General features: G+C 37.8%; 90 protein-coding genes and 19 pseudogenes (1 of these 109 cut by a window edge). 72 read left to right on the forward strand and 37 right to left on the reverse strand.

The genetic code is table 11. The annotated features are described in order from the left end of the window. Both M5V91_RS05285 and M5V91_RS05290 read left to right on the forward strand, forming a co-directional pair. Positions 1-330: a cupin domain-containing protein gene (locus M5V91_RS05285; protein ID WP_009333934.1), complete on the forward strand. Its 330-nt coding sequence runs from the start codon at positions 1-3 to the stop codon at positions 328-330. A gap of 96 nt (positions 331-426) precedes the next feature. Beyond that, positions 427-1,776, forward strand: coding sequence for a purine-cytosine permease family protein (locus M5V91_RS05290; RefSeq protein ID WP_009333935.1), 1,350 nt, complete (start codon positions 427-429; stop codon positions 1,774-1,776). A 62-nt stretch (positions 1,777-1,838) separates the two neighbouring features. Here M5V91_RS05290 and M5V91_RS05295 read toward each other — a convergent pair whose 3' ends face one another. The 3 genes from M5V91_RS05295 to M5V91_RS05305 all read right to left on the reverse strand — a co-directional run bounded on the left by M5V91_RS05295 (position 1,839) and on the right by M5V91_RS05305 (position 4,390). Beyond that, a complete protein-coding gene (locus tag M5V91_RS05295; protein WP_284521839.1) occupies positions 1,839-2,837 on the reverse strand; it encodes an HAAS signaling domain-containing protein in 999 nt (332 codons plus the stop codon). Continuing rightward, complete coding sequence (locus M5V91_RS05300; protein WP_009333937.1) at positions 2,824-3,171, reverse strand: PadR family transcriptional regulator; 348 nt, start codon at positions 3,169-3,171, stop codon at positions 2,824-2,826. The genes M5V91_RS05295 and M5V91_RS05300 overlap by 14 nt, the downstream gene beginning before the upstream one ends. Positions 3,172-3,766: 595 nt before the next feature. Beyond that, positions 3,767-4,390, reverse strand: a complete 624-nt coding sequence (locus tag M5V91_RS05305; protein WP_009333938.1) for a LysE family translocator — start codon at positions 4,388-4,390, stop codon at positions 3,767-3,769. Positions 4,391-4,503: 113 nt separating this feature from the next. On the opposite strand from M5V91_RS05305, the gene M5V91_RS05310 reads away from it, so the two are divergent. Next, positions 4,504-5,049, forward strand: coding sequence for a cupin domain-containing protein (locus M5V91_RS05310; protein WP_034296843.1), 546 nt, complete (start codon positions 4,504-4,506; stop codon positions 5,047-5,049). A 43-nt stretch (positions 5,050-5,092) separates the two neighbouring features. Here the strand turns inward: M5V91_RS05310 and M5V91_RS05315 are convergent, their stop codons facing one another. Next, positions 5,093-5,608, reverse strand: a complete 516-nt coding sequence (locus M5V91_RS05315; protein WP_192908778.1) for a CBO0543 family protein — start codon at positions 5,606-5,608, stop codon at positions 5,093-5,095. 75 nt (positions 5,609-5,683) lie between these two features. Then, on the reverse strand, positions 5,684-6,127 hold the full coding sequence (locus M5V91_RS05320; RefSeq protein WP_284521840.1) for a CBO0543 family protein: 444 nt from the start codon (positions 6,125-6,127) through the stop codon (positions 5,684-5,686). Positions 6,128-6,420: 293 nt separating this feature from the next. Between M5V91_RS05320 and M5V91_RS05325 the strand changes: the two genes are divergently transcribed. After that, entirely contained in the window at positions 6,421-6,747 is a 327-nt protein-coding gene (locus M5V91_RS05325; protein WP_035329701.1) for an ArsR/SmtB family transcription factor, read from the forward strand. Positions 6,748-6,831: 84 nt separating this feature from the next. Then, complete coding sequence (locus M5V91_RS05330; RefSeq protein ID WP_284521841.1) at positions 6,832-7,347, forward strand: SRPBCC family protein; 516 nt, start codon at positions 6,832-6,834, stop codon at positions 7,345-7,347. Between the two features lie 273 nt (positions 7,348-7,620). Here M5V91_RS05330 and M5V91_RS05335 read toward each other — a convergent pair. The 8 genes and pseudogenes from M5V91_RS05335 to M5V91_RS05370 form a co-directional block, all read right to left on the reverse strand. Beyond that, positions 7,621-7,872: pseudogene (locus M5V91_RS05335) on the reverse strand (hypothetical protein); the annotation flags it as partial. A 287-nt stretch (positions 7,873-8,159) separates the two neighbouring features. Next, positions 8,160-9,341: a M24 family metallopeptidase gene (locus M5V91_RS05340; RefSeq protein WP_284521842.1), complete on the reverse strand. Its 1,182-nt coding sequence runs from the start codon at positions 9,339-9,341 to the stop codon at positions 8,160-8,162. Then, positions 9,322-10,368, reverse strand: a complete 1,047-nt coding sequence (locus M5V91_RS05345) for an ABC transporter ATP-binding protein (RefSeq protein ID WP_284521843.1) — start codon at positions 10,366-10,368, stop codon at positions 9,322-9,324. The genes M5V91_RS05340 and M5V91_RS05345 overlap by 20 nt, the downstream gene beginning before the upstream one ends. After that, positions 10,326-11,313 (reverse strand): annotated as a pseudogene (locus M5V91_RS05350) (ABC transporter ATP-binding protein). Before M5V91_RS05350 ends, M5V91_RS05345 begins: the two are co-directional and overlap by 43 nt. Positions 11,314-11,328: 15 nt before the next feature. Next, positions 11,329-12,231: an ABC transporter permease gene (locus M5V91_RS05355; protein WP_284521844.1), complete on the reverse strand. Its 903-nt coding sequence runs from the start codon at positions 12,229-12,231 to the stop codon at positions 11,329-11,331. An 8-nt stretch (positions 12,232-12,239) separates the two neighbouring features. Further along, positions 12,240-13,157 carry an ABC transporter permease gene (locus M5V91_RS05360; RefSeq protein ID WP_284521845.1) on the reverse strand — a complete coding sequence of 306 codons (918 nt, stop codon included), beginning with the start codon at positions 13,155-13,157 and terminating at the stop codon, positions 12,240-12,242. 72 nt (positions 13,158-13,229) lie between these two features. Continuing rightward, positions 13,230-14,780, reverse strand: coding sequence for an ABC transporter substrate-binding protein (locus M5V91_RS05365; RefSeq protein ID WP_284521846.1), 1,551 nt, complete (start codon positions 14,778-14,780; stop codon positions 13,230-13,232). Continuing rightward, entirely contained in the window at positions 14,770-15,219 is a 450-nt protein-coding gene (locus tag M5V91_RS05370; protein ID WP_258752449.1) for a MarR family winged helix-turn-helix transcriptional regulator, read from the reverse strand. The genes M5V91_RS05365 and M5V91_RS05370 overlap by 11 nt, the downstream gene beginning before the upstream one ends. A 610-nt stretch (positions 15,220-15,829) precedes the next feature. On the opposite strand from M5V91_RS05370, the gene M5V91_RS05375 reads away from it, so the two are divergent. After that, a complete protein-coding gene (locus M5V91_RS05375; protein ID WP_251266988.1) occupies positions 15,830-17,113 on the forward strand; it encodes a histidine--tRNA ligase in 1,284 nt (427 codons plus the stop codon). A 235-nt stretch (positions 17,114-17,348) separates the two neighbouring features. After that, a complete protein-coding gene (locus tag M5V91_RS05380; RefSeq protein WP_439649959.1) occupies positions 17,349-17,837 on the forward strand; it encodes a DUF2798 domain-containing protein in 489 nt (162 codons plus the stop codon). Between the two features lie 357 nt (positions 17,838-18,194). Here the strand turns inward: M5V91_RS05380 and M5V91_RS05385 are convergent, their stop codons facing one another. Beyond that, positions 18,195-18,407 (reverse strand): hypothetical protein, encoded by a 213-nt coding sequence (locus tag M5V91_RS05385; RefSeq protein WP_284521847.1) that lies wholly within the window; start codon positions 18,405-18,407, stop codon positions 18,195-18,197. A 210-nt stretch (positions 18,408-18,617) separates the two neighbouring features. Between M5V91_RS05385 and M5V91_RS05390 the strand changes: the two genes are divergently transcribed. From M5V91_RS05390 to M5V91_RS05400, 3 genes are all read left to right on the forward strand, one after another. Then, positions 18,618-19,067: a GNAT family N-acetyltransferase gene (locus M5V91_RS05390; protein ID WP_251265156.1), complete on the forward strand. Its 450-nt coding sequence runs from the start codon at positions 18,618-18,620 to the stop codon at positions 19,065-19,067. A gap of 340 nt (positions 19,068-19,407) precedes the next feature. Next, positions 19,408-19,983 carry a dihydrofolate reductase family protein gene (locus M5V91_RS05395; RefSeq protein WP_251265157.1) on the forward strand — a complete coding sequence of 192 codons (576 nt, stop codon included), beginning with the start codon at positions 19,408-19,410 and terminating at the stop codon, positions 19,981-19,983. Positions 19,984-20,264: 281 nt separating this feature from the next. Beyond that, positions 20,265-21,467 (forward strand): IS110 family RNA-guided transposase, encoded by a 1,203-nt coding sequence (locus M5V91_RS05400; RefSeq protein WP_159871975.1) that lies wholly within the window; start codon positions 20,265-20,267, stop codon positions 21,465-21,467. Positions 21,468-21,748: 281 nt separating this feature from the next. On the opposite strand, the gene M5V91_RS30195 is transcribed toward M5V91_RS05400, so the two are convergent. The 4 genes from M5V91_RS30195 to M5V91_RS05415 all read right to left on the reverse strand — a co-directional run bounded on the left by M5V91_RS30195 (position 21,749) and on the right by M5V91_RS05415 (position 24,278). Continuing rightward, positions 21,749-21,838, reverse strand: a complete 90-nt coding sequence (locus tag M5V91_RS30195) for an aspartyl-phosphate phosphatase Spo0E family protein (protein ID WP_226280736.1) — start codon at positions 21,836-21,838, stop codon at positions 21,749-21,751. A 587-nt stretch (positions 21,839-22,425) separates the two neighbouring features. Continuing rightward, a complete protein-coding gene (locus tag M5V91_RS05405) occupies positions 22,426-22,893 on the reverse strand; it encodes a DoxX family protein (protein WP_284521848.1) in 468 nt (155 codons plus the stop codon). 34 nt (positions 22,894-22,927) lie between these two features. Then, positions 22,928-23,605: a Vat family streptogramin A O-acetyltransferase gene (locus M5V91_RS05410; RefSeq protein ID WP_284521849.1), complete on the reverse strand. Its 678-nt coding sequence runs from the start codon at positions 23,603-23,605 to the stop codon at positions 22,928-22,930. 175 nt (positions 23,606-23,780) lie between these two features. Further along, positions 23,781-24,278: a DUF6022 family protein gene (locus M5V91_RS05415; RefSeq protein WP_071155285.1), complete on the reverse strand. Its 498-nt coding sequence runs from the start codon at positions 24,276-24,278 to the stop codon at positions 23,781-23,783. Positions 24,279-24,423: 145 nt separating this feature from the next. On the opposite strand from M5V91_RS05415, the gene M5V91_RS05420 reads away from it, so the two are divergent. The 7 genes and pseudogenes from M5V91_RS05420 to M5V91_RS05450 all read left to right on the forward strand — a co-directional run bounded on the left by M5V91_RS05420 (position 24,424) and on the right by M5V91_RS05450 (position 32,733). After that, positions 24,424-25,107, forward strand: coding sequence for a MerR family transcriptional regulator (locus M5V91_RS05420; RefSeq protein ID WP_284521850.1), 684 nt, complete (start codon positions 24,424-24,426; stop codon positions 25,105-25,107). A 1,147-nt stretch (positions 25,108-26,254) separates the two neighbouring features. After that, positions 26,255-27,880: a nickel ABC transporter substrate-binding protein gene (nikA, locus tag M5V91_RS05425; RefSeq protein ID WP_217027065.1), complete on the forward strand. Its 1,626-nt coding sequence runs from the start codon at positions 26,255-26,257 to the stop codon at positions 27,878-27,880. A gap of 12 nt (positions 27,881-27,892) precedes the next feature. Next, complete coding sequence (nikB, locus tag M5V91_RS05430) at positions 27,893-28,834, forward strand: nickel ABC transporter permease subunit NikB (RefSeq protein WP_217027063.1); 942 nt, start codon at positions 27,893-27,895, stop codon at positions 28,832-28,834. Next, positions 28,834-29,667 carry a nickel ABC transporter permease subunit NikC gene (gene nikC / locus M5V91_RS05435; protein WP_034296852.1) on the forward strand — a complete coding sequence of 278 codons (834 nt, stop codon included), beginning with the start codon at positions 28,834-28,836 and terminating at the stop codon, positions 29,665-29,667. Before nikB ends, nikC begins: the two co-directional genes overlap by 1 nt. 15 nt (positions 29,668-29,682) lie before the next feature. Beyond that, positions 29,683-30,510, forward strand: coding sequence for a nickel import ATP-binding protein NikD (gene nikD, locus M5V91_RS05440; RefSeq protein ID WP_284521851.1), 828 nt, complete (start codon positions 29,683-29,685; stop codon positions 30,508-30,510). A 14-nt stretch (positions 30,511-30,524) separates the two neighbouring features. Continuing rightward, on the forward strand, positions 30,525-31,337 hold the full coding sequence (gene nikE / locus M5V91_RS05445) for a nickel import ATP-binding protein NikE (RefSeq protein WP_284521852.1): 813 nt from the start codon (positions 30,525-30,527) through the stop codon (positions 31,335-31,337). 80 nt (positions 31,338-31,417) lie between these two features. Further along, positions 31,418-32,733, forward strand: a pseudogene (locus M5V91_RS05450) (MATE family efflux transporter). Between the two features lie 669 nt (positions 32,734-33,402). Here the strand turns inward: M5V91_RS05450 and M5V91_RS05455 are convergent. The 3 genes and pseudogenes from M5V91_RS05455 to M5V91_RS05465 all read right to left on the reverse strand — a co-directional run bounded on the left by M5V91_RS05455 (position 33,403) and on the right by M5V91_RS05465 (position 36,426). Continuing rightward, positions 33,403-33,953 (reverse strand): annotated as a pseudogene (locus tag M5V91_RS05455) (DUF3231 family protein). Positions 33,954-34,478: 525 nt separating this feature from the next. Then, positions 34,479-34,928, reverse strand: coding sequence for a DUF1569 domain-containing protein (locus M5V91_RS05460; RefSeq protein ID WP_251267436.1), 450 nt, complete (start codon positions 34,926-34,928; stop codon positions 34,479-34,481). 268 nt (positions 34,929-35,196) lie between these two features. Continuing rightward, positions 35,197-36,426 carry an IS110 family RNA-guided transposase gene (locus M5V91_RS05465; protein ID WP_009333976.1) on the reverse strand — a complete coding sequence of 410 codons (1,230 nt, stop codon included), beginning with the start codon at positions 36,424-36,426 and terminating at the stop codon, positions 35,197-35,199. A gap of 662 nt (positions 36,427-37,088) precedes the next feature. Between M5V91_RS05465 and M5V91_RS30305 the strand changes: the two are divergent. From M5V91_RS30305 to M5V91_RS05480, 3 genes and pseudogenes are all read left to right on the forward strand, one after another. Next, a pseudogene (locus tag M5V91_RS30305) lies at positions 37,089-37,225 on the forward strand (sigma factor); the annotation flags it as partial. A 307-nt stretch (positions 37,226-37,532) separates the two neighbouring features. Beyond that, positions 37,533-38,593: pseudogene (locus tag M5V91_RS05475) on the forward strand (SDR family oxidoreductase). A 174-nt stretch (positions 38,594-38,767) separates the two neighbouring features. After that, positions 38,768-38,914, forward strand: coding sequence for a hypothetical protein (locus tag M5V91_RS05480; RefSeq protein WP_198286701.1), 147 nt, complete (start codon positions 38,768-38,770; stop codon positions 38,912-38,914). Positions 38,915-39,313: 399 nt separating this feature from the next. On the opposite strand, the gene M5V91_RS05485 is transcribed toward M5V91_RS05480, so the two are convergent. Further along, a complete protein-coding gene (locus M5V91_RS05485) occupies positions 39,314-40,222 on the reverse strand; it encodes an EamA family transporter (RefSeq protein WP_284521854.1) in 909 nt (302 codons plus the stop codon). A gap of 339 nt (positions 40,223-40,561) precedes the next feature. On the opposite strand from M5V91_RS05485, the gene M5V91_RS05490 reads away from it, so the two are divergent. The 5 genes and pseudogenes from M5V91_RS05490 (at position 40,562) to M5V91_RS30900 (ending at position 43,450) form a co-directional block, all read left to right on the forward strand. Continuing rightward, on the forward strand, positions 40,562-40,999 hold the full coding sequence (locus tag M5V91_RS05490) for a VOC family protein (RefSeq protein ID WP_009333979.1): 438 nt from the start codon (positions 40,562-40,564) through the stop codon (positions 40,997-40,999). Between the two features lie 171 nt (positions 41,000-41,170). Next, positions 41,171-41,641, forward strand: coding sequence for a DinB family protein (locus M5V91_RS05495; RefSeq protein ID WP_192908754.1), 471 nt, complete (start codon positions 41,171-41,173; stop codon positions 41,639-41,641). A gap of 173 nt (positions 41,642-41,814) precedes the next feature. Beyond that, on the forward strand, positions 41,815-42,300 hold the full coding sequence (locus M5V91_RS05500) for a YjdJ family protein (protein WP_009333981.1): 486 nt from the start codon (positions 41,815-41,817) through the stop codon (positions 42,298-42,300). A 203-nt stretch (positions 42,301-42,503) separates the two neighbouring features. Beyond that, positions 42,504-42,899, forward strand: a complete 396-nt coding sequence (locus M5V91_RS05505) for a VOC family protein (RefSeq protein ID WP_071157120.1) — start codon at positions 42,504-42,506, stop codon at positions 42,897-42,899. A gap of 111 nt (positions 42,900-43,010) precedes the next feature. Further along, positions 43,011-43,450 (forward strand): annotated as a pseudogene (locus tag M5V91_RS30900) (SMI1/KNR4 family protein). 106 nt (positions 43,451-43,556) lie between these two features. On the opposite strand, the gene M5V91_RS05520 reads toward M5V91_RS30900, so the two are convergent. Further along, complete coding sequence (locus M5V91_RS05520; protein WP_217027061.1) at positions 43,557-44,138, reverse strand: LOG family protein; 582 nt, start codon at positions 44,136-44,138, stop codon at positions 43,557-43,559. Between the two features lie 91 nt (positions 44,139-44,229). Here M5V91_RS05520 and M5V91_RS05525 point away from each other — a divergent pair, with 91 nt between their 5' ends. Together M5V91_RS05525 and M5V91_RS05530 are read left to right on the forward strand one after the other, a co-directional pair. After that, the gene (locus tag M5V91_RS05525) at positions 44,230-44,550 is read left to right on the forward strand and encodes a MazG nucleotide pyrophosphohydrolase domain-containing protein (protein WP_071157118.1); all 321 of its coding nucleotides are present in this window, start codon (positions 44,230-44,232) and stop codon (positions 44,548-44,550) included. Between the two features lie 218 nt (positions 44,551-44,768). Beyond that, on the forward strand, positions 44,769-45,644 hold the full coding sequence (locus tag M5V91_RS05530) for an RCC1 domain-containing protein (RefSeq protein ID WP_284521855.1): 876 nt from the start codon (positions 44,769-44,771) through the stop codon (positions 45,642-45,644). Positions 45,645-46,038: 394 nt separating this feature from the next. Here M5V91_RS05530 and M5V91_RS05535 read toward each other — a convergent pair whose 3' ends face one another. Next, on the reverse strand, positions 46,039-47,127 hold the full coding sequence (locus tag M5V91_RS05535; RefSeq protein ID WP_284521856.1) for a DUF3231 family protein: 1,089 nt from the start codon (positions 47,125-47,127) through the stop codon (positions 46,039-46,041). Positions 47,128-47,527: 400 nt separating this feature from the next. Here M5V91_RS05535 and M5V91_RS05540 point away from each other — a divergent pair, with 400 nt between their 5' ends. Next, complete coding sequence (locus tag M5V91_RS05540; RefSeq protein ID WP_009333990.1) at positions 47,528-47,998, forward strand: DinB family protein; 471 nt, start codon at positions 47,528-47,530, stop codon at positions 47,996-47,998. A gap of 281 nt (positions 47,999-48,279) precedes the next feature. On the opposite strand, the gene M5V91_RS05545 is transcribed toward M5V91_RS05540, so the two are convergent. Further along, positions 48,280-49,035, reverse strand: a complete 756-nt coding sequence (locus M5V91_RS05545) for a GerAB/ArcD/ProY family transporter (RefSeq protein WP_284522249.1) — start codon at positions 49,033-49,035, stop codon at positions 48,280-48,282. Beyond that, the gene (locus M5V91_RS05550) at positions 49,019-49,402 is read right to left on the reverse strand and encodes a GerAB/ArcD/ProY family transporter (RefSeq protein WP_284521857.1); all 384 of its coding nucleotides are present in this window, start codon (positions 49,400-49,402) and stop codon (positions 49,019-49,021) included. The genes M5V91_RS05545 and M5V91_RS05550 overlap by 17 nt, the downstream gene beginning before the upstream one ends. Before the next feature lie 883 nt (positions 49,403-50,285). Here M5V91_RS05550 and M5V91_RS05555 point away from each other — a divergent pair. From M5V91_RS05555 to M5V91_RS05595, 9 genes and pseudogenes are all read left to right on the forward strand, one after another. Beyond that, entirely contained in the window at positions 50,286-50,615 is a 330-nt protein-coding gene (locus tag M5V91_RS05555; protein WP_284521858.1) for a nucleotidyltransferase domain-containing protein, read from the forward strand. A gap of 648 nt (positions 50,616-51,263) precedes the next feature. Then, a complete protein-coding gene (locus M5V91_RS05560) occupies positions 51,264-51,464 on the forward strand; it encodes a hypothetical protein (protein ID WP_034296860.1) in 201 nt (66 codons plus the stop codon). A 688-nt stretch (positions 51,465-52,152) separates the two neighbouring features. Further along, entirely contained in the window at positions 52,153-52,857 is a 705-nt protein-coding gene (locus tag M5V91_RS05565; protein WP_009333993.1) for a hypothetical protein, read from the forward strand. A gap of 642 nt (positions 52,858-53,499) precedes the next feature. Beyond that, entirely contained in the window at positions 53,500-53,976 is a 477-nt protein-coding gene (locus tag M5V91_RS05570) for an SRPBCC family protein (protein WP_009333994.1), read from the forward strand. A gap of 119 nt (positions 53,977-54,095) precedes the next feature. Next, positions 54,096-54,584 (forward strand): GNAT family N-acetyltransferase, encoded by a 489-nt coding sequence (locus tag M5V91_RS05575; protein ID WP_284521859.1) that lies wholly within the window; start codon positions 54,096-54,098, stop codon positions 54,582-54,584. Positions 54,585-55,101: 517 nt separating this feature from the next. Further along, the gene (locus M5V91_RS05580; protein WP_034296863.1) at positions 55,102-55,791 is read left to right on the forward strand and encodes an aspartate/glutamate racemase family protein; all 690 of its coding nucleotides are present in this window, start codon (positions 55,102-55,104) and stop codon (positions 55,789-55,791) included. Positions 55,792-56,531: 740 nt separating this feature from the next. Beyond that, the gene (locus M5V91_RS05585) at positions 56,532-57,221 is read left to right on the forward strand and encodes an aminoglycoside adenylyltransferase domain-containing protein (protein WP_284521860.1); all 690 of its coding nucleotides are present in this window, start codon (positions 56,532-56,534) and stop codon (positions 57,219-57,221) included. 195 nt (positions 57,222-57,416) lie between these two features. Further along, a pseudogene (locus tag M5V91_RS05590) lies at positions 57,417-58,422 on the forward strand (ketoacyl-ACP synthase III). A gap of 891 nt (positions 58,423-59,313) precedes the next feature. Beyond that, positions 59,314-59,982: a DNA alkylation repair protein gene (locus M5V91_RS05595; protein ID WP_009334000.1), complete on the forward strand. Its 669-nt coding sequence runs from the start codon at positions 59,314-59,316 to the stop codon at positions 59,980-59,982. A gap of 425 nt (positions 59,983-60,407) precedes the next feature. Here M5V91_RS05595 and M5V91_RS05600 read toward each other — a convergent pair whose 3' ends face one another. Then, on the reverse strand, positions 60,408-61,391 hold the full coding sequence (locus tag M5V91_RS05600) for a LacI family DNA-binding transcriptional regulator (protein ID WP_009334001.1): 984 nt from the start codon (positions 61,389-61,391) through the stop codon (positions 60,408-60,410). A gap of 83 nt (positions 61,392-61,474) precedes the next feature. Here M5V91_RS05600 and M5V91_RS05605 point away from each other — a divergent pair, with 83 nt between their 5' ends. Beyond that, complete coding sequence (locus M5V91_RS05605; protein ID WP_009334002.1) at positions 61,475-62,302, forward strand: HAD-IIB family hydrolase; 828 nt, start codon at positions 61,475-61,477, stop codon at positions 62,300-62,302. A gap of 139 nt (positions 62,303-62,441) precedes the next feature. On the opposite strand, the pseudogene M5V91_RS05610 reads toward M5V91_RS05605, so the two are convergent. Both M5V91_RS05610 and M5V91_RS05615 read right to left on the reverse strand, forming a co-directional pair. After that, positions 62,442-63,014 (reverse strand): annotated as a pseudogene (locus M5V91_RS05610) (transposase); the annotation flags it as partial. 150 nt (positions 63,015-63,164) lie between these two features. Continuing rightward, positions 63,165-63,695 (reverse strand): GNAT family N-acetyltransferase, encoded by a 531-nt coding sequence (locus M5V91_RS05615; protein ID WP_217027047.1) that lies wholly within the window; start codon positions 63,693-63,695, stop codon positions 63,165-63,167. A gap of 448 nt (positions 63,696-64,143) precedes the next feature. On the opposite strand from M5V91_RS05615, the gene M5V91_RS05620 reads away from it, so the two are divergent. Further along, positions 64,144-65,658: an MDR family MFS transporter gene (locus tag M5V91_RS05620; RefSeq protein WP_284521861.1), complete on the forward strand. Its 1,515-nt coding sequence runs from the start codon at positions 64,144-64,146 to the stop codon at positions 65,656-65,658. Between the two features lie 210 nt (positions 65,659-65,868). On the opposite strand, the gene M5V91_RS05625 is transcribed toward M5V91_RS05620, so the two are convergent. Then, positions 65,869-66,309 carry an Lrp/AsnC family transcriptional regulator gene (locus M5V91_RS05625; protein ID WP_071157088.1) on the reverse strand — a complete coding sequence of 147 codons (441 nt, stop codon included), beginning with the start codon at positions 66,307-66,309 and terminating at the stop codon, positions 65,869-65,871. A 122-nt stretch (positions 66,310-66,431) separates the two neighbouring features. Between M5V91_RS05625 and M5V91_RS05630 the strand changes: the two genes are divergently transcribed. The 9 genes and pseudogenes from M5V91_RS05630 (at position 66,432) to M5V91_RS05670 (ending at position 76,441) form a co-directional block, all read left to right on the forward strand. Beyond that, positions 66,432-66,854, forward strand: a complete 423-nt coding sequence (locus M5V91_RS05630) for a carboxymuconolactone decarboxylase family protein (RefSeq protein WP_071157086.1) — start codon at positions 66,432-66,434, stop codon at positions 66,852-66,854. Positions 66,855-67,200: 346 nt separating this feature from the next. Then, positions 67,201-68,441, forward strand: a pseudogene (locus tag M5V91_RS05635) (serine hydrolase domain-containing protein). Positions 68,442-69,141: 700 nt separating this feature from the next. Further along, on the forward strand, positions 69,142-69,438 hold the full coding sequence (locus M5V91_RS05640) for a hypothetical protein (protein ID WP_284522250.1): 297 nt from the start codon (positions 69,142-69,144) through the stop codon (positions 69,436-69,438). Between the two features lie 392 nt (positions 69,439-69,830). Then, positions 69,831-70,436, forward strand: coding sequence for a hypothetical protein (locus M5V91_RS05645; protein ID WP_284521862.1), 606 nt, complete (start codon positions 69,831-69,833; stop codon positions 70,434-70,436). A gap of 503 nt (positions 70,437-70,939) precedes the next feature. Beyond that, a complete protein-coding gene (locus M5V91_RS05650; RefSeq protein WP_009334009.1) occupies positions 70,940-71,743 on the forward strand; it encodes a hypothetical protein in 804 nt (267 codons plus the stop codon). Between the two features lie 238 nt (positions 71,744-71,981). Further along, positions 71,982-72,403: pseudogene (locus M5V91_RS05655) on the forward strand (MarR family winged helix-turn-helix transcriptional regulator). After that, positions 72,387-72,731, forward strand: a complete 345-nt coding sequence (locus M5V91_RS05660; protein WP_284521863.1) for a DUF3147 family protein — start codon at positions 72,387-72,389, stop codon at positions 72,729-72,731. The pseudogene M5V91_RS05655 and the gene M5V91_RS05660 overlap by 17 nt, the downstream one beginning before the upstream one ends. 268 nt (positions 72,732-72,999) lie before the next feature. Next, positions 73,000-73,434 (forward strand): VOC family protein, encoded by a 435-nt coding sequence (locus tag M5V91_RS05665; RefSeq protein WP_009334012.1) that lies wholly within the window; start codon positions 73,000-73,002, stop codon positions 73,432-73,434. A gap of 1,243 nt (positions 73,435-74,677) precedes the next feature. After that, positions 74,678-76,441, forward strand: a complete 1,764-nt coding sequence (locus tag M5V91_RS05670) for a Rieske (2Fe-2S) protein (protein ID WP_217027042.1) — start codon at positions 74,678-74,680, stop codon at positions 76,439-76,441. Between the two features lie 300 nt (positions 76,442-76,741). Here M5V91_RS05670 and M5V91_RS05675 read toward each other — a convergent pair. After that, a pseudogene (locus tag M5V91_RS05675) lies at positions 76,742-76,920 on the reverse strand (LysR family transcriptional regulator); the annotation flags it as partial. A gap of 707 nt (positions 76,921-77,627) precedes the next feature. Between M5V91_RS05675 and eutB the strand changes: the two are divergent. The 13 genes and pseudogenes from eutB to M5V91_RS05740 all read left to right on the forward strand — a co-directional run bounded on the left by eutB (position 77,628) and on the right by M5V91_RS05740 (position 94,404). After that, positions 77,628-78,628: pseudogene (eutB, locus tag M5V91_RS05680) on the forward strand (hydroxyectoine utilization dehydratase EutB). 396 nt (positions 78,629-79,024) lie between these two features. Continuing rightward, positions 79,025-80,734: pseudogene (locus M5V91_RS05685) on the forward strand (PucR family transcriptional regulator). Between the two features lie 371 nt (positions 80,735-81,105). Beyond that, a pseudogene (locus M5V91_RS05690) lies at positions 81,106-82,292 on the forward strand (M24 family metallopeptidase). A 16-nt stretch (positions 82,293-82,308) separates the two neighbouring features. Next, positions 82,309-83,313 (forward strand): cyclodeaminase, encoded by a 1,005-nt coding sequence (locus M5V91_RS05695; protein ID WP_217027038.1) that lies wholly within the window; start codon positions 82,309-82,311, stop codon positions 83,311-83,313. A 14-nt stretch (positions 83,314-83,327) separates the two neighbouring features. Further along, the gene (locus tag M5V91_RS05700) at positions 83,328-84,530 is read left to right on the forward strand and encodes a cystathionine gamma-synthase family protein (RefSeq protein ID WP_009334019.1); all 1,203 of its coding nucleotides are present in this window, start codon (positions 83,328-83,330) and stop codon (positions 84,528-84,530) included. A gap of 29 nt (positions 84,531-84,559) precedes the next feature. Next, positions 84,560-85,807, forward strand: coding sequence for a M20 metallopeptidase family protein (locus M5V91_RS05705; protein WP_284522251.1), 1,248 nt, complete (start codon positions 84,560-84,562; stop codon positions 85,805-85,807). Then, positions 85,797-86,852: a homoserine dehydrogenase gene (locus tag M5V91_RS05710; RefSeq protein WP_019382094.1), complete on the forward strand. Its 1,056-nt coding sequence runs from the start codon at positions 85,797-85,799 to the stop codon at positions 86,850-86,852. Before M5V91_RS05705 ends, M5V91_RS05710 begins: the two co-directional genes overlap by 11 nt. A 21-nt stretch (positions 86,853-86,873) precedes the next feature. Continuing rightward, positions 86,874-88,316, forward strand: coding sequence for an aldehyde dehydrogenase family protein (locus M5V91_RS05715; RefSeq protein ID WP_192908732.1), 1,443 nt, complete (start codon positions 86,874-86,876; stop codon positions 88,314-88,316). A gap of 284 nt (positions 88,317-88,600) precedes the next feature. After that, a complete protein-coding gene (locus tag M5V91_RS05720; protein WP_009334027.1) occupies positions 88,601-90,145 on the forward strand; it encodes a BCCT family transporter in 1,545 nt (514 codons plus the stop codon). A gap of 392 nt (positions 90,146-90,537) precedes the next feature. Next, a pseudogene (locus tag M5V91_RS05725) lies at positions 90,538-91,232 on the forward strand (TrmB family transcriptional regulator); the annotation flags it as partial. 383 nt (positions 91,233-91,615) lie between these two features. Continuing rightward, the gene (locus tag M5V91_RS05730) at positions 91,616-91,954 is read left to right on the forward strand and encodes a VOC family protein (protein ID WP_071158871.1); all 339 of its coding nucleotides are present in this window, start codon (positions 91,616-91,618) and stop codon (positions 91,952-91,954) included. A 511-nt stretch (positions 91,955-92,465) separates the two neighbouring features. Further along, the gene (locus M5V91_RS05735) at positions 92,466-93,215 is read left to right on the forward strand and encodes an SAM-dependent methyltransferase (RefSeq protein ID WP_284521864.1); all 750 of its coding nucleotides are present in this window, start codon (positions 92,466-92,468) and stop codon (positions 93,213-93,215) included. A gap of 523 nt (positions 93,216-93,738) precedes the next feature. Continuing rightward, a complete protein-coding gene (locus M5V91_RS05740) occupies positions 93,739-94,404 on the forward strand; it encodes an HAD family hydrolase (RefSeq protein ID WP_019382087.1) in 666 nt (221 codons plus the stop codon). Between the two features lie 375 nt (positions 94,405-94,779). Here M5V91_RS05740 and M5V91_RS05745 read toward each other — a convergent pair whose 3' ends face one another. Next, positions 94,780-95,787, reverse strand: coding sequence for a DUF3231 family protein (locus tag M5V91_RS05745; protein ID WP_284521865.1), 1,008 nt, complete (start codon positions 95,785-95,787; stop codon positions 94,780-94,782). 335 nt (positions 95,788-96,122) lie between these two features. On the opposite strand from M5V91_RS05745, the gene M5V91_RS05750 reads away from it, so the two are divergent. Further along, on the forward strand, positions 96,123-97,754 hold the full coding sequence (locus M5V91_RS05750) for a metal ABC transporter solute-binding protein, Zn/Mn family (RefSeq protein WP_284521866.1): 1,632 nt from the start codon (positions 96,123-96,125) through the stop codon (positions 97,752-97,754). 545 nt (positions 97,755-98,299) lie between these two features. Here M5V91_RS05750 and M5V91_RS05755 read toward each other — a convergent pair. Further along, the gene (locus M5V91_RS05755) at positions 98,300-98,551 is read right to left on the reverse strand and encodes a LysR substrate-binding domain-containing protein (protein WP_083390549.1); all 252 of its coding nucleotides are present in this window, start codon (positions 98,549-98,551) and stop codon (positions 98,300-98,302) included. Between the two features lie 323 nt (positions 98,552-98,874). Between M5V91_RS05755 and M5V91_RS05760 the strand changes: the two genes are divergently transcribed. The 5 genes and pseudogenes from M5V91_RS05760 to M5V91_RS05780 all read left to right on the forward strand — a co-directional run bounded on the left by M5V91_RS05760 (position 98,875) and on the right by M5V91_RS05780 (position 105,724). Continuing rightward, the gene (locus M5V91_RS05760; protein ID WP_009334034.1) at positions 98,875-99,516 is read left to right on the forward strand and encodes a TetR/AcrR family transcriptional regulator; all 642 of its coding nucleotides are present in this window, start codon (positions 98,875-98,877) and stop codon (positions 99,514-99,516) included. A gap of 42 nt (positions 99,517-99,558) precedes the next feature. After that, a pseudogene (locus M5V91_RS05765) lies at positions 99,559-101,867 on the forward strand (ABC transporter permease). 13 nt (positions 101,868-101,880) lie between these two features. Further along, the gene (locus M5V91_RS05770) at positions 101,881-102,639 is read left to right on the forward strand and encodes an ABC transporter ATP-binding protein (RefSeq protein WP_258753289.1); all 759 of its coding nucleotides are present in this window, start codon (positions 101,881-101,883) and stop codon (positions 102,637-102,639) included. Between the two features lie 494 nt (positions 102,640-103,133). Beyond that, positions 103,134-104,486, forward strand: coding sequence for a UDP-glucose dehydrogenase family protein (locus M5V91_RS05775; protein WP_009334037.1), 1,353 nt, complete (start codon positions 103,134-103,136; stop codon positions 104,484-104,486). Then, positions 104,464-105,724: pseudogene (locus tag M5V91_RS05780) on the forward strand (glycosyltransferase family 4 protein). The gene M5V91_RS05775 and the pseudogene M5V91_RS05780 overlap by 23 nt, the downstream one beginning before the upstream one ends. A gap of 707 nt (positions 105,725-106,431) precedes the next feature. Here M5V91_RS05780 and M5V91_RS05785 read toward each other — a convergent pair. After that, entirely contained in the window at positions 106,432-107,301 is an 870-nt protein-coding gene (locus M5V91_RS05785; RefSeq protein ID WP_284521867.1) for a LysR family transcriptional regulator, read from the reverse strand. Positions 107,302-107,588: 287 nt separating this feature from the next. Between M5V91_RS05785 and M5V91_RS05790 the strand changes: the two are divergent. The 4 genes and pseudogenes from M5V91_RS05790 (at position 107,589) to M5V91_RS05805 (ending at position 110,897) form a co-directional block, all read left to right on the forward strand. Next, a pseudogene (locus M5V91_RS05790) lies at positions 107,589-108,475 on the forward strand (DMT family transporter). Between the two features lie 286 nt (positions 108,476-108,761). Continuing rightward, positions 108,762-109,067 carry a hypothetical protein gene (locus M5V91_RS05795; protein WP_284521868.1) on the forward strand — a complete coding sequence of 102 codons (306 nt, stop codon included), beginning with the start codon at positions 108,762-108,764 and terminating at the stop codon, positions 109,065-109,067. A gap of 36 nt (positions 109,068-109,103) precedes the next feature. Beyond that, positions 109,104-110,051 (forward strand): LacI family DNA-binding transcriptional regulator, encoded by a 948-nt coding sequence (locus tag M5V91_RS05800; RefSeq protein WP_071158862.1) that lies wholly within the window; start codon positions 109,104-109,106, stop codon positions 110,049-110,051. Positions 110,052-110,126: 75 nt separating this feature from the next. Then, complete coding sequence (locus M5V91_RS05805) at positions 110,127-110,897, forward strand: Cof-type HAD-IIB family hydrolase (protein WP_019382076.1); 771 nt, start codon at positions 110,127-110,129, stop codon at positions 110,895-110,897. Between the two features lie 554 nt (positions 110,898-111,451). On the opposite strand, the gene M5V91_RS05810 is transcribed toward M5V91_RS05805, so the two are convergent. From M5V91_RS05810 to M5V91_RS05820, 3 genes are all read right to left on the reverse strand, one after another. Continuing rightward, positions 111,452-112,180, reverse strand: a complete 729-nt coding sequence (locus M5V91_RS05810) for a hypothetical protein (RefSeq protein WP_284521869.1) — start codon at positions 112,178-112,180, stop codon at positions 111,452-111,454. A 77-nt stretch (positions 112,181-112,257) separates the two neighbouring features. Beyond that, the gene (locus M5V91_RS05815; RefSeq protein WP_284521870.1) at positions 112,258-112,698 is read right to left on the reverse strand and encodes a helix-turn-helix domain-containing protein; all 441 of its coding nucleotides are present in this window, start codon (positions 112,696-112,698) and stop codon (positions 112,258-112,260) included. 230 nt (positions 112,699-112,928) lie between these two features. Further along, positions 112,929-114,647: a M4 family metallopeptidase gene (locus M5V91_RS05820; RefSeq protein ID WP_071158858.1), complete on the reverse strand. Its 1,719-nt coding sequence runs from the start codon at positions 114,645-114,647 to the stop codon at positions 112,929-112,931. Between the two features lie 245 nt (positions 114,648-114,892). Between M5V91_RS05820 and M5V91_RS05825 the strand changes: the two genes are divergently transcribed. Further along, positions 114,893-115,343: the 5' portion of a DUF4047 domain-containing protein gene (locus M5V91_RS05825; RefSeq protein ID WP_284521871.1), read on the forward strand. The gene runs 362 nt beyond the window's last position; only the first 451 of its 813 coding nucleotides appear in the window; its start codon is at positions 114,893-114,895; the stop codon falls past the right edge of the window.

The raw sequence follows: 115,343 nt of genomic DNA on the forward strand, positions 1-115,343 counted from the left end.
GTGGATGTATTAAATATAGCGGATATCCAGATTGATTCGAATGCTGCAGTTCCTCTTAAAACAGTATTCTCACAAAAAGCATTGGCTGGAGACCTGAAAGTTGGTACGGTTGTCATTCCACCAGGAAAGCGAGTCCCTTTAACAGGAGTTTCTAATCATAAAGAAAATGAATATTCGATTATAGTGAAAGGTTCAATTGTAACAGAAACGAAGGGAAGAACCTATCGGGTTTCAAGCGGAGATGCAACCTTTATTCCTGCAGGGCAAGAACATATTGCCTACAATGACAGTAATGAGGATTGTGAAATTGTGTGGGTATTGGTTGGTTAACTACTTTCACTATAAAGACCTTGCAGGGGCAAGGTCTTTATTATAAGAAGATTTTACAGAATATTCCGATATAAAATAAAAAGGAGTTGGACAGGGATGGAGGATGTGTCTTTAAGGAAAACCGGAGGAAAGGATGAAGCTCTTGCTTCAGTACCAATAAATGAAAGGCAGCACTGGGTTTCACCTGCAATCATTTTTGGGGGACTTGAATTTACAATTCCGGTTTTAATGGTAGGTGCAACATTGACAGCAAGCTTTGGTCTCGGGAAGTTGTTCTGGATCTTGGCAGCAGCTTTGTTTATTTTCCAATGGATCGGTAATGCCCTTGCAGGATACATCGGTGCAAAAACTGGCCGGTCATCGTCAGTAATTGCCAGAACAAGCTTTGGTTCAAATCAGGCAAGATTTATTGTAGGCTTGACAATATTTATCGTTTCAATGGGGTGGTGGGCGCTCCAGACAGCTGTTGCAGGAAATGCCATAGCAGCGATGTTTGGAATAGATTATAAGACTGAGTGGTTTATGTGGGCCATTGTTACAATCATTGCCGGCCTTCTATTTGCACTGCCATCCATAATTGGATACTCATCTATGAAGTGGACTGATTATTTAGCGGTACCAGCTGGATTATTATTAATTGCAGGCGGTATTTTCTATGCTTTAAAAAATATCGGCTGGGAAAAGATAGCATCCTGGAACCCTGAACCACAAATGACTTTTCTTGCTGCCGTCAGTTTAGTTATTGGCATAAACGTTTCACAATGGGTGATTGCCTCAGATTATACACGCTATGCAAAGCCTTCTGTAAAAGACAATGTACTTATACCACTGGGGATAATTGCTGTTGGTTTCCCGCTTTTTTATGTTGGCGCCATCATGTCCATTGGGGTTGGCGATGCGGATATTGTAAATGTCATGATGAACTTAGGATTTCCGGTATGGGGGTTCCTTATCTTATGGTTAGCGACTTGGACCAGTCAATTAGTAAATAACTATAGTATGGGTCTGGCGTTGGCAAATATGCTGAACGTTAACTCTAATAAAGGGAGAGCCTTGCTGACTTTGGCTGGTACGATTATTTCCATTGTTATTGCTTTAGCAGGCATACTGGATTATTTTATGGATTTTCTTTATATGACGGCATTAATTTATCCAGCCATAGGCGGTGTAATGATGGCAGATTTCTTTTTTATCAGAAAACAGCAATGGACCGATAATAAAGGATGGAATTGGATGGCGACCATTGCCTTAGCAGTAGGAACTTTCGTTGGCTATTATACTCAATATGTACAATCCTTTGGCCTCCCAGCTGTCCAGTCCATCATTGCTTCTGCACTTGTATATATCATTGCAATGAAAATCAAAGCAAGAGTGGCACCTGATCATTTTACCGTGATTAGCAGCCAGCCAGACTCATATACTTCTGATAATGTTAAAATTCTATAATCTATTCAATAATGCCTGTTCTCTAATTTTTGAGAACAGGCATTATGATTGTGGACTTCACATTATTGAATTCTTGATTTACGTATCCCATCAAAGATACTCATTCCTGCATAAAAGATAAATACCATCATGATGCCGCCAAGCAGCCAGTTTTTAAATTGAGCGGCTGAAATCGAGAATAAATCGCTCATGTAGGCTGTGAATTCAGGCTGGAGCAAATTCGGGTTCAGCAGAATGAAGATGAACACGATGGTGGCGAACAGTTCAAGGACGGTGTTGAAGATCGCCATTCTTTTCGTCCATTGGCCAATGATTAATTTGTAGAGTGCCAATCCCACTTCGAGCGCAATGATTACTACGACGATAGGCCAATACCCGAGCAGAACCTCCTGGTTGACTGCTGCAATTTGGAACTCCAGTCCTTCACCGCCGCCTCTATATACACCCATCAGCCGGTCTGCATAAAAGTAAAGGGTTGCCCAAATGGCAGTCCACATTAAGCTTCCGAAAACCTCAAACTTGGAAATGGCTTTCTTCTTCGGAATATAGGTGATGCTTTTCAAGTCTTCCGGTGTCCATGGTTTTAAGCTTGGAGATAAAGGATGCTGCTCTTTTCCTTTATCCATTCTCTCAATAACGGCGAATACAATCGTCAGCCAGAAAAATACCTGAACGGCCACTTCAATCAGTCTCCAAATCCCATATCCCATGAAACCGAGCACCGCATTAATGATGGTATCATCGCGGTTAAAGTCAAAAATGAACTCGGTAGTAACGGAAATCAATGCAACCGCTGCTGCAATCGGCAGGATCATTTTTAATAATGACACATAAACATCAAAATAGCGCGGCCCGATGAGATGCATCGGCTGATCACGGTAACCGGCGGCTAAAGCTGCGGGGCTTCCCAATTTACCGAGGACATCCTTAACATCCTCCTCATTGTAATCATCCGGAAGCATATCCCCAATCGTTGACTGCAGCTCGAGTGCGATATCCGCACGGCTTTTTTCAGGCAGCCTCCGGGTCACTTCCTGTATATATACCTCAATTAAATTCATCTTCCTCATCCCCTTTCAACAGCCCGTAAAGCTGTTTTGAATTCTTGATCCATTCCTCTCTTAACTGCAGAAAAGTCTCCAGTCCCAGTTCGCTCAAAACATAATACTTGCGTGGCCTGCTCTCGGTATGATCCCAATTGCTTGTCACAAGCTCCTGTTTTTCCAGACGCCGCAGCAATGGATATAACGTGCTCTGATCAATATTTATGCCGGAGTCCTCTAATAATTGAACTAGCGAATACCCATATTGCGGTGTCCGCAGCTGGCTTAGAACCGCCAGCGTCAGTGTTCCTCTCCGAAGTTCTGTTGTTAACGAATTCAGCAGCGTACTCATTCACTCACCTCGCTTGATATACTATATGTCATACACTATATGGTTTATACTATGTATCATACAGTATGGACGTGACAATAATCAACTGCTTCTTTTAAGTTTTTTTATCAGTAAATCTGGTCCTGCTTGGATAAGCAGATGTGCAGGGCAGACACTTACCTTTGTAATTCAGGCTCAGGTAGGTAAATATGTTAGTTATATAGGAGGTGATAGTATGTTTGTTTTAGGAAAATGCTGGTGGTGTGAACCGCTGCCATCAGCTTGTGAGGGATGTGCCGACAGTACATTAAGGAATGAGAGAAAAGGGCAGGAATTTTTGGTTATGCTGAAAGGAAACTGCCGAATTTTTAGCTTTAGGTCCTGGTCAAAGTCCTTAGCCTGCAGAGTTTTCTTTTGTCAGATTTAAAGATGCGCAATTTTTAAGTTCTCCCAGCAGCCAGGAGCAGTTCCTGCAGAAAGAGAATTTATCATCGATTGCCGAAGCACTGCTGCTCCTTCACCATTACCATTGAATTCACCAGGGTATCCTGTGATCTTCCTGTTGTGCTTCAGCGGAAGTAAAAAAACATTGGGGTTATCCAATGTTTTTTACAGTTTAATGCTGTTTATCCAAGGCTAGCTTTAATCCAAATCCAATTAAGACTAGCCCAGTTGCTTTATCCATAACCCTTTGTACTTTCGGGGACATGAGCCATTCCCGCATATAATTTATGAAGTAGACGTATATGAAAAACCAGGAGATGCTCAGCAGTGTGTATATAATTCCCATGATGATCAGCTGATGTGTTGCGTTTTCGCCTGTCTTCACAAATTGCGGCAGAAAGGTTAAGAAAAACATCGCAACCTTGGGATTGAGCACATTTGAAAGGAGTCCTTGTTTAAAGGCAGACTTTTTCATATCGGATTTAACCTCAATTTCTATACCAGTATCATTCTTCTTTTTCATCGAGATGAACGAAGATAACCCGAGATAGATCAAATAGACAGCCCCGGCATATTTTATGATTTCAAATGCAGCAGCAGACTGCATTAAGATGGCTGATAGACCGAAAGCAGCCGCAAAGGTATGCACTAAAGAGCCGGCTGTAATCCCAAGTCCCATTTTATAGCCATCTGCTCTTCCGTCTGCAATCGTCCTTTTTGTAATAAGAGCAGTATCGATCCCTGGACTCATTACCACAAACAATGAAAGAACCAAAAACGTAAAGAAATCATTCATTTTCTTCACTCCTTGCTGATATGTTAAAATATCATTTAACAAATGTTAAATATAATTTAACACAAGATGATCATGTTTTGTTAAAATATTTAAAAAATTTAAGGGGCGGGATTATGGAAAATATAGATATTGGCAAAAAAGTGGAGAAATTCAGGAAGGAGAAGGGTTATAGCAGCAGAGAACTAGCCAGAATAGCTGAAATTACCCCTTCCATGTTAAGCCAGATTGAACGGGGGATCGCGAATCCTTCGATTCAGACCTTGAAGGTTTTAGCCAAAGCCCTTGATGTTCCCACCTTTAGCTTTCTCCTCGAAGAGACGAATACAGAAGATTTAGTTGTACGATTTAATGAACGTAAACATATGGTGGTTGAAAACATATCCTATGAATTATTGTCGCCTGATTTTACAGGGACACTGGCAACTGCAATCATGAATATCCCTCCGGGCACCTCCTCGTCGGAAAAGCTATTGGAGCATAAAGGGGAAGAGGTTGCTTATATATTGGAAGGGAAAATTATGGTGAATCTGGATGAAGCAGAATACATATTAGAAGCTGGTGACAGCGTTAAAATACCAGCATATATGAAGCATAAGTGGGAAAATACCTTTGATGAAAAAGCTGTTATTCTATTCTCTGTGACTCCGCCCTCCTTTTAATCTGGACCCGCATCCTATGTGTGTGGGCAGCGGGCCGGATTATTTACTGGGGAAGCGGCGGATCAAAGATGATCCATAAAAGTAGAATGCTTATAAATCCTAAAACCCAGGCTGCCCATGGCTTCCATTTATGGATGGGCAGCAAGGAGAAAGTCACAAGGTTAAAAAGAAAGGAATAGGCAAGTGTCCATCCATACTGATGAATGATGCTTTCATTAAAATAAGCAATTAATTCAATACCCTCGAAAATCAGAGCCCAGAAAACAACCCAGCCTATTCTTTTGAAAATGGTTTTGGGGAATCTTCCTAAGTACACAACAATAACAGATGGATAGATCAGAAATGCTATGGCTGTTGCTATTATGGTGTGCGTTGGCAGAATAAAATGGTCAATCCATACAGGACGGAATTCCCAAACCCTGAAGTCATGAAGCAGCGAAGCATATAGCAGGTCGCCTATAATCCAAAATAATAAGGTGGGATAAAATTCATTCAGCCGTTTCCAGGCACCAAACAATAAGCTAACAATGATGAAAAAGACAACAAACGATGTTTGCATATCATAACAAGCCCCTCAATAACCATTTTGTAAGCAAGAAAGACCAAAATATTAAGCATTCGCTTTTTGAAAAAATCAATTACAAAATAAGCGGCTGATATAGAAGGAAAGACATAATGAAAACCAGGTAATATACCATTCCCAATGTATATAGTTAATGAGATCGGTGTATTTTTCGATCAGGACTTCAACAAAGGTCAATACTGATGCAAATCCTGCAAAATAACTGAATTGAAGAACATGGCTCCGGTCATTCGGATACCACACAATAAACGCGGCACATACAACCGGGAACGCATAGTATTCATATGTAAAGCTCGTTCTGCTTATGGAGGGGAATAATCGAATCGGATATTCAAGCATGCCCAGCTCCACGACAGCCAGACCCGCCAGAAACGTAATAAACTGCTTAAATAAGGCAGCCATAACCGCAAGCCGAATCTTGTTTTTCGGAATGAAGAGAAGAATGGAAGTCGCTGCCATATAAACCATTACTAAGATCCACCATTCGATTCTCATGTGGTTTCCCGCTGTTCTGCCTGAAACACAGCTTTGTCTTTATAGAACCAATTCTGAAAATTATTAGCAGGGAAGAATCATGCTGACTAACGATTAAACAAGGTAAAGAGTATTATCGGATATGTTTATTTAGAGGGGAGAAAAAAATTAATTTTAATTTTTAAAATATTCCTTTACAGGAATATTCCTAATGGTGTATATTGTTCTTAAGGAAAGTTAAAATAAGGAAGCGGGGGTGGGATCTACAATTGAAATGGAAATAGTGAACACATCACACTGGGAGATGATTCAACATGAACGGGCAAATTTTCAGTGCACTCGCTGAGCCCAACCGCCTGGATATCATTGACCTGCTGCTGGAAGGAGCGCTTCCGGTGGGGGATATCGCAAAAAAACTTGATTTAAACCAGCCTCAAACCTCCAAGCATCTTCGCGTTCTTTGTGACGCTGGCCTCGTGGAGGTTCAGCCGATCGCCAACCGCCGGATTTATAAAATCAGGCCTGAACCGTTTCAAGAACTGGATAGGTGGCTTGATTCCTATCGCCGTTTATGGGAAGGCAGGATGGATAGGCTGGATGATTACCTTAATGTATTGCAGGGCAAAAAACCTTTGAATTGATGGATAAATGGAGTAAGCTCAACAAAATCTGTCTCTTCAGTTGCAAACGGTTTTACAAATACAGCTTCTAATGGAGGAGTAACAATGTCAAATAATGCAATGCTTTCAAGAGTTGAAGATGAACGAGTGCTGGTATTGGAGCGCGTATTCGATGCTCCGCGCGAGCTCGTCTATAAAATGTTTAAAGAGCCGGAACACCTGAAACATTGGTGGGGTCCGAGAGGATGGGAGCTCCCTGTCTGCAGCGTTGACTTCAGACCTGGTGGAGTATGGCATTATTGCATGAAGTGTGTTGATCAGAATCAGGGCCAATTCTATGGCATGGAATCCTGGGGCAAGGGGATATACAAGGAGATTAGCGAGCCGGAGAGCATCAGCTATACAGACTATTTTTCCGATGCTGAAGGGACAATTAACGAGGAAATGCCATCTACAGAAGTGACTCTGGAATTTGTGGATGTAGACGGCAAAACGAAATTAATTAACCGTGGAGAATACGTTTCCGCAGAAGCGCTTCAGTCCGTAATGGAGATGGGTATGCTGCAAGGCATTACAGATACTTGGAATCGTCTTGAAGAGCATTTGAACGAGGTCAAATAACGAAATTTAACATATAGAAGGCAAAGTTTGCTGCAATTATATTAATTAACATGGCGTTAATCCAAGAAGGATTAACGCTTGTTTTATGAATTATTGCTTATTTGCTTGGTTCGAAAAAAATTTAATTAATGAATGTTTTAAGATTGTAGCATTGGTTTTATATGGTTTTCAGTATTTTAAAGATAAAGTATTTGCGAAAAGAGTGAAATACAAATTTAAGCTCTCCTTCAATAAGATTTGATTAATTATCTTAAAAACTCGGGCTTTTCTGATTCAAAAATGAGTCTCTCTCTTTATTGTTTTAGGTACTGATGGAGATGATGCTCTCGATGCTGTTGAGGAGGTATTGAAAGATTGGGGGAGTAGGTATGGACAATTCGCATTTCTATTTATTAATATAATGACAACTCCTAGCCAATGTGAAAAACTTACTAATTCAGCTAAGATAAGTGCAGAAAATGTTACAGCTACTGGAAGCTCAGAAGCAGTTAAGATCGTACCAAGCCCTGGTCCGATATGGAGCATGAAGAGGGTATTCTAGACTTAAACTTCTTCTTTTCATTTTTAATAACACCCGGGCGGGCGTTATTATCTTTAATTTATGAACACACTTTACCCAAGTGAGTAAAACTACTATCGTAGTTAATTAATCCTTTGGGTAAAGTGCGTTTTTTCCATTTTCCATTACTTTTTAAGTTCCACTGGCCGAAATAAAAAAATTCATTTAAAGTACCTCAGAAAAAAATTATAATGACTCAACCGTCCTTTCAGAAAAATTGAGTCATTCATTATTGGTACTAAGGATAATTCCTTTAGTAACAAATTAAGGATTGGAGGTCTCTCGGGTAATAGGTCAACACTTCAATACCATCTTCTGTCACAAGAACCGTATCAGAGTGTCTAAAGCCACCTAAGCCCTTCACATATATTCCAGGCTCAACGGTAACAACCATGCCTGGTTCTAGTAATGTGTGATCACCTAAGTCGAAAAACGGTGCTTCATGCCCTAGTATTCCGATGTTGTGGCCGGTATGGTGTCTCGTTAATTCTGTTAAGTTGTTTTCTTTGAAATATGCTTGAACATCTTTTTCAACATCAGAGTACGTTCTTCCAGGTTTGATGGCTTTAAATGCAACTTCTTGGGCTTCATACATATGGTGAAAATATTTTTCCTGCTCTTTAGAATATTCTTCAACGAACATGACTCGCTCTAACTCACTTGTATATCCAAAAACACTGGATGCTGCTCCCGTTACTAGAGTGTCTCCTTTTTTTAATACGATATTTTGTGTTACGGCATGGGGGAAAGCAGATTCTGGACCGACTTGACCGCGAAAAACAGCGTAAGGTGTTTGACCATGTGGTTTATAATCGGGTCCAAGTGTATCAATCATGGCTTTTGTTGCTTCATTCGAAGCCTTACTAGTAATTTCAATTTCACTTAAACCACTTTTGGTATACTTTTGGAGCAAGCGGTGCACTAGGTTTCCCCAGCGACAGGATTCTTTAATTAATTCTATTTCATTTGGACTCTTAATAAATCTCATTTCTTCAACTAAACCCTGTAAAGAAACAAATTGTTTCGAGTCGATCAGCTGATCTATAGCAGGACCACGATAGCCCATTGGGGAGCCATAGCCTATAGAATCAAAACCAATCGTTTTATTCTCAAACCCATATTCTATTAAGATTTCTTTGAAATACTCCATCGGGTGCTTAATTCCCGGATATTCAGGATATGAATGTACATAATCCACAACACTATATTCTTCCGCATGTTCATGCTCTAATGCTGGAACAAATAAGTGAACTTTATCTTGCGGATCAATCAGCAAACCAATAGGTCTCTCGGTAGGATGAAAATGAAATCTAGTTAAGTAAAAGATATCTGTTACAGAGAAAAGAACGGCAGCATCACATTCCTTTCCTTTGTAAATGCTTTTAAACTTTTCTTGTCTTTCTTTAAATTCGTATTTAGGAATAGATAATAGCATTTGTTTTTTCCTCCTTGTTATTGGTATATAGATGGCAGCTTGCGGTATGACCTGTAGCTATTTCTGTGAGTGAAGGTTCAATAGATTTACACATTTTCATGACAAATGGGCATCTTGTGTGGAACGTGCATCCAGAAGGTGGATTGGCAGGGTTAGGAACATCTCCTTTCAATACGATTCGTTCTTTCGCTTCTCTAGGGTGAGATACAGGGATAGCTGAGATTAATGCCTGAGTATAAGGGTGCTTTGGATTTGAAAACAATTCTTCAGTGTCGGCTAATTCTACAATTTTCCCAAGATACATAACTGCAACTCGGTCTGTCATATGTTTAACTACACTTAAATCGTGGGAAATAAATAAGTATGTCAAACCAAAATCTTTTTGTAGCTCGAGCATTAAATTAATAACTTGTGATTGAACAGATACATCGAGAGCAGAAACGGGTTCGTCTGCTATAATAAAGTCTGGGTTTAAAATAACAGTCCTAGCTATGCCGATCCGCTGCCTTTGTCCACCGGAAAATTCATTAGGGTGCCGATCAAGATGTGTTTTAGAGAGACCGACGATTTCTAGAATCGCGATAATTTTCTCCAACCGTTCGTCAGGATGAAATTTCTTATGGACTCGGAGCGGTTCCATTAAGATTTGTTTAATGGTCATCTTAGGATTAAGAGAAGCGTACGGATCCTGAAAGACCATTTGCATCTCTTTCCGTAATGAGCGCATTTTTTCAGTCGGTAATGATAGAAGGTCTTGCCCCTTGTATCGGATTTCACCTGAAGTTGCACCAGTTAACCTTAATATGGTTCTTCCAGTTGTCGATTTTCCGCAACCAGATTCTCCAACTAGCGCAAAGGTTTCTCCTTTATTAATCGAAAAACTAATATCGTCTACAGCCTTTACTACTAGCTTCGGCTTAAAGAGACCTTGTGATATTTCATAGTATTTTTTAAGATTCTTAACTTCTAGTAAGGACTTTTCCGTCAATGAATATTCACCTGCCGATTGGACTCTTGTAGCCAACATTTACTTAAATGCTCTCCCATTGAAAAAGTAGGAGGGGCGCTCACAGTGCATTTATCAAATGCATATGGACATCGATTGGCGAATGTGCAGCCTTCACCAATTTCATCAGGCCTAGGTACTTGTCCGTTAATGGAATAGAGTTTGCTTTTTCTCGAATTATTCGTCGGAAGTGAATGGATTAGACCTTTTGTATATGGATGTAGGGGATTGTCAAATAGTTCATGGATCTCTGCCACTTCAACAATCTCCCCAGCATACATGACCACAACACGATCGCACATTTCTGCTACCACACCCAAATCATGTGTGATAAAAAGAAGACTCATATCTTTTTCAGCTTTAATTTGCTTCATCAGTTCTAAGATTTGTGCTTGAATGGTTACATCTAAAGCAGTAGTAGGTTCATCGCAAATGAGGAGTTTAGGATCGCATAAAAGGGCTAATGAAATCATTACGCGTTGCCTCATACCGCCTGATAATTGATGAGGATATTCGTTAATAATCTGTTCCGCTCTTGGGATGCCCACTTGCTTTAACATATTGATGATGGCTTCTTTTCTTTCTTTTTTTGGCATTTTTTTATGCTGTTTTAGTGGCTCACTTAATTGTTCACCTATTGTAAAAACAGGATTGAGAGAGGTCATTGGTTCCTGGAATATCATGGATATTTCATTCCCGCGAAGTTTTCTGTATTGGTGATTATCTAGAGTAGTTACATCTATATTATTAAAATGAATACTCCCAGAAACAATCTTGCTTTTTTCTCTGGTAAAAGTCCCATTATCGCTAATGAAGTAACACTTTTTCCACTGCCAGATTCACCAACAACCCCAAGAGTTTCACTTTTTTCAAGGAGAAATTTACCCCTCGAATCGGTTGAACGGTACCTTCTCCTGTACTAAATTGGATACCAAGATTTTTGATTTCAAGAAGTACTTCAGTCATTTTTTTCACCTCCTGTTATTCGCCTTTTAGTTCTGGATCGAGTGTATCCCTTAACCAGTCACCGAATAAATTAACCCCAAGTGTAGTGAGGATAATCGCAATACCCGGGAATGTGATTAACCACCAAGAACTGAAAATATAGTCCTTTCCTTCATTAAGCATATTGCCCCATGCAGGAGTGGGCGGTTGAACTCCGAATCCTAAGAAACTTACGGATGCTTCTGCGATAATGTATGTGCCCATTTGTAAAGAGATTAAAATAATGATGGGTGTAAAGATATTAGGAAGGATATGTCTTACTAATATCTCGAATTTCGGCACACCAGTTGCGATTGCTGCTGTAATAAATTCCTTTTCTCTCAAAGCCAACACTTCACTACGAATAACTCTGGCAAAAATAACCCATCCCGCTAAAGCAAGAGATATGATAATATTTGTAAGTCCTGCTCCAAGTACTGCACTTATGACGAGTACTAATAAGATAAATGGAAAACTTAATTGAACATCCACAATTCGCATTAGAACTATATCAATCCAGCCCCTAAAGTATCCTGCAATCACACCCACGATGGTGCCAATGACCCCGGCTAATAAAGCTGTGGCTAACCCGATGATTAAGGATACTTTTGTACCTGCAATGATTCTAGAAAGTATATCTCTTCCTAATTGATCGGTTCCTAATATGTGACCGTCTGTAAAAGGAGGCAGTAGACGATCTCGTAATGGGGCATCCATAGGATCAAAAGGGGCAATCCATTGCCCAAATAGACTGAGAACTACTAAAAAGATAATGATGCAAAAACCGAGCAACCCAGCCCAGCTTTTTGACAGTTTTCGAAAGAAATCCTTGAATTTAGATTTCTTTTTAAATTTCATATCAATTGATTTATTAGTGGTTGTAATTGTACTGGTTTCCACAGCTTCACCTACTTCACTCTAATTTGGGGGTTCACATATGCATATAAAATATCTGTAATAAAGTTGATGACTGCATAAATGATGGCAATGATAAATACGCCAGCCAATACAATTGGGAAATCTCGATTCATTAATGACTGGTGTAATAGTCTGCCAACACCAGGCCAAGAAAAAACAGCTTCCGTAATAACAGCGCCGCCTAATAATACACCGAGATCAAGCGCAATTAATGTGAGAATCGGAATCAAAGAATTTTTTAAGGCGTATTTCATAATTAGCGTGGATGTTGGTGTTCCAGCTGCTTTGGTTGTTCGGATATAGTCTTTATTTAATACATCTAGCATGGCCGATCGAGTAAAGCGGACAAAACGCGATACGCTATACAAAGCTAGTGTAATAACTGGAAGCACCATGTGATTAACAGAGCCGCCTCCACTCGATGGAAAAAATTTTAGTTGAGCAGCAAAAATAAAAATTAAAATTAAACCAAACCAAAAACTGGGGATAGCCTGACCGATAACCGTAATCCCTACACTTGCTTTATCAAATAGGGTGTTTCGTTTATATGCAGATAGAACTCCAAGTGGAATAGCGATGATGATTGATAATAACAATGCTGAGAATGCTAGTTGAAAAGTTGCAGGCATTCTTTCTAAAACTAGTCCTAGAGCATCGTCGCCGCTTCTTAAAGATTCTCCAAAATCACCTTGAATGGCGCCTTTCATGAAGTCAGTGTATTGAACATATAGTGGGCGGTTAAATCCTAATAACTCACGATATTCTTCAATTTGTTCCCTTGGCGCATCAGGCGGGAGGAATAGTGTGGTCGGATCTCCCGAAAGACGAATTAAAAAGAAGACTGCTGTTAGAGCAAGAAATACAACGATGACCACTTGTATTAATCTTTTAATTATAAAATCTAACATAGTAGCACCCCGCCTTATCCCTTGGAATAAAAGAAGAGAGAAGGGGACCCTCTCTTCTTTGAAACTATAAATTTAGTTCCATGACATCTCAAACACGTTCATTTTCTCATCAACACGAGGTGAGAAATTTAAAGAAGATTTAACAGCGTAAAGGTCTGCTTGTTGCCATAATGGAACCCAAGCAGCTTGTTCTACTAACTGCTGTTGAAGCTCAGCGTATCCAGCATAGCGCGCTTCTTGATCAAACGATTGGTTTGTTTCCTTAATCTTTTTCTCAATATTCTCCTGGTAAAAACTACTGTATGGCGCTTCTAAAGTGAACAAGTTTTCAATTGTTGACTGGGCATCGAAAGCTGGCCCCCATCCAAGAATGTACATATCACCAGTTTCTCTTTTTTGAATTTTCTCCAAATGCTGACCCCATTCATTCACCCTTACTTCTACATTGATCCCAATACTTTGTAATTGTGAAGCAATGGCTTGAGCAATATGGGAGTCCATCGGATATCGACCACTTGGTGTATCCAAAGTTAATGTTAATTCTTCTGGACTATAGCCAGCTTCTTCGATTAACTTTACGGCAAGATCTGGGTCATAGTCGTATTCTTTAGTTTCAGCATAATCAGCATTCAATTGGGACAGCGGTCCTGTGATTCTCGATCCATACCCACTTAATACAGTTTCTAGAAGTTCATTTGCATTGATAGCGTGATTAATCGCTTGTCTAACTTTGACATCTTTTAATGGACCATCGACCAGGTTCGATAATGCTAAGTAATTGATACGTGAAGAAGAAATTTGTTTTACTTCATTACTTTCAAATTGTTTAACTGAGTCGACAGGGATGTTCTTAAATAAATATATTTCTCCGCTCATAAAAGCAGACATCCTTGCGCTAAATTCCGGAATAATTCGGAACTCAACTTCCTCAATCTCAGGTTTTCCTTGCCAATAATCTTCAAAAGCTTTTAATTTCAAATGGTTATCTCTTGACCATTCAACAAACGTATATGCCCCTGTACCAACTGGTTTGCTTGATGCTTTCTCTATACCTACTTCTTCAACATAGCCAGGTTCTATAATGAGCAAATCTTCTGCAATTCGTTGGATTAAGCTTGGAAAAGGCACGGATGTATGGATCTCCACTTCGTAATCTGAAAGTACAACGACCTCCTCAACGTTAGCCCATCTTGAACGGTAAAATGACCCGTTACTTTCATCTAAGATGTAGTCGATACTAAATTTAACTGCATTTGCATTAAAATCTGCTCCGTTATGGAACTTAATTCCTTCTTTCAGCTTTAAGTACCATGTTTTTTCATCTATATTTTTCCATTCCTCTGCAAGAACAGGGACAAACTCAGCTGTTTGAGAATCTCGATCAATCAGTGGATCATAAATATTACGAATTAGCGTATCTGTGGTGTAGTTGACATCGTGATTTGCTAGAAGTGTGGTAGCGTCTGCTTCAAAACCGATGACAAGGGGACCCTGACTATTAGCACCTGAACTGGAATCTGGTGAACTACTGGAATTACCATCCACATTCGTACTTTCTGTACATGCTGCCAATAACATCGTAATGATTAAAAGAAATGTAATCAGGAGCTTATTATTCCTCATCAAATCTTCCTCCTTTATTGACTGATAAAATTTTCTCGATTTCTTCCATTGATTGAATAAGAGAATTTACTTGTTCCAAATCAATTTTTTCAATCATCCTCCTTACATCATGGCTGGCATTATCTGAAAGTTCTTTAAGAACTTTTTGCCCTTTTTCAGTGATATGCAAATATTTCTTCCGTTTATCTTGGTTATCCGATACCCGTTCAATAAGTTTTTGTTTGCTGAGCTTATGTATCATTCTACTTACATAACCTTTATCGAAGTCGAAATACTCGGATAATTGAGAAGCTGTACATCTCTTCCTTTTATCTATCTCATATAAAATCATCGCTTCTGACATTGAATATGGGCTTCCTTTTGAATACTGAGCATACAAACCAACAACATTAAGATAAAAACGGTTAAACTTCTTAATTTTTTCGATTTTTTCATTCATATAGTTTAGTTCCTTAGTTCATAAATTTAGTTGCTAATAACAACTTGTTTACATATTAATTTTAATTGGTCACATCTGTCAACAGAATTTTATGAAAATTCTGTATAAATAAAATCAGGTTCTCTTATGCCTTATTAATTGTGGACATCGACCAGTGCAATTATATATTGACTCATCCACCAATTTCTGTAGTTGATTGGTTAGTGGGTTATAATTCTGTTTTCTTTAAGGATCCTAATATATACTTTAAAGTGATAAATCCCATAAAGGGCTTACCGGCAGGTAATTAACTATTGAAAATCTAAGAAAACAAGAGTAAACAGCCGTTTTCGCTTCTTTTATTAAGGGAGGTTAGTTGAAGAAAGATTCTTGAAATTCAAATTACAGTATGATACATTTAATGGAAATTAGGAGTGAGTAAATATGCGTTCAATAAAGAAGATAACTATCTCGTTCTCACAACTACATCATCATATCTTGTAGCCTTGCTATTCGATTTATAAAAATCGTAAATAGGAAGGTTATTTATCATTAAACCGGATTTGATTAAGTTTAAAACTTACATCAAGTGCGGTTTTTTATTTTATAAAAAACTTTGGAGGTAATGAAAATGAAGAAAATGGATTATCAAAATGTAAAGGGTACACAAGATTACTTACCGAATGCTGAAGTTATTAGAAGAAATATTAGAAGAACATTAGAAGACGTATTCATCCAATACGGATGTAAACCTTTGGAAACCCCAATATTAAATTACACGGAATTACTCGCTTCCAAATACGGTGGTGGGGCTGAAATTTTAGAAGAAATGTATACATTAACTGACAGAGGTGAAAGAGACTTAGCTTTACGATACGATCTCACTATACCGTTTGCAAAAGTTGTTGCGATGAACCCGACGCTTAAGATGCCTTTTAAGCGATATGAAATTGGTAAAGTATTTAGAGATGGACCAATTAAAACAGGTAGGTTTCGAGAATTTACACAATGTGATGTTGATATTGTAGGTGTAGATTTACAAATAGCCGAAGCTGAATTAATGGTTATGGCATTGGACGCATTTAGAAAGCTTAATTTAAAGGTATCGATCCAATACAACAATCGAAAATTACTCACGGGAATGCTTGATGTATTCGGTACAGAAGCTCAAAAAATTAATAATGTAGTATTAATTCTAGATAAGCTTGAAAAAGTAGGATTAGGAGCTGTTATTTCAGAACTTAATGATCAAGGATTATCAAATTCAACGATAATGTTAATTAAACAGTTTTTAACTGATGAAAGGAATTCAACTCTCAGCTATTTTGAATCTTTTTCAGAACAAAATGAAGAGGTAAGGCAAGGTTTAAATGAATTAAAAGAGCTGGCATCCTATCTAGAATTCCTAAATATTAATAAACAGTGCATTTTTAATCCATTCTTAGCAAGAGGTTTAGAGATCTACACAGGTACTATTTATGAGATATTCTTATCTGACCAATCTATAAAATCAAGTATTGGAAGTGGCGGAAGATACGATAATGCAATCGGTGGGTTGATAGGTACAACTGAAAAATTCTCAACAGTAGGAATATCATTCGGCTTAGATGTAATTTATACGGCTATGAGTAAATCTGAGAAGGAATTAAGAGAGAATCCGAATATAGATTACTATATAGTCCCATTAGGCACTCAAAAAGAATCCTTATTGGTAGCAAATTACTTAAGAAATAAAGGCTATAAAGTCGAATATGAAATGAGCAACAAAAAGTTAGGCAAGGCTCTTGATAAAGCAAACAAAGAGAAGATCCCTTACGTGATAATTATTGGAGAGAATGAGGTGAAAAATAATCAATTCAAAATAAAAGATATGTTATCAGGTGACGAAAGGGTTGAATCATATCTGTTTAAATGATTTAAAAATTCTTATTCAAGAGCCTGTACTTATTTTCAGAATCAGCTGCCAAACTAGGTGGCTTTTTCTTATTTAACAAACGGGGCAGGTTTGTTAAATAAAAAACGCTATGATGTTGAAAAGTAGTGGATAAAACATTCAAAAACACTCGTTCGGAAAAATGTTCACAAATTGTTCACTTACGAAAAGGTTTTGAACATATCTATAATAATTAAGTATTAAAAGAAGGGAATGATTGAAATTGCCAACAACTAAAAAGGAAAGTTTTTATTTTGGTCTTATTATGTGTTTTGGAATGGTATTAGTTATGACGTTGTATAACCTTTACCTGAATGGAATGATTGGTAAATTGACTTTCTATGAAGGATTAATAGAATTTTTTAGTGCTTTTATTATTGCACTAATCCTTGACCTATTTCTGGTTGGTCCGAATGCAAAAAAGTTAGCATTGAAATTAACCACAAATACTAATAGTAAAATATATACTATACTAACTATTTCAACCTTCATGGTTATAGGAATGGCGTTATTTATGTCAGTTTTTGGACTAGTAACAATGATTTTGCACAGTGGATATAATACCAACATTATCTTGCTTGATTATTTGTCTGTGTTTGGAAAAAATCTTATTATGGCATTACCTTTACAAATTCTAGTTATGGGGCCACTTGTGCGTTTCATCTTTATTAAGTACATCAAACCGAAAAGAATGAACTTAGTATAAATTAAATCTTATTAAAACTATACTTAAACTTAAAGGTACATTAATCAAAAAGGGTTAAGGCATTTTTTTAGTTGAAAACTCTTTATAAGCTAACAGTAACGGACCAAGTTAGATTAAAAAGATATTTTATAAGCTTGCTGATATGTCTGTTGATAAGTGAATTATTGTCATTATATATTATTACCATAAGGAAGATTGGAATAATTAGTCAAGGTGAATTCATATGGAATCAAATGGCACATTTTATTTAATCTAACAATATGCTTTTTTGATAGCCACTAATTCAACTTGCTTTTGTTCAAGAGCCGCCGCCCAGCTGTTTTGTTGAATAAGGAATAAAATGGTGCTTATGGTCAATTAATCCTCATATTTCTTGAAGTTCTTTTTTGGTTCAGATCGATTGCCGTAAAGGTATTCAGCATTTTTTACAGAATAGTGTTCACTTACTTGGACCGTCAGCCAGGTAAACACACCACCTATAATAATTCCTGCTTTCCAGTATCCTAAAAGAAATGAGACTATAGATATAATTAATAAGGTGACAAGAATAATTACTAATGCTTTTTTCAAAATATTCCACCTTCTTCTTGGTGTTTAAGGACTTCTACGTGTGTCGTAGTAGGTACGTCTCTTGTGCTTGTCATTGTGATGATCGGGGCGAGATTTATTAGGTTGTCGGTGCTGTAAAGTGAATGTTGAAATATTATAAGAAATACCTGCAGAATAGTTATTGTGAAAATAAACCATCTAAACACCTGACTAGATCGGAGGAAAAATTAAGTGGAAAAAGTAGTCGAATATAAAAAACTAACAATCGGTGATGAGAGTAGTTTTTCTAAATTAGTATTATTGTTTAACAATGAATTTGAGTCACCAGATTTGAACTACGTAAATGATAAGAACATAAGAAGTCTTATAGCTAAACCCGATTTTATTTGTTTTGTTGCTTTTATTGGTGATGAAGTTGTTGGTGGTTTAACTGGTTACGAGTTATTGATGTATGACCAGGAGGGTTCTTCGATGTATTTATATGACTTGGCGGTCGATAAGAACTATCAGCGTCGTGGAATTGGAAGTAATTTAGTTGGTGAATTAATGGAATATTGCAGATCAAAAGATATAAAGGATTTATTTGTTCAAGCTGATGTGGAAGATCAACATGCTGTTGAATTCTACAATAAAATTGGAGGGGATGATTCGGAGACGGTACAGTTTTCGTTTCATCTTTAAGATAGTGACCAAAATCTGTTGATTGTCTGGAGAATAGCGATGTAAGCAATTAAATTAGACCACCATATTGTAAAGGTAGAATAATCCAGATTACTTATTTAAGAAGAGGCGCTTTAGATTAGGCAGTTGAGCGGTTGCTTTGCTTCAATAGGAGCAAAGCATTTTTCTTTTTTGCTAACGGGGCAGTTTTGCAGAATAGAATGGAAGGGATTTTTGTGGAATAGTAGAATATTTCATTTAGGACGGCAGTTTAGATTAGCAATTCATAAGAAACAACCCAAGCTGAAATGTCCTAAAGTGGTTAATGTAAATATCCTTCATGAACAAAGGAGAACTGAAAATGAGAAAACTCGTTCTATTTTTACACGCATCACTTGACGGTTTTGTAGAAGGGCCGAACGGTGAAATGGACATTGGCTGGGTTTCCTACGATGCTGATTTGGAGAAACACGCGAAAGAAATTCTGAGTACTGCCGACACTGTCATTTGGGGACGTGGGACTTATCAGATGATGCACAGTTACTGGCCATCTGTACCTTCGAACCCATCAGCTTCGCAGCATGAACGGAATCATGCCGAGTGGATCGAAAAGACAGCCAAAATCGTTTTTTCCACGAGGCTGGAAAAAGTTGAATGGAATAATTCCAGACTGGTGAGAGAAGATGTCGAGGAAGAGATCAAGAACCTCAAACAGCAGCCAGGCAAGGATATGGTCATCCTCGGCAGTCCTAGGTTCGCACACCACCTTATGCAGCTTGATTTAATTGATGAGTATAAAATTACGGTCTCTCCCGTACTGATCGGCAGCGGATTGCCGTTATTCCAAGGTCTCAAGGAGAAGATCAATCTTAAACTTATCGAAAACAAGACCTTTGATTCTGGAGCCATAGGTCTCGTTTACCAGACGGTTAGATGACCTTTTCTCCTAAAGTAGATTACGCTAACGGATACGTTCGTATTATAGAGTTAACCAGTTTTTACTGGTTGCTCTTTTTTATAGGACCTATTATTTCAGTAGCCAGGGTAGAACGTACGGGTGCGTGGGAGGTAGATCTCGTCAACTAAACTGTTCGCCCCCTACTTGTAGAATGATGTTTGAGGCTGGTTGGGACAAATGATCTCGTATAACAAGCGAAGCTATGGAACTACAGGAAGGTATAGGGGTTACTGGTGAGTAAAACTAAGGGAGAGATATTAATGAATCCAGTCATTGGCCTAGATGTAGCCAAAGGAGAAAGTGAGGTTCAAGCCTTTTTAGATAAAGACAAGCCGTTCGGGAAAAGTTTCAGTGTAAAGCATACCAAGGAGGATTTAGATTCGCTTATTTCTTTTTTGAGAGAGATAGAGGGACATACTGGGGTTAGGCCAGCAGTTATTCTTGAATCTACAGGACATTACCATACACCGATTATTCAATGTCTTGAGGGAAGTCAGTATCTATACATCTTGGTAAATCCCATCATTTCTTATCAAGCTAAGAAAACAAGCCTTAGAAAGGTAAAGACTGATGCAGTTGATGCATATCACCTTTGTGTTCTTTACTACAAGGAAGAATTTGAGCCATATAAGAAAAGAGGACTGAGACTTCTAAACCTGAGAACATTGTCAAGGCAATACGAAACCGTTACGAACCTTTACATCCAGGCAAAACTTCAGTTTCATACTCTTCTTGATCAGATATTTCCTGAATACAGGGGAGTCTTCGGGGATTTATTTTCGAAAGTTTCTCTTAAAATATTAAAGGAGTTTCCAACATCCGAAGATGTACTGATGGCAGGAGAAGCAAAGATTTTGGCACGAATTAAGGAAATGCGTATTAAACGATCCCCAAGTTGGATGAGGGAGAAGGCACACAAATTAATGGCTTCAGCTAAGCGGAATCCATTCCAACAAGGTGTTTATGAAAGCCAGTTGTTCAGTTTGGATATGTATATCAATATGCTTCTTCAATACCAAGAACACCTATCAAGCTTGGAGAGGCAGATAGATGTCCTGGCAGAAGAAATTGAAGAATGTAAGATAATCCAATCAATTCCCGGTATAGGAGAAAAAATCGCGGCAACGATTATTTCTGAAATCGGGGAAATTGACCGGTTTAATCACCCTAAAAAACTTGTGGCTTACGCAGGAATTGATCCAAGTGTCCATTCATCAGGTAAGTTCACAGCTACGATAAATCATATTACCAAACGAGGTTCAAGCCGATTACGGCACGCTTTATATATGGCCGTATTATGCGGTATAAGAAGCTCGAGGAACAAGAAGCTAAAAGAGTATTATGATCGGAAACGAAATGAAGGAAAGCCTTCAAAAGTAGCGATGATAGCTTGTGTAAACAAGCTTTTACACTGGATTTATGCAATCCTAAAAAGGAATGAGCAGTTCCTAGATATGGCTTAATCAACAAGAAAAAGCAGCTAATGAAAAACCTTCCAAAAGGTATTTGGAGGGTTATTTGGCGTGCCTTCCAAAGTATAACACGGAAGAAAAAAATTTTTAATAAGAAGTTCTTGACTCCTATTAGCTGGTTTATTTAAGAAGGGAACTAAATATTTCTAGTTAGAAAAAGGAATGTCTTCAAAATTGAGACATTCCTTTGGAGTTTCTAGAGTGAAATTTACTTTCAAAGGGAACCAACTTACTCATTATTACATTATGCCAGTGCTGTGTGCCTTATAGCATTAGTTGACTTGAAAGAAGCATTTGGATTGGAAACTCAAAATTAGATCGTCCAACATCTGACTATGTTTTATAGTCTCAGGGTGCTTCAATCCTCTTTTGATACCAGCTCAATCAATACTTTCCTATAAAATCGAATCTTTTTGTAAAGCTCTTTGCAGAAATCACACATTCATTTGCTCCTTTAAATTATAAAGCCTAGGAACAATTATTGCAGATGAAGGGGGAATAAAGAATGATTTCGACAAAAGCTCGCAGTAACGACAAAAACATTACGGGGACAAAAGAAAGATTCAGTAAAAATAGTGAATCAATGAGTTAGGTCCGGTGGCTAACTCATAGGTCCAACGAGATGGAATATACACCTACAAAATTATATGATACCTATAGAGGTGAGAGTAGTGAACATTCAATGAATTTCCAATAATAAAAGAAGTAGAGAAGATATGAGAAAAAGCCAAAATTTCTCCTAGCCTCACCTAAATATATTATGGGAGGAATTCTGAATGAAAGACGGGTGTGTTAGTACAACAAGACATAGTATATAAGATATCCACAATTGAGCCCTTTAAATTTGGGAGTGTCGCCTAAAAAGAAAAAAGACCGCCTGGAAGCTAGCGGTTCTGAATTTATCTTTCCATCTAACCATACTGTCTATATTCACAATAAACTTTAGCTTCTAACTGACAAGAATAACAGCTGTAAAAAATATAATTTGTATAATGGTTCGGGGGAAAAGAGAAGTGATTGGTTTTCCGTTAATGATGTTCCCTTTCCGAGCTGCGTAAATGTTAGCAGGGAACATAACGATAAGTAAGAATGCCAAACCAGCTGAAGCAAGACTTGAAGTAGTTGGTATCAACAATCCTATAGCGCCAATGATTTCAACTATTCCAGTTATGGTAACGATGAGGCCTGGTCTTGGCAAAGCTGGAGGTACCATTTTGATAAGATCGGGGCGTCGCTTTCCCCAATGCGCAGATGCCGTAAATAAGAACATAAGAGCAACAGCGGTTCGTAATGAAGTTTCCCAATCATCAAAATAAGGCAATCCCAAAAACCAATTAAGCGAAAACTCAGAAATGAACTGATCAATAGGATAAATGGAGCCATTAATATTCCTCCCTATTATAAAAACCTTGGCCAATTATACATACAAAATATAGTAGACACGCATTAAATTATTCTCGGAAATTGTTACTTTGCAGCAAAGTATTTTTTAATTTTCTTAGATTCTCTATATCTCCATTTACAATCACATCAATATGAGCAGAAATAACTTTAATATCTAAATCCCACCATTTAATTTCAAGCAATTCGTTAATAACTTCATCGGGGAAACGATTTTTAATTATCTTGGCAGGATTTCCCCCAACGATTGTGTAAGGTTCCACATCTTGGGTTATAACCGATTTAGCTGCTATAATTGCACCGTCCCCTACCTTTATTCCAGGCATAATGACAGTATCCATCCCAATCCAAACATCATTTCCAATGATGGTATCACCTTTAAACGGCAACTGTTCTAACGTTGGTGTATATTTCTCCCAACCATGTTTGAAAATATTGAACGGGTAGGTTGAGAAACCATCCATTCTATGATTGGCCCCATTCATAATAAATGTTACACCTGGTGCTATAGCACAAAATTTCCCTATAATAAGTTGGTCTCCGAAGAACTCGTAATGATATAATACTTGATCTTCAAAGGTTTCACCATTTCTTGCATCGTAATATGAGTATTCCCCTGCTATAATGTTTGGTCTTGTAATTGTATTTCTAATAAATTGCACCACCTGATTTCCTTTAATAGGATATTTCTCCTTAGGATTTTGCCCATACTGATTATTTGATTCCATAAAGTTCTCCTTCCTTTCAAGGTATTTAAAGTTATATATACTTAGTAGACCCCCTTATTACATTTCTGTGTGAATAAAATGGGACCTGTCTGGTCCCAATACGATTTAATTTAAGCTCAATTTATACTCCCCCATTCCATAAAAAATAAAAAAGGATATTGGCAGGTTAATTACATTATGAAAATTCCTCTTGAAGTAGAATAATTTTATTTATGATTTCTTCCCGTTTAATTTCTTCTAGTGGAAGAATCCTTGGAGGTGATGGTAAGTTAAACTTAATATGTGAATGCGATAGCTCAAACAGCAGGGTTCCTATCATATCTTTATATTGATTTTCAATCACAATCCAAAAAACACGTTTTTCATGATCAGGTGTTCCCCATTTAACTTTTTCCAATGAGTTTCTAAAGTTTAGACATTCACCAATAATAAAGTCATCCTGTTTCGTTTTTTCTGCGGGACGATATCCTTTTTCTTTTATTACTTTCCAAATTGGTGGAATCAGTTTATCTAAATACATTCCGTATGTTGCATCCTCGTATTCAGGAAAAAGCTGTTCAAGCTCTCTGTTATTCGAGTTCAGTACGTCCTCCCAGTGCTCCTTCATATAAGTAAAGAATACTTCTCCTAGCTCATAGATGGTCATTTGCGGCTTAATGTTTACGTTTTCCATATGAATCCCTCCATTTTTTGTCTTATAGATTAATCTTACAACAATAAAGCCAATTCTAAAGTTTCAGAAAAAACGGCTGAATTACAATGATTAATTTGTTAAACTTTACAATGTAGTACAGTTATCAAACATAGGAGTATGCTCAGTGAAAAAAATAAAACCGATTGATATTGCGAAAAAATTAAACATAAGTACTAGCTCTCTAAGAAGCTATGAAGAAAGAGGAATTGTGCCGAAACCTTCACGGTCATCAGCTGGTTATAGGATCTATACAGAGGAACATTTAGCCTATTTTGATTGTATTATTGCTATGTCACCTGGGTTTGGAATGGACATAACATCAGCTGTTCTAAAAGCGCTGCAGCGAAAAGAATTAGATGATGCTCTTTGGTTAATCAATAGTGTGCAAGTGGCTGCTTTTGAGGATAAAATTCTTATTGAACAAGTGAATAAACACCTGGAACACTTGACTTTTGAAAAAGCTATGACGATTGGAGAGGTGGAATTACAGACAAATATACCTTCATCAACTCTTCGATACTGGGAGAAGGAAGGATATATTAAATCGAAGAGAGGTAATAATAATTATCGATACTTCAATTCATATCAGTTTTTGAAAGTTTTGTTAATGAAATTTACGCAAAACGCTGTGTATTCACACGATGTTGTGCAATTAAAGAAATATATTAGAAATTTGGAGGAGTACAATGTTGAAGGGGTAAAAAGCATTATCGACGAGTGTCAGAAGCTTTTAAATAAACGCAATCATGAACAGTTACATGGGTTATATTATTTGAATCGATTATGCTCAAAGTTAGGACTAATATAACCTAATATATAGAACAACGAACACAATCTGTATGAATTTAATATATTTCCAGCAGACCTCCGGATAATAAATGTAAACTAATGGATTCAGCTGCCAATCAGGCGGCTTTTTTATTTATTTAAACGAAAGAGGCAGCAAAGAGAGACTAATGTAGAATTTGTCTCTTGTTCCTATACAAATGTATATTCATGTTGAAAATGTTACTGATACCTACAACAAAGCAATTGCAGAAGGAGCGAATCCTCTATTTGGACTATCAGAAGAAACAGGAAACATGGGTGGTTTTGTCGATCCATTTGAAAATCTTTGGTGGGTTCAATAAGTTAATTCAAAGCCTCGTCCTAAAATCAGGCGGGGTATAATTTATTTGGAGCTTATTAAAGTATTTGGGTTAACATTGTGAAGAATGTACTTAAAGTAACGGGTGCAAGAGTTGAAGATCAGTATAGATCGGCAGCTCTTTCTTCTTATTAGCTAACAGGACAGATTTGTTGAAAAGATTATAAAAAAACTAGTTCCTGGCCTTCTTTTTATTGCCTTTTAACTATATTACAAAAAGAAGGAGATTAGATTGGCCCGAAAGACAATTTAAAGCAGCGTCATTCCTAACCAAAGATGCTTTGATTCACAAAGGATTAAAGCATCTTTTGAAAAGGTCTTATTGAACAAACGGGTCAGATTTGAGGTATAGTCATCTTAGAGATCGATCTCCTCCCACTAATTCTTAAGAGGATATGACCAATCAAAAAATAAGAAGATTTGGCATATAAGACTCAATCCATATTTCTCACCTCGATATATAATTAAAACTATTATCTGAAGAGTTACACTCTTATATTCAGCTTAAAGGTAGTGTCCCAATAAAGAGGAGGTCCAACAAGATTACCAATTTAATTAATCTAAATTGATTTGTTAAATACGGACACTAAATTTATTGAATAGGGCGTTGTTCTATTATAAGGAACACGTCCTTTGTTATGAAAAGGACCATATTTGACAGAAAAGTTAAGTTTCCGCTTTTGTTCATACAGAAGTAACAATACAATTCACATTATTTTTTGAAAGCTTTTGATATTGTATTGACAGTATCATGCAAAGTGAGTACAATTTGAAAATGATTATCATTAGCAATTGAAGGGGAGATAGTATGGTTAATGGAGGAACTAGACAAAGAAAGTTATTTTTAACTGCTTTTATTCTATTATTATCAACATTTTTATTTGGCTGTACAAACGCAAGCGATGCTTCTAAGCCCAAAGGCGAAGATAACAACATGTTAGTGATAGCTTGGCCTAGAGATGTAGGTGAAATGAATCCGCATGTTTATAATCCATCACAATTATTTGCTCAGTCGATGGTGTATGAACCGTTAGTAAGTTACCAAAATGGTGGTGAGTTAAAACCGCATCTGGCTGAGTCATGGGAAATATCTGGTGATGGAAAAGAATATACTTTTCATCTGCGTCAAGATGTGAAATTTTCCGACGGAACAAACTTTAATGCAGAAATTGTAAAAAAGAATTTTGATGCTATTTTAAATAATGTTGAATTACATAGTTGGTTAGGCTTTATTTCTAAAATAGATCACACGGAAGTAATTGACGAAAATACTTTTAAACTGACTTTAACTGAACCATATTATCCTACTATTCAGGAGTTAGCTGTTGTTCGGCCAGTACGTTTTTTAGGTGAAGCTGGATTCCCTGAAGATGGTGATACCGCAAAAGGTGTCGTTGAACCAATCGGTACAGGTCCATGGATTTTAGAAGAGCATAAAGCTGATGAATATGCTATTTACAAACGCAACGAAAATTATTGGGGTGAGCTCCCAAAAGTTGAAAAAATCAAGGTGAAAATCATACCTGATGCGGAAACGAGGGTACTTGCTTTTGAAAAAGGTGACATAGATCTTCTTTATGGAGAGGGTGTCATCAGTATAGATGCTTTTAAACAACTAGAATCCACTGATAATTATAAAACTAGCATTTCTGAACCAGTCGCAACAAGGCAGCTTGTTATAAATACGAAGAAAGCCCAGCTTTCTGATGAACGCGTACGACAAGCGCTGCATTATGGTTTTAATAAAGAAGCAATGGTTAATGGAATCACTTCTGGATATGAAGAAAAAGCAGATCATATTTTACCAGCAAACCTCCCTTACACGAAAGACATTGATGTTAAGTCGATTGGATATGATGCAGAAAAAGCGAAAACCTTATTAGATGAAGCAGGATGGACGCTTCCTAAAGGGAAAACTGTTCGTGAAAAAGATGGACAGCTGCTTGAAATCGAAATGATGTATAATTCAGCAGAATCAATTCAGAAAGTAATGGCAGAAACACTTCAATCTGAGTGGGCAGCCATTGGTGTTAAATTAAACATTGTTGGTGTTGAATTAACAGAGCAAGTTCAGCGATTCAAAGATAATAAATTTGATATCAATTTCTTTAGTAACTATGGAGCGCCTTATGATCCCCATACGTTTTTAAATATTGTTGCGTCAGAAGGTTTTGGATTTAATGAGGCTATTTCTGCATACCCGAACAAGGACGAATTACTCAAACAAATGTCAGAGGTCCCAATGACAACAGATGAGGAGCTACGCCAACAGCTATACTCTTCTATTTTAAAATCAATCCAAGACCAAGGAGCGATAATTCCTATTTCTTATCTTAAGAAAACAGCGATATATCAAAAAGATATTACGAATTTTACTTTCCCAGCTAACCGTGACGAACATCCATTCACAGGAATTAGCATCGAGCATAAGTAGCAGGAGGCTTTCATGGGCACCTATATATTGAAACGAATTATGTCCATTATTCCGGTTTTTCTTTTGGCCACATTCTTAACGTCTGGAATGATTCATCTTTCACCGGTGGACCCAGCTGAGGCTTATTTAACTGCAGCCCATATTCAGCCGACCGATGAGATTTTGACTCAGAAAAGACATGAGTTTGGTTTAGACGAACCATTCCTTATTCAATATGTAAATTCTATTATTAAGATATGCCAACTTGATTTTGGCATATCTTATGTTTCGAATAAGCCAGTTTGGGACGAGGTTACATACCGAATGCCAGCTACCATTCAGCTAGCTCTTGGGAGTATATTAATAGCAGTGTTCGTAAGTGTCCCTCTAGGCTTTCTTGCTGGAGTAAAGAAAAATAGTTTAATTGACCATTTTAGCCGTTTTCTTTCGTTTTTAGGGGCATCCATCCCCTCTTTTTGGCTAGGTTATATATTCATTTTTTTCTTTTCTGTTAAACTTGACCTTTTCCCAGTTGAGGGAATTGGGACATGGCAGCATCTTGTTTTGCCTTCCATAACATTGGCACTACCCTTAATCGCAATGTATACAAGATTGCTGCGTGCCAGCGTTCTTGAAAATTTGCAAGAGCCATATGTATTATTTGCACGAACGCGAGGAATTAAAGAAAAGACCATCATGGCGAAACATGTTTTGAGGATTGCAATTTCTCCGATGATTACTGGACTTGGAATGAACCTTGGGAAACTTCTGACGGGAACGATTATTGTTGAAGCGGTCTTTTCTTGGCCCGGGTTCGGCCGGTATTTTATTGAAGCTATTTTTAATCGTGATATACCTGTCATTCAATGTTATGTATTAATTGCAGCTAGCTTATTTATTATTAGCAGCCTTTTTGTTGATCTTATTCAAATGTGTATTGACCCGCGCATTTCAAGGAAAGAAGGGCAGCAGTGATGATCATAAGTATACGAAAGATATTTAATAGCCAAATAATGATTCCCATATGTACCATGATATTAGGTATTCTTTTTATCATTGCTATATTTGCTCCCTGGATTGCCCCAAATGATCCCATTGCTGTTAATTTAGCTTATAAACTGCATTCCCCATCATGGCAATTTCCATTAGGAACCGATCATTTAGGAAGATGTATTTTATCACGCATCTTATATGGGACACGTATTTCGTTAGGCTTTGCGATGCTTATTTTCATTTCATCATTAGCCATCGGTTTACTTGTTGGAACTTTTTCAGGATATAAAGGCGGCCCAGTTGATCATATTTTAATGAGGTTTTGTGATGGTATTATGGCTTTCCCAAATCTTATCCTTATTCTTGGACTGGTTGGAATATTCGGACCTGGACTTCCGCAAGTTATCTTAGCGTTAATGCTTGTGCAATGGGTCTATTACGCAAGGATGTTCCGGGGAATGGTGCTTAGTCTGAAAGAACAAAACTTTATTGCAGCTGCAAAAATAAGCGGCTCATCTCAGTGGAAGATTATTAAAAATCATATTGTTCCAAATGTGCTCCCTCCACTTGTGGTAATGGGTACTTTAGAAATGGGCTGGGCCATTATGGATATATCAGCTATGTCGTTTCTTGGATTAGGAGTACAGCCTCCTACACCTGAATGGGGAGCGATGATTCACGAAGGAAAATCGTATATTCGGACAAATCCAGAATTAATGCTCTATCCAGGTTTAATGATTATGTTCGTTATTGTTACATTCAATTTACTGGGCGAAGCGTTATCAGAACGTTACGGTGTAAAACGTCGATTTTAAAAAGGGATGAGAGTGTTGGGGAAAGAACAGTCGAATGTGTTAGAAGTTAGAAATTTACATGTAGAGGTAAACTCGTTAAATGGTAATACTACTCTAGTTAAAGATATTAATTTTGAACTAAAGCCGGGGAGAGTACTAGGTCTTGTTGGAGAAAGTGGATGCGGTAAAACCGTCACAAGTATGTCCATTCTTCAGCTGCTTGATCGGAAAACATCAAATGTTGAAGGCAGTATAGTATTACAAGGACGCGAACTGAACGGATTGGACGAAAAAGAAATGCGCAAGGTCCGTGGCAAGGATATAGCCTTTATTATGCAAAACCCGATGAATGCTTTTACGCCCGTTTTTACTATTGGCCATCAATTTATTGAAACCATCCGCTCACATACAGAATGGAATAAAAAACAAGCATCCGAACTTGCCATCGAGGCGTTGCATCATGTGAACTTGCCAAATCCCGCTAGGATTTTAAAATACTACCCTTTTCAATTGAGTGGCGGCATGCTTCAACGAGTGATGATCGCTATCGCTGCATGCTTGCATCCAGCTGTAATTATAGCCGATGAACCGACAACTGCACTTGACGTAAATAATCAGAAGATAGTGCTGCACCACTTAGATAGAATTCGCTCTGAATACGGGTCAGCAATTTTATTAATCTCCCATGATCTTGGAGTCATTTCTGAAATGGCAGATGACGTTGCCGTGATGCAGAATGGCAGAATAGTAGAAAAAGCGGATGTGTTTCAGTTATTTGATAAACCACAGCATGAGTATACGAAAAAACTATTAAATGCACGCTCAATATTACATTTAGATGAAATGATCATCCATTTGGCTTGATAAGGGGTGAACAAATGAGTTTATTAATTGTAAATGAAGTAACTCATAGCTACGGATCCCGAAAGTTTTTCAATTGGAAAGACCGTTCTAAAAAAGTACTTTCTGATATATCACTCTCTATCGAGGAAGGAACATGCTTAGGAATGCTGGGTACGAGCGGAGCTGGTAAAAGTACTTTAGGAAAAGTAATTCTTGGTTTGGAACGGCCACAATATGGGCAAGTTCTGTTTCAAGGGCATGATATTTATACCGCTGATAAGCATGCTCGCCAAAAAATCCGCCGTGATCTTCAAGCTGTCTTTCAGGATTCATACTCATCGGTCAATCCCCGCATGACGGCCGAACGTATTATTGCAGAGCCGCTAGAAAACTATGAAAAGCTAACAGCAGCTGAACAAAAACGAACCGTTGTTGAATTATTGGAGAGGGTAGGGTTAAGTGAAGGGGATTTAAAAAAGTACCCGCATCAATTTAGCGGCGGCCAATTGCAGAGGATCAATATTGCCAGAGCGATCTCACTCAAGCCAAAGCTGATTGTCTTAGACGAATCCGTAAGCAGTTTAGATATGGTAAATCAAAATCTTATTTTAGAATTATTAAGGGAGCTAAAAGATGAGCTTGGGTTGTCTTATCTTTTTATTACACATGATATTAAAGCTGCCTATACGATTAGTGATACATTAGCTGTTCTAGAAAAAGGAGAATTAATCAAGCTTTACGATTCAAAAAATCAGTTTTTTGCTTCTGAACATCCTGTCGTTAAAAAGATGAGAGACTCTATACTTGCCGAGCACCCACGCTTTCGTTCAATTAGAACAAATGGTTAGCCATTTAAGTTTTTTATTTTTATTCCAAAGCCCTGATTTCTCACATAATCGGGGCTTTGGTTTTAGAAGGAGGAAGTTGGATGAATCATCGTGCGTTCCTTGCTTTAGCGATCCCTTTAACGGTTTCCACGATGACACAGCCATTATTAGGGGCTGTAGATACAGCCGTAATCGGACAATTGCCTAATCCTGCCTATATTGGAGGTGTTGCTATAGGGACCCTTATTTTTAACACTTTGTATTGGGTGTTGGGGTTTTTACGGGTAAGCACATCTGCATTTGCTGCACAAGCTAACGGGGCAAATGATTCCACTCAAGAAGTCCTTGCTTTATCACGCCCATTTTTATTAGCTTTAATTACAGGGATGTGTTTTATTCTCTTACAATGGCCGATTGAATATACAGCTCTCATGTTGACTTCACCTGATTCTGATGTAAGTAAGTTTGCTGTGGAATATTTTCGTATTCGAATATGGGGGCCCCATTTGCATTGATGAATTATGTTATTCTCGGCTGGTTAATGGGGATGGCTAAGATTAAGGAATCCTTATATTTACAAGTGTTAATGAATGTTTTAAATATGATTCTCGCTATTATTTTTGTCCATGTCTTTTCATTCGCCGTAAAAGGGGTCGCTGCAGCCACTTTAATTGCTGAAATTACAGCCTTCATATTAGGATTATTCATTGTTTTGAAGGCATTACCTATAGAGTGGAGAGTACCATCTGCCAAAGTGCTTTTAGATACCGAATCTATGAGGAAAATGTTTAACGTTAACAAGGATTTGTTTATTCGCACGATTTGTTTACTGGTGGTTATTAATATGTTTACAGCAAAAGGTGCCTCGTATGGTACAGAAATTCTAGCAGCCAATGCTGTATTATTTCAAATTCATTATATAATGGCTTATTTATTCGATGGGTTTGCTAATGCCACTAGTATTTTCGCTGGCAAAGCAATAGGATCCAATGAACCTAAATTATTTAAAAAAACACTTACTTTATCTTGGCAATGGTCAGTGATAATGGCTTTGGTCATAGCTTGTGTGTACGGGTTATTTCAAGCAGTTATTATTGGCCTGTTTACAAATTTAACTAGTGTTATCGAACTTGCAGCTAAATATGGAGCATGGCTCATCATCTATCCGTTTGCAGCTTGTTTCGGCCTTGTCATTTACGGTGTCTTTACGGGAGCGACTGAAATTGCCCCTGTTCGAAACACTATGATTTACGCAATGATTATCTATATCATTATACAAATTTCAATAACCCCTATCTGGCATAATCATGGCCTATGGCTTGCTTTTATCATCTATACTATTGCTCGATCCGGCTTCCTCGTCATGTATATTCCTAGATTAAATAAGAAAATATGGCTCCAAGAGGATGGGGGCTGAAAGTTATAATTTAGAACAGTTAGAGATAACAAAAAATATACCATAAAAGGTCAAATAGATAATGTCCCACCCAAGTGGTTGCTATAGCCCTATTTAATATTAGCTGTCATACTAGAAGACCTTTTTATTCAATTACCATGAAAATAAGTTCCTCATGATTATATAAATGACAATACTTAAGGAGACCTTACTCAATCGTTTGAAAAAAAGAGGAGAGCGTTAAATATAATAAATGTAAGGATCGGTTGACTGGATTAAGGTCAGCATCAGTATTGACACTCCTTATCCATTGTCATTAGAAACTGGTATTCAGGAAAACAATGCTCACCGTTTTTTCGAAGCCGAATTAGATTATGATAAATGGTGCCATCCATTTAGGAAAATGTTTGATTTAAATAGGGGTAATGCTTCAACAGGCCAGGTGGCTTTTTCTTATGCAACAAACGGGGCAGGTTAAGAATCTCCTCTTCTAAATATTTTCTTCCACTGTTTTGAATAAAATGAGTTTAGTACCATCACTTAACTTATAATCTTTAGCATTTTTCTTAGAATACTTAAGATTTCATCATAATTATATCGCTCGTGTCCCGAATGTTCTGACAATGGATAATGAAGAAAATCTTAATTTATTTTATCTAATATGTGGTTCATACTGTGGAAAAATTGGCCTTAATAAGGAAAAAAGCGCCTAAAAAAGGCGCTTTTTACTTTAGCAATCCTTAGATTCATTATAGTGTAGAGGAGGGGGATTAACCATCCTTTTTCTTTGTTAAGCTTTAACATTTTTAAACCAAATTGTGCCTTTGCCATATGAAACTGGCCATACATCATGGCAATATCTTCTCGGATACTTTGACCTATTACTTGACTACATGTCACTAATCCAGCAGCGGCATCTTTTGAAATTGATGCGCTAATTTCTGGATCAGTAAATCTGGCTCCTGCCGGGATACTTTCAAGATTTGCATTAGGGCGATCAGGTGGAGAAGGTGGTAATCCAATTCCATTTGCTTTTAATAAGTCTTGCAATTGATTGTTCTCGTTTTTTAAACCTTGTATCGCTTCTTCAATGAGTTTTTTAAGTCTTGATCACCAGTATGGTTAAAAAAAGACTGATATCCTGCAATCAGGCCGTTATTAGTCAACAGATGAGTCCAAGTCGAAATTACCTCACCATAATGCATGGGTTCATCCTGGGGGTTGCCACTTAATATTCCCATAACTACACTCCTTATAATTTCTTGAATATTCATACGTTACTCCTTTTAAGTGAAAATAGAGTATAAGGATAGTATGTATTTGAATGCAGGAGGATATTCTCTGTAATGGAATTTTTATGTAAGAATATATATGACTGATTACCATTACCAGGGAAAACGGTTTATATGGACAATTCGAACGGATTATTAAAGTAAAGGGTGCTTACTAAAAAAGAACTAGCTGCTATCTTAGGCGGCTTTTCTGATTGTACAAAAGGGGCAGGTTTGTTTTATAAGAAAAATTTACTGTTATAGCGTATCAGACCCAAACTGCGAAATAAAAAAGACGAGTTTCCCAGTCTAATTCTTTAGTTTATAAAGCTTGTCCGAGATGGATTTATGAAAAATATTCTTCTCCTGCTGTACCTTGAAAATTTTAATAAGGAACCAAACAATAAACAAAATAGGGGCTACGGATATTAAAAGTGGAGGGATTGTCACAATTAGTATCAGTTATTAAGTATAGTTCTCTAAGTTTTTGGATAATTATACCCCAAACTGCTTTAAATGATGATCAAGGTGCTTATAAATTCCTTTACCCCATTCCTCGGAGCTAAGTTTGCCGAAAAAAGGATGTGGATGAGCTGTACATTTCTCTGGTCCATTATTTTGAAATGCAATAATTTTTTGTTTCAGCTTTTCTCTTTCTGTTTCAAATTCTTTTTTATCTGTTATCAAAATGGTCGGAATAGTGGACATATTGTGAGGTATCGGCTTGTCATTGTACAAAATTGGTTTTGCAAATCTTCCTATTAACCTCCCTAACCAACCTCTCGGCGGAAAAGAATGCCCCATTGCTATATCTTGGAACGATGAGCAATGAGCTAGCATTTGAGCAACATCCATTCTTCCCCATTGCGGTTTTGAATTCGGATTTAACTTGTCTATACGGTTTAAAATTTCCTCTGTATGCAAATGATTAAAAATATTTTTCATAAGCTAATCCCCTTTACATATTGACATTTATTTATATTCACCCTCATCTGTACTTAACCCTTCTTCAACTAACGGGGGCCATACTTCAAGAATGAAGTATGGCTATTCTTATTGAAGTAAAGACCTGCGGTAATATGTCAACTCCAAAAGTTTAAAGATGTTTAGTTTTCAATTTACTTGTGACTAAAAAAGACCGTAAGGAACTACACCAGTAAATAAATGTAATTTACTGGAAATCAGGAAGGCTTGCGCTGACAAAGTATATTTGTCAGATCTTCACGCACCTTTCTTGCGCAAAGACTTGGCGTTTGCGAAGCAGCGCATCCACCAATCGCACGAGTTTTCTTGCTGTTAGGACGAGGGCACGTTTGTGTTGATGTTTTGGAACTTCAAGACATTTCTTTTGGTAAAACTCGCGATATTCGGGAATCTGTCTCCTAACCGAGTTGGCGGCTTCAACGAGGTAGTAGCGCAGATATTCGTTTCCTTGTCGCGAAAGAGAAGTGTCTTCAGCTGTAAAGCGGCCAGACTGGTGTTTCCGCCAGTATAGACCTGCATATTTGGCAATCTTGCTTTCATCTTCAAAACGTTCAATCTGGCCGATTTCGGCAATAATGCCTGCGGCATATACAGGTCCGATGCCCGGTATAGTCTCCAAGGTCTGGGAAAGGCCTGTCATTAGACGGGTAATGGCTTTGTCGATTTCCTTGATCTGTTTCTGAAAGGAACGGATCAGCTCAATGGAAGTACCTAAAAGGAGATCCATTGAGTCTTCTACCACTTTATCTAAGCGGTAGGAAGAGCGGACTGCCCGTTGGATGGAAGTAGCTACTTTATCGGGATCAGAGAAACGATTCTTCCCGTGTTCCTGAAGGAACGCAGCCAATTCATCTAAAGGCATCTGGGCCAGTTCTTCCAGGCTGTATCTTTCGAGGAAGAGGTCCATCATCGCATTTCCGAAGGCGGAAGAGTCCACCTCATGGGAAAAGTTGCTGCACTTGAAATTCAGATGTTGGAGAAAGTGCTGTTTCTCCTTTGTCATCATCTTAACCAAGTGATAACGTGAACGGGTCAACTGTTGGAGTGCGACATACTGGCTCTCCTTGACAATGGACATCTGGTTACGGCCGAATCGGACATAATCGGCAATCACGAATGCATCAATTTCATCCGTCTTATTCATATCCGAATAGCTTTTCTTGAAGTTGGCAATCTGTTTCGGATTAATGACGAACACTTGAGTGTCAAAGACCTTAAGGTCTTCATCATAATGAAGGAACATAGAAGGATGGAAGCTATAGACCGAAGTGGACTCCAAACCGATCTTAACGCTTTCAACTTTACGTCCTTTCGCAAGGCCGAGGATTCGTTCCTTCAAAACTGTGGCTCCTGGAAGGTCATTTGATACCGTGAAGGTATCCACTTTTGATCCTTCCTGATCAAGGATACAGCCTTTCATGTCAAACGAACTTACGTCTAAACCAACAAATAATCGCATGGGGGTTACCCTCCTTTCATTGTGGAATCATTGGGTATTTCCTTGGACGCCTCGAGATATCTCTAGTATGGACGCCGATCATCAACCTCGTGTATCAGAACTGCATCTGCATCGAAAGCCGCCTCAGGGCTGCTTGTCACCTGAGTTCGAGAGGCAGTGCGCTCAGCCTGCGAGTATGAAGTGCCGCACGTACACTGAGAAACAGTCTTTAGATGTAGTCAAGCTACAGGGGCAGGAAGAATTGTCCCAAATGATCCTAAGACCATTATCTAGAAATATCTCGAGACGTCCAAACAGACCACCTTATATTGATAGAAAAGATGAAAAAGAGAATGGTATTTAAGGAGTTAAACATAATATACGAGGGGCAGGTTTGTTGAACAGGAGTCAGAAAAAAACCGCAAATAATTTGCGGCTCACAACTGGCAATTTGTTTTTAATTTATACCCATAATAAATTATGTGAAAATTACATTCATTGACTGGGTTTTGGAGCAAGTTTTTTTGAGTTGAAATCTGGGTGAACCTTGCCCATTAAAGTTATCCCCTTTTAAAATTTGTCATAAACCTTATGTAACCCTTATTTTTTAGGTGCGTTAATCCTAAATTGAGTTAAGGGGCAGGTTTGTTCAATAAGGAATTGAATTATTATGGTAAAAATATTTGTACCTTACGTATTCATACGTAGGTAAGAGAAGATTGCAGAAGACCTTACTCAAGAAATATTTGTAAAATGTTATCAAAAGTTGGACCAATACCAAAAGAAATCTTCACTAAGATCATGGATCTGGAGAATCGCATCCTTTCAAGTGATAAATCTCCAACAAAAAAAGACTTACCGGCCAATAACTATGAAAATATTAGAAAATAAGAGTAAACAGCTGTTTTTACTTCTTTTATTGAGGGAGTTTAGTTAAATAATCGTAATTAGGTTTTTTTCTAAAATCGGCCAGGTTATAGAAGAGAGCATAGGAATAAATAGTTCATACCTCATCGCTTTTAAAAACAAAATCCCAATTTTTTTCATATTCAGCGTATCCTTTTTAGAAGGGAAAAACGTTATATAAAATGAATGTATTTTGTAGGCTATTAAAGGAGTGGGGGATTATGAAGGTTCTTATATTGGGTGGTACTCGTTTTTTAGGAAAAGCGATGGTTGAAGAAGGATTGAAAAGAGGCTATGAAATCACGTTATTTAATCGCGGGAACTATAAAGAGGCGTTTTCCGAAGTGGAACAGCTCATCGGTGATAGAGACGGAGATGTATCACAGCTCGAAAACAGGAAATGGGATGTCGTAGTGGACACATGTGGATTCGCTCCCCACCAAATTAACAAAGTCGCAGCTGTCCTCGGGAATTGCATCGAACATTACACATACATTTCAAGTATCTCTGTTTATAAAGATTGGATTCCTCTCAATATCGCGGAAGAATATCATTTACAGTCTATGCCACCGGATCGATTGAAAAACGTATTGAAAGACGTTGAGGAAGGGAAAATTTCTCCTTATGAGCATTACGGTACGTTGAAAGTTTTATGTGAAGCAGAAGCAGAGAAATATTGGCCAGGGCGCGTGTTGCATATCAGGGCAGGTCAGCTTGTCGGTCCCTTTGACTATACGGATCGCCTCCCATACTGGGTTCAACGTGTAGCGGAAGGCGGAAACATAGTGGTACCAGGAAGGCCTGATCGTCCAATTCAACTGATCGACGTGAAAGATATAGCAACATGGGCGTTCGATATGATGAAAAAAGAAAGGCTGGAACGTTCAATGTTACAGGTCCGGATTATGAATTGACGATGGAAGAGCTTTTAAACACGTGTAAAGCTATTACAAACAGTGATGGTCAATTTGTCTGGGTAGATGAACAGTTTTTATTGGATCATCAAATACAGCCATGGACTGAAATGCCGTTATGGATCCCTGAGAGTTTCCCTTTAGAAGGAGAAACTCAACCGTGGAAAATGTGCATCAGTGTAAAAAAAGCTTTAGACTCCGGGCTTTCCTTCAGTCCCCTTGAAGAAACAATACATGACGTGTATCAATGGGAGAAAGCGAGACAAGATTCAAAACGAAAAACAGGGATATCGCGTGAAAAAGAGCAAGAATTGCTAAATTCCTGGTTGCAAAAAAAGAAAAAAGCATACAGTATGATGGCGTTATAATCCGCGCGGGCAAGAGTTGAAGGCTGGGTAGAGCATTATGAATTAGGATAACTATAAAAAGGGATAGTTCCAGAGAAACTGTCACCACTCCCAATCAGTCCTGTTGTGATTGCTTTTTTAACAAGATGTACTAAAATAAATAAAATTAATCATTGAGAAAGGAGGCAAAAAGTAATGGAAACTGTTTTCAGAAGTATAGCAGAAGAAGTAAAGTCATTTTTACAATTGGGAGATTTACGTGCAACGGGATTAGTCTGTCCTTTTTTAAGTAAACTTCATATGGAATACCGTTTCCGGAAACTTTTTGTCTCTTTATTATAGGTTTAGAGAAGACAATATAATTGTTAGTGCATTCTGATTATAACTAAACAACTACTAGATGCCAGGTGCATCCGTTCTGCCCCGGCTGCCGTTATGATAAAACCATATAAAAAATGGTCAACCAGAAATATCTGGCTGACCTTATAATACGAACGGGTGCTTTTGTTCAATAAAAGTGTTGCAATGATCTTCAACAACCAAGGTAGCTGATATAGTTTAATTAGAAGGGAAAACAGATATTTTCAATTCCTTACTTGAAGAGAAGAGATCGTTTCTCAGTGGAAGAGTGTTGCTAAATATGAGCTGGTAGCTTTTTAGAACCCTAGGCCTAGCATAGGGTTTTCTTATAGATAAAAACAAAGGACAGTACCAGCAAGACTTCTTGCTGGTACTATCCCATCACGAAACGGATTTAGTGTGTATAGACACGGATTCTATTTTATCTTTAAGTTTTAAATTGCCGGCCACAATCCCAATTAATATGATGAGAACCCCTAGCCATTGTGAAAAACTTACAAATTCAGCTAAGATAAGTGCAGATAACGTTACAGCTACTGGAAGCTCAGAAGCAGTTAAGATCGTCCCAAGCCCTGGTCCGATATGGGGCATTCCAATTGAAAATAAAAGTGGTGGTAAAGCAACACCAAACAAGCCGAGTAATAAACCATACGGCGCTACCCCCATTAAGACAGGTAAATCAAATAGAAACACTGGTGGATATACTAAAAGTACGACAATTAATCCACCGGTAGATAAGAAAGCACTTTTCAGGACAGGTGGAGTATCTTTACCGACAGAACTGCTGAGAAATATAAAAGTTGTAAACGTTAAAGCCGAGAGTAGCCCCCAAGCAGACCCATGAAAAGATAGAGCAACATCACTTTTTGCAATTAAGCCGGCAGCTAGAATTGAGCCAATAATAAGAATACCAATTGAGGTGATTTTCCCTTTCGTTGGTTTTTTCTTATTAAAGACCCACTCGAAAAGCGTACCAATCCATACAAATTGAAATAAAAAAATGATTGCTAGTGAAGCATTTAGGGTCTGCAGCGCTTGATAATAAAACACACCTGTCAAACCAAATGGAATACCAGATAATGGTAGTTTGAAAGTTTGATTTAAAGTTATTTTTTGCTTTTTTGTAAACATAACTAGGACCCAGGTAAGTAAAGCCCCAAATAAATATTGGCCACCAGTTACCTCTGTCACCGAATAACCTGCTGAATAAGCAAGCTTGACAAATGTAGACAACACCCCATAGCAGCATCCACCTAAAAAAACCATTAGTGCATATTGCCAAGTTTTCATTTATTCTACCCCTTTCTTCACATAAAAAAGCCACACAATTGTCAGCTGACAGTTGTGTGGCGAAAATAGAGCTGGCTCTAGAAAAATCCACGTCCTAAATAGGTTTTATTATTCAAGTCATATAGAAGTATAAGATTAACAATATCAATTGTCAACGAACTTTACTCGGGTGTCAAAGCAACTAAGGTGCAATCTAAAATAGGCAGCACTCTTTTTTCTTATTCTATAAACGGGGCAGGTTTGTTGAAGAAGGATATTTTCTTTTTTAAACGAATTAGAATTTGAAACAAACCTTACACGAATACAGGTATTGAAAATAACATATAGGAGGTAGGAGAAATGAAGATCAAAAGAATAGATCATGTGAGTATAAACGTCAACGATCTTTCAGAGGCTAAAGCGTTTTTTCTTGATTTAGGACTTGAAGTGCAAGCGGAATGGGAATTGGATGGAGAACAGTTGGATAGAATAGTTGGGCTTCATGATGTTAAAACGGCCTGTGTAGGATTGGGGATGCCAGATGGTCAGGCATGGATAGAGCTAGTTAAATTTTATACGCCGTCAGATGAAAAAGGTATTCAGCAGCCTTTTGCAAATACGCTGGGTATCCGACATATTTGCTTTGCTGTTGAAGACATTGAAGCTATTGTTGAAAAATTGAAAACGAAGGGCACGAAAATCTTTAGTGAGATACAACAATATGAAGAAAGTTATAAGTTATGCTACGTTCGTGGTCCAGAGGGGATTATTTTAGAGTTGGCGGAGCAAATCAGATAAATATTAAAGTCTTCTTCTTATACTATCATGTGCGTTACTTTTAGATCCAGCTGCTAATCTGGCAGCTTTTTTCATTTTAAACAAAAGGGGCAGGTTTGTTAGGAAGGAGTTTCTTACTTTTTTGGTGAAATACTCCTTATTGGATACCTAATTTTAAAGGAGAAGATGTTAATGAACCGAACTGACCTGCTATTAAGAATGCTCGATACTACGTACGCTAAAGAGAGTTGGTATATGCCTTTCAAACATGCAATAGAAGGACTCACCGCAGAACAAGCTAGGTGGAGACCAACAGGAGACTCAACAAAATCAGTATGGGAAAATGTTAATCATCTTATTTACTATAAAGAAAGACTTGCAGCAAATTTAGAAGGCCGTGAATTGCCGCAAATTTTCGATGGTGACGAAACATTCTACTTAACTAAACAATCAAATGATGACAAAGAATGGATGGGAGTCGTTGAACGCGCGGAAATGGTTCATCGCAAATTAAGAGAAGCTTTAAGTAAAACAACTACTGAAGCGCTTGAACAAAATTCTCTTGAAGAGAAGCTATTAGACATAATGCTTCATGATGCATACCATACGGGACAAATTATTCAAATTAGGAAGATGCAAGGTTCTTGGCCATCGCATCGTTGATGGTGGAAAAGGAATTGAAATTGTACAAAAAACGGGTGTTTTGCTTTAAGAGTCTGCTGCCAATCGGCGGCTTTTTCTTATTTAGCAAAAGGGAAATGGGATATTAATCCATATATAGTAATGTGTTAATATTTAAGTAACAGGTTAAATATTATATTGGAGGCTATTTAATTATGATTCGGTTTGTAATTCAATTTAGTGTTTCCATTGCGTTACTATTGTTTTCTGCGGCTGTTGCTTGGTATGAAGGGAGTGCTATTTTGGATAACCCTTGGGAATGGAGGTATTCTACACCTTTTACACAGTTATTGTATGGAGTAGTTAATAATCCTAGTGACATATCACAGCTGGATTACTTTGTCTATGCATCTAAATTCCAACCCACTTTCCCCATAATTATGATACTGAGTAGTTTATATTTGTTAATTCTTATTGGGTACAATACCTTAAAGCAGAAAAGAAAATGGTTAGTCTTTTATCTAACCTTTTTAGGTGGAGGATTATTTTTAATTAGTTATTTTACTTCTTATTCTCCAACAGTAGGTGGTCATATACTGTTTTCTATTTTCATAATTTGTGGTTTATTATGCATATCGACTGCCTTAATAATTAATTTTCAAGTATTAAACCTGATCAAGGCAAATAAGGTTACTAACTAATTTACTAGTGATTGTTTTGCTTCTATAAGTAACAAAGCATTTTTCTATTTCGACTAACAGGGCAGGTTTGTTGAAAAAGGATATATGAAAAAGACGTTGAAATATAAGATAAGTATCTTAATTTGAATTTTATTGATCAACTGCCATCACGGTAGCTTATTTTTGTGAGATTTTTTGATTGATATAAACAAAGGGGGAATAATTTGCCAAAAGGATTGCTTCACCATATCGAGTTGTACGTATCAAATTTGGAAAAATCGGTGGAATTTTGGGGATGGTTTCTTCAGGAATTAGGGTATAGTTCTTTTCAAAAATGGGATGGAGGGCAAAGCTGGAGACTAGGTGAAACCTATATTGTGTTTGTGCAGGCAGAGGAACGTTTCCTTGATATTCAATATCATAGATGCCGAGTAGGGCTAAATCATCTAGCATTTTTTGCTGAATCACGTGTTCACGTTGATGAAATAACGAAAATTCTGGAATCAAAAGGGATAAAGGTACTTTATAAAAACAAACATCCATTTGCAGGAGGATATAATCATTACGCAGTATATTTTGAAGACCCTGATAGGATTAAAGTTGAATTAGTAGCTCCTTAATGCAACAGGGTGCCTTTTCTTTTGAACAAACGGGATAGTTAGTGAAAAAAGGATTTTCATATAAGGAAAATAAATATAAAACTTATTCATCAAGAAATAGGAGGGAATGAAATGTGGAAAGAATTTGTCAATTCTATATCCAAGGAACATCATTTTAAAGACCCTGCATCAAGGTTTGAGATAACTCAAATTCAAAAAGAATTAAATGTTGAATTACCAGAAGAATTAGCTGCCTTATTTAATGAAACAAACGGAGTATTCGACAACTGGAATTGTCTTTAATAATTTGGTCAACTCACCAAATTATTAAAGACAATTTATTTTATAGAAATTTTGAAGGTTATAGAGATATTAATATGCCATTTGATAATCTTTTCTTTTTTTCAGATGCAGGTAATGGCGATTTATTTTGTTATGCAATCTTAAAAAATGGGAACATTGAAAAAAACGATATTTATGTTTGGAATCACGAGAATGATAGTCGAACCTGGGTTGCGGCTTCATTAAAACATTTTATTGAAGGTTGGATCACTGGTAAGATTGACATTTAATTTCTTGTTGTATTAACTAGGCAGTTTAGGTAAAAAAGCAATATTCAGTTTTACATTTTGAATAGGGAAACAGACCAAGGAAGATGGCTTGGTCTGTTTTTTAATATTAGGTTTGTTTTTCAGTAATGTAAGTTTTTACAGTTGGTGGTTCATATGAATTGAATTTATCAAGTATCCCTTTTGGCTCGCTATCAACTAATGCCATATTGCGGTACTTTTTGTGTAAAAATTGTTCTTCTGACATATGATTAAATAAAGCGATAAGAGGGTCATAATAATGATTAATGTTTAAAAGTCCACATGGTTTTTCATGAAGTCCTAATTGAGCCCAAGTAAAAATCTCAAAGAACTCTTCTAAGGTCCCTGGCCCACCCGGTAAAGCAATAAATCCATCTGCAAGATCGGCCATTTTAGCTTTTCTCTCATGCATAGAATCTACGATAATTAGCTCTGACAAGTTTTTATGGGATATCTCTCTGTTCTCTAGAAAACTAGGCATAACACCGATTACGTGTCCTCCTTCTTCTAAAACCGAATCTGCAACAGCCCCCATAACACCAACACTAGCTCCACCATATACAAGTGCAATATTTCGTTTAGCCAGTTCTTTACCAAGTTTTTTTGCACCATCTATGTAAACATCAGATGCTCCCTTACTTGATCCGCAAAATACAGCTAGCTTTTTCATTATATCGCCTCCTAAAAATAGACACCGTTAAAGATTATATAAAACTTTTCTTTTTTTGTTAAACTTAATATTGAATTGGAGGTTAGATTAAATGAATGTCACTGAATTTCAACAATGGGTAAAGGATTATTACGAAAGCAGGGGATGGTCCGAATTAGACATTTTTATCCGCATTGGCTTTCTAGCAGAAGAAACAGGGGAAGTTGCACGAGCTATAAGAGCTCTTGAAATAGGCAGGGATAGACCTGATGAAGTTAAGGGATCTTTTAAGGAAAACAAACAAGAATTAACTGAAGAATTAGGGGATGTATTAGGTAATTTAATTGTTATTGCAAACAAATACGATATCTCTCTCGAGGAAGTATTTCAGTCACATAAAAAGAAGCTATCAGAACGCTATTCAAATGATTAGAACTAAATACAAAAATTCTCAGATTTGCCTAGAATAAATACCTTCTATCTATATAGTTGCAAATAAAATGGGAACCTGGTATAAATTTAATTCACTAACGGGTTCCTATGTCTAAGATTGCTTTATCCTTTTTTTAAAACGGGGCAAGCAGGTATGTATAACAGGCGAAAATATACTAAAATAAAATTAGGTCTTGTTTTCAAGGAGGTAATACATGGATGACATTTCATCGAATGAAGCGCTTGTCTAAAGATACCATAGCGGCGGGGCGTCGTCATACTGTTGGTATTAAATCTGGCGGTACTGTGACGGCTGTTGGTGACAATAAATATGGCCAATGTGATGTAAGCGGCTGGCACGATATGGTGGCGATCGCGGCGGGTAATGTTCATATGGCAACGAACACGGGTAATGCTCATACAATCGGTCTTAAATCTAACAGTACTGTGGAGGCTGTGGGTTGGAATAAGCATGGCCAATGCAATGTATACGACTGGTGCAATATTGTAGCGGTTGCTACGGGATGGCGACGAACTATTGGGCTTAAATCGGATGGCACGGTGGTTGCAGTGGGACGAAATAATGATGGTGAATGCAATGTAAACGACTGGCATGATATTGTGGCAATCGCGGCGGGTGACTGGCATACAATCGGTCTTAAATTGGACGGCACGGTTACAGCAGTGGGAAATAATCGGTTTAGCCAATGCAATGTAAACGATTGGGGCAATATTGTGGCGGTTAAGGCGGGGTATCTTCATACTGTTGGACTAAAATCGGATGGTGCGGTGGTTGCTGTGGGTCAAAATAAGTTAGGCCAATGCGATGTAAGCCTCTGGCGGGGTATTGCAGCGATTGCCGCGGGTAGTAATCATACAGTTGGTCTTAAATCAAACGGAACTGTGGTGGCTGTGGGATGGAATGCTTATGGCCAATGTAATGTAAGTGACTGGCGAGATATTGTTGCGATTGCGGCGGGTTGTGCGCATACCGTCGGTCTTAAATCAGATGGCACGGTGGTCGCTGTGGGCGATAATGAATATGGCCAATGCAATGTAAGCCGCTGGAGCGGCATCCAGCTTCCCAACAATTAGTTTTCGGGTAAAAAGGCTACATTTCCTGCAGCTAATATATCCATAAAAGAATTAATTATAATAGGAAAAAATCCTTCTTCAGCTACCGGGGGATTAGTTCATAAAGACATAGCAATTAAAGATTTTGCGCTTTTTTAAGTAAGAAGGCGTCTTTTTTTATCGAAGTAACAGTGATCATAATATGAAGTTATAAATGGTGCTTGTAAAACCTCGATGGCTCAGAAAAGTACATAAAAAATCATATATCTGTTCTCTAGTGTATTGTACAGTAGAGATAGTTTTATAAAGTTGACATATTGTTAATGCTGTTATCTTGATTTACTTTCATGATATTCAAACAAGTAAAAACCCTATCTTTTTAAGAAGCTAGGGTTTGAAATTCTAAATTATGTTATTAAGTTTCTTCGTTTATGTTCCTTTTTTGTACCCGTTCGTACAGGACGCTACTTCTTTTTTTGAAAAGTGCTTTATGGTCGATCGCCTTTGGTGGTTCTTCTAGAAATGCATGTTTAATCATTATGTTCGCCCCATCTTCCGCAAATAAAGCAATTTCTGCAGAAAGTCTTGTATATGTAGCACTTAAGTCCATTCGCTGGCAAGTTCCTGCGGCAGTACCGTAATTTCCTATTCCTACAGCAATTAATGTAGTTGTATGAAACATCATTAACTTATCGGAAAATGGGGATACCGTACTATCCGTTACGTGAGAATCCCAACTCATTGGTGCGGGAATATCTTCATTAGTTAAAGTTGAACCAAATTTCTTAATATGCTTATTAGAAATCCCCTTACCTTCTACAAAGAATTGCCTAATATCTTCATTCTTACAAACTTGTGCAAATGCCATCATCAGTGCTTTACCCATTGCATTTGTTTGAATATTGATAAATAGATGCGTGATTTCAATAGCAGTTAATGGCCGTTTATGAGAACCTAGAAAATCAAAAAGAAAACCTTGCTTGTCTATAAAATCAACCTTATCAGGACTAGGTATTTGCGCTGATCGGACATATACACCTTTCGATAACATGACTTTTCTTGCCTTATCGTGCAATTCAGAAACGGAAATAAGTAAATTTCTAAAAAAGTTACTTACATCAGAACGTGCTGACACACCAATTGCTACTCCAATACTTGCCATTGCAATGATCTCCAACTTTTGTATATACATAAGGATAAATGTGTCGGAAAATAACCTTGGTGCATTCACATTAACATCTTCATCCGTAAATCCGATCGGTATCGGATGATTTTCTTTAGTAAAAATCTCTGTGATAATTTTGATGTCATTTTCTGCTATACTTAATGAATTTTCAATTAAGGGAAGGATTTCTTTATCTTCACATATGCTTTTAAAATACTTCATTACACAAACAGCTAGGCTATCGTTTAAATATTGCGTCCAAAGAAAACCCATTTCTGAAGCAGTCAGCGGAATTTTATGTTCTGTCAATACTTTTTCATCCTTATTTGTATTTGTCATTCTAACCCTGTCCTCCTTAATATTGCCTAAACCTTTTCCATCTTTTTAGGATGTTATTTAGCCCTAAACATTATTCATTTTTACACCAATTCCTCAATGCATTTTTAACAGTCCAATACCGCCATTATGAATTAACTTTTTTCCCAATTTAATAACCAAAAGAACGTTACCCTTTGGAATATTAAAAAATATTAATAGGCAAACCTTTATTATTGAACCTTAGTTTCCTTATTGCACTAATGGGGGCTTTGGCAGATAACCATAAAATCTAAGAAAAACGAGTAATGAGACGTTTTTTCTTCTTTTATTGGGAAGAAGAAACCCAGTATAAAGCAGGTAATATTAATTCTTATCTTGAAATAAAAGAGATTGAAAATATTATGAAAAGGAGGAACAAAAGATGCAGGCGTTAATTGAGGAGTACAGTCGAGGGTTTACGATGTTAATGGAATCCATAAGTGAGTTATCTGAGGAAGAGATTAGGTACAACCCAGGAAAGGATAAATGGAGTATACATCAGATAATTATTCATATAACAGATTCTGAATTGGTGGCTACACATAGAATGAAAAAAGTTTTGTCAGAGCCCGAACCACTTTTACCAGCACCTGACCAAGATGCTTGGGCGAGCTCATTGGTTTATGAACAATTAGATCGTGAACAATACCTTTTACTTTTTAAAATGCTGCGTTCCAGTATGCTTCCTATTCTTCATAATTTGACAACTGAACAACTTGAGAGAATTGCAGTGTATCCAGATGGTGCGCGATTGACTTTCAAAGATTTGTTGGAATTCCGAGTCGGCCATATACGTGGACATCTCGACCAAATTGAAAGAGTTAAGAAGGCTTTTAGGGAAAAGCATAAATAAATATTTAGTTTCTGCCACTAACGGAAGCTTATCTTTAAGAACTAGCTGCCATCTCAGGCAGCTTATCTTCTTCCACAAAAGGGGCAGGTTAGTGGAAGAAGATAAGTTACTTTATGTCTCTTTATTAGGTTGGTTTTCTTTGCCGCAATAGTTCTATGATTGTTTGATGAATAACAAAAGGGAAAAAGTTCAAAAATTTCAGGGAGTCTGCTATTCAATGTCCACTGATAAAGTAGCATTAAAGGCAAGTAACCGAACCATACACATTAAGATAAGCCTTTTCATTTCTTTTTCACTTTCTTTTTTACGCTCTTGGCAATCATGATGGCGACAAAGAGCAAGGGAATATAAATGAATGTAAAGCCAAACCCTATTAGCCCAAAAAAGTCATTAACCATACTAATCTTTTCGCGTGTATTAATAAAGTTGATCACTGATAAAAAAGCACTGACAACAAAAAACACTCCGATTTTTTGTCTAATATTAAAAATTCTCTTGATAAGTCTAGAAGAAATCCAAATGGCAATACACACATTCGGAAGCATAATTAAGTTCCAGTTTGCAATTCCAATATATTCGAAACGTTCCACAAAAGGCATTTCAACAATTTTCCACATGGTCAAAGTGGGCCAGATCTGTTTTGCAAGCAGATCTTCCGAATAATAGGCAAATGTAATGACTGCTAAAATAGTATATATTAGGGTGGTGGTTAAAACAGCGAGGTGGGCCCATTTTTTGGATTTCTTTGGTTCTTTTATAAAAGGATAAATGAACAAAATAATCTCAAAACCGATGAAGGTAAGCGACATATTATAGGAACCGTTGAGAAGTTGCATAACTGAATGATCCCAAATAGGAAGGAGATTATAGAAATTCGAGAATTCAATGGCCCAGCCAAATGTCAGAAGGAGATAAGCCGGCAATAATAGGCCAAATAAGGCTATACCGACTACCGTTCTGAACCCTCCAAAAATGATATAAGTACAAAGAATCATGAATCCAAGGGAGAACCAGAAAGTGCTAAGCTCCGGAAACATCCACACTTGAATGACCTCGATGAATGTTCGTGTTATAGCTAAGACATATAAAAAAGTAGCCTATGAAAATGGAGCTGATTGTTTTGCCGATCAAATTGCCTGTAAGGTACTTATGGGCTGTCACAAAATCTCCATCAACCGTTTCGGCGATTTTATAAATCATCCAAAGGATGACATGTATGCATCCCCCGGCAAACAGAATGGAAATCCAAGCATCATAGCCTGCATCCTTTGCAATAACCCTCTGATAGCTAAGAACCCCAATGCCAATTTGCATGGACATAATTAAATAAAACACTAAAAATGGGGATATCTTCAACCTATCTGGTATTGGCTGCTCCTGCATCTGGTTCACTTCCGTTTTCATGATTGGTAACTGGCTGCTGTAATAAAATTGCGTTATACATTAATCTCCTCTTCTCTTGTACTTCTATCTTGCTAAAGCGGATAGGATATTTTAGTTCACAATAAGAGCGGCAACTTAGATTGTATTTGAAGTGGAAGCCTTAAAATCACATCTTTCATATCCGGATATAGAAGCTTAATTCGTCAGAATGACGTAGCCATTTAAAATTTTTTGTTCGATTTATGAATGGACATCTGCAACAGGTACAAGCTGTTTAATATTCTTTTCCTCGATTTCCCGGAATTCATCTTCCAGAAGATCTGGGAGAATACCATCCGGATCACATTTTCATCAATTAAAGTGGCTATGAAAGTAAGCCCAAAGCGCACATTTTTACGGTGTAGTTAAAAATTCACTTAAAGTCTTTTGATTTAATAAAGGATTTTTCCCATACCTAATTCCTCTTTAATCCGTTTTTTTCAACCCTTTTCTCATAAGTAAATCACCATTATATTCTGCATATCGTTTATTTTTTACTAGTTTTTGAAAACTTATGAATAGAAAGCAAAAATTAGAAGGTGTGGCGGGTAAGGCAGTTGTATAGGCTAAAAAAGGAACCTGGTATACGCTTCCTTTCAGTCAATGCTGCAAATAGAAATGATGTTACTCCAGCATCAAAAGCCAAACTTCTATACCTTTCCCGGAATCGGCTCAGGTGGAAAGCAGAGGTATTAGTGAAAAAAGTGATTGGAAGTATAAAGGTCTTTATAGGTATATATTAATTAAAATTCACAATAAAAGTGCCTGTGTTGAGAAGGAGCTGCTAAATGGCGGATTTTTCTTATTCGTTCAACGGGGCAGGTTTGTTGAAGAACACTAACTAAATACATTCTTGAGGTGAAAAATGAGTGATAATAAAGAAGTTTGGAAACCTCTAACAGTGACCGAAATACAAATGATTTTTAATAAAATTCCTATTCGATGGTGGATTGCTGGTGGATGGGCTTTAGACTTATTTTTAGAAAGAACTACACGTGAGCACAAAGATATCGACACTTTGATACTAAGGTGTGATCACATCATCTTACAGGAACATTTACACGATGAGTGGGAAATGTTTAAAGCTTACAAAGGTAAATTAATACCATGGAATCAGGAAGAACAGCTTGATTCTCATTTCGATAATATTTGGGCAAAGAAAAAGGTGAAACAACATGGGCTTTCCAAGTTATAATACTTGATACAGAGGATAAACATTGGATTTATAAACGAAACAGTGAAATAAGAAAGTTGTTAGATGATATCGGATTAGAGTCCCCTTCCGGAGTACCTTTTTAAGACCAGAAATACAACTTCTTTATAAAGGTGGAAGTTCAGTCATTAGAGAAAAAGATGTTATTGATTTAAATAATGTATTACCGAAATTAAGTGATAAAAAACTTCATTGGTTAAAAAAGTCTTTAAGTATCCAGTTTCCCAATGGACATCCATGGATTGATGTTTTAGATTCATATACCAAAATCATTTAAACATAAACTACCAAATCTAAAAGAAATTATGCTTTGTATTCATATCAGATGCTAATTCAGGTATCTAAAAAGAAAGTTATTACAAGAAAAGATGTGTCGTATGAAAGAGAAAAAGTATCCAGGTGTGAACGTTTTCAGTGTGATTTAGAAAAAAATAAGTCTATGCCTTCTTCAACTATAGGGTTCTACCGATACAATCAGCAGCCCAACCAGGCAGTTTTCTTATATGACTAACGGGGCAGGTTTGTTGAATAAGAATTATGACAACACAATATTAACTTATAATGCAATTTTCACTAAGATGGACAAAATTTAAAATAGTCGATAGAAGATCCAAATGGGAGTGTATTAATTTGAATGATATAAAACCTTCAAAAATACAAAGATTGCGAGCAAAATATGGAGCGTCAATTACTGCATTGGCTTGTTTATATAGTGTAGTTGTAAGTTGGGGAGAGAATTGGTTTTTCACTGTTTTATTTGGATTAGGAGTTGTAGTATGTGGTTTGATGAGTTATTTCGATATAAAAAGTACATTGAAGAAAAGTTATTAAGGAACATTCTTTCAATGTGAACTATCATATTACTTTTGCCATTTATCACTTTAATTTGTCTCACGATAACGGCTTTCATTATTATGGGATATTCATTTATATCTGTTTCGGGGATTTGTACGATTCTAACGGTTATGTTTTTTCTCCTATATAACGGTTTTTCGAATAAAAATTATATTGAGAGAACAACTGCTATATCTATAGGTTTTACAGTAGCAGTCCTTTGCTTATCCCTGATTAAAATATCTTTCGAATTCATATATATCCCGATTTTTTCATTAGCTGTTCCATTGGTTTTGTATAATTTATTACAAAATAAATGCACAGATTTAGGGCAGTTGTATTCAGCTCAACAACAGCAATATTATTTAGTGTATTGACGTTTGTAGCCCCTGCTAACATATTATGGCATCTTGTTGTGGGGTTAACTGTGGTTTTGATTATTATGCAGATGTCCAGTAAATATTGCTTTATTAAAAGCTTCCCTTATGAAGGAGCATGGCGACAAAAATAAAACTATGATTAAGCTAACGGGTGCGTTGATCCAGGAAGGATTAGCCGCCTATTTTGTTGAACCTTTATAGAACAAAAGGGACAGTTTAGTTGAATTCTTCCGGAGATACACCCAACTATGCTATTTCTTAAACTGGATCACCCTTTCCGAAAAGAAGCCATGAGGAGACTGTTTATGCCTATCATAAGAGATATTCAGCTTTACGTTCCGAAAAACAAAGAACAGAACTGGACATTCTTTCACGAAACAAGATGTATTACATTTTTATATAGCCGTCTTCTGCCAAACCTACAGTCAAAGGATGATAAAGGGATACAAATCTATTGTGTAGACAATCTAGAACAAAAAGAGCAAATTGATATGTTTTCTCATATTATCTTTGATTATTTTCCTGTATTTGTAGAGGTGGATGTTGAAAATATTCTGTCATTGACATCCGACAGAGAAAAGAAAGAACGAGTTCTAGAAATCGTGCACGAGGGAATGAAACTCGCTGCTAATAAGTTTAATTGGGACAAGTATTCTCTTGAATTGGTTTATGAGAACATAAAAAAGCTTGATTATGAAAATGTCTATCCTCTATTAAAGAAGAGCAGCCCAAACAGGAAGTACATCTGCAGCGTCTTATGTCATCATGAGGTAGCGAGTATCGAAGTATACATGGAGGTCAAGAAAAGAAATGGTGAAGTTATCAATAAAGAGAAGCTATTCTCTGTAGGGAATACAGATGAACAAGATCTATTCAGCGATTTTGGAAATCTCGAATGGAAGCAGGATCATAAAGTGGAGTTTGCCGATAATGATTATCAACATATCTATCGTTTAACATTTCTCGAAAAGGACAAACCTGAAAATCTAATATGGAAGTTATCTAGATAAAAAAGAATGGACTTGTTTTTCAGAGGTAGGAACTAAAGTTAGTAAAGAAGATTATATCAGAACAGAATCTGACTACATAAACGCCATCACAACTTTTATGGATGAATTGGGTGTTAATAAACTTTATTTAAATGCCTTAGAAATGTGGTCTGACGAGGTTAAATCTCAAAATGTTTCTCCCTTCTTGTCAAAGATGTGGGTGGAAACCCATAAGTGCACAAGAAATTAAAGAGCTTGCAAAATTAACTTTAAGGAATGTAATTTGGTGTAAATTAAGCTCCAAAAACAAGTTTTTTGTCCACTTCGGATACGATTACTATATGTATATTGGAACAAATAGGGATTCCCCTAACGCTCGAAAAAAAATCGAAGCTACTGGATTATACGTGGAGGAATTTTATTCTCCTTATTTGGATTAGAGGACAGTAAATTGAAGATATTCTTATTATTCAGGCGGCTATAGGGAGGTAAGTTGAAGAAGGGATTATTTTAACACATGTGGAAGTAAGGGTAGAAACCCAGGTGAACTAAATAAATAAGTAAGTTTATTTGTAATTAACAGTAAAAGGGAATATTGGTATATATATGTGTTGAACTTGAAAAATGCTGCTTCGATGACTAAAGGTCTAAGGAGAATTTATTATGACAAATGTGTTTAGTGACAATAGAACAGATACAGCTTCAAGAGTCATTATGGCAGAACCACAAACTATCTATCAGGCATTTTTAAATCCGAAATCATTAGTATCCTGGCTTCCACCTAAAGGTATGTCAGGTCATATTGACAATTTTGACCCTCGTGAAGGTGGAACTTACAATATGACCCTTACCTATGAAGAAGACCAACCATCATCTGGAAAAACTTCGGAAAACACTGATGTATACCAAGGAAAGTTTTTAGAGTTGGTCCCTGACAAAAGGATTGTACAATTAGTAATTTTTGTTTCTGAATCCCCAGATTTTACAGGTGAAATGATACAGAAGTGGCTTTTGGAATCCATTACAGAAGGAACAAGAGTCACTATTGTTTGTGAAAATGTTCCTAAAGGAATACGCAAGGAAGATCATGACCTCGGTTTAAAATCAACACTGGAGAATCTGGCTATATTTGTTGAATAATTGCTGCACTAGTCATAGGACAGCTTTTTTCTTTTTAAACTTAAAGGGCTGGTTTGGTGAAGAAGGAAAGGTGACTTATTTATAGAACTCTTTTAGAAAAGATAAGGGTGGAAATAAGTTTGATATTGAAGAATGACCTGCTTATTCGACTTATGAACGATAATGATTTTGAAGTTATGGTTAAATGGCTAAATGACCAAAGTGTATTGGAATTCTATGAAGAGCCACCTTCAAATATAGATATGGTGATAAAAAAATACGGGCCAAAAGTAGAAGGGAAACATTATGTTATTCCTTGTATTGTAGAATACAAAAACGAACCAGTAGGTTATATACAATACTATGAGCTTCAAGAAGATGAATTAAAGAGATACGGCTATTCAGCAAACAAAAATATCTATGGAATAGACCAATTTATTGGAGATACCCAATTATGGGGTAAAGGGATTGGCACTACTATGATTCTAATGATGTTAAATTACCTTAGTAAAAATAAAGGCGCTTCAAGTGTGGTACTAGAGGTGAAAAAAATAATAGTAGAGCAATATCAAGTTATAAGAAGTGTGGTTTTAGAAAAATTAAAGAGCTTTATACCGACCTTTACTTAATGGAATGGATTAAGGGAACCGGCTAAATTCTATAAATAAGAAAAAGGAATAGCTAAGATAAAACTTTATTCTTCTTTAAAGAAAGGATTGAACTTTGTTAAAATATATTGATTATTTGTCAAGATTGTTAATGATAGCACCTGTTTTAATAATTGGATTTAAATTAGACGCTGTTACTGTATCAATTTTTGTACTTGCAACGGGAGTGTTATTACGAATAATCTATAGCAAAATGAAAAAGGACAAATCCTCAACACAAAGCCAGTTGAAAATTTTAAAAACCTACATTGAACAGAGGTAATAAATAATCAAGGTGAAATTTCACAACGGGTGATAGAGTTGAAGATCCAGCATGGATCGGCAGCTCTTTTTCTTATTCGACTAACGGGGCAGGCTTGTTGAACAATGCTCATTATTTTTTTCAACAATCGGGCCAATTAGCTGAATAAAAAAGGAATTGTTTGTAGGTTAATCGAAGCTAATCATGAAGAGAAAAGCGGAGAATGGAGAGGATAAAATGAAGGTTATTGGTCTTATTGGCGGAATGAGTTGGGAATCTTCTGTTGAATATTATCGGATTATCAATGAAGAAGTTAAAAGAAGATTAGGGGGATTACATTCAGCGAAATGTCTTTTATATAGTGTCGATTTTCATGAAATTGAACGTTACCAATCAGAAGGCGCCTGGGGAAAGGCCGGTGAAGTGTTAGGTAATGCTGCGCGTTCTTTGGAAAAGGGAGGGGCTGACTTTATTATTATTTGTACTAATACGATGCACAAAGTTATAGGTGATATCCAGTCGAAAATTAATATCCCCATTTTGCATATCGCAGATGCAACAGCAGCCCAAATTAAAAAGAAAGGAATTAAGTCTGTTGGGTTACTAGGCACAAGGTACACAATGGAGGAGGATTTTTATAAATCACGCTTGGAGTTTAATGGTATACAAGTTATTGTGCCAAATGACAATGAAAGAGAGATTATAAACAAGATTATTTACGAAGAGTTATGTTTGGGTAAGATTCATCAAAAGTCAAGGGATTATTATAAAAAAGTTATCCAAGGTTTAATCAAGTCTGGAGCTAAAGGGATTATATTAGGCTGTACAGAAATTGGATTATTGGTAAAACCGGAGGATTCTAATGTTTCTCTATTTGACACAACCTACATACATGCTTTCGAAGCTGTAAATATGTCCTTAAAATAGTGTTATGAAATTTTTTAAATAGAAGCAACAAGGGGAGTATATCGTGTTAAAAGTAAGACCTTAGGAAGATATAGACTATGAATTGATTAAAGAAGCAGAAAAAGTTATTGAAAAGAACTATAGGTATGGACGAAAGTTGGGTTGTTTCTCTTGTGGTATGTGTCGAGAGTTAATTAGTGATTACTGGAAAAATACTGTTACGCACTCGTTTGTTCAAATAACCTTTTATTCTATATCAGTTGTATATTTTTCTGGTAATAACTCCATTACGTTACACTTTAAGGGGGAAGGTTTACCTTAAATCCAACATATATAGGGATAGGTACTCCTAACATACGAAAATATTACTGATAAGGTCATTACGCTGAGGGTGCGTTAATCGAGAAGGATTAGGTGCTTTTTTTATTTACAGAAGTTCTTTATGGAACAAACGGGACAGCATACCTGAATAAAGCTAAGTTTGTGAAAAGATGTACTTAAACTATAGGGTGCAAGAGTTGAAGATCCAACAGGGTCAAGCTCTTTTTAATATTCAGCTAAAGGGCAGCATTAGTTGATTTAATTATATATAAGTTTTACCTTGACCAAGTTTTCAGTGGATCTATACTTAGAATGGTGATGGAAGAATATGGGGAGTGGATTGGTTTGGATACAAAACTTTTCTTAGACAAAATAACAATACTTTTTAAAGAAGAACTTAGGGATAATTTGATAGGATTTATTTGCATGGATCTCTAGCAATGGGGTGTTATAATCCCCAAAAAAGTGATATCGATTTCTTAGTCGTTGTAAATGAAAAGCTAACACCAGCAAATATTTCTAGGATCGCAAAATTAGCTTTATCTTTACATGATGAGATGTCTAATGAGCGTGGAATAGAGTTTACCATTATTTTAGAAACTTACCTAAAAAAGTTTGTTTATCCGACTCCTTTCGAGTTTCATTACTCGGAATATCATAGGGAGAAATATCGCACAAATGAGAATTATCTTTGCGGGGGATTTGAAGATGAGGATTTAGCTTCACAAATTGTTGTTGCCTATGAGAGAGGATTAACACTGTATGGAAAACCATTAAGTGAACTTTATGAACCAATAGATAGTCAGTATTACCTTGCCTCCATTCTGCATGATGTGGAGGGAGCTGCGGAGGAGATCATTAGCAATCCACCTGCGTACCTGACTCCTATGTACCTAACCTTAAATCTCTGTCGAGTTCTTTATTTTATTAAAGAAGGTAAGATATCTTCAAAGCGCGAAGGCGGGGAATGGGGATTAAATAACCTGCCTCATAAATACCAGCAGTTGGTTGAACGTTGTCTAAATGAATATAACGGAGAAACATTTAGTAGTGAAGTTGTTTCCCAGACTTTTTATGAATTCATTGAATTCATGATTAAAGAAATAAGGCAAGACATTTTATTAAGCTAACGGGTGCATTCTAAAGGATCGGCTGCAATCACAGCCGGTCTTTTTTATTCAAGTATAGAGGCGGTTTACTTCAATAAGGAGTAAGCATGTTTGTTATAGAAAAAATGTATTTAAATTGATTTTTAATAATATAAATCGTTATAATTAGTACCAGGTATTAATACTAACTTCTAATAAAAATAAGGGGTGGATTGTATGATAGGGGCGAGAGTAACAGCTATTGGGACATATGTACCCGAAAAAAATTAACAAATTTTGAGCTTGAGCAAATGGTGGAAACAAATAATGAGTGGATTATTCAAAGGACAGGAATTCATGAACGTAGAATAACTCATCCTGATGAATATACTAGTGATTTATGTGTCTCTGCTGTAAAAGATTTAATGCACAGATATAATAAAAAAGTCGAAGATGTCGATATGATTATTGTGGCAACAAGCACACCAGATTTTCCATTCCCATCTGTCTCAAGTATCATACAGGACCAATTAAATATATCTCAAACAGGTGCCATAGATTTAAGTGCAGCGTGTGCAGGATTCGTTTATGCATTGCATACAGCACACAGTTTAATATCTTCTGGACTTCACAAAAAAGTACTTGTAATTGGAGCAGACACAATCTCAAAAATTACGGATTATACCGATAGAAGTACATGTATTTTATTTGGTGATGGTGCTGGTGCAGTATTAGTTGAAAGGGATGAACAATCAAAAAGTTTCATTGGATTCCACCTAGGAAGTGATGGGAGAGGAGCGCAACATGTATATCGTTCTGGACTATCAAAAAGGTTAATGATATTGAGTTAATCGATACTCAATATCTTGTACAAAATGGTAGAGAGGTTTTCCGATGGGTTGTAAGGAATGTACCCGATAGTATTAAACAGATTTTAGACAAAACGCAAACGAGTTTAGAGCAAGTTGATTGGTTCATACCTCATAGCGCAAACTTAAGGTTGATAGAGCCGATTTGCGAAAAATTAGATTTCCAAATGGAAAAAACCCTTTACAGCTTAGTCAACTTTGGAAATACCTCTGCTGCAACAATTCCCTTAGCTCTTGATCTTGGAATCCGTGAGGGAAAAGTCAAAAATGGAGACCGAGTTCTTATGTATGGTTTTGGATCTGGATTGGTTCATGCTGGACAACTTTTAGAATTAAATTTTGACGAACAAATGAATACTCCTCCACAGTTGTGATGTATGCTAAGTAATCATTTTGATAAACAGTGATTTATGAATAGAGATGTCCCTGGTAAGTCTGCTTTTCTTATTAACTACTATTAATGATAAGATTAAAGAAAGTATTATTGTAAATACAAGGTGGGATTTTTTGATTTGGTTTTTATTAGGTATTCTATTTGTGATATACGTAATTTTTAGTCTTTCAACAATAAAATATCAGTTAAGATTAATTATTACACACCTTAACATTAATGAAGAACCCTCTAAAGTACCTGATGAAGAAATTGAAAGAGAATTAGAAGAGGACAAAAAGGGGTAGTTTAAAACGTTAAGGGTGAAGAAACGCACTTTAAGAACGGGTAATAGAGTTGAAGATCCAGTATGGATCGGCAGCTCTTTTTTTATTCGACTAGAGGGGAAGTATTCTTTAATAAGGAAAAAATTTCTAAGTTTGCAATGAAACGAGGTTTTGCATTAAGACTATTAGTTTTTATGATTCTCCTGGCATTTGTTATTTTTAATGGTTTAAAAACAGATTTTATCGCATTGTTGATAATACCATAATCCTTCATAGGAAAGCCTTGGTACAGTTATTCTAGAATGGAACAAAATTAATATGTTTAGGTCATCGTTTTTGTTTTATAGTTAACGAATAGCTTGCTTTTAATAAGGGTTGCTGCGGCAGCTTGAATGCTCTTTTCGTTCCAAATAAAAAGAAGTAAATGAAAGATCGTTGCTCTTCTATTATAGGTGGAGAAAGCTTTATTATGATATATGCTACAATATTAAAAAAGATAAACTTTGGAGGCACACCACTGCAATAGGACTTATAACGAAATTAAGTTCTTGGTATATCCCGTCAAGGACATATTATGAAACAGTGCTTCAATAGAGGAGTTGTATAAAATGAATGAAAATAAAGGTACAGAAATAAAACGCTCTTTAAAAGCAGAAAACATTCTATCTCAGATCAATAGTAAAACTAAGCTAGGCGACTTACGAAAAATCGCGAAGGACATTAAAAAAGATCACGAACTAGCTATGGAACTTTGGTCAACCGAGGAGTTTTTGCCCAGACTATTAGCAATCTTAATTATGGACAAAAAACTTCTTTCACAAGATGTGCTAAATAAGCTTGATAAGGATATGCAGACTCACACTTTTGATGAGCGAAATAACTTAATGGATTGGTTAATGGCTAATCAGATTACCAAAGACAAGAAGACAATTGCATTGATGGAGTCATGGGAAAATAGTTCTTCTGCTCTTCAAAGACGAGCTTTCTGGTATAATCAAGGGCGATTGAGATGGACTGGACAAACACCGCCTGATAACACCGAAGACTTGCTATCTGCATTAGAAGCTAATATTACGCAGGAAGAACCGGAAGTTCAATGGGCTATGAATTTCACGGCAGGCTGGATAGGTGTTTATGATGAAAAGAATCGTGCACGTTGTATTAAACTTGGTGAGAAAACGGGTCTTTACAAAGATGAAATAGTAGCAAAAGGATGTACTCCAAGCTATTTGCCGGAGTTCATTAAGATTGAAGTTAACAAACGACATAATAATTAGTTACCTTTGAAAGATTCAATAGAGTTTGATGCAAAGAATAAAGGAATTCAAAGCCTCATATGAAAATTGTAAGAGGCTTGGACCGCAAAATAAAGAAAACAACACGTTATGGCAGCTAGTTAGTGAAGTGCAAGGAAAATGTAAAGGATTAACCCACTATCTCTTTTTGAACTGTAGGGCACTTATCTTTAAGAAGAACAGCTTTCCAGCTGCGAAGTACAAATTTAGTGGGTTCCTATGTTCTGCTGCTTCTTCAATTTTGTGGAGAAATAAGGGTATGAAATCAGGATCAGCTGCCAAACAATAGGCGGCTTTTTCTTATTGCACTAAAGGAGCAGGTTTGTTAAAGAAGGATGATAAATTAAATAATGAAAAGGGAAACATTTTTAGAGGGATTTAATCTTGTACAGGACACAATTCCATTCTTAAGTCCCCCTTATTACCAGATTCCCTTTATAAACTTTTCTTACAGTGGGAAATTTTTTACCTTCAAGTCTGTCAAGTAAGCAGTACATCAAATCCTTGACCATCAATTCAGTCTGATTTTGAATGCTGGAAAGTGCAGGGAAAGTTGTCAGGCAAATTGGGTGGTTGTCAAAACCAATAATGGAAAGTTCTTTTGGAACAGAAACACCATGTTTTTTAGCTGACGAAAGTAATCCTGCCGCTAAAAAGTCACTGCCTGCAAGAATTCCATCATGATTGCAATGACCTGAAAAAATTTCATCTCCCAGTAGTATACCTTCTTCAATCGTAGAGTAACCACTTAACTTTTGCTGAATAGTACATGATTTATTTAAATCAAGATGAGCTTGTTTAAACCCTTCCCATCTTTGTCGCTGAAGTGGCGTTTTTTCTTCATCCGCACAAAATAATAGTTGGTTGCGTCCTTCTTTCAGCAGGTATTGGGTAGATGAATAAACTGCATCCCTTTCATCAAGTGAAAAGACATCTAAATGTCTTGTTTGAAGTGGTTCGTTGCAAATAAGCACTATCTTATCTCTAACTCTCTGTTTAATCTTCTTCTCACCTAATAAAGTATGGGTGATAATTACCGCGTCCAGCTCATTTTCAGTTAACTTCTCATAAATTTTATTTTCCTCATCAATAGAATAAAACGTTTGGAAAATCACTATCTTATATCCAGCTTTTCTGCATTTTGCTGCAATCATGCCAACAAGCGGGCTAAAATATGGGTGATCAAGGACCGGGATTGTCACACCAATTGTTTTTGTTGTCTGTGTTCTAAGGTTTACACCTCGTGCATTTCGAACAAAAGACAACTTTTCTATTGCTTCCATTACTTTTGTTCGGCTGTCTTCTGAAACATGAGGATGATTATTGATAACGCGTGATACCGTGGACTTAGAAACGCCACTAAGTCGAGCTATATCTAGAATAGTAGCCATTTTTTTACCTCTAAAAAAGATTTGACCTGGGAACGTTCCCTGCCTGTAACCTAAAAATAACATAGAACAGGGAGGTATTAAACGTGACATTTAAAGTGTACCATTCTAATGGAAATCCTGACTACTTAATGATATTTGATTTTGATGAAACATACTATCCGCATGAACTAAAAGGCTGGCAGTTAAAAGATTTGTATGAGCTTGAGGAGTATCTTGATAGGATTGTTCATAAGAAAAATATCAGAATTGGTTGGGTAACAGGCAGTAGTTTGGCTGATATCCATAAAAAAATGAGAGCAGCTCGGATGAACTACCTTCCGCATTTTATTGCATCAAATCTAGGAACGGAGTTATGGGAGATCAATTCTAAAGGAGAATTTTATCAAAATCAAGAGTGGAGGAAAAGAATCAAAAGGTCAGGATTTAGCCATAGAGTGGTTGAAGATCTTATTAATGATTTAAGACAATTATATGGAATACAGTTACAAAAACAAACACAATTTGGTCAACAATCGTTTAAAATGAATTATTATTATTTTATAGAAGATAGTGCGAGGGTTAAGTATGATCTAGATATCATAAAACAACTAGCACGCAATAGCGGAATAAATTTCAATATTAATCGTTGTAACCCTCTAGCTGGAGATCCGGTAAATGCATTTGATGTAGATTTTATTCCACAAAATACAGGCAAACGTGCAGTAGTGTACTTCGTCATAAAACAGTTTAGCATCTCTGTTGAGAATACATTTGCGTTTGGAGATAGTGGGAATGATATAGAGATGCTTAAAGCCGTAAAGCATGGATATTTATTGAAGAATGCTACAGAAGAAGCAAAACAACTGCATGATACGATAACGGCAGATCCTTATGCCAAAGGCATCCAAAACGTTTGTAGGATTTACTTTTAATTTTAATTCGTTGAACTAAACTCATTAATGGAGCTAAATCAATCACAGGCTGTTATTTTGCCTAAATATGTAGTTAGATACTATTATTTGCAGAGTATAAGGCATGACAAAGCCTACTGGATCCTCTTTTTGAGATTCAATTTTTTGTGAATTTACTAGATTTTGAATACACCAGGTTCAACCCCAGCGAAAGCTATCAGCTTTTTAGGATCAGTAAATCAATCTATCTCCCCAATTCCTGAAATAATCATGGCAGCGATCTTTTCTCCTAACCCGTGATAGATTTGATAATATTATACTCTTAAACTTCTTTAGCGAGGGCATCTATCTCAGACTCTAATTTGGATAGGTGCTCTTTATACATTCCTAGATTGAATATGACTCTGATAAAACGTCTTTTCTAAAGGATTTCGTTTTGCCGAAGCTTTGAGCTCAGTAGCTATTCATTTGCCCATTTTTAAGATCGACTCTTACATAATTCAGCGATTTTATCAACTATTGATACATCACTTACCGCTACTATATCTACAGGAGAGGGAAGCTATAAAAGAGTTAAGAGTGGTGCGATTGAAAATAAGTCACTATAAACCCTCTGTATTCGGGGAAGACTTGGTCTAAATTTGCTTGAAATTGCAGCTTTGTATGGACGAAAACCCCCAGTAATATTCTTGTGTTGTCATATAAGGTTCCCAAGGTATAGCAGCTGAAATCCTGGTGATCTTATATTACGAATGGGGCAGGTTATGTAAACAAGATATATGCTGGTATGTCAGATTAGATGAATACTTTATAGCTAGTTAGGCAGCCCCATCGAATTGTTAATGATAAATAGCCCATACTTTTACAAGTATAGGCAGACGAATTAATCTGTTACTAACAACGAATATAGATTGAGATCAATAAAGCGTCCTTTTGATCTTTCCACTTTTCTCATTGTTCCTTCAAAGCCGAAATTTAATTTTTTCAGGACTTTAATTGAGTTGAAATTTTCAGGTTCTACTTTTGCTTCTATTCGATTAAGTTCTAAATCGTTAAAGGCATGCCTTATTAAACAAGTAATAGCTTCAGGAGCAAAGCCTTTACCCCAAAAAGGTTTATTAATTTCGTAACCAATTTCAGCTTTTGCATTTTCAAAATCTAAAATGTTAAAACCGCAAGAACCAATAATTTCATTTGATTCTAACTCAATTATTGAGTATCGGATTGCAGTGTTTTCTTTTGATAGTTTATCAAATAATATAATCATTTCTTTTGCTTGTTTTTTATCAGTGAAATTATCAATATTCATGAATCTAGTTACTTCTGGATTAGACCAAACTTGAAACAATTTCTCTAAGTCTGATACCTGCATTTTTCTTAACATTAATCTTTTTGTGCTAAGTTCTTTAATCAATATTTTTACCTCCATTATGCTTTTATTTGGGGTCAAGATATTGATATCTGGGCATAGTTCAGTCCTTTCATAAAATGATAATAAGATTATACCAGCTTTCTGCTATATAGAGAAAATATATTAGATCCTGTTTATATAAAGGACTAAAAGAAGTGGATATTTATGCTATTGCTAAATGGCAAATTTGATTATAAATCATTCTTGGAATTTAACAATTTCATCCTCTTTTCTAAAATGTAAAAGGGGAGGTAATTGGATATTGAGAGACCATCAGTGAACTTTTTATGCTATGTGTTAAAACTCATTATAATTAGTACCCTGTTGATGGAAGCGGAGGTATGTCTTATAGAAGGAGTATCGAAACGCATGCGGAAGCGATTTCCTAGAGTGGAAATCAACCAAGTAAGTATAAAAGAGCCTTAATTTTAGAAAAAGCTAGGAGATATTTATGAAGCAGCTACAAAGTAGACAAAATCTGGTAGTAACAGGATTGTTGCTCTCTATTCTTATGGCTTCAATGGATAACACCATTGTTGCAACAGCTATGGGGACCATTGTTGGGGATTTAGGAGGGCTTGATAAGTTTATTTGGGTAACATCAGCTTATATGGTGGCGGAAATGGCAGGTATGCCGATATTTGGCAAACTTTCTGATATGTTTGGACGGAAACGTTTTTTTATGATGGGGTTAATCTTTTTTATGTTCGGGTCAATTCTTTGCGGAACTGCTCAGACCATTGAACAGCTTAGTGTTTACCGTGCTTTACAGGGAATTGGCGGTGGTGCATTAATACCGATAACCTTCACCATTATAATCGATCTTTTCCCGCCTGGTAAGCGGGGAAAGATGAGCGGGCTATTCGGAGCTGTTTTTGGTTTATCAAGTATATTCGGTCCGTTGCTTGGAGCCTATATTACTGATTATATCAGCTGGCATTGGATATTCTATATCAATCTTCCAATTGGGGTTCTCTCATTAATGTTAATTGCTTTATTTTACAAAGAATCTCATAAACGCAAGAAACAAAAAATTGATTGGATGGGATCGATTACATTAGTTGGAGCAATAGTATGTCTGCTATTTGCTCTAGAGCTTGGGGGCAATGAGTACACTTGGGACTCTACTGTAATTTTAAGTTTATTTACCGGATTTGCGATTTTATTTACAATGTTTTTTATTACGGAAAAAAGCGCTGAAGATCCTGTTATTTCTTTCACTATGTTTAAAGATCGCCTTTTTGCTTCAAGCACGATGGTAGGCTTATTTTATGGGGTCTCCTTCATTGTAGGAATTGTGTATTTACCGATCTTTATTCAGGGGGTAACAGGTGGCAGTGCAACAAATTCAGGCCTAATCCTACTTCCTATGATGCTGGGTGTGGTAGTGTCCTCACAAATAGGGGCAATGGCGGCTCCAAAACTCGGGTTTCGGAGTGTCATGCTCATTTTTTCCGTTATTTTGCTAATTGGGATGTATTTGCTAAGTACAGTTTCAGCGGAAACATCAAGATTTGTAATTACATTGTATATGATAATTATCGGATTAGGCACAGGAGCTTCTTTTTCTGTAATAAATATGGCAGCTATCCATAGATTTGGACCGGAAAGCCGAGGTTCAGCTACTTCAACAGTATCGTTTTTACGACAGCTAGGGATGAGTTTGGGAATTACCATTTATGGGATTATACAACGTTCCTATTTTTCATATAAAACGCAAGAAATATCCAGTGGAAACAATCATTTGATTACCGGAGGAGCTCAAAATGATCCACGCTCTATTCTATCTGAGCAAGCACGTAAGACTATGCAAGAGCCATTACTGGATAAAATTATTGATGCCCTTGCAGAATCAATAAGTTATACATTCACATGGGCTCTCATACCATCCGTATTGGCGTTGTTTTTCGTGTTTTTCTTGACAAATGACCGTATTTCTAGTAGCGACACTCAACAGAAAAACTAGCTTGACCTCATTCTCTTCCTGTTCGTTCATGTATTGCAATATCATTAAATTAAAAAGTGCTTTTTTGCTGGTCATAAAAAGAAAGAGAGGAGGCCCTTAGGACCTCCTTTTTCATATATAATGGTTCACCAATATTAGTCCAGACTGTGTTGCGGATGCTTTTCTTATTGTGTTAACGAGTCAGAGTAGTGAAATAGACTTGATTATTACCTATTGGGTACTCATTTTCAAATTGGTCTGGACCTCCGAAAAAATAAAATGTGTGACAGTACGGGCATACGGACTTACATTTTCAATAAACTCTTCTGCCTTTCTAAAAGTGTCGAATTGTATTTTTAGCATATAACAGGCATTTCCTGCAATCCGATAACAGAATTCTACATTTGGTAACTCCTCAATATATTTCCTAAAAGAGCTATAGTCCCCATTTTTAACAGTAGCTTCTATTATACATTGGATTGGAAGCCCTAATTTCTCATAATCCACTTCCAATGTGTACTTTTTAATTATTCCAAGTGATTCCATTTTCCTAACACGATCTGTAACCGATGGAGAAGATAAATTGATTTTTCTTCCAAGTGCACTCATTGATAATCTGCTATCTTCGCTTAATACATCTATTATTTTCTTATCAATATCATCGATTTTCATATCAAATCTTATTTCCCTCATTTTCGTTAAATTTTTAATGAAATATTGAAAACTGCATTTCAAACTTAATGTGAAGCGATGAAATAATTCGATATGATAAATAATACAAGGAGGGATTAATTATGGCAAGAATTGAGGAATCACAGTTCGGGGCGACCCCTTTCCAAAGACTTTTGGGACATAACAAGGAAATAATGATTATGTGGAGTCGACTGGGAAATGAGTTGGAGAAAGAAGGGAAGCTTACTGCTCATTTAAAAGAGCAAGTAAGAAGAACTCTTGCACAAAGTAGTGGTTGTGCATATTGCAAAGCAAAAGGAAAACCAGAACCTAATTTGTACGATGAAAAAATATCAATTGCGGTAGGATTTGCGGAGGTATTTATTAAACAAAAAGGGGATGTTCCAGATGCAATTTTTAAAGTGTTAAAAGAGTACATGTCTGACGGTGAAATTAGCGAGCTTTGTGCGTTTATCACTTTTGCAACTGCTTCACAATATTTTGGTGCCATTATGAAATTAGAAGCACAGGCAACTGATATATAACTCTTATTTCTCTCAGTTAAGGATTAACGCTTTTATTTTTATTTAAGAAAGCGGGGCAGGTTAGTGTTCAAAAGAGGATTGTTGAATATGGAATATGTATTTACTGCAGGAATATACATAATTAGGTAATGGGAAGGTGAGAGTTTAAATGGATAAGGCCAGTATTTTCACCCTGCTCGGCTCTAATGGGGCGGGCAAGACAACGGTTGTCAAAGAAGTTTATTAGGGAATAATGGTGACGTTAATTTTGATGAAAACGAGAAAAAACGTCCAATGAACAATTTGCTCTATGCTAAACGAAGGACATATCCATAGGCGGATAAAAAAGCAAAGAGAGGGAAACCAAATGAAAAACAGTTCAACGGTGCAAAACAACAACGGCTTCTCAGAAATAGGGCTGCGCAGAATGCGTAAGGTGCTGGCACGGTATGTCGATTCAGGGAAGGTTCCTGGGCTCGTCGCCCTAGTTAGCCGATACGGTGAGACGCACGTCGAAGCGATCGGAACAATGCGCCATGACGGTGGTGGGCCGATGCGCCGGGACACGATCTTCCGGATGGCGTCAACGTCCAAGCCAGTCGCGGTCGCGGCGGTGATGGTTTTGCTCGACGAGTGTAAGATACGGCTGGACGACCTAGTAGAGAAGTGGCTGCCTGAACTCGCCAATCGGCAGGTGCTGAAACGGCCCGACAGTCCGCTGGACGATACTGTGCCAGCACGGCGGCCGATTACTGTACGGGATCTGCTAACCTCCACGTTTGGGCTCGGCTTGGATTTCACGGCGCTGGGCACTCCGATCATGAACGCGATCCTCGAGAAGAATCTCGCGGCCAATGTACCGCCGATGCCCGATCCGGATGAGTGGATGCGCCGCCTTGGCTCACTTCCCTTGCAGTACCAGCCCGGAGAGCGCTGGCAATACAACATCAGCAACGATCTACTCGGCGTGCTCGTTGCTAGAGTCACTGGCCAGTCGTATGGAACATTCCTACGCGAACGCATCTTCGATCCGCTGGGCATGAAAGACACCGGTTTCTACGTGAACGAAAGCAAGATTGACCGGCTGCCGCCACTCTACGCCCCCGATCCGCAAACCGGAGAGTTCATCGTATGGGATGAGGCGAAGGGGGACTCCATAGCCAGCCTCCTGCGTTCGAGAGCGGCGGTGGCGGACTTTCCTCCACCGTCGATGACTATCACGCCTACTTCCGGATGCTGCTGAACAAAGGGATGCACGGGAACAAACGAATTTTGTCCCGAGCCGCCGTTGAGCTGATGACTACCAACCGCCTTACACCCGATCAACAAGCCGTCCGAAACGAAATGGCCACCAACAACGTCCATATATCATTCGGCCAAGGGCAGCACGGTGGCTGGGGCATGGGGATGGCGGTGCGCACCTACCGTGGCGACTACGCGCCAATCGGCCAATTCGGCTGGGACGGAGGAAGCGGGACCTCGACCTACGCTGACCCAGAAAATCAGCTCATCGGAATCCTGCTCACCCAACTTGGGTCGACCGTTCCGGATCCGATGCATCTTATGCTAGACTTCTGGACCATGGTCTACCAGGCAATCGAAGACTGACACCGAGCCTGCGGTTCGTCGTTCGTTTAAAAAAAGGACGGTGAATCATCGGCATTATTGGGGCAGAACCTTGCCATGACAGGGAGTTGGTTGGATATAGTGTAAGCGGCCAAGATCATAGCCGCAAGTCCTTGGAAGTCTATAAAAGTCTGCAATCACCGATGCCCAGCAGTTATATAACGAGGTCATATAAATAATTCCCCATTTAATTACATCTAGATTGCGGGTGGTTTCAGCTTCGCTGATACTACCCCTTTTTAAGTTGAAAAAATAAATTGATAAAAATGAAGCTTATTTTCCTCTCTATTTTTAAAATTTTCCGTTTTTTCATTATTTTACTTCTTCCATTACAAAGAAAAAGACGTAACTGGAGCCGTTCTCCATTTAGATCAAGGCTTCCTGTATATGTCAAAGCTATACTGCAGTCGATATTAGTTAAAAACATAAACCTTCCAAAAGAGCAGACCTTTTTGTAAATGGGACTAAATAATTTTAAGAGGGTTATTAAAGCAAAGGTATCTGCATATTCAAAATAAGGAAACGATTATTCTAATCAATATTGGACTAACAGATTTTAAATTTCTTCCAATTCTATGCGGATAGTATACTATTTTTATTAAGTATTAATATTGATGGGAGTTGCAGTGATTTGTTTCGAAGGGAAAAGGCTGTTATTATTGGCGGAGGTATTTCTGGAAAATTGGCTGCACGTGTACTGTCTGAAATTTTCCAAGAGGTAATTATTTTAGAACGTGATTCAGAACCACATGACCTTTTCCGAGGAAAGGTGTACCACATGGCGAGCATATCCATGCGCTTCTTTTTTCCGGTGCGAATGGTCTCGAAGAGCTGTTTCCTGGTATTACTGAGAAGTTTAACGCAAGCGGAGCTGTTAAAATCAATTCCACCCAAGACATTTCTTGGTTTCACCATGGGGTTTGGAAACTCCGCTATGTTGGAGACTACACAACCATTCTTCAAACACGCCCGCATCTAGAGTGGCATATTGAACAATACTTTAAAAATATCCCAAACGTAACCATTCAGTACAGCCAAAACGTTCAAAACTTTATATATATTGAAGAAGAAAATCGAATTACTGGAATCGAAATAATCAATGGCAGCAACTCCATAAGAACCATAAATGCGGACCTGATTGTAGATGCAAGCGGAGTAAACGGTCTTTCCTCAAGATGGCTAAACAAACGAGAAGTACATATTCCAGAAAAGACGGTTAAAATTGACTTAAGTTATTTTACAAAGACGCTTCAACTCCCTGACAACCAAAACAGGGACTGGTCCATTAAACTTCTGTATCCAACCCCTCCCTTTGAAAAAATCGGCGGAGGCATTTCTAAGGTTGAGGGAAATCGTTTTTTAGTCACGTTTATGGGATATCATAACGAAATAAACGAAAAAGAAATACTGAAAAGTGACAACAGCTTTATAGAATTAGCCAAAAAATTGCCAAAACTGGACATCTATCAAGAACTAAAGGTTGCCACTGCTTTATCCAGCACCTCTGCCTACCGTGTACCGAATATCACTTGGAGAAGATTTGATAAGGTGAATAATTTTCCAAACGGTCTTTTAATGATCGGGGATACGATATGCCGAATCGATCCTTTTTTTGGGCAAGGCATGAGTATTGCAGTCATGGAAGCGCTAGCATTAAAAGAATTACTTGCGAACGAAACGTACACAAATCAAAAAATGATTGAAACCTTTCATCAACAGGCTGTGAAAATCATTTCCCCTATTTGGAATATGGTTATAACAGAGGATTTTCGTTATCCGGAAACTATTGGGAAAAAGCCCGCAGGTCTTTCTATTCAGCAATGGTATGCGAAAAACATTTTTCTTTTATCATCTGAGAATAAAGATATCTATAACTCATTTATTAAGGTTATGCACCTTCTTCGCCCGACTTCCACCTTGATGCATCCAAGAATTATAAAAAGTGTGTTGAAGAGAAGATTTACAAATAATCGATAGAATTTTCTTCCAGAAATAAATTCTAAAATAAAAAAGAAACAAACGTTCTTATAAATACAAATTAACGCTTTCAAAAAATGGTTAAAAAATGCCCAACCCCTGGTATATAGGGGTTGGGCATTTTCCATAGTTAAGGTTAAGAAGGATTAACGCTTATTTATGAATTACGCTTATTTGTAAACAAGTTAAATGGATTTTACTGCCTCTCTGCTATCTTTATGGGATTATAGGGATTTTATTAACTATCTAATGTACCCTTTAGTTTAGGTGCAACTGATGATCAAAATAACTAATGGTTATATTAAATAAAACAAGGTTGTCCTGCTTAAATTTCATTGTATAAGAAGAATAAGGTTGAACTGAAAATCACACCAAATTATTGTGTTATGTTATATTTATGTGGATTAAGAAATGGAAGGAGCATTATACATGTGTTGCTCATGCTGTCCAGTAGTTGATATATCCCTTTTCTAAAAGAAAATTATTGAAAAGGGGACTAAGATATGTTAATCCAAAAGAAGATTATTCAAAGTGTTAGAGATAAATGTATCCAAGATAAATCGGTTTCAGCGTGTATGATGTATGGGTCTTTTACTAAAGGTGAAGGCGATCAGTATTCTGATGTTGAGTTTTATATATTCATTGACGATGATAAGGTAGAGAATTTTAGCTCAAGACTTTGGATTTCTGAAATATATTCAGTTGACTTAATCTTTTACAATGATTATGGAACAGAGGTAGTGATTTTTTCAAATATGATTCGTGGAGAATTTCATTTTCTTCCTGAATCAGAAATAGAAATCATAAGAAGTTTTAAACCGACTGGTGTTTTCCCAGATACTGATTCTATGTATATTTATGACTCCACCAATCAGTTAAAGCCTTTACTTGATGATTTAGGTGGGGATGGACCAGACCGAATGACAGATGAGAATGTAAACTTTGCATTTAATAATTTCGTGAATACTTGGCTGATGGGTGTAAACGTAATGAAAAGAGGAGAGTTAGCACGTTCTTTAGAGGTTCTAACTCAGGTTCAAAAGTTTATATTACAATTAATAAGGGTCAAAGAACAAACAGTTGAGCGTTGGTTAAACAGTACAAAAAACTTGGAAGAAGATATAAGCACCGAGTCTTACAATGATTATGCTGCAATTACCTCAACATTAAAAGAAAAAGAGATTAAAAATGCTTATAAGAGTGCTTTGAAATTAGCAGAAAAACTAAATTATATATTGGCTGCACACTATAGGGTAGAAGTAAATAAAGATTTGATCAGTAAGCTGCACCAATATCTCAAGAAATAAAATCAAAGAAGTTCTCTGTTATGACCAGCGCATTTTTAATTAAAGAGCGCCATTCTTTAATAAGGTATGCTTTCCTTAATGAACTAACGAGTGCTTTGCTTTAATATTCTGGCTGCTAAAATGCAGCCTTTTCTTATTCAATTAACGGGGCAGTTTAGTAAAGAACTGTTGCTATATATCCATTTATATCGTATTATAAGATATATTCTTAAGTTGCGATATAAGGAGAGGTAAGTTGATGAAAGAAATTGCACTTTTAAATCATCTTTGGACGGACATTTACTACCAATTACGTTATAACCACCAAGAAAAAATTCCTCACCAAAGCATACGCATTCTACAAGTTATTCAAAAAGAGGAAGAAGTAGGAATCAAAGAGATTGCGGAAGCTATTCAAGTGTCTCACAATACAGCTTCAGAGCATATTAAACGCTTATTTGAAAAAAACTATGTATTTAAAACCCGCAGCATAGAGGATGAGCGTAAGGTCATTTTAAGGCTTACCGATTTGGGAAGTGATGTATTGCACCGTCATTCCAGTCTCGATGAAGAAAAGCTAAAAAAGTTCTATTCAAACAAATGAGTGCTGAAGAAAGGGAATTAATCTTAGAGGCATTTACATTATTACAGGAGAGAGCAAAAGATGTTCACAATAGTTAAAATACTTATTTCAGCCATTATAATTGGCGTTATTACAGAATTCTCCCGAAGATATCCTCAACAAGGTGGAGTCATTGCGGCTTTACCAATTGTCAGCCTTTTAAGTATTTTATGGCTATATACTCAGGGTGAACAAATGGACAAAATAAGTAGGTTTGCTATTGGTGTTGTGTGGGGGCTTCCTGGAACAGTAGTGATGTTGCTAATTATAGGAATAGCATTAAAACATTCCATTCATTTATTTGCTTCATTAGGTCTGGGAATCGCAGCTTGGCTAGTCTTATTTTTTGCTCAAGACCTCATAGTGAAACATATAAGCAGTTTGTGAAGAAATAAGCATATCTAACGAGGCAGGTTGGTTGAACAAACGTCATTAGCTTTTTTCAATAATTGGCCAGATTCTGGTGCAACACAGTTAGCGTATTGTGCTTGAATTAGGAAGATATTATGAAAAAGTGGACTTAATGTAACGGACAGGATCATTGAAAATGGACATATATTCAGGGGTAACATATAGAATTTGTTATACTTAATTATATATTAGAAGAAAATGAAGTAAAGAATGTTTAATAACTAATAAAAGGAGTGTGATCATAATGGTAGGAGTAGAAATTGATTTGGTTGTTACAGATAGCTTAAAAGCATTGGAATTATACGAAAACATATTTGAGATCGAACGTATTGAGGTTTCAGATTTACCCAAAGGAACAAATGAAGCAGTATTTACCCTTTACGGCGTACGCTTTCACATGTTGGATGAGAATCCAGAATTTCAATTGATAGCACCATCCAAAGATGACCCTAAAACAATTTGGTTTAACGTTTCTGTCCCTGATATTAAGGAAACATATACAAAGGCAATGAGTTTGGGATGCACCGAGATACAACCGGTTGCTGATCTACCTGATTATGGAGTGTCAAATGCAATATTTATGGACTCTTTTGGTTATGTATGGATGCTTCACCAAATCCACAAAGTTGTAAGTCATGAAGAGCGTATACGACTTTGGGAGGAAAAAAGGAATCGTTAATATTAGATTATTAAAATCATTAACCTCTCAGGAGTAAAATCACGAATGTAAGGGCTATTTAATCACAAAAAGGCGTTTTTCTTTAGTAAGAAGAAGTCTTTTTTGTATGTTTCTACATAAAAAACTGTGAAGATTTTCAACTTAAACTATATGGGCCATTATTTAAGAAGGGGAACTAAATTTCTAGTTAGAAAAAGGAATGTCATTAAAAGTGAGAAAGTCCTTTGGTTTTTCTAGAGTACAACTTAATTTCATTATGACACTATGCCAGGGCTGTCTGTGTGTCTTATAGAGTTAGTTGACATGAAAAAAGCATATTAATTGACCGGAACGCATGTTAACGATCCAAAAAGGGAACGTAAAAAAGAGCGAATTGTGCTATCAAGAGTGTGGGGAACATCTGAAAAGGCTTTTTAGACGTACGCGAGCTCACACTCAAATTTATAAGTGCTAGTTATCCACATTTCGCAATACATTTGCTGCTCATTTAACATGGAAGGGCATGTCGTTAGTATGTATAAACGTTCTATTTGGACATAACGGCCCGCACAATTACAGTTGCTATATCATGAAGCAAGAAAAGATTTGTATGACCAATGGATTTAAAATAATGGAAAAAATGTTCGTATAATACAAATTAACGCAGTCATAAATTTGACTTAGTAAACGACCAAACCCTTGGTGTATAAGGGTTTGGTCGTTTTTATAATTATATCATATTTAGCATTAAGAAGGATTAAAGCTTGTTTTGGATGTTTCTTCAAGTATCCAGGCAATTAATGAGAAAATTTATTCTCATTATTTTTGTTAAATAAATAAGCAAAGCTTAAGGGTTTTATTTGAAAAACCAGCATGGATATGAGAGTTAAGAAATAGAAAATGATCCATACAAATAGAGACATCTGTCTTACAAAGCAAAAGATATGAAGGAAAGGCGGCTCTCTGTTAATTAAACTTTTCTATTTTATCGTTATTATGAATTGCTTCCGTTCCAGCATTCAATGCAGTCATATAATAACAGCATGGAAGCCCGATAACTTGCATTGTTTTTAAGTTCTTCAATCTGGTTATGTTAATCCATCTCTTTTGGGGATTATCTATCAGCCTTTTGGATGAGAAAAGTCCACACTTATGAAGGATTACTGTATTCCATCCATAATATATAGTAGTAGATAACAATTTTTATACGGCCTCTATCCTTATCCAGAGGGTCCATTGAAATTCATTTTTGGGAGTGATACCATTGTCAGAATTGATTTATGCAGGTTCATTAAAGACGCTTGAAGATGAAGGTGCAAAGGTAATTAAAGGCGGAAGTCATGCAATTGCAGTATTTGTTTACGAAAAACAAGTCTATGCGGTGGATAACCGTTGTCCGCATATGGGCTTTCCCCTCCATACAGGAAGCCTATGTGATGGGATTTTGACTTGTCACTGGCATCATGCTCGCTTTGATATAAAAAGTGGTGGAACCTTGGATCCATGGGCAGATGATGTCCCTACTTATCCTGTCGAGATTAAGGAAAATGAGGTTTGGGTTTACCCTGTCCCTTTTAATAAGGTGACAATCGAAAAATTGAGGCAGCGATTACGGGATGGCCTTGAGCAAAATATTAGTCTTGTCATCGCAAAATCGGTTGTCGGATTGATGGAAGCTGGTTTTCCGGCGACTGAGATTGCAAAGATCGGCGTCGAATTCGGAACGACACATCGGAGGAGCGGATGGGGTTCTGGGTTAACGATTTTAACAGCCATGACAAATGTATTGCCTAAATTGGATAAAACCGGACAGGTTTTAGCGTTGTTCCAAGGCCTGGTTCATGTTGCACGGGAAAGCTCTGGAATGGGAACACGCTTTTTGCTTGGATCCCTTCCTGTATCAAATGAAAAGAATGCCCAATCATTCGAACAATTATCAGAATGGTATCGTCATTGTGTGGAGGTGCGTGATTCACAGGGAGCCGAGCGGGTGCTATTGACCGCGATAGAATTGGGATTCTCGAACGAGAAGCTTGCTGACATGATGTTGACAGCGGTCACGGATCATTTTTATGTAAATACTGGTCATACTCTTGATTTTCATAATAAAGCATTCGAGATTTTAAATCAGATTGGTTTTGAGCATCGGCCCTATGTACTGTCATCATTGTTACCTGGTATCGGTGATGTTGCCCGCAGTGAAGAATCCCATAGCTGGCAATCACCTTTGAACTTGGTCAAGCCATTAATGGAGGCGTTCCCGAAATTACCTGATATCCTTGCTAATGTTTCGTCACGAAGCGACGCTGATATCGATGAAGCAACATTGGTTGAACAAATTTTATCAGATGACCCTATAAAAACGATAAATACGATGTTGGATGCACTTAAAAACGGCGTCACTCCTTCCCGTTTGGCCCAGATCGTAACTTTAGCGGCAGCTGATCGGATTTCCCGTTTTCATGTACAAAATGATTTCAGGGATTGGATTACTGTGCTTCATACTTTTACTCACGCTCATGCGGTACATGAATCGTTACGCCGCTCTACTACACCTGAATTGACCCGAGCTGTTTTCCATGGAGCAATGAGTGTGTATCTTGATCGTTTTCTCAATACTCCATCTGCAAGAAGGCCGGAACCAAAGAATGTGGAAACTGAACCGCAGAATCCTTCAGAATTATTGGAGATGATGAATCAACAGCAACAGGTTGCAGAATCAGCGAGATGGGTAGTGAATTACCTGGCACGCGGTGGTGATAAAAGCGAACTCTTCAATACGCTCGGGCACGCTTTACTAAGAGAGGATGCAGAGTTTCATTCATTTCAAATGTATGAAGCAGCAATGATAGAACATGATCATTGGGAAAAAGAGGATTCCGAGCTTGCTAGATATGCACAGGAAACTTTGATCCTCGCAGTAACACGTTATCTGGCAGGCCATGCCCCAACAGCCAGAGAAATGCCGCATACAGCACAAATTGCAATGCGCCTCCACAGAGGAGAAAAATTATTTGAAGATGAATGATCGATTGAGGACTATTCCTGCTTAAGAGAAAGTAATAAGCTGCGTACAATGCCCGGAATAGCAAGCAGGCTATTACCCGGCAAGCTCGCCAAGGCGATGATCAAGATTTTTAAGCAGACCATAATTGTTATTTTCTTTATGAAGGAATATCCTTACAGTTAGCATTTATATATTTTATGTTGATTTGTTGCTGTTTTTGGCGCATTGATGTACTGGTCAATAACCCAGGTAAAACCCTATGAAAGCATCCACAAGGGGGAGATTGTGAATAAATAATAGATAATTTTTTAGTAGATAATCCTATAAATCTGATAATGAACTTGCAAATTTCCTTGTAATTCTTTTAAAAACATTTCAGCTGCAGCGGAAAAAACCTGATGCTTTTTCCAAACAATATTTAAGCCAGATTCAAGTCTTGGATCTAGCGGCCGAAAACAAAGGTTACTATCACTAGACGTATTAACTATTTTATCTAGTGAATGGGAGCATGTGAGAAACACAGTTCATAAGATTTTTAGGAAGGAAAGCCTGGAGATGTAAAGTGCACTATATGGTAAAAGGTGGGGTTCGATCCTATTTAACTATGTCTTCAAGTAGCCAAATGTCCAAAAGCTGTTCCTTACAGGTCAATTTAATTAATCATAGGAGGATGAAATCCTGCTAATAAGCGAGTATTCGTGAGAAAATTGTATCAAACTGAGGGAGTCTAAGTACAATTTCTATTAAATCATAGAAAAAAGCCGATTTTAGATAAAACCGGCTTTTTTCATTGCACATTCAAATTATAATTTATTAAACCATTCATTACTGACAGGCTCTAATAATTAGGATAATGCTGATAAAAAGGTTGTGATTGAAACTAAATAGGGAATTTAATTGCAGGAAATGGTATAGATCTTATGGATTTAATGTAAGCGATGTGAGCAAAGACAAAATTGATGATGGAAAGATAACTTACTGCTCTAACAGCGTCCTATTTAAAATGGAGTAAAAATGGAGCTTATTGATAATCACTCCTTAACTATGGTTAAGTTAATAGAGTTTTCAACAGTGTTATGAAATTTGTATGAAAAAATCTCCCCTTTTATAAGCACTTTGGACAATTGAATTATCTGAAATATCGAACTATTATTGATTCAAGAAACTCTTTTATGGAGGGGAACAAACATTGGTGCATTCAAAATGTATGAAGGGAAGAAAAGATATTTCCATCCGCGATATTTGGGAAGCAAAGAAACGAATTTCTTCCATGATATATAAGACTCCATTGATTCAATCAGCAGTCCTGTCCGAAAAAATGGGCAGGAGGGTCTTTTTGAAACTGGAGAATGTTCAAGAAATTGGCGCATTTAAAGTCAGAGGGGCAGCGAATAAAATTTTGAGTTTAAGCACTGAAGCGAGAGGACGGGGCATTGCTACATATTCAACGGGAAACCATGGGCTGGCTGTTGCGTATGTGGCAAAAAAGCTTGGAATTGAGGCAGTTGTATGCTTATCTAACCGTGTCCCTAGAGCTAAGGTCGACTCATTAAAAAGGCTGGGAGCCAAAATAGAAATTTACGGTGACAGCCAGGATGCCGCCGGGGAAAGATGCTATCAGCTGGAGAGGAAGGAAGGACTGACTGTGATTCAGCCGTTCGATGATCCTTATGTGATTGCCGGACAGGGAACGATTGGTTTGGAACTTTTGGAGGAGCTTCCGAATCTAACAGATGTGATTGTCCCCCTTTCAGGCGGCGGGCTTCTTTCAGGGGTTGGGCTTGCGGTAAAATCAAATGACAGGGGGATAAGGGTTTCAGGTGTTTGTATGGAAAAATCTGCTGTAATGTATGAGAGTTTAAAAGCAGGGAAACCGGTATTGCTTGAAGAGAGTGAGACTCTTGCTGACAGCTTGCTGGGCGGAATTGGTCAGGATAACAGCTACACCTTCCGTATAGTTCAAGAATACATGGATAACGCTTATCTGATTTCCGAAGAGGAGATTGCATACAGCATGGCTTTTATGATAGATAAGCACAGAATGATTATGGAGGAGCGGCAGCTACTGGAGTTGCAGCGGTTTTAGGCGGGAAAATTCCCCGGCAAGAGGGGGACGTTGCTGTAATCATCAGCGGGCATAATGTCGATCTTTCTGTCATTCACCGGGTAATTCAAGAGTATGCCATCTGTAATGAAGATTGGGAATGAATGTCTGAATTGATTGTATTATGTATATTCGGGTGAAGGGGGTACCGAAAGGTGCCAGTTATGGCATTTTAATTATATAAGTGCCAAAGAAGTTATCACTATTTAATGCCGCTGCATTCAAGAAAGCTTAGCTTAAAGCTTTGGCTATAGTAAAAAAATCGGTGGCATTAGCTTATTTTAAGTCTTTATATAATGACAAATCCAGGTTTCCCCGAGCCATTTTGGCAAAGTAAAGCACTGGTCCCCATGATATGGAAATATACTGAAATTATTATATTAATAGAATATAAACTGGAAAAGTGTAAAATTAATAGTAGACGTTGCTATTTGTATATGGTTTCCTATAATAAAAGTCTTCGATCTTTCTAATCTTAAGGTATTCAGAGGGGAGCCAACATGAGATTAACAGTTAAAGATGTACTAAAATATAAGATTCTCAATAGTGCCAAGATTGTTACGGGAAAGGAATACGCTGAAAAACGGCATATCCAGTGGATTTCAGCCATCGAAATGCCGGTGGAAAACTTTGTCCGAAAAAATGAAGCGGTATTGACGACAGGGATTGGCTGCGGGGATGACTCTGAAGCTTTTAAAGTGTTTGTTCAGGATGTGATCGACTCCGACGCTTCCGCCCTGATGGTGGCTTTGGGAAGATACATTTTCGATATTCCCACTGAGGTAATAGAATTGGCCGAAAAGAATAATTTTATTATTATTGTGATTCCATGGGAAATCCGCTTTTCCAGTATTATCGAATCGGTCATGAAAGAGATTAATGATATCGAATATAAAGAACGTGAAAAATCGGAAAAGGTTCAGCAGGAGCTTCTTAAGCTCATTCTAAAAAACACCGACCTGAAAGAAATCTCAAAATTCGTTGAAAAGCATATTGGTTACCCGATCGCCATTACAGACCGATCCGGCACCCTTCAAAAAAAGCATCCACACACAAGCCTTTATAAAGGAGTGGAAAAAATATGTCCTGCAAGGAATTCTTCCATCAAGGACAGAAAGCACTCTATTAAAAGGAGACCCCATGTTTCAAAAGTTCCAAATGGTTAAGATAGGAAACCGGTTTGTTTTTCAGATTCCGGTCCTCCAGGTAGCCGACAATCCACAAGGTTATATTTTTGTATTGGTTCCTGATTCCGAATCAATCGATTCCTTTCTCACTCTTTTTCGAGTTAACGTGTTAGAGCATGCTGCAACTACGATTGCTCTTTGGCTTTCAAGGAGAAATGCCATTGAAGAGACAAAAATGCGCCTTCGCAGCGATTTTGTCCATGAACTTTCTAAAGGTGAATTCTTATCACTTGACCAAGCCGATTCAAGGGCAAAATTGCTGGGATATAATCTTAAACTCCCATATGTGTGTATTGTAGGTTATCCGGAAAATATGAAAATACTATTCCAAAAACGCAAACAGGACTATGATTCATATGAACATTGGCTTGAAAGCATGATTCAATATATCGAGGAAGAAATCTACTATGCTGCCCAGTCCCTTAAAAAGGACATGCTGATGACCTATCAGGGTGAACAGCTTGTCATTTTTCTGGAAACTCCGGGGTAAAGGAAAATGAAAACGCCACAAATTTCCTTGATCTTGTAGAACGGCGCCTGGGAAATTTGCTTCCTGAAGTTATCATATCCTGGGGTATCGGCAATGCTTTTGAAGGAATTTTAGGATTTGGGGAAAGCTTTCGTCATGCAAGCACTGCTTTAAGCATCGGGCGGCGGAAAAAGGGTTCCGGACAGCGAATGATGTATGAGCAAACAAGAGTGGACAGGGTGCTATTAAATATGGCCGGCAATAATGAGATGAAAGAAATCATTATGTCAACTATTGAGCCTCTTGTACAATATGATGAGCAGCGGCATATGGATTTGATCGGCACTTTCATCGCCTATAATCAGTTTCATGGAAATGTAAGTCAGACAGCGAGATCGCTAAATCTTCACCGGCAGTCCCTGCTGTACCGGCTAAGGAAGATTGAATCTTTGACTGGTTTATCCCTTATTGATCCGGATGATTTATTTCTTTTGGATCTAAGCATAAAAATTTGGAAAATAGGAGAACATGCCGTTATGGCAGGTCAAAATTAATTTTATTGAAAAATGGAGAGCTGTGGGAAAAATCCTTTAGGGATTCTCCCGCAGTTTTTTTTTTGATCTTCATAAACCTCGGATTTCTGTCCTTCCCAGGATCCCTGAAGCTATTGATCTCCCTTTGACCGGAGAATCACGAACCATCCTCTCCTATCATTTAAATGCAACTCATTATAACGATTAGTCTATTTTAAGACAATATTTTTACTGACCTTTTAAATCATTTGAATTCTTAATTTTTCGATAACTTGACTAAAATAAAATTTGAATTTTCATACAACTTTACGGATGATAGATTACTTACTCTGACTCTATAATTAACCTATAAACAGAAATTAAATACTGGTTTGGTAGGAGGGAGCGCCACCATGTCATTTGGAACAGCAGAGTATAAAGAGAGAATCTTGAAAACAAGAGAAAGAATGGCAGCAGAGGGGATTGAAGTATTGCTTATTACGGATCCCGCTAATATGAATTATTTATCCGGTTACGACGGATGGTCCTTCTATGTTCATCAAATGCTTGTCATCATCATTGATGAGGAACAGCCGATCTGGATTGGCAGGGGGCAGGATGCAAATGGAGCCAAAGTAACAACATGGCTTTATCATGAAAATATTATTCCCTACCCTGACGATTATGTACAATCTGAAACCAGGCATCCAATGGATTTTGTGGCAGAAATCTTAAAGCAAATCGGACAGCAAAACCGTTTCATTGGTGTTGAGATGGATAACTATTATTTCACTGCAAAGTGTTATGAGCAGCTGAAAAAAGGACTTCCAAATGCCAGTTTCCGGGATGCATCCCTGCTGGTAAACTGGGTCCGCATAATAAAGTCCGATACAGAGATCGAGTATATGAAAAGAGCAGCTAAAATTGTGGAGAAAACAATGGCAGCGGGAATTGAACTGGTTAATGAAGGCGTACGTGAATGTGATGTGGCAGCGAAAATCTTTCATACACAAATAACAGGAACGGATGAATTCGGCGGGGACTACCCGGCAATCATGCCGCTTCTCCCATCTGGAGAAAGAACTTCTACTCCGCACTTAACCTGGACGGACCAGCGATATAAATCAGGCGAGCTAGTGATCCTGGAACTGGCCGGATGCTATAAGCGCTACCATTCCCTCTTGCCAGAACCGTCCATATCGGCCAGCCCTCCGAAAAAATTAAATCACTTTCGGAAGTAGTTGTCGAGGGATTGAACGCTTGTCTGGATATGATTAAGCCAGGGATTGCCTGCGAAGAAATTGAGGAAGCATGGAGAAAATCGATTGAAAAAAGCGGAATTGTAAAGGAATCGCGCCTGGGATATTCCATGGGTCTGAACTATCCTCCAGATTGGGGTGAGCATACAGCGAGCATCCGCAAAGGAGACAAAACCATCCTTCAGCCCAATATGACATTCCATTTGATCCCGGGTATCTGGCTTGATCAATACGGTTTCGAAGCAAGTGAATCATTCAGGGTAACCGAAAATGGATGCGAAACATTTGCAGAACTCCCAAGGCACTTATATATAAAAGAAGCATCACTTTCAAAAATTTAGGAGGTGAACCGGAAGGATGCTAATTTTTACAGAGCAGGAACTTATACAGTATGTGCAGCTGAATAATGAAGCGATTGCTATTGTGGAAGCAGGATTTACGAAACTTGCAAAAGATGAAGCCGTCATGCCGCCGATTATGCGTGTGGACCTGCACGACCAAAACGGGGAAGTGGATGTCAAAACCGCTTATGTAAAAGGGGAAGACATGTTTGCGATTAAAGTATCTTCCGGATTTTTTAATAATTATAAGCTGGGGCTTCCAAGCGGAAATGGACTTATGCTCTTGATCAGCACTCAAACAGGCATCCCGCAGGCAATCTTGCTGGATAACGGCTATTTGACCGAGGTACGGACAGCCGCAGCGGGAGCGATTGCTGCAAACTACCTTTCCCGCAAAAACATTGAAACAGTAGGCGTGATAGGAGCAGGAAGCCAGGCGAGATACCAGGCAAGGGCACTCAAACTCGTACGGGATTTTAAAAGAATCCTGGTCTATTCCAGGTCAGAGGATCATTCGAGAAAGTATGCCGCCGATATGTCCGCCGAATTGGGGGTTGAGGTCCAAGTGGCTGAGAGTGCCGAAGCCTTAGTCCGTAATAGTGATACGGTCATTACGACCACTCCGGCAAAAGAACCGGTGATCAAAGCGGAATGGCTTCATCCCGGACTTCATATTACGGCTATGGGATCAGATGCTGAGCATAAGCAGGAGCTTGAAGCAGAAGTCCTTGCCCGGGCGGATAAGCTTATATGCGATACAAAAGCACAGTGTGCCAGGCTTGGAGAATTGCATCACGCCCTTGACAAAGGAGTATTAACGAATGAATCGCACGTTATCGAACTGGGTCAATTAACTTCGGGAAGGCTAAGAGGGCGGGTAAATGACGAGGAGATTTCGGTTTGTGATTTAACTGGTACAGGAGTCCAGGATACTGTCATTGCCCTGTTTGCTTACAATGAATTGGTCAAACGGAAAATCGGGTTGAAGGTTGAGAACGAAAAACTGGCAATAAAAAACTGAGAAGGAGTGATCGTATGGTAAAAGAAAATGTTCAGGCAGGTACAAAAGCAGTATGGGCTGGTGAAAAGGATTATTTGGTGCATGGAGCCACCCAGGTGCCGGTCGTACTCAGTGTGGCATATGGATATGATGATATGGATGAGTGGTATGATGTAGCGATTGGAAAGAAAAAGGGACATATTTATGGAAGAAATACGAATCCAACTGTACAGGCATTTGAAGATAAAGTGAAAATTCTGGAAGGCGCCGAAGCAGCGACAAGCTTTTCAACAGGTATGGCTGCAATCAGCAATACGTTATCAACGTTCTTGGTGCCGGGTGATCGCATTGTATCGATGAAGGACACATATGGCGGAACGAACAAGATTTTTACGGAATTTCTGCCCCGCCAGCAAATCGATGTGGTTCTTTGCGAAACAGGGAATCACGAGCAAATAGAGGCAGAAGTGGCAAAAGGGTGCAAAATTCTTTACCTTGAAACACCGACGAATCCAACCGTCAAGATTACTGATATCGAGCGCATGGCAAAAGCCGGGCACGATGCCGGAGCGATCGTCATTGTGGATAATACTTTTGCAACGCCAATGAATCAGAACCCCATTTCACTGGGTGTGGATCTGGTTATCCACAGTGCTACAAAATTCCTCGGCGGGCATGCTGATGCACTGGGCGGAGTCGTTTGCGGTCCGCATGAACTTGTGGAAAAAATCTATCATTATCGCGAAATCAATGGTGCCACAATGGATCCGATGGCAGCTTACCTGATGATCCGCGGAATGAAAACACTTCACCTTCGTGTCCGCCAGCAATGTAAAAATGCAATGGAGCTTGCAAAGTACCTGCAGACAAAAGATATGGTGGAATCTGTCTATTATCCAGGGATTGAAACACATCCAAACCATCATATTGCCAAAAAACAAATGAAGGATTTTGGCGGGATGCTCAGCTTTGCTGTTAAAGGCGGAGTAGATACAGTCCGTGATTTGCTACCGAAATTGCAATTTGCCAACCGCGCTGCAAACCTCGGAGCTGTTGAAACAACAGTAGGGCCGGCCCGAACAACGAGCCATGTAGAATGTACGCCTGAGGAGCGTGCAGCTGTTGGCATTCCGGAAGGGTTAATCCGTGTCTCCTGCGGAATTGAAGAAATTGAGGACATCATTGCAGACTTTGAACAGGCATTTAGCCATGCAGAAAGTGTTTTGAAGGTAAAGTAGATTACTAGTTCCGATCGAGGTGAGAGATGATGTCAAATAATCATCCAATCGTTGAGCAAGCGAATAATTTGGCAGGCCGTCTGGTGGAATGGCGCCGTCATTTTCATCAGCATCCCGAACTTAGCTTTCAGGAGTTCGGGACCTCCCGTTTTGTTGCGGATGTGTTAAAGGACATAGATGGAATAGAAGTAGAAACAGGAGTTGGGCTTGAAACAGGAGTAGTAGGCACTTTGACCTCGGGAGATGGACCAGTCATTGCACTGAGGGCTGATATGGATGCCTTGCCGATTACGGAGGAAAATAGAACAGGCTATTCGTCCAAGACTGAAGGTGTGATGCATGCTTGCGGCCATGATGCACACACCTCTATTCTCCTCGGGGCTGCCTTCCTCCTCTCGGACCATTTTAAAAAGGGCGAATTGAAAGGGACGGTTAAATTTATTTTCCAGCCAGCAGAGGAGAGTACTGACGCTAACGGACTTTCCGGTTCATCGTATATGGTCCGTGCAGGGGCTTATGACCAGGCTGAAGCTGCCCTTGCCCTCCATGTCTGTCCATGGCTTCCAGTAGGGAAAGTGCAAATCAGTGATGGCTATAGTATGGCGAATGTGGATGTTTTTGAAGTGAAAATCCATGGATCAGGCGGCCATGGAGCTTATCCGGAGCTTGGCACTGATCCTATTTGGATGCTTGGCCCGGTCATGCAGGCACTGTATGGAATTACAGCCAGGAGAGTTTCAGCGCTGGATGCTGCCGTTATCAGTATTGGGCAAATCCATGCAGGTACAGCAAGCAACATCATTCCGACTGAGGCAGTTATTCAGGGCACAATTCGGAGCTATACACCGGAAGTCCGTGATTTATTGGCATCAGAAATAAAGAAAGCGCTTTCTATCGTGGAGCATTTGGGCGGAACCTTTTCATTGAATATACAAAGAGGGGAGCCAGCTTTAAAAAATCATCCTGCTGTCAATGAATGGATAACGGACGCCATTACAAAGACATATCCAGGCATGGGGATTACCAGGCGCCCATTTGGCCTTGGCGGGGAAGACTTCGGCTATGTGACTGAAAAAATACCAGGATCCATGTTTTTCCTAGGATGTGCACCAATAGAGGGGGTCCAGCGTGATCTTCATACACCGATTTTTGATTTGGATGAAGCCTGTTTGCCGATCGGAACAGCCATTTTGGCACAAACGGCGGGCATGTTTTTAAAAAAGAATCCGAAATTACAAATTGACCAAAACTTGGAGGTGGAAATGCTTGGCACATAAATTGGCGTTTATAGGATTTGGGGTTGTTGGCCAGGGATTGGCGGAAATTCTGCGTGATAAGAAAGAAGCACTTAAACAGAACGAAGGATTTGAAGCTGAAATTGTCGCCATTTCCGATTTAATGAAAGGGTCGATCTACCATCCAGGCGGCCTGGATATCAGTACAGTATTGCAAGTATTGCAAGAAACAGGGAGTTTGGAGAATTATCCGGAAAGACCGGGATTAATCAGGGGATGGGACAGCATCAGAACAATCAAGGACACCAATGCAGATACGATTATTGAGGTTTCCTATACAGATGTCAAAACCGGCCAGCCCGCCATAGACCACTGTAAGGCTGCTTTTGAAAAAGGAAAGAATGTAGTGATGACCAATAAAGGCCCTGTTGCCCTCGCTTACCAGGAGCTATCTGAAATGGCGCAAAGGCATGGAGCCTATTGGGGATTCGAGGGGACGGTCATGAGCGGTACACCAGCGTTGCGGATGCCGGCTGCTGCCTTGGCCGGGAATGATATTACGGAAATCCGCGGCATATTGAATGGGACAACCAATTATATTCTGACCCAAATGGAACAGGATGGAGTTTCTTATGAAGCAGCCCTTAAAGAGGCACAAGAGCTCGGCTATGCAGAGGCGGACCCTGCTAGTGATGTAGAGGGATACGATGCAAGATATAAAATTGTTATCCTCTCTAACCATGTTATGAATGCTCCTTTATCAGTAGGGGAAGTGGAATGCAAGGGCATTACAGGCATCACTTTACAGGATATTGAGAAGGCAAAGGCGGAAGGAAAGTCCTGGAAGCTAATTGCGAAAGCCAAAAAGGAAAACGGCAAGGTTATTGCCTCGATAGCACCTGAAAAATTGGATGCTGAAGATCCTTTGGCTTCCATCAGAGGCTCTGTAAACGCCATTACGTATCAATGCGATCTTTTGGGCACAGTCACATTAAGCGGTGCAGGAGCAGGGAAAATAGAGACAGGATTCTCCCTTTTGATTGACTTAATTTCCATTAATCGTGAAAGGCAGCTTATTTCAATCTAAATCGGAAAGGCGGTAATAAGCATGACCACTCAACTAACCGGACAAAGAATGTTTATCGCAGGCGAATGGACGACAGGCGAAAGATTAATTGAAGTTCGTGATCCGCAGGATAACAGCATCATTGATACTGTACCAGCAGCTTCGAAGGAAGATATGCTTAATTGTATTGAAGAAGCGAAAGAGGGGGCTAAGATTGCTGCTTCCCTTCCTGTCCATCAGCGAATGGCGATTATTAATCGGGCTGCAGACTACATTGAAGCAAATAAAGAAAAATATGCCAAAACGATTGCAAAGGAAGGAAGCAAAACCATTCGGGAAGCTTCAAAGGAAGTGGAAAGAGCCATTCAGACTTTCCGGATCAGTGCAGAAGAAGCAAGAAGGATTCATGGAGAAACCATCCCGTTTGACCAAATGCCCGGGAGTGAAAACCGTCTGGGATACTACCGCCGCTTCCCGATTGGAATTATAGGCGCCATTACACCCTTTAACGATCCATTAAATCTTGTAGCGCATAAGGTGGGTCCCGCCATTGCTTCCGGGAATGCCATTATCGTAAAACCTGCAACAGTGACTCCTCTCAGCGCCCTTTTAATCGCCGAAGCATTTGAACAAGCCGGATTGCCGCCTAAAGTGTTATCGGTCATCACTGGTTATGGAAGCGAAATTGGGGATGTTCTTGTTACCCATCCTGCTGTAAGGATGATTACCTTTACTGGCGGTCTGGACGCCGGGGAACAAATTACACGGAAAGCGGGATTGAAAAAGATAAGTATGGAGCTGGGGTCCAATTCTCCTGTCATTGTGCTGGAAGATGCTGATTTGGAAGAGGCTGTTGAATCAACGGTTTCCGGGGCATTTTGGGCAGCAGGGCAAAATTGCCTCGGTGTCCAAAGAGTGTATATCCAGGATTCCGTTTATGAGGCATTTCAACAGGCATTCGTAGCCAGGACAAATCAATACTGCGTAGGGGATAAGCAATCAGAATTGACGGATATGGGGCCGCTTATTACGGAAAAAGAGGCTGTCCGGGTAGAAAAAATGGTTAATGAAGCGAAACAAAAAGGAGCAGCCGTATTAACAGGCGGGAAAAGGAATGGGTCTTTTTATTCGCCTACTGTTCTCGAAAATGTCCCGGAAGATTGCACCATTGCGAAAGAAGAAATTTTTGGTCCAGTTGTACTTTTGTACCAAGTATCTTGTCTTGATGAAGCAATCAGTAAATCGAATGACATAAATTATGGCTTGCAGGCCGGAATATTTACCAAGGATATTGAAAAAGCACATAAAGCCATTGCCAAAATGGATGTAGGCGGAATAATGATCAATGACAGCAGTGATTACCGGATTGATGCGATGCCATTTGGCGGTGTGAAAAATTCAGGGTTAGGCAGGGAAGGAATCAAATTCTCCATTCAGGAGATGACAGAACCGAAAGTAGTCTGCTTTAAATTATCGAACTATTAGAAGTTTTTTAATTTAATAATACCAGACAGCGATCAAGCTGCCTGAATATCGTGTGAGGAAGAACGATCCGGCTGCTCCGGAGGGTCTTCCTTTCCTTTTAGATAGCTGAAGTTATAATTTATGTCATTCAACAACATTCATAAACCTTTGAAATGCAGACAGGCTTTATATTAAAAGCCCTATCAAACTTGCATTGCAGTTTTCCAGCAGGCACACAGGTGCTGAATCACTGCTTTGATTGAGCCAAATAAAAGAAAAGAAAGATTAATAAGGAGGATTTTATTTTGAAGAAAAACCGGGACCGCGCTTCATATAACAATCCAGTCTTTAAAATCTCAGCCATAATCGTTGGACTTTTTACCATTTGGGGAGCCTTTTCACCTGATAGTCTTGCAAAAAATGCCTCTATCGTTTTTAACTTTACAAGTAAATCATTTGGATGGCTTTATTTACTCAGTGTAGCTCTTTTTGTTTTCTTCTGTTTATACCTTGCTTTTAGTAAATATGGAAACATAAAACTCGGGCGGGATGGAGAAAAAGCCGAATATTCCTTATTTGCCTGGATCAGTATGCTGTTCAGCGCGGGTTTCGGTGTAGGAATTGTCTTTTGGGGTGTAGCAGAACCGCTGTCTCACTTTTCTTCTCCACCGCTTCCTGGAGTAGAGCCGCAATCAGCAGAAGCCGCACGGGTAGCCATGCGATATTCCTTTTTTAACTGGGGCATTCATCAATGGTCAGTCTTTGCCATTGTCGGACTGGCTCTTGCTTACTATCAATACCGTCATAAAAGGAGGGTTCTTGTAGGCGAAGTATTAAGCGCAAATCACCCAGAAAAAAGAAAAAGGCTGAAGTCAGCGGTCAATATACTTGCTGTCATTGCTACGGTAACGGGAATTGCCACCTCGATGGGAATGGGTGTCCTGCAAATTAATGGCGGCTTGAACTATGTCTTCTCAGTTCCAAACAACCCTTGGGTGCAAATCGGCATTGTAGGCATCATGCTCGCCCTTTATCTTGTTTCAGCTACTACCGGTATTGATAAAGGGATTAAGATTTTGAGTAATACAAACATGATTTTGGTCCTTGCTTTAATGGTGTTCTTCCTGTTCAGAGGTCCCACGGTATTCATATTTGAAAGCTTCGTCCTTGCCATCGGCGATTATATCCAGCATTTTATGGAAATGAGCTTCTATTTGACCCCATACACAGGTGAAACGTGGGTTCAGGATTGGACAGTTTTTTATTGGGCTTGGGTGATTGCCTGGTCTCCATTCGTCGGTTCCTTTGTTGCCCGGATTTCAAAGGGGAGAACGATCAGGGAATTTGTAATAGGTGTAATGGTTGTCCCTCCAGCTATTGGGTTTGTATGGATGGCCATTTTCGGAGGAACGGGATTATACATGGATTTATTCCAGGGTACCGCCATATCCGAAGCGGTTTCGCAAGATGTGACAACTGCCATTTTCGTTCTGTTAAAGGAGTTTCCATTATACACATTGTTATCAGTGCTTATGCTGGTCCTAATCGTCATATTCCTTGTAACTTCGGCTGATTCAGCTGTTTTCGTCCTGGGCATGATGACGTCAGATGGGGATTTGAATCCATCCAACATGGTAAAAGTTATCTGGGGTGTATTAATGGCTGGGATCACTGCCGTGTTAATTGCCAGCAGCGGATTAAAAGGGCTGCAAACTGCTTCCTTGGTCTCCGCTCTTCCTTTTACCATCATATTGGGCATTATTAGCATTTCGCTCTATAAATCATTGTCCAGGGAGAGAAAAGAAGCAAAAGGACAAGCCAAGCCGGTTCCCCTGCAGAAAGCCCAGTAATGACTCCTGGATAAATTCAATTTCTAAACGAAGAATTTTCCATTAATGCTATTGAAACTATAAGAAACTTTTTATTTTTACTTGATGCTAAGATACCTAATGAGCATGTCATCTAATAACAGAATAAAACCCCAAAGAAGCAGGGTTCACATTATTTGGGACATAAACAAGCAGGAAATGGCATATAATGGATTGTAACTAAGGGAACTTAGAACCCCCTTAGTCCTGGTGATGTCAACCAGGAGCGCGACAATAGGTAAATCTTGGTGTGCGGGTGGATCTTTAGATTATCCACCCTTTTTTATGTATTAATTCTCAAATTTAGTAACAAGTATAATGCCCTGACCATGAATGGAATAACTTTTAAACTTTGTATATATAACTCTAATAATTCAAGAATATATGAAGTTCTAGATAGTCTCGCTATACGAGGAGACATTCTGGTTAGTCATGGAAACACACCTCAGTATACTCCTGTACCTGCAAAGGAGCTAATTAAAAACCGACGAAGGGAAGCAGAAGAAAATTTTGAACTGGCAGAAAAATCACTAGCAGAGTTCGAACGTTCTGCAAATGACCGTGAAAATATCTGGAACATCACTGGACGCAATGAAATACTCGATAAGGTAAAAGAATGTATTTTATTTGCAAAAAAAAGAATTCTTTTAGAGGTTTGGAAAGAGGAATTCAAAGAATTGGAGTCTGATCTAAGACAGGCAGCAAGCAGAGGGGTCAACGTAACAATTATTGCTTATGGGGAAATCGCCTCTGATTTTGCTAATGTTTACCTCCATTATATGGGCCATGAAATTGCAGAAGAGTATGGTGGACGATGGATTGTTATTAGTGCAGATGATTCAGAAGTAGTAGCAGGTATTGTCTCGTTGGGGAAAGATAGCCGTGCAGCATGGACAAGGCATGTAGGTTTAGTAATGCCAATTACAGAAGTCATGATTCATGATTTGTACCTAATGGAAATTATGGAGAAACATAGAGACCACTTGGAGGAAAGCTTTGGAGAAAACCTCGTGAATTTACGCCGGAAATTCTCTATTTACCCAGATTTAAAAAACACTATATAAAATAAATTTGTATTATTGTCTGTTTATACAACATAAGAAAAAACAGCTTTCTTCATAGCAAATAGGCTGTTCTTATTTAACTAAAGGGTGCAATAGCTGAAGATCAGCATGATTGGCATCTTTTTTCTTATTCGACTAACGGGTGCTTTTCCTGAATAAGGATAAGTGCCCGTTTGTCATATATGAGCAGACTTTACAGTAAATTACATTGTAATTGTGCTAATCGTTCAATAAACCGAAGGCTTAATTTCAATCAAAAGTTGCAGTGAACTTCATTCTATTTGTCGATCCCTGAATTAATTTTATTCACTACAATAGAGGAGGAAGCAAGAAGTCTAAAACAAGCATGTAAAATTACTATGTATGCTAAGAAAAGGAAGTGTATCCTGTGAAACTAAACCATATCAATCTTACGGTCACCGACGTTAACGCTGCTCGAGAGTTCTTGGAGAAATATTTCTACTTGCAAACCAAGAGCATAAATAGCAATTCATTTGCTGTAATGACTGACGATAACGGATTGTTATTAGCTTTGATGAAAGATACTCGGGCCAACTACCCTAAGTCCTTTCATATAGGCTTCTTTCAAGAGAGTAATGAACGAGTAAACGAGATCAATCAACGATTGAAGGATGATGGATTTGATGTGAAGCCGCCTAAGATGGCTCATCGATGGACATTCTATGTTAAAGCCCCAGGAGGTTTTACTGTGGAGGTACTTAGTTAGTAAGAGATGGGGTGCCCAATGCTACAAAGAATAAGAATGCTTATATTCATGTTCGGCTGCTAATAAGGCAGCTTTTTCTTTTTAAACTACCAGTATTGACACTACCTATCCATTTTCACTCTCTGTGGTGCAGCGCTGATCTTTGCACTTCTTGGATGGATAAAGGGACAGGCTAGTGGAACAGTCTTTGCAGGAGAATAAAGGGTTTTAATTGAATAAGTATTGAAGCCTGGAGGTGTTGCCGAGCTCTATGAAGCATAAACCAGTTAAGGTATAAAACCAAAAGAGCACCATTGAGAAACCCAATAATAATAATAAGAATGCTTATTCCCTTTATACAAAAAAATATAGAGGCCTACTGAAAATATAGAAGTGCATGAAAGATTATTAGAATTTCATTTGATTTAAAGACTCTAGCTGTAATGTTCAAATAAAAGGGCTAGGTGATTGAACAGCTGCCCATTCCTTTACAATATGATAGAGAATAATAAAACAAGTTTCTGGAGGTCTTATGGATAGAAATAGATATTCAGCAATAGCCCATCAAAGCCACACTTTTTATAATCCGGTGAATCCATTAAAGATAGATAAAGTTATTGAATTACTTGATTTAAAAGATAATGACAAAGTAATTGATATCGGTGCTGGGAAAGGTGAGATTCTTTTTCGGATTATTGAAAGATACAGAGCAAAATGTATTGCTATCGAGAAATATGTTGGTTTCACAGAACAACTTCAGGTAAATGCTGAAAAAAGAGGGGTTTTAAATAATATTGAAATCATTACAAAAGATGCTAAAGCAGCAATGAAGACAATTAATGAACCGTTTGAGGCAGCAATTTGTATTGGTTCAACTCATGCATTAGGAGGATTACATGAAACTTTGGATACGCTGAGAAAGTGTGTAAAAAAGGGTGGATGTGTGCTCATCGGTGAAGGCTATTGGAAGCAGCAGCCATGTAAAGAATATTTAGAGGCGCTTGGGGGATCTGAAGAATCCGAATTACTAACCCACTTCGAGAATGTGAAGGCTGGCGAAAACCTTGGCTTAATTCCACTATGGTCTTACACTGCTAACGAAGATGAATGGGATGAATATGAGTGGCTTTATTCTATGTCCATTGAGAATTATTGCTGCGAACATCCTGAAGATCCAGATCGCGATGCTATGTTACAAAAAATCCGGACTTGGAGAAGTACATATCTGAAATGGGGCAGAGATACCCTTGGATTTGGGATATATCTTTTTAGGAATATGTAAAATCCAATTTAAGGATGCAATTGTTGAAAATCATAGGTGGAAAATGATCAAACTTTGTTGTAATCTAAACTTAAATCTGCTAAAAAAGTGATTATTCTTTTTCAAAATGGATTCTTCTTATTTATCGTAAAAAATGGTTGAGGTTGGTGAACTAAAGGGGTTATGTTGAACGGAAGCTGCTAATCAGGCAGCTTTTTTCTTTTAAACTAATTTGGGCAGTTTAGTAGAAGAAGGATGACATGAACATACAGGAATATTATACTTAGGCTGTATTAAGTTAAGGTGTTTTACCTTTATTAGATTAATACATAAAGAAGATAAAAGATAAAAGATAAAAGATTAAAATTATTAAACTGATGTTGCAGAGGTACTCTATTGTTTCTGAACAAACACCCTCAACATATTTATCGCAACGCATTAAGACCCGATTTTGTTGACGACTTAAACGGCGTGGAAACTACTGCCTAAACTTCAAACAGTTATGTTTAATGATTAGGATATTATAGTTTAAAAGGAGATTATAATGGTTTTAAAATATAAATGTTTAATCTTAGACCACGATGATACAGGGGTAAAAAGTACACCAGGTATACACTATCCATCATTTGTAGAGGCTCTTAAATACTTGCGGCCAAGTGATAAACTTATTACTTTTGAAGATTTTGTTAGATACTGTTTCAATCCAGGTTTTTCTTCTTTATGCAAAGACATTATTAAATTCACAGAGAAAGAGCAAAAATATCAGCAAGCAGTATGGAAAAAATATACCGAATCAACTGTACCAGACTTCTATGAACTGTTTGCAGAAACAATTCAGGAATTTAAAAAACAAGGTGGAATTGTGACGGTTGTTTCTCATTCTGAGAGAAGCCGAATTGAAAGAGATTATTCTATTCATTGTGGTTTTGTGCCAGACGCTATCTTTGGATGGGAACTTCCTGAACATCAGAGAAAACCACATCCATATCCAATTAAGGAGATTTTAAAACGCTTTAATCTTCAAGAAACTGAAGCACTAATGTTAGATGACCTAAAACCTGGATTGGAGATGGCGAGAAGTTGTCATGTTGATTTTGCCGCTGCTGGATGGTCTCACAGTATTCCCGAAATCAAGGAACAAATGAAATTAGAATCTAAATATTACTTTGAAACAGTAGAACAATTTTATCAGTTTATTTTGTGTAAATGACAAAACACTTGGGGAAACCCAAGCGCTTTTATGTGCTGATTCACTTGTTAATACTATAAAATTAGTATGAATTAATGTGTTCATTCGATATCAAATTTAAATTTCCTGCTCCAAAACAAAAACAGCTTAATCGACAACAACGCTCTTTATAAAGGGAAGATTGAGCCAATGAACATATAAAAGCACACTTTGTGAATAAAAGTACTTACAGCAAAGGGTGCTTATGTTCAAGACAGCTAACCAAAATAAGCGGTTTCTTGTTGGCTAAAGGGGCAGGTCAGTTAAATAAGTATTCTTGCACTTTCAAGAAAATAACCACCTGCTTATAAAAGCGGATGGTTATTTAAGATGTTTACTTTGAAATTCCATTTTTCTCTATACTTCTTCTGAAATCTCTTTTCTATTAGGAGCAAGTGGAGGCTGTTCTAGCCACCTATTTTGTTCCATAAGGTTAAACCACTTTTTTGTAACCATAAGATTTTTTAAAATTGTTCCTTCATAAGCAGTTACAAGGTCTGTTCGCATTGCTGATGCTAATCCTGCCCCATGATAGTTTTGTGCAGCTTGGAACAAGAAACCAATATGATACAGCATTAACTTATCGGAAAATGGTGAATCCGTTGAAGTTGTCACTTCTGTTTCCCAGGATTTCGGAACGGGTAAATTGTCTGATTGCATTATTTTTGAAAATTTTTTTATTTGTCCATCTGCTGTTTTCTCTGAATCGCTTAAAAACTTCCTTACTTCTTTTGTTTGAGCGACTTGACTGAATGCAATAGAAAGGGTTTTAGCCATAATGCTTTTTTTAAGGTTGAAGGATATACTAATAATTTCTGTTGCTGCTAATTTTCTGCCCTTGCCGAAATATCCATCTGTGAAATCCTGGCTGGAAACAAATTCAGGGTTTTTAGCAGGATAAAACAAAGGGTCTCTCTGAAAATTTCCTTTCTGCAGTAATAACTCAATTGTTTGGTGGTACATATTTTTTGCATCCGTATTGCAGGAATCGTAAAACTCCCTTAAGTCTTTTCTGACAGAAACACCTAATGAAGTGCTGTGGCCCAGTAAACCGTGTAACGTCATGATATGTAAATAATTCAAGCAAAATATATCCGTAAACAATCTCTGTTTACCATTGAAGAGGTCAGAATCATTAAATCCAATTGGAACTGGAAACCCGTCACTCTGTATAAAGGATACAATTTGTTGCTTTTGTTTTCCGAATGTCTTAATAGCATCCTCAAAAATGGCTTTGATTTGCTCATCCTCAATAATTGAGACCATATATCTATTTACAATATCAGTCATTGTACCATTTATAAATTCTCCCCAAAGAGTGCCTATTTCGGAAGCTGTGAGTTTTAAATTATTCTTATCCTCCACGCTATCACCTCTGTCATATTATTTACCAATTTAGCAAGCAATATGAAATTGAAAATAATAAGAAAACATTCTGAAGAAATTCATTAATAATAACAAAACTTTGAATAAAAGACCTTTTTAGGTCTGGCTAGTAACAGCAGTACATTTGGCAACCTTCAGAGTCCATTTAGGGTCTGGCTTCAGCCTCAGAGAAAACCACGCGTTCTCACGCGTGGTTTTTATTTAAACTGAAGTGCAGGTTAGTTGAATGGTTATAACTAAAAAATCGTAATGATTACTATTTACAAATCGTAATCATTACGATAAAATATTTACAAAGTAAAGGGGGAGTAAAATTGTTGAAAAAATTTACAGGCTTACTTAGTTTAGTTATTGTCATCTTTACGCTAGCTGCGTGTGGAGGAAAAGCTACAAACAGCAGTGAAAGTGAAAAGGAACCAAAAGAATCTGGCAAAGAGTTAAAGATTTTTACAACTGTATATCCTCTTCAGTATTTTGCTGAACAAATCGCAGAAGATCAAGCTTCTGTAGAGTCTATTCTGCCACCGGGATCAGATTCGCATACATATGAACCAAGCACCAAAGATATGATAAAAATATCTGAATCCGATGCTTTTATTTATAATGGGGCAGGTTTAGAATCATATGCAAACAAAATCTCGGAAACTATTCAATCTGATGACGTCAAGATACTTGAAGCATCAAAAGGAATTAACTTGGAAAAGCATGTACATAACCATGAAGGGGAGGGTGGCGGCCACGTGAGTGACCACACTCATGAAGAAGAAGGCAGTCATGAGGACGAGCATGCTGGACATAATCATGGGGATCAAGATCCTCACGTTTGGCTGGATCCTATTCGTTCTATTCAGCTTGCAGAGCATATAAAAGATTTATTAGTTGAATTAAAACCTGAGCAAGAAGAGTTTTTTAATCAAAACTTTGAGGAGTTGAAAGGAAAGCTCGAAAACTTAGACCAAGACTTCCGTACACAACTTGAAAATTTACCTGAAAATAAAATTATTGTATCTCATGCTGCTTATGGCTATTGGGAGAAAAGCTATGGGATCGAGCAAATCGCAGTATCTGGATTGAGCCCTGCTAACGAGCCCTCACATAAAGAGGTACAAAACATCATTAAGACCGCTGAAAAAAATGGATTGAAACATGTATTTTTTGAACAGAATATAACTCCTAAAGTGGCGGACATAGTTAGGAAGGAAATTGATGCAGAGGCTTTACGCATACACAATTTATCGGTTTTAACAGAAGAAGATATAAAGAATAATGAGGACTACTTTACTCTCATGCAGCACAACTTAGAGGAACTAACAAAAGCTTTATCTGAACCTTCATCAGAGGGGGCAGCTCAGACAAATGAACAGGGTGAACACGATCACGGCCATACTCATGCACATGATGAAGAAACAGCAAAAATTTATGAAGGGTATTTTGAAGACAGTCAGGTGAAGGATCGATCCTTATCCGACTGGGAAGGAGACTGGCAGTCTGTATACCCATATCTTCAAGATGGTACGCTTGACGAAGTATTTACTTATAAAGCAGAACATGAGGGTGAGATGACAGCTAAAGAATATAAGGAATATTATAATGAAGGATACCAAACAAATGTTGGACGAATTCAGATTCAGGGGAACAAGGTAACGTTTTTCAAAAATGGAGAAGAATATACTGGTGAGTATATCTATGATGGGTATGAAATTCTAACATATGATGCGGGGAATAGAGGGGTTAGATATGTATTTAAACTAGAAGCAGAAGCTGAAGGTCTTCCTCAATATATTCAGTTTAGTGATCATAGTATCTATCCGACAGAAGCTGCTCACTATCACCTTTATTGGGGTGATGACCGAGAAAAATTATTGGAGGAAGTTACCCATTGGCCTACTTACTATCCATCAGAAATGGATGGCCATGACATTGCCCATGAAATGATGGAGCATTAAACTAAGAGTGGCAAGGATTATAACTTTAGTTTCCAGGGTGCATATATTCAATAGCTGCTAATCAGGCAGCTATTTTTCTTTTTAAACTAAAGAGGCAGCGCTCCTGTAATAAAGGAATATGGAGTTTGAAAAAGAAAATAATTCCTTGCTAGAATGAGAGAGTCCTGAAGCCGGAAAGCGAAAACTAGAATGAGGTATAAATGTAAAGGTTATGGTGCTGCACTAGGTGTATTGATGGAAGATGAACAAGTGGTAAAGGTATACTCCTAACAATTGGATGGTTATCTTTCATCCTTACCTTTAATTTAATGCCGCCTATGCTATTGTTTTTTCCTATGAGTTGTAATAATAATGCGAGATTACCAGGGGGATAAGCAGGGGCAGCTATGGTTATTTTAGGTAGAATAAGCGGTATCGCTGTGGCTTTTAGGGATGTTCGTCAGTAATTACTTAATGAAGGGTAATTTGTATACACCTCACTAGACTTGTTTTAATTTCAGATAAGCGTCCATCCACACTGGAAGAGTTGAAAGAGAGGAACCGTTCTAATCTTGAAACACTTCATGCGAAACAAGATCGGGATGAAAGTCTGATTCTATAACGAATGATCCGTCTAACTTATGATTTAATACTTCTTCTGTTAGTGTTTCTGTGACACCAGTAATTAGCGATAGATTTACATTTTTATATTTCTTAATATAGCTGGACAATATTTTTGGTAAATGAATTAGGGTTTTAACTTTTCCAATCTCTAATTTTCCAGACGGTTCTTCATTACTTTGAATGGCTTTTCTCAGTTTTGGAGGAAGTTATTCGTGTAATTTCAGAAGATTTAATGATTGAGTACGGTACTGTGTTAACCTCTCTTGCTTTTAGATACTAGCAGGTATTATCATATTGTGATTTTAACCGTTTATTGACCGGGGAGAAATTAGATGCGGTGATCCATGAGGGATTATCGCACTTTTTTTGAACTCAGTTCTTTTTTTGAAAACTCCACTAATACTATTGAGGATAAATTTTGAAATTTTTATAAAATTTACAAACACTCCATATAAAATTAAAAATTGTCTGTTACTATTTAATCGACAGACAGTCGGTTCATAAAGGCGGTGAAACAATGAGAAAAGAAGCGGAGGAACGCAGGAACGAAATACTTGATGCAGCCGATGAGCTTTTTGGTCAGAAGGGTTTTGATGGAACGAGTACAAATGATATTCTCGAAAAGGTCGGTATTGCGCGTGGTACACTGTATTATCACTTCAAGTCGAAAGAGGATATTATGGACTCGTTGGTTGACCGGTATAGTGTTCGTCTTTTAGGCTCTGCGCAGGAAATTGCTGCAGATGAGAGTATTCCTGTAGTCGAACGTATTATCCGAGTTGTTATATCAATTAATTTAAGTGGCGGAAGCAGCCAGGAAATTATGGAGCATATTCACAAGCCACAGAATGCCCTTATGCATAAGAAAATAGAAAAGGTCATCATCAATGGAGTTACGCCAATACTGACGGGAATAATCCAAGAGGGCATTGAACAGGGCCTATTTAATACTCCGTACCCGTATGAATGTATGGAAATGATTGTTACATATGCTAATACCGTTTTTGATGATGATATGGTAGAGATGACCTATGAGGAGCGTGCATCACGGATACGAGCAATTATATTCAACGGAGAAAGGCTGCTCGGTGCAAAAAGCGGAAGTCTGATGAATATTATGCAAATGTTTGGTAGCGAAAATGCTGTAAATAATGAATAAATTTGGGAATTCGATTTAAAAGCTTAAAAAAAGAGGTGGCTTATGTATTTCAGAATACTCCGCAATGACATTTTAAAGAGCAAAGCAATAACATTTACAACAATGATATTTGTTGCTGCAGCATCCATGCTTGTTTCACTCGCAGTAATACTGGCGGTCAATCTTTCGGGTGCACTGGACACGTTAATGACAAAATCTGAAACTCCACATTTTATGCAAATGCATTCCGGTGATATTGATAGAGCACGACTTAAATCCTTTGCAGAGCAACATAACAATGTCGAAGAGTATCAGGTAGTTGAATTTCTTGGCATGGACGGTGCTCACATTATTTTAGGTGATAACTCGCTAGCAGATAGTGTTCAGGACAACGGCTTCAGCTTACAGAACGAAAAGTTCGATTATCTTCTTGACCTTAACGGCAAAATCATCAACAACGTATCTGACGGCGAGCTTTATGTTCCAGTAACCTTTATGAAAGATAGCACAGTCCAAGTAGGTGAAAAGGCCGTAATCAGCGGGAAGGAATTTACCGTTGCGGGATTTCTCCGTGACTCGACCATGAATTCCTCGCTCTCCGCGTCAAAACGATTTCTTGTAAGCAACAATGATTTTGCGGAAATAAAAGACTTTGGTAGTATCGAATATCTAATTGAATTTAGATTAAAGGATTTCTCCGCGATAGGCGAATTTGAAACAGCCTATGCTTCCGCAGGCCTTGAAGCGAACGGACCAACCGTTACCTATACGCTTTTCAAAACGATGAACGCTATTTCAGACGGGATGATGATTGCAGTTATTCTTCTTGTAAGCGCACTTGTGGTTACAATCGCATTTATGTGCATACGCTTCACGCTCCTTGCGAAAATAGAGGACGACTACCGCGAAATTGGGGTAATGAAGGCAATTGGGATGCGTATTTCCGACATAAAGCGGATTTATCTTGCGAAATACTTAGGCTTAGCGGCGATAGGCAGTATTCTTGGATTTATTCTTTCGGTTATGTTCCAAGGCGTGCTTCTTGAAAATATCCGACTTTTCATAGGTGAAAGTAAAAATTCTTCTTATGCGAATGTCTTAGGAGTTATCGGTATCCTTCTCGTTTTCCTGGCAATTATTGCTTATGTCAATGGTGTGCTGAAACGATTTCGGAAAATATCCGCTGCGGAAGCTTTACGCTTTGGAACTTCTCAGGTAAAGACAAATGACGCTAAGCGTTTTTCCTTAGTTAGAAACAGACTGTTTAGTACGAATGTTTTTCTGGGAATCAAGGATGTTCTAGCAAGAAAAAACTTTACGCAACAATACTTATTGTCCTGGTGATTTCGGCATTTATCATTATTGTTCCACAGAACCTGCACAGCACAATTTCCTCAAAAAGCTTCATTCAGTATATGGGGATTGGAAACTACGATATGCGTATTCAGGCCAATTCATCTGATAATACCGATGAAATTGAAAAGACGATAGAAAGCGACGACGCCGTTTCCAAGTATGCTGTTTTGACAACAAAGACCTTTAAAGTAAAAGCGAGAAACGGTTTAGAAGAAAATATAAAAGTTGAACTTGGTGACCATTCTGCATTTCCAATAGAGTATTCTGAGGGAAGAGCACCTTCCCGTGATGACGAAATTGCGCTTTCAGCTATAAATGCCGGTGAACTGAGCACAAAGATAGACGAAATTATAACGCTGGTGATTGAAGGGAAGGAGAAAAAGCTCACGGTTACAGGAATATACTCCGACGTTACGAATGGTGGCAAAACTGCAAAGGCTGTATTCACCGACAATTCGGCGAAAGTCATGTGGACCATCCTCTGTGTTGAACTTTTGGATAAATCCCTTGTCGACAGGAAGGTTGCGGAGTATTCAGACCGATTTGATTTTGCAAAGACTTCAGATATAGATAAATTTGTATCTCAGACCCTCGGCTCGACAATAAGATCCGTTGAAATAGCATCTTACGCTGCAGTTACTGTTGCGCTTGTTATTACAGTACTGGTTACTATATTATTCATGAAAATGCTAGTTGCAAAGGACAGACCTTCTATTGCCATTATGAAGGCGCTCGGTTTTACAAACTCGGATATTAGGGCGCAGTATGTTTCTCGTTCAGTTTTCGTTCTAATTGTCGGAATTATTCTCGGTACCCTACTCGCGAATACTCTCGGAGAGTTCCTTGCGGGCGTGCTAATCTCTTCGTTCGGAGCGTCAACGTTTAATTTTACGGTCAATCCTTTTACGGCATATCTGCTAAGTCCGTTGATGATGATATTCATTGCACTTATTGCAACCATGATCGGCACCTCGAGCGCGGGACAAATAAAAATTTCCGAAAATATAAAGGAGTAGGAGGAGTAGACATATGGAGAAGATTATTATTGGTGAGCATATAGTAAAAACTTTCGGTGAGGGCGATGAAGAGCGCACTGTTCTCGATGGAGTATCTATTGAAATAAACGAGGGTGAGTTCGTAGCAGTTATGGGACCTTCGGGCTCTGGAAAATCTACACTACTGTTTGCTTTAAGCGGAATCGATGGTGTTGATGGCGGAAAGATCGTTTTTGACGGCAAGGATTTATCGGCATTCGGGGAGACTGAGCTTTCAGATATACGTAGAACAAAAATGGGGTTAATTTTTCAGCAGCCGACCATGCTAAAAAGTCTGAATATTCTCGACAACATTATTCTTCCGTCAATTCGCGGAAACCGAAAAAACATCGTAAAAGTTTCGGAGAAGGCAAGAACGCTTCTTAAAAGGGTAGGCATTGCGGAGCTTGAAACGCGCGATACTACACAGGTTTCGGGAGGTCAGCTTCAGCGTGCGGGTATATGCAGAGCATTGATGAGCAGTCCGAAAATTATCTTCGGCGACGAACCAACAGGTGCCCTTAACTCAAAATCTGCCCATGAAATAATGGACATTTTTTCTGAAATCAATGCGGATGGTACTGCGATTATGCTTGTAACTCACGATGCGAAGGTTGCAGCGCGGACGGAACGTATTCTGTTTATGCTGGACGGAAAAATTGTAAGTGAGTTGAAGCTTCCAAAGCTGAACGGGTCGGATATAGAACGTAGAGTCGAAGAAGTGACGGCGAAAATGTTGGAAGTAGGAATATGATTATTGTTTCACAGTCTGATAGAAATTACTTATTTAAAAACATATCATCGCCATACTTAGAACAAATACTTTTCCTGCTAAACGTTATACAAATGACCCTAGTATCCATTACTTTGATAAAAAAAGTAAAAACTTTATTGGGCTAAAGGGTGCTTTTGTTCAAGAATTGGCTGCATATTAGGCAACTTCTTTCTTTTTAAACTAAAGGCAGTTTATTGATTAACCAAAACAACATTTTGAAACTTAGAGATGACTATGCATTGGAGGGAAGCGCATGGCTGAATTTTTTATGCACCCATTGCTGTGGCTTTTTGGCTGGCGGGAAAGGATCGGAGAATGAGGAATAGCAAGTACGGACAGCCCAATCAGGGCTGTTTTTTATTGAAAAAAGGATTGGCAGAAATGCTGAAACATATTTTTTACAATAGTTTAACACGTCCTAAAGAAAGGTTTAAATTTCCATCAGTACAATGTCAGTATAGAGGAGGGATTGCATGAAAATAGCTGTTGCAGGAACAGGTTATGTGGGATTAATTACAGGTGTTTGTTTAGCAGAAATGGGACATCGGGTGATTTGTACAGATATTATGGAAGAAAAAATTCAGCTTCTTAAAACGGGGCGATCGCCTATTTTTGAGCCGGGACTAGAGCAGATGCTGAAGAACAACCTCTTAAGCGGCCGTTTAGCATTCACTGTAAATCCTAAAATTGCCTATAAGGATGCAGAAATAATCTTTATTGCAGTTGGTACACCGGAAAACCATGACGGGACAAGTAACCTGGATTACGTTCATGCAGCAGCTTATTCTATTGGTATATGTATTGAAAATGATGTTATTGTCTGTACAAAGAGCACAGTTCCTGTGGGGACAAATGAAAAAATCAAAGAAATTATTCAAAGTGTAAAGCCTCCGCCTCACCAGGCAGAGGTTGTTTCCAATCCTGAATTTCTGCGAGAAGGTTCGGCAATTATTGATTTTTTCAACGGTGACCGAATAATATTAGGAACCAATTCAAAAAGCGCAGCAGCAAAATTGGAGGAACTTTATCTTCCTTTAAAAATACCTATCATTAAGACTGATATGCGAAGCGCTGAAATGATTAAGTATGCATCAAATGCCTTCCTCGCTGCCAAAATCAGCTTTATTAATGAAATTGCAGCAATATGTGAAAAAACCGGAGCCAACATTGAAGAAGTTGCATATGGGATTGGAAAAGACAAGAGGATTGGGCCGTATTTTCTGCAGGCGGGAATTGGCTATGGAGGTTCCTGCTTTCCAAAAGATACAAAAGCCCTTGTGAAATTAGCGGGTAATGTACAGCACAAATTTGAGCTTCTCGAATCCGTAATCAAAGTGAATAATCGTCAGCAGACCTTGGCCGTCAGCCTAGCCAAAAATATATTAGGTTCATTAGAAGGCAAAAGAGTGGCTCTCCTGGGTCTTGCATTTAAGCCGGATACAGATGATGTTAGGGAAGCGGCGTCATTAATGATTGCCAAAAGACTTCTGGAAAATAACGCATCGGTTATCGCATATGATCCTGCTGCGGTACCCAATGCAAGGAAGGTTTTAGGAGATGCAATCGAATATACGATGAATGTACAAATAGCCTTAGAAAATGCCGACTTGGCTATTATTGCAACTGAATGGGAACAAATCAAACATTTTCCGCTGGAGTTATATACAGAAAGAATGAAATCCCCCGTTATAATTGACGGGAGAAACTGCTACTCTCTTCGAGACATCAGCAGACATTCTATCAGCTATATTTCAATCGGAAGGCCTTATATCATCCAAGATAAAATAATGGAAGGAAGATCATATGAAAATAGCTTTCTTCACTGATACTTTTTACCCTGACATCAACGGAGTCGCGAAAACACTCAAAAGATTTACAGACTATTTAAGCGATCAGAAAATCACCTTGAAAATATTTGCGCCATCCAGCCAATCAGATGAGTATGTTTCTTCCCATATTCGCAGATTCAAAAGTGCCTCTTTTTTCCTATATCCAGAATGCAGGGTGGCTTTTCCAAATTATTTTCATATCAAAGAGGAACTTGAAAAGTTTAATCCCGATTTAATACATGTTGCCACACCTTTTAATCTCGGACTTAGTGGTCTTTACTGCGCTAAAAAGTTAAATATCCCTATAGTGGGGTCGTACCACACTGACTTTGACTATTATCTTGAATTCTATGACCTCAAATTTCTGTCAAACATACTTTGGAAATACATGACCTGGTTTCACAGCACCTTTAAGAAGGTCTTTGTTCCTTCGTCTGAAACACTGCAGCAATTAAGACTGCATGGATTTTCAAATTTGGTATTATGGCCAAGAGGTGTCGACTGCAAGCTGTTCCACCCATACTATGATAAATTATCAGTCCGCAGGCAATACTCCATCAGCAAAAAATACCTTCTCACCTATGCAGGCAGACTGGCACCTGAAAAAAATGTCGATATCCTCCCTGATATAGCGCAATTACTCCCACCTCATTTTGAAGAAGATATTCATTGGCTAATTGTTGGGGACGGACCACTTCGAAAACAATTACAGGAAGCAGCTCCAAAAACATGACCTTTACGGGTTATTTAGCAGCCCAGCAGCTAGCTGAAGTGTACTCAGCATCAGATTTGTTTGTTTTTCCATCTCCTACAGAAACCTTCGGAAACGTTGTTCTTGAATCAATGGCCAGCGGAACGCCTGTAATTGGTGCGAATGCGGGGGAGTTAAAAGCATTATTCAGAATGGTGTAACAGGTTATTTGTGTGAACCTGGAAATGCGGAGGATTTCGCTGCTTCGATCATAAATCTGCTCAAGAACCATAAAGTCAGAAGCCGAATGGGGTTTGATGGCAGGGATTATGCGTTAAAGCAGAAGTGGGATGAAATCTTTGATAATCTAATAGGTCAATATAAAGCGGTTATAGGGGAGAGTGGCGAGAAGAAGAAGAATGACCTCAATCCTTTCCAGAGTGAATTTACAGAAGATTACCTTTGCAGAAATAATTACAGGGTGCCGATAATGCAGCAAAAGCTGGAGTTGAACCGCAAAAATATAACCACCTCTAAAAAGTAGTCCCAGACCGGAAAGAAGGAGTTCGCTCTTACCCTATAGAATTTAATACAACAAATGGTTTGTCTAATTCATAATTTCTTTTAGGGAATAACCATGAATATTCTAAAAAACGTGGAAGTAATTTTTTTATTTACTTTCCTTCTTACCTCTTGCAGCAAAAACAGCAGGTGAACTATACCCATTGGGTAAATTAGTGAAAAATATATATTGAAAGTACTGAAGATGGGGTAGAATCCATACTTTCTCACAAACTTTTAAGGAGAATTTCCTAGATGCGTGGCTTAATTTAAAATTAGAAGATATAGAAACCCTCAATACTAATGGACAACATGATGGGAGTCGTGTTTTTTTAGAAATTGAACTTAAGAATGGGGTTACTTTTAGAGACGTTTATTGGACTGAATCCAATACATTTCATTCTAGTATAGTTGGAGATAAACATATAAAGGATATTCTCGAATATGAGTTATCAAATTTAAGAAAAAATTTACATGAGTTTGATAAAGCTGCTCTCAAATATGAGGGCAGCTTTCCTTGTAATACTTGAACCTATGGCATTTAAGCTGAAAATGGTGAACCATTACACAATAATCTATAGGGTACATTACTTAAAGAACCAGCTGCAGTCTAAGGCGCTTTCTTATTGTACTAAACGGGCATGTTAATTGAATAAGCTTTCGCTAATCTAAATTTAGAATATAGTATTATCACTCCGTGTTTCTGTATGATAAATATTCTAAAAATCTCTTGGAAGCAAGAGAAAGTGTTTTTTGATCTCTGGCAGCAATACCAATATTTCTAAAAGCAGGAACTTCCAGCTCTTTCGCTATAATTTTGTGAGGTATACGCTGTAAAATCAATTCTGGTAATATACTGATTCCCAGCCCGTTTTCCACCATAGACATAATGGCATAGTCATCCCAAGTTGTAAAATTAACTTGCGGTGAAATATAGTGCATCTCAAAAATCTCTGAAATCTCTGCTTTTGCTCCCTTTTCCAATAGCATAAACGGACTGTTCAGTAAGCCGCTAATTGGAAACTTCTCACAATTAGCAAGCGGATGGTTTTGGGGAATCACTACCAGCAAACGGTCTTGTTCCAAAAAAACCGTTTCAAGATCTGCTTTTGACGGCAGCCGTACAAATCCGAAGTCAACACGTCCATCTAAAACCCATCTTTCAATTTCTGTGTAATCACCAAGCAGAAGTTCAAAATCAATCTTCGGGTAATCCTTCTTAAAAACTCTGATCATGTTAGGGAGCCAATGAGTTGCTACGCTGGAAAATGTCCCAATACGAATAATCCCGGACTGTATATGGTGTAAGTCTTCGATTTGCGTCATTAAGATTTTGTACTCATTGCAGATTCTCTTTACTTGGGGCAGTAATTTTAAGCCATCAGAAGTTAAACTGATACCCGCACGTCCTCTTTCAAAAAGGGAAATCCCCCATTCCGTTTCTAAATCGTTAATCATACGGCTGATCCCAGACTGTGTATAGTCCAGTGATTCGGCAGCTTTTGTGAAGCTGCCGAATTCTGCTGCCCTGACAAATGCCATATATTTTTGGATATTCATATTTCTTTTCCTTCCCCATCTGGTTTTGTCATATATATCATGAGAAACATTCGTTTTTGTAATATCTGACACCATGATATGTTATTAATATCAAAAATTCAAGGCAGGAAAGGGGAGCTATAAAAATTGTTTTTTGTGAGTGAAATAATGAAAAAAGCACCTGTCTTCTTTTGGTTTCCGCCCCAAGAAAGGGTCTGCATTCCGACTGAGATTTGAAAATGAAGTTAAATAAACATAATAAGAATCTGCGAAATACAAGCTGATTCGCAGATGGGCAGGAGCAGAAGATGAAACCTAAAATCCAGTTTATATTATCAATGATTACTTTCGGTACAATTGGTTTGGTGGTCCGATATATTGATTTAGCTTCGAGTGAAAGTGCTTTACTAAGCAGTTTCCTGGGATGCATATTTTTATTGCTGGTATTCTTCATGATGAAGAAAAAATACCTTGGAATTTAGTAAAAACGAATGCTTTATTTTTGATTCTTTCAGGTATTGCATTGGGAGGAAATTGGATTTTTCTTTATCAATCGTATGACCATACGACAATTGCCAATGCAACGCTAGGTTATTACTTTGCTCCTGTGATTGTAATGATTCTATCTCCCTATGTCCTTAGGGAACATTTATCCGTTAAAAAAATGGTTTGTATTGGTGCAGCAATCATAGGTATGTTAATGATTGTAGGTGAAGGCATGAGTGCATCAGAATCAGATGATATTCTTGGACTTTCCTTTGGATTAACCGCAGCAGCATTTTATGCTGCGTTATTGCTTTTAAATAAATTTATTAAAGATATGGGAAAGTTAGAGCTGACCATCATTCAGCTTGGAACAACCACTTTACTGTTAATGCCATATGTTTTCCTTACCGAAGGATTTGGCATCTTTGAAGTATCAAGTTCTTCTATTCCTTTTATTCTAATATTAGGAGTCGTCAACACAGGGATTGGGTTTTGGTTATTTTTCTCCGGTATGGAAAAATTAAAAGGACAGAGCATAGCTATGCTAAGTTATGTTGACCCATTTGTAGCTATATTGATTTCCGCAATTATCCTGCAAGAACAAATGACAATTATTCAAATGCTTGGTGGTATACTGCTATTAGGCTCTACACTAGTTAGTGAATTGAAATCAGTTAACCATTCCAATAGATTAATGAAAACCAGCTGAATAAACTACAAAAACAGTGGGAGGCAATCGTTTCCTACTGTTTTTAGTTTGATAACTTTAAATAAGCCGCCAGGACCGAGAGGTAATTGAAGAAAGGTTTTCAAATTTGTCAGTTTTTTTCTAATAAAATCAAGGCGCATGTTAGTTTAATAATGGGTAGCTTTATTAAAAAGTTAATCCGTCTCTTTGTAGCTGTTTTAGCAATTATTGATTTTTCTCTTGACTTGAAATGGATTTCATAAATTAGATTGAAAGTAAGCTGATTTTCAACGAAGGGAGAAGAGAGATGAACAGAATGATTAACCTTCAACAAGATGAACATGTACTATATAACCTTACAGGGTTATTGGAAATCTTTGATGGAGTACAAAATATCTACTATGGTGATTTATTTTTAACTAATAAAAGATTATATGTAATAAGCACCAAGCCAATAAATGTTGAAAAATCTTTTTGGTTTAAAGGAGAAATGAGAAACATTGAACATTCGACACTCATTGTAGGAAAACACAGGATTGCGATAAGATGGGCATACAATGGAAACCTCCTTTACTTTATAAAAGCTTTTCAGAAATTGGATGTAAATGTGTAGGTTCTCTTGATTCCTGATATATGTGGGAGGTATGTGATGACAAATATTAAAGACATTGCAAGATTAGCAGGTGTATCTGTCTCTACTGTTTCTAGAGTCCTTAACAATTATAAGCACGTTGCCAGAGATAAAAGAGAGTCTGTTCTTAGAGTTATTGAAGAAATGAACTATACGCCAAATAAAAATGCGATTGATTTAATTAGAGGAGAAACCAGAACAATAGGCGTTATTCTCCCATATAACAACAATCCAGCATTTGATCAGATATTAAACGGTATACTGAACAAGGCATTAGAGCATGATTTTTCGATTACGGTACTTCCTTCAATCTATAGTAAAGAGAAAGAAGTGGAGTATTTAAAAAAATTAAAAAGCAAGCTGTATGATGGCATCATTATCACTTCAAGAGCAAATGATTGGGAAACGATCATTCCGTATACTGGGTATGGTTCTATCGTTTCTTGTGAATATACACAGCACAAAGAAATTGGATGTTCTTATATGGACCGTTATTCTTCTTATCTAGATGCCTTTCAATTATTAAAAAACAAAGGGCATTATGCTGTAGCTTTCACAACAGCTAGGATAGAAAGCAATAGCACGAAGCAAATGATTGGTGCATATAAGGAGGTTTTTGGTGAATTTCAACCTAAATATCATATTTCAGGGTGTCTTTGCTTAGAAGACGGATATAAAGCAGCGGAGCATTTCCTGCATTTACCGGAGAGACCCACAGCTGTCTATGCGAATGGAGATGAAGTGGCTGGTGGTATTTATTTATATGCTAAGTCTCAGCAATTAAAAATCCCTGCTGATTTAGCAATCATTGGTCAAGAAAATCAGCCAATTGGTATTGGTATGGGGATTACTACAGTAGATCATCAGTTAACGAAAATTGGTGAGCAAGCTTTTAGCCTAGTTATAAAAAAATCTAGAGAAAAAGTAAAAATACCTTATCATATTGTGGAGAGAGATTCTGTTTAAAAACCCTGCTTTGAAGGTGTTTAACACGGTGGTAAAGATTGAATAAAAAATAGTAGTGGAATGTGGTGAAAGTTAGTGCATAAAAAGTTTATTGTCTTTGATATAGATGGAACATTATTAACGACAGAAATGAAGTTTCTCGACAGTACAAAACAAGCTTTGGTTTCTCTTAAAGAAAAAGGCCATTACATCTGCATTGCGACAGGACGGGACTACGCTTCAGCAAAATCCATCGTTGACGAGCTTGAAATTGAAACATATGTTTTATGCAACGGATCACTTGGATATGTTCGTCATGAATTAGCGCATGAAGTAATGTTATCAAAAGAGTCTATTATGAAACTTATTGAAATTGCAGCGGAAAACAATGATCAGATTGTGTTCCAAACAGTGAACGGAATAAAAAGACATTTCGAAGAACCTGGAGAGTCGTTAATTAAGGCTTACGAAAGTCTAGGATGGTCGATCCCTGACTATGATGGATTGTATTGGGAACGAAACCCAATTGTTCAAGCTATGCTTTTCTGCAAGCAAGAAGATCTTCAAAAATACGCGATCGAAGAATTCAGATATGTGAGTTGGCACAAATTTGGTTTAGATGTCATTCCTAAAGAAGGTTCGAAAGCAAATACCATTTTGAAAATCGCCGAACAAAATGGATTTAAGCGGGAAGATATTGTTTTTTTCGGGGATGGAATGAACGATATTGAACTAATGGAACTATCAGGAATTGGGGTCGCAATGGGAAATGCTGAAACAGAAGTTAAAGAGAAAGCCGATTTAATCACGGATAGTTGTAATGAGCATGGAATTTATAATGCTCTTAAGAGCTTGTCATTAATATAGAAAAGAAGAAATCTTAAAAATCAATCAATAATTTTCAGGGAATTAGTTTTTACCGACAAGATTTTGTGAATGTTCTCACTTAAAGTAAAGCTGCCCTGTACAATGAGGGCAGCTATCCTTGCTTGTTAAAGAAAAAGTTTTAGTGAAGAAAGTGAAAAGGGGAATTACCTGTTTTAGCTTCCTTCCATACCAGATTTATTAATAATCCTCATCATTCGGGAAAGTTTGTTTAATTTTCCTCTGAACGGGGATTACAAATTGTCTATGTAAGAATGTGCTAATTACTGCTTTCTTGCACGAAAAAACCGCATGCACCCAGCAAAGATAGAATAGTGCATGGCGATCAATACTTTTTCAAAAAATAATATTTCGTTCTAAAATCCATATCTTAATGGAAAGTCTGTTGGAAAGATCATACCCCTTTCTAAACTAGCTGAGAGAAGATTTCCCCCAGTCCACTAATGTTCCTAAAACAATATACTTATATTAAATCCCATTAATAAAGGTTTAGCTCAAGAAGATCGGATCATTTTCCGGCCATCTTCATCGTAAGCCTAATTTGGATCTATAAGTACCTTTGAAATTTGGGCCGCTTTCTGAAAATCTTCGCTTTCCATATAGTGATCATATAGTTCTTTGGCATACTTGTTTATAAAAACCGTATGCTTATTTGTAATAAAATAGGGTAGGGCATCTTTCTCTAAGAAGGTGTAATACTTATTTAAATTATTCTCTGTAAGTAAAATAAAAAGTTTGAATAATAGATGGTAAAATTCGTTTTCCAAGTTTTTTGCCATGGAAAGTCCTTCTTGTGCTTTTCTTAATATTGAGGTTTTACGCATTATCTTTCCCGCAAGACCGCTTTCCAAATAATTGTACAGGCGTTGAAGATATGAAGTGGAATGCTTATTAGTCATAGAAAGTGCTTCTTTATAAAACTTATGTGCATGAGCATAATCTTTTCTTCTAAAATGTTCAAACCCAAGATTGTTTAATAGCATTCCTTTTTTATCAGTGGCTTGCACTAATTCACTGTGATGAATCAAATTATGATAGGATTCCGTTAGCTCTTCTAGATTGAGGTGTATGTCGTTTCCAATCTGGAGAAGCATCAGCGACTCTGCCGTGATCGCCATAATGGAATTATTGGTTTCTCTAAAATAGCGGAGTGCTTTTTCAGCATGCACATAAGCCATCACTCTGGAATCGATACAGTGATAAGCAACGGCTAAATCATAATTGTATTCAGGATTTCCATATTCATCCTTTTCTATTTCTTTCAAGACTTCTATAGCCTTTTGATGATTTTCGGTTCTGGATGAAATACAATTGCATATGTAGTATATTCCCCATGCATGCTTCAGCAGGTTTCTCTCATAAGGGGGAGGCTGGGGTGTTCTTTTTGTACAGACTGTAAAATAGAATATGTCTTTTTATAATTCATCTTTATGATATAATACCTTGCCTGTAACAGCTGGTATAATGCGGCATATTTCGAAGATTTAATATAAGGGATTTTTTTCAATTCTATATTGATTTCATCTACTTCTTTTAATCTCCGCATAACAATGGCCTTATGCCACTGATTGAGCTGATTCCCCAGGTTTTCAAATCGAAGGATTTCTTTCTTTATGTCGAGGTGCAAACGTTCTGATAGTAATTCGATAATCTCTGCAGAACAAGCTGTATGCCCTCGCTCAATCTTGCTGATATAGGAAAGAGTGCAAATTCCAAAACCAAGTTGTTCCTGGGTAAGACCGGCCTTTTTTCTGTAAAATTTAATGATTTCTCCCTCTATCATGTGATACTCTCCTTATGCGACTTAAATGACTTTATGTAATAAGTTATAATATTTTTACAATAGTACCACAATTTTCAACTTTATGACTAGTTACTATTAGCACATAATCATGTTATTGAGTGGGTTGTTAGAATGACCCAGTGTTTTTTGAAAAGTAGAAAAGTGAAAAGGGATGTCAATAAATAAGGCCATGAATGAACTAAATTCATTCATGGCCAAATGTAAGTTTCTTAGTTTACTCCTACAGAAGCATAAGCATCCATAACAGCTTTGGTCTCTGCAGAAGGCTGCCCATTTCTATCTGGATGCAAATCTCGAGCAGCTTGAATAGCTGCTTCACGCATTTCTTTAAATCCGGAAGTTGGCGTTAAGTATAAAGTGAGAGCACGGTAGTAGATTTTTTCCGCTTTTGTCCTGCCAATTCCTGTAATATCTACTCCGTTATTTGTACCGCCTGCAGTAATTAAGTAAGCTGCTTTATTATTAATGCCGCTGTTAATATGAACCCCACCGTTATCTAATTCACCTTGGTAGCGATCTTGATAGGTATCCGGATAACGCCCTGATGGCATATATTTTGTGCTAACACTCTTAGAAGCGGGGTCACTCATCGAACGAAGTCCTCCGTCGCCAGGAATGTTTGGAGTGGTGTTATCCTCTCCTAGATCCCATTCAACCTCTCCTGTTGCGTACATTTCCGCGAAATTACCGAGGATGTCTGCTATTGATTCATTGATCGCTCCCGATTCATTTTCGTAAATTAAGTTTGCCGTATGCTCAATAACACCGTGTGTCATTTCATGCCCAGCTATATCCAAACCACCTGCAAATGAACCAAATTCAATTCCGTCCCCATCTCCATATAGCATTTGTTCTCCATTCCAGCCGGCGTTATTCCACTTTTCCCCAATATGAACTGTATTAATTAATTTCATCCCTTTATCATCTAAGCTGTTACGCTTATGAACGTTTTGATAGTATTTGTTCACTTTATCAGAGTTGAAATGGGCTGAAACGGCTGCTGGGTTGTGAAAAAAGTTACTAGTATTGGTTGTTGAAACTTCCCATCCCGTGAAGCCAAAAATTGCTGAAGAAATTAAGAATAAAGTTTCATCTATACGACGAGCGTCAAAAGTCGATATTGGCACAGTATTGCTGTTGGCAACAGAAGTACCATGCAGATAACTTGTTTTAGTTTCCGAATCCTTACCTGCGTTGAAAGATTGCATATCGCCATGTACGTCCAGTCCTCTAGCGGTAACTGGGGAAAGATCCGTTGGTTCAGCACTGTGAATTTTATTGAAGCTGTCGATCACTTCTCCTGTTGCTGCATCCACAAAGTAATGGTAGTACCCGGGTGCCGGGATAGAAGTAGATGCTTTAACTAGGTAGGTTAAATAATACTTGCCTTTATAAGGATAGATCGTTAATTCAGAATCTATATCATCATAATTTTTCACTTCACCAATCTCTGATTCTACGTCATTTTTGACAATTTCTATAGCCTGCTCTTCTGAAATGGATGCCTCAGTTGGAATGGCTGAACGAGTCAAAGTTTGGGTGACCTTGCCAAATGATGCAAATACGTTATTGTTCGAATCTAATGCTACAGTTTGTCCAGAACCATATACTGGAATACCATTGTATTGCTCAACAGTGCGTGCATGGTATGTACCTGTCGCACGATCCGTTTTCTCACTTACAATTTTAAATTGCCCTCCTTTGGTTAATGACCTCGCAGCTGGATTTTCCACTTTTGATTGGAGGTAAGCCTTTACAACTTCTTGCTTACTCAATCCTTCAGCTTTAAAGAGAATAGTTGAATTGCTGGTTGAATCTGTTGCAAAAGCTGGTACGGTTGGCATTATTCCCCCGAATGTCACTGAAAGAGCCAATACAGCAGGAATAACCACCTTTTTACTCATCTTATTCTGATTCTTCTTTTTCATAAACACACCCCTTATTGAATTTTTGTTGGAACAATTAGAATTATTCAGAAAAGTTTCGGCAAAATCAATATTAACCAGAGAAATTAAATTTGAGAAAATTTCAGACGGGTTTTGCGGTGTTTTAAGTGTTTTCGGGTCTAATCGACAAATTTCAGCGTTGTTTTGTAATGGAAATTTCTCAATACAATTTTCTGACAAATAAGTAATAATGATTTCTATAAAGTCATTTTGCTTAGGGGTGAAAAATGAAAAAAGCTGCTATTCATAAAGCCATCATACTTACTTGTTTATGTTCCATGTCATTTTATTTAGGGCTGCATGTAATAGGAGAAACAGAAGCTTCCTTTTTAAGCCAAGTTTCAACAAAACCAATAACAATATCTGCAGCAATTATTTTTCCTGAAACTATTAAATTACTAGAAGATAGGGCAGATGAAATTGCAGATCAGATGCATCACGAGTATGAACGGATTAATACTGTTCAAGCAGAAGGATCGTTACAGGTGTTACATGATAGATTTACTAAAGTTGAATCTATCGAAAAGGAGCTGTATCAGCAATTTACGGCTCTTCAACAGATTTATAATGAACTTTCCGACTATCATAACCAAACTAATGATAATGGTCATACCTTTGATTATGTTTCTGAAGGGCTGCTCAACGTAGAAAACAGGTTAAAGGAAGTACGGGAAAAGA

This window comes from Cytobacillus pseudoceanisediminis (assembly GCF_023516215.1).
Taxonomy (GTDB): domain Bacteria; phylum Bacillota; class Bacilli; order Bacillales; family Cytobacillaceae; genus Cytobacillus; species Cytobacillus pseudoceanisediminis.

Excerpts from the sequence above, each read along its gene's own strand:
- M5V91_RS05795 (WP_284521868.1), top strand. The coding sequence starts at position 108,762 with ATGAACAGAATGATTAACCTTCAACAAGATGAACATGTACTATATAAC.
- M5V91_RS05340 (WP_284521842.1), bottom strand. The coding sequence starts at position 9,341 with ATGCTATTATCTATTCCTAAATACGAATTTAAAGAAAGACAAGAAAAG.
- M5V91_RS05375 (WP_251266988.1), top strand. The coding sequence starts at position 15,830 with ATGAAGAAAATGGATTATCAAAATGTAAAGGGTACACAAGATTACTTA.
- M5V91_RS05480 (WP_198286701.1), top strand. The coding sequence starts at position 38,768 with ATGGAAACTGTTTTCAGAAGTATAGCAGAAGAAGTAAAGTCATTTTTA.
- M5V91_RS05415 (WP_071155285.1), bottom strand. The coding sequence starts at position 24,278 with ATGGAAAACGTAAACATTAAGCCGCAAATGACCATCTATGAGCTAGGA.
- M5V91_RS05570 (WP_009333994.1), top strand. The coding sequence starts at position 53,500 with ATGACAAATGTGTTTAGTGACAATAGAACAGATACAGCTTCAAGAGTC.
- M5V91_RS05410 (WP_284521849.1), bottom strand. The coding sequence starts at position 23,605 with ATGGAATCAAATAATCAGTATGGGCAAAATCCTAAGGAGAAATATCCT.
- M5V91_RS05330 (WP_284521841.1), top strand. The coding sequence starts at position 6,832 with ATGTCAAATAATGCAATGCTTTCAAGAGTTGAAGATGAACGAGTGCTG.
- M5V91_RS05740 (WP_019382087.1), top strand. The coding sequence starts at position 93,739 with ATGGTTTTAAAATATAAATGTTTAATCTTAGACCACGATGATACAGGG.
- M5V91_RS05715 (WP_192908732.1), top strand. The coding sequence starts at position 86,874 with ATGACCACTCAACTAACCGGACAAAGAATGTTTATCGCAGGCGAATGG.
- M5V91_RS05580 (WP_034296863.1), top strand. The coding sequence starts at position 55,102 with ATGAAGGTTATTGGTCTTATTGGCGGAATGAGTTGGGAATCTTCTGTT.
- M5V91_RS05360 (WP_284521845.1), bottom strand. The coding sequence starts at position 13,157 with ATGTTAGATTTTATAATTAAAAGATTAATACAAGTGGTCATCGTTGTA.
- M5V91_RS05695 (WP_217027038.1), top strand. The coding sequence starts at position 82,309 with ATGCTAATTTTTACAGAGCAGGAACTTATACAGTATGTGCAGCTGAAT.
- M5V91_RS05305 (WP_009333938.1), bottom strand. The coding sequence starts at position 4,390 with ATGAATGATTTCTTTACGTTTTTGGTTCTTTCATTGTTTGTGGTAATG.
- M5V91_RS05665 (WP_009334012.1), top strand. The coding sequence starts at position 73,000 with ATGGTAGGAGTAGAAATTGATTTGGTTGTTACAGATAGCTTAAAAGCA.
- M5V91_RS05395 (WP_251265157.1), top strand. The coding sequence starts at position 19,408 with ATGAGAAAACTCGTTCTATTTTTACACGCATCACTTGACGGTTTTGTA.
- M5V91_RS05485 (WP_284521854.1), bottom strand. The coding sequence starts at position 40,222 with ATGAAAACTTGGCAATATGCACTAATGGTTTTTTTAGGTGGATGCTGC.
- M5V91_RS05770 (WP_258753289.1), top strand. The coding sequence starts at position 101,881 with ATGGAGAAGATTATTATTGGTGAGCATATAGTAAAAACTTTCGGTGAG.
- M5V91_RS05775 (WP_009334037.1), top strand. The coding sequence starts at position 103,134 with ATGAAAATAGCTGTTGCAGGAACAGGTTATGTGGGATTAATTACAGGT.
- M5V91_RS05325 (WP_035329701.1), top strand. The coding sequence starts at position 6,421 with ATGAACGGGCAAATTTTCAGTGCACTCGCTGAGCCCAACCGCCTGGAT.
- M5V91_RS05535 (WP_284521856.1), bottom strand. The coding sequence starts at position 47,127 with ATGACAAATACAAATAAGGATGAAAAAGTATTGACAGAACATAAAATT.
- M5V91_RS05490 (WP_009333979.1), top strand. The coding sequence starts at position 40,562 with ATGAAGATCAAAAGAATAGATCATGTGAGTATAAACGTCAACGATCTT.
- M5V91_RS05760 (WP_009334034.1), top strand. The coding sequence starts at position 98,875 with ATGAGAAAAGAAGCGGAGGAACGCAGGAACGAAATACTTGATGCAGCC.
- M5V91_RS05800 (WP_071158862.1), top strand. The coding sequence starts at position 109,104 with ATGACAAATATTAAAGACATTGCAAGATTAGCAGGTGTATCTGTCTCT.
- M5V91_RS05540 (WP_009333990.1), top strand. The coding sequence starts at position 47,528 with ATGCAGGCGTTAATTGAGGAGTACAGTCGAGGGTTTACGATGTTAATG.
- M5V91_RS05785 (WP_284521867.1), bottom strand. The coding sequence starts at position 107,301 with ATGAATATCCAAAAATATATGGCATTTGTCAGGGCAGCAGAATTCGGC.
- M5V91_RS05320 (WP_284521840.1), bottom strand. The coding sequence starts at position 6,127 with ATGAGAATCGAATGGTGGATCTTAGTAATGGTTTATATGGCAGCGACT.
- M5V91_RS05650 (WP_009334009.1), top strand. The coding sequence starts at position 70,940 with ATGTTAATCCAAAAGAAGATTATTCAAAGTGTTAGAGATAAATGTATC.
- M5V91_RS05565 (WP_009333993.1), top strand. The coding sequence starts at position 52,153 with ATGCCTATCATAAGAGATATTCAGCTTTACGTTCCGAAAAACAAAGAA.
- M5V91_RS05815 (WP_284521870.1), bottom strand. The coding sequence starts at position 112,698 with ATGATAGAGGGAGAAATCATTAAATTTTACAGAAAAAAGGCCGGTCTT.
- M5V91_RS05345 (WP_284521843.1), bottom strand. The coding sequence starts at position 10,368 with ATGTTGGCTACAAGAGTCCAATCGGCAGGTGAATATTCATTGACGGAA.
- M5V91_RS05555 (WP_284521858.1), top strand. The coding sequence starts at position 50,286 with ATGAGTGATAATAAAGAAGTTTGGAAACCTCTAACAGTGACCGAAATA.
- M5V91_RS05620 (WP_284521861.1), top strand. The coding sequence starts at position 64,144 with ATGAAGCAGCTACAAAGTAGACAAAATCTGGTAGTAACAGGATTGTTG.
- nikC (WP_034296852.1), top strand. The coding sequence starts at position 28,834 with ATGATCATAAGTATACGAAAGATATTTAATAGCCAAATAATGATTCCC.
- M5V91_RS05530 (WP_284521855.1), top strand. The coding sequence starts at position 44,769 with ATGACATTTCATCGAATGAAGCGCTTGTCTAAAGATACCATAGCGGCG.
- M5V91_RS05820 (WP_071158858.1), bottom strand. The coding sequence starts at position 114,647 with ATGAAAAAGAAGAATCAGAATAAGATGAGTAAAAAGGTGGTTATTCCT.
- M5V91_RS05400 (WP_159871975.1), top strand. The coding sequence starts at position 20,265 with ATGAATCCAGTCATTGGCCTAGATGTAGCCAAAGGAGAAAGTGAGGTT.
- M5V91_RS05365 (WP_284521846.1), bottom strand. The coding sequence starts at position 14,780 with ATGAGGAATAATAAGCTCCTGATTACATTTCTTTTAATCATTACGATG.
- M5V91_RS05645 (WP_284521862.1), top strand. The coding sequence starts at position 69,831 with ATGGGATATCATAACGAAATAAACGAAAAAGAAATACTGAAAAGTGAC.
- M5V91_RS05660 (WP_284521863.1), top strand. The coding sequence starts at position 72,387 with ATGTTCACAATAGTTAAAATACTTATTTCAGCCATTATAATTGGCGTT.
- M5V91_RS05705 (WP_284522251.1), top strand. The coding sequence starts at position 84,560 with ATGTCAAATAATCATCCAATCGTTGAGCAAGCGAATAATTTGGCAGGC.
- M5V91_RS05460 (WP_251267436.1), bottom strand. The coding sequence starts at position 34,928 with ATGAAAAATATTTTTAATCATTTGCATACAGAGGAAATTTTAAACCGT.
- M5V91_RS05735 (WP_284521864.1), top strand. The coding sequence starts at position 92,466 with ATGGATAGAAATAGATATTCAGCAATAGCCCATCAAAGCCACACTTTT.
- nikA (WP_217027065.1), top strand. The coding sequence starts at position 26,255 with ATGGTTAATGGAGGAACTAGACAAAGAAAGTTATTTTTAACTGCTTTT.
- M5V91_RS05495 (WP_192908754.1), top strand. The coding sequence starts at position 41,171 with ATGAACCGAACTGACCTGCTATTAAGAATGCTCGATACTACGTACGCT.
- M5V91_RS05290 (WP_009333935.1), top strand. The coding sequence starts at position 427 with ATGGAGGATGTGTCTTTAAGGAAAACCGGAGGAAAGGATGAAGCTCTT.
- M5V91_RS05600 (WP_009334001.1), bottom strand. The coding sequence starts at position 61,391 with ATGGCTACTATTCTAGATATAGCTCGACTTAGTGGCGTTTCTAAGTCC.
- M5V91_RS05595 (WP_009334000.1), top strand. The coding sequence starts at position 59,314 with ATGAATGAAAATAAAGGTACAGAAATAAAACGCTCTTTAAAAGCAGAA.
- M5V91_RS05630 (WP_071157086.1), top strand. The coding sequence starts at position 66,432 with ATGGCAAGAATTGAGGAATCACAGTTCGGGGCGACCCCTTTCCAAAGA.
- nikB (WP_217027063.1), top strand. The coding sequence starts at position 27,893 with ATGGGCACCTATATATTGAAACGAATTATGTCCATTATTCCGGTTTTT.
- M5V91_RS05700 (WP_009334019.1), top strand. The coding sequence starts at position 83,328 with ATGGTAAAAGAAAATGTTCAGGCAGGTACAAAAGCAGTATGGGCTGGT.
- M5V91_RS05315 (WP_192908778.1), bottom strand. The coding sequence starts at position 5,608 with ATGCAAACATCGTTTGTTGTCTTTTTCATCATTGTTAGCTTATTGTTT.
- M5V91_RS05465 (WP_009333976.1), bottom strand. The coding sequence starts at position 36,426 with ATGCGATTATTTGTTGGTTTAGACGTAAGTTCGTTTGACATGAAAGGC.
- M5V91_RS05500 (WP_009333981.1), top strand. The coding sequence starts at position 41,815 with ATGATTCGGTTTGTAATTCAATTTAGTGTTTCCATTGCGTTACTATTG.
- M5V91_RS05295 (WP_284521839.1), bottom strand. The coding sequence starts at position 2,837 with ATGAATTTAATTGAGGTATATATACAGGAAGTGACCCGGAGGCTGCCT.
- M5V91_RS05545 (WP_284522249.1), bottom strand. The coding sequence starts at position 49,035 with ATGTTTCCGGAGCTTAGCACTTTCTGGTTCTCCCTTGGATTCATGATT.
- M5V91_RS05550 (WP_284521857.1), bottom strand. The coding sequence starts at position 49,402 with ATGAAAACGGAAGTGAACCAGATGCAGGAGCAGCCAATACCAGATAGG.
- M5V91_RS05300 (WP_009333937.1), bottom strand. The coding sequence starts at position 3,171 with ATGAGTACGCTGCTGAATTCGTTAACAACAGAACTTCGGAGAGGAACA.
- M5V91_RS05310 (WP_034296843.1), top strand. The coding sequence starts at position 4,504 with ATGGAAAATATAGATATTGGCAAAAAAGTGGAGAAATTCAGGAAGGAG.
- M5V91_RS05520 (WP_217027061.1), bottom strand. The coding sequence starts at position 44,138 with ATGAAAAAGCTAGCTGTATTTTGCGGATCAAGTAAGGGAGCATCTGAT.
- nikE (WP_284521852.1), top strand. The coding sequence starts at position 30,525 with ATGAGTTTATTAATTGTAAATGAAGTAACTCATAGCTACGGATCCCGA.
- M5V91_RS05525 (WP_071157118.1), top strand. The coding sequence starts at position 44,230 with ATGAATGTCACTGAATTTCAACAATGGGTAAAGGATTATTACGAAAGC.
- M5V91_RS05625 (WP_071157088.1), bottom strand. The coding sequence starts at position 66,309 with ATGAAAATCGATGATATTGATAAGAAAATAATAGATGTATTAAGCGAA.
- M5V91_RS05370 (WP_258752449.1), bottom strand. The coding sequence starts at position 15,219 with ATGAATGAAAAAATCGAAAAAATTAAGAAGTTTAACCGTTTTTATCTT.
- M5V91_RS05585 (WP_284521860.1), top strand. The coding sequence starts at position 56,532 with ATGGGGTGTTATAATCCCCAAAAAAGTGATATCGATTTCTTAGTCGTT.